The sequence below is a fragment of the Pseudomonas sp. W2Aug9 genome (genome assembly GCF_023127755.1).
GTDB lineage: Bacteria > Pseudomonadota > Gammaproteobacteria > Pseudomonadales > Pseudomonadaceae > Aquipseudomonas > Aquipseudomonas synxantha_A.
In genome coordinates this window covers 769318-882682 of record NZ_SPKL01000010.1, presented here as the reverse complement: position 1 = coordinate 882682, position 113365 = coordinate 769318, and the positions used below count along the sequence as shown (strand labels likewise).

Sequence of the window (113365 nt, the reverse complement as noted above, 5' to 3'; positions counted from 1 at the left end):
AACCCCAGCAACGCTTGGGCATTAGCCTGTGTGGCGGCCTGCCGAGACTGCAAGGATGCCATCTGAGCATATCCCAAAGCCGCGCACATATTATTCAGCGTCATGCTCCAGCCAATTTCCGGCACATCCGAGCTGCTATTTATCTCACCAATAGCTGATCGGAAAGTGCTGAAGTCGATACCAAAGCGCCGTAACTTGCGCGCTCTATTCGCCATATCAATACTTCGGCATGCTAGCGCGCCACCTTCAGTGGTATTGATCTGTCGGTTTGGATAAAACGAATAAATGGCAAAGTCACCGTAAGCGCCAACCGGTAACGAAGCGTGCGTCGCTGACACAGCGTTATCACAATCTTCTATCAAGACAATATTATGTTTCTTGCATATTTCTGCTATTTTACGGGCTGGCCCAGGATAGCCAGCAACATGATACAAAATAACCGCTCTAGTCTTAGCCGTGATCTTCGACTCGAGGTCTGCAACGTCCATGGTAACCGAGCGCGGACTGACATCCACCCAGACAGGAACCGCTCTGCTCTGTGCAATCGCCGAGTTGGTGGAGAGACACGCAAACGCCGTGGTGAGTACCTCGTCTCCATCTTTTACACCAGCCAAATGCAGGGCGAGGTATAAAGCCGTCGTCATATCAATGGTGGAAACTACGTGGGGTAAGCCGGCAATTTTTTCCATCTCGGACTCAAACTTTGCCACCCACTCTCCGCCCGCGATTCTTCCGGAGCGTAAAACTTCCACAGCAGCTTGCTCCATTTCAGGGAGCACGACTGAGTTATACAGAGGAACGTTGTTAGGCATAGTCAAATCTCTAATCAGCCGCGTTTCAAGGCCGTAACAATTTTCTCACGATCCTCATCCGAGACCCACCAACCGCAGGGCACATGAATCAATTTTTTATAAAAAGCATCCAATTGTGGCATCGGCCTCACGAACTCTTTGAATACCGAATGAAAGTGATTGGGACGGTGCAGCTTCGACGCCATTACGCGCTCTTCAGCCAAGATACGCTCAACATCATCCGAGTCATCCGCTAGCAGCGTGTAAAGCCAGTAGGCAGACTGTGCGTTGGCTTCATACTTAGCTGGCTGGAGTCCAGGGATACCCTGTAATGCCTGATCCAGGTATTGGCCGTTAGCTTGATGCCGCTTCAATAGCGGCGTTATATATTCAAGTTGCTTGAGCCCGATAACGGCCGCCACGTTATGCATGTTGTATTTGTAACCCACGCGCGTGATATCGACTTCGGTGCGAGGCACGCCCTTGGCCAATCCAAACCAACGCAAGCGACGTGCCTCTTGAATTTTTGCAGCATCCTTCACCACCAAGGCACCGCCGTCCACGGTGGTCATGTGCTTGATCGCTTGAAAGGAGAAGATCGAATAATCACCAATTGTCCCAATGGACTGATTTCCATAAGACGCTCCCAGTGCATGGGCGCAATCTTCGATCAGAGACAGTCCGTGACGATCGGCTATGGATCGCAGCTCATTCAACCGCGCAGGATATCCGGCGTAATGGACAACACAAATAGCTTTTGTACTCTCTGTAATCAGGGCTTCCACTGCCGAGGGATCAAGGTTACCTGTCAGGCTGTCAACGTCTGCAAAAATTGGCTTGGCACCCATTTGCAGAATTGTCGTATTCGTCGGCTCAGCTGTCATAGAGGTGGTGATGACCTCATCTCCAGGCTCGATGCCGCTAAGCAGCATAGCCAAGTGCAAGGCTGCAGTACCGCTGCTCGTAGCCACTACATTCTGGAGACCAAACAATTGCGCAAATGCCGCTTCGAATTGATAAACAAACTCGCCCTCGCCAATCATTCCGCTATAGAGCACCGCTTCCAAGGCGGGCATCAGTACCTCTTTAGGAGGCATCGCGACCTTAACGATAGGTAACATTGGAAGACTACTAGACATTAATTTAGATCCGATCAATAAGTTTAATAGGGTGCACTGTCGAGGGACGGTTTGTTAACCACTTGATCATTCGAACCGCTCCAGGCACAAGATCAACTTTGAAGCCTCTTTTAGTCAATTCCGCCATTAACGTACTTTGTGCGCAGACATTGATGATCCAAGGCTCTGCCATAACAACCTGGATCAAACTCGCCACCTGCGAGTCCTCCCCTTGCCACTCAGCCAAGGTTACGCGATCTGCCCCGCCTAAAAGAATCAACTCAGCGCCTTCACTTTTAATCCGTTGCCCATATAAAGCAAACGGCGGAAGACCACGTTCTCGATCATGTGTATCCGAGCCAGGCCAGTCGCTCGTTACGTACTCAATGTCGACAGCACACTTGTTAGTGAGATAGATCGACCCTGTTGATTCTTGCTCGTCAAAACGGAAGCCATGCCGCTCGTAGATGCCTGGCTTCTGAGTCCAGAGCACCAACGCGGATAGGCCATTATGCATAGCATGGTCCATAGCAGCGGACATCAGTTCAACACTCAAGCCTGCTCCCCTCCACTCTTCATGTACGCAGACTAACCCGATCAACCCTACCGGCTCGCCATTGGGTAGCTCAATTGCCCTGATAATCAGAGCGGCTATGGCAGACTCAAGATTGGAGGGATCTCTGATTTCAAGGCAAGTCACTTCCTGATCATTTTCTAACCAGGGAAAATGAACCTGCAAGCTCACCCCGCGGCCACGAGAAAAAAAGAAAACCTCCCAGAATAGCGCTCGGGCAGCCTCGGACGTCCCAGCACACGCAATTACATCAGACATTATGAGTGCCCGACCCATGCTCAGTGGCGCTCGGCCACTCCACAAGCGTCGCCAGCCAGATAAACTTCAAAGGCACCAAATTCGACACCATTCTTGCTCCCTCAAAAACTGCTTAGAGAATCCCCCTGACCACCCTCAATGTTTAACCACCAAGAGTGATAGCAAGCGGTATCCAATTTTGAACCAACGCTCAGTGTAGCGGGTGAAAAAATCAGTCAAATTTACTGATCGGGTGCCCTTTGATGGAAGTTTAAACAGGAGCCGACCGAAACCTGCACAAGAGACGGTGCCAGGCCAGCAAGCGTACAGCGCGCCCGAAACAGAGCAAAATGCCATGACCTGCCTGTCGGGTTGGATACGACGCGAACTAGCGAGTTCCGAAAACAAACCAAAAAGTCGTTCTCATCCTCACAATTGCTCAGTGACTTTAATGCCTGGCATCATCCGCCCTCCACCCTACAGGCGCTTACGGCATTATTTTTCTCGGCCCGCAATCGACAATTGCGCGTCTGCGAGTGAGGTGGACGCACGCAGTCGATTCCGCGAGTCACTCCCGGCTGCTTTGAAAAGATAACTGCCCAACGCTACTGCCAATCCTAACAGGAGGCCAAGGACCAGGCCCGCAAGAATGATCAGGGTCTTTTTAGGCCGAATTGGCGCCAAAGGCTCCAATGCTCGCTTATCCACCGTCACCAGCTTGAGCCGGCTAATGTCGATACTGAGTGCGGACAGGCGGGCCTCTTCGGCCCTGAGAGATTCCACACCACCCAGAAAGATGTCTTCGTTATCGCGCCGGCCCAATACTTCTGCCTCGCGGTTAGCCTGCAGCAGTTGAAGCTCTTTTGCGATCTGGGCAATTCGCCCGTCGGTAAAATCATCAGACCTACGCTGCGCCAACGCTGAGCGCTCAGCCTCAAGGGCCTCGACACCCATGAAGTACAAAGGAATCTGCTGATTATTGATTTCAGTACGCATGGTCCCAGTCAAACTGGCTCGATCCGAGTCGCCAAGCGATGAGGGCGTAGTAGGCTTGCGGATCCCGAGTGACTTGGCGATGCCGATCGCCTCCGTAAGCTGCGCGATACGATCCCCACGCAACGCCTTTAGCTGCGCACGCAAAGCCTTGAGCTCATCCTGCAATTGCGCTCGGCGCAAATTATCAGACTCTCGCAATGCCGCAATTTTGGCCTCTTTTCCAATTTGATAACTGGAACGAGCAGCCTCCAACTTGCCCTTGAGCTCACTCAAGCGATTTTTAACGATTACATTCAGATCGCCAGCAATTTGGTCTCGCTCAGTGGCGATGGCGTAATCAACAAACCCGTTGATAATCGCGACACCATCAACCCCCTGCGGGTAGGTCATCTCAATGCCAATAAAGGGACTGAGAGTATCTATCTTTCTTGGATCAGTGAGAATAAGCCGAATGGAATTGCGATTAAATTCTTCGAAACTTTGCTCCAACGTTCTGCCTGGGCGCTCAAACGCTTGAAAGAGCTTTGGATTGGAACGAAAAAAACCCAACCTGGTGTCGTAGGATTCCAGAGAAGCCCCCACCCTGATGAGCGCTGCACTAGGTGGCAGTTGATAAATTTCCGAGCGATTCAGCGCGTCGAGTTCGTTGATCGCAGCAGGTCGCAGCACGCTGCTGACCTCATACTCCGGAACCACTGAATAGGCATAAAAGCCAGCCAGCAACCCAAAAACGATGGACGTAGCTAAAATTAATTTCTTATGCAGCCAGGCAGCACGCAAGATTTGAGCAAGATCAATTTCGCCGGACGATGGTGCCGGCGGGACGCGGAAACTACTACTCACAACAAAAACCTGCCTTCAAAGAGAAACTGCGGGCTCGTTATGCAAAACAGATTGTGTATTTTCTTATTTTAATTGGATTATCGTCAAAACCCTGCGTCTCTGCCGAATTTCGAGCGCACAAAATGCCTGTTATCGAGAACAGATTCCATTTTGCCATCTCTCAGACATTTTACAAGTCTTGACATGTATGTAGGGCGATTCTGAGTTTTCCAAGGAACTATCGCAATCTACGGGGCTGCGCCAATAGGCACCCGCAGCGATTCATAATCCTTGATGGGCATGAGATTTCTGACAAGCGGTCACGATCACCGCTTATCCAATCCCTGCCTAAGACAATCAAGCAATCGACTTATTCTGACGCCTACGCAGAAACACTCCCAACACTGGACCAATCAACATCCCAACAATCAAAGCCACCACCACAAACACCGCCACCGGCATCTGCGCAGTACTCCACCCCAGGAACGACAGCGCCACACCCTGCTGGTTCTCCAGCACAAATGCCAAGACCACCAACGCCGCAAGCACTGCAATCAATACCGCAACAACGCGCTTAACCCCACGCATACCCTTCTCCTTCCCCAAAAACACTCAGACGCCTTCTTCCTCTTCTTCGTTCACCCGATCACGCAATTCCTTGCCCGGTTTGAAGTGGGGTACGAATTTGCCATCGAGGCTGACGGATTGGCCAGTTTTTGGGTTGCGGCCTACGCGCGGTGCGCGGTAGTGCAGTGAGAAACTGCCGAAGCCACGGATTTCGATGCGGTCTCCGGTGGCGAGGCATTGGGACATTTGCTCAAGCATGGTCTTGATAGCCAGCTCCACATCCTTGGATGAGAGCAGCCCTTGATGGGTGACAATTCGTTCGATCAACTCCGACTTCGTCATATTTTTCCCTTCTTTTTCAAGCAGCTAGGAAAAGCGCTTCGAAGGTTTTAGCATGACTTGATGAATTTGAACAGCCCATGTGTAAACTTATCTGCCGACCGCATAAACGCCTTCAGCCACCCTACCGTTACTCATTTACAGATCACCAACATCGTCCGCGTAACTGCGCCAGCCGGGTTCCAGCCGAACAGGTAGTCACCCTCTTCATCCTCTGCATCACTGGAGCGAGTGATGACTTTGTAGCCCTGCATCTTGCACTCACGGGCAGCACGCTCCTCGCACTTCTCCCATTTATTACCCAAGCCGGAACAGTCGATCTCGATGCCACTGACACCTCGCTTGGCGTGCGTCTTGGCGCTGGTGGAGGAGCAGCCGGCAAGCACTGCCAATGCAAGTATTACGATAATCCTGTTCATTCAAACCCTTATTGAGTCAGCAACGCGAAATAGCCGTTTCAAAGACTATAGTCAGTTCTGACATTGGGCTGAACGCCTTCGTTCGATGCAGTTGCTTCATCAAATTTCAGGCGCAAAAAAGGGCGACCGAAGTCGCCCTTTTTCAACAGCTTTACAGAACTTAGTTCTGCTTGGCCATTGCCTGGCGCAGCAGTGCCGCCATGGTGGTGTCAGCAGCAGCTTCCGGAGCAGCTTCTTTCAAGCTCTGGATAGCTTCTTTCTCTTCCACTTCGTCTTTCGACTTGATGGAGAGTTGGATCACGCGGCTCTTGCGATCAACGCTGATGATCTTGGCTTCTACTTCCTGGCCTTCTTTCAGAACGTTGCGCGCGTCTTCAACGCGGTCACGGCTGATTTCGGAGGCTTTCAGAGTCGCTTCGATATCGTCGGCCAGAGTGATGATGGCGCCTTTAGCGTCAACTTCTTTCACAGTGCCTTTAACGATGGCGCCTTTGTCGTTCTCTTGAACGTACTCGGAGAACGGATCGCTTTCCAGTTGCTTGATGCCCAGGGAGATGCGCTCGCGCTCTGGGTCAACCGACAGGATAACGGTGTCCAGCTCGTCGCCCTTCTTGAAACGACGAACAGCTTCTTCGCCAACTTCGTTCCAGGAGATGTCGGACAGGTGAACCAGGCCGTCGATGCCGCCGTCCAGACCAATGAAGATACCGAAATCGGTGATCGACTTGATGGTGCCGGAGATTTTATCGCCCTTGTTGAACTGGCCAGAGAAATCTTCCCATGGGTTAGATTTGCACTGCTTGATGCCCAGGGAGATACGACGACGCTCTTCGTCGATGTCCAGAACCATGACTTCCACTTCGTCGCCGACTTGTACGACTTTCGAAGGGTGGATGTTCTTGTTGGTCCAGTCCATCTCGGAAACGTGTACCAGGCCTTCCACGCCTTCTTCCAGCTCTGCGAAGCAGCCGTAGTCGGTCAGGTTGGTAACACGCGCGGTTACGCGAGTGCTTTCTGGGTAACGAGCCTTGATAGCGACCCATGGATCTTCACCCAGTTGCTTCAGGCCCAGGGAAACACGGTTGCGTTCGCGATCGTATTTCAGAACCTTGACATCGATCTCGTCGCCAACGTTGACGATTTCGGAAGGATGCTTGATACGCTTCCAAGCCATGTCGGTAATGTGCAGCAGGCCATCGACGCCACCCAGATCGACGAATGCGCCGTAATCGGTGAGGTTCTTGACGATACCTTTGACTTGTTGGCCTTCCTGCAGGGATTCCAGCAGAGCTTCACGCTCGGCGGAGTTCTCTGCTTCCAGCACGCTGCGACGGGAAACGACAACGTTGTTGCGCTTCTGGTCGAGCTTGATGACTTTGAATTCGAGTTCTTTGCCTTCCAGGTGCGTGGTGTCGCGCACAGGACGAACGTCGACCAAAGAACCTGGCAGGAACGCACGGATGCCGTTAACGTCGACAGTGAAGCCGCCTTTAACCTTACCGTTGATAACGCCCTTGACCACTTCTTCAGCTGCGAAGGCTGCTTCGAGAACAATCCAGCATTCAGCGCGCTTGGCTTTTTCACGGGACAGCTTGGTTTCACCGAAACCGTCTTCAACCGAGTCCAGAGCAACGTGAACTTCGTCACCGACATTGATAGTCAGGTCACCAGCATCGTTGTAGAACTGTTCCAGCGGGATCAGAGCTTCAGACTTCAGACCAGCGTGAACGGTTACCCAGCGAGCTTGGTAATCGATATCAACGATAACACCGGTGATGATGGAGCCTGCCTGAAGGTTCAGGGTTTTTAGGCTTTCTTCAAAGAGTTCCGCAAAGCTTTCGCTCATTTTAATTCCTGTTGATAAGGGCGAAGAATACGCCCATCTCCACACCCCAGACGGTGTGGGTCAGTTTCAGTTAAAAGAAGCCACCGCAGGACTATGACTGGTCCCCTGCGGCCTTCTTGATCACCCGGCGATATCGCGAATGGCGATTTCACTCATGATGCGTTCCAGCACCTGCTCGATGGACAACTCCGTGGAATCCAGCTGTATGGCGTCAGCCGCCGGCTTGAGCGGGGCTACCGCACGCTGGGTATCACGCTCATCGCGTGCACGGATCTCATCTAGCAGACTCGACAGACTAACACCATCGACTTTGCCCTTCAACTGCAAGTAGCGGCGGCGCGCTCGTTCCTCGGCACTGGCCGTGAGGAATATCTTCAACGGCGCCTCGGGAAACACCACCGTGCCCATGTCACGGCCGTCGGCCACCAGGCCCGGCGGCTCCTGGAACGCACGCTGGCGCTGCAGCAAAGCCTCACGAACCGCCGGCAAAGCAGCCACTTGGGAGGCGCCGGCACCGATGCTCTCGGTACGAATCACATCACTGACTTCGTCGCCTTCCAGAATGATGCGCTGCAGCTGACCGTCGGTCGCCGCGATGAACTGCACGTCCAGATGGGCGGCAATTTTCGTCAGCAACTCTTCGTTGGTCAGATCGACACCATGGTTGCGCGCCGCGAATGCCAACAGGCGGTACAGCGCGCCGGAATCGAGCAGGCACCAGCCCAGGCGCTTGGCCAGGATGCCGGCGATGGTGCCTTTGCCCGAGCCGCTTGGCCCGTCGATGGTAATCACCGGTGCTTTGATATTCACAATTGAGCCTCTTGGGCAACACGAATGCCGACGTGGGCACACAGTGTAAGAAAGTTCGGAAAAGACGTAGCAACATTGGCGCAGTCACGAATACGAATCGGCGCTGCGGCCCGCAGGGAAGCCACGCTGAACGCCATGGCAATGCGGTGATCGCCATGGGCATGCACTTCGCCACCGCCTATCGGGCCACCGTCAATGATAATCCCATCAGGCGTGGGTTGGCACTTCACACCCAGGGCCAGCAGACCGTCGGCCATAACCTGGATACGGTCCGATTCCTTGAGCCGCAGCTCCTCGGCACCGCGTAATACGGTGCGCCCCTCGGCGCAGGCAGCGGCGACAAACAATACGGGAAACTCATCGATCGCCAACGGCACCAACGCCGCTGGAATCTCGATACCCTTCAAGACAGCTGCCCGGACACGCAAGTCCGCAACAGGCTCGCCACCTACCTCACGCGGATTTTCAAGGCTGATATCAGCCCCCATCAGCCGCAGGATATCGATCACGCCGGTGCGGGTAGGATTGACGCCGACATGCTCAAGCAGCAACTCCGAACCCTGGGCAATCGAGGCCGCCACCAGAAAAAACGCCGCAGACGAAATATCCCCAGGCACTTCAATGTGGGCAGCCGTCAACCGATGACCTGACTCCACCGACGCCGTCGCGCCCTCCACCGCCACCGGATAACCAAAGCCACGCAACATGCGCTCGGTATGATCGCGGGTCGGCGCAGGCTCGGTGACTGCGGTTTTACCTTGTGCATACAGACCAGCCAGCAACAGGCAGGATTTAACCTGCGCACTGGCCATCGGCAACGCGTAAGTCAGGCCCTTGAGCGTCTGCCCACCACGAATGGTCAGCGGCGGACGCCCTTCAGGACCGGTCTCGATCACCGCGCCCATTTCCCGCAGCGGCTTGGCCACGCGACTCATCGGGCGCCTGGACAGCGATGCATCACCGGTCAGGACGCTATCGAAGCTTTGCGCCGCAAGCAGACCCGCCAACAGGCGCATTGATGTACCGGAGTTACCGAGGTAGATCGGTCCTGGCGCTGCCTTCAAGCCGTGCAGGCCAACCCCATGAATAGTCACTCGCCCATGGTGCGGGCCCTCGATCACCACGCCCATGTCGCGAAACGCCTGCAAGGTCGCCAGGGCATCTTCGCCTTCAAGGAAACCGTCGACCTCCGTTACGCCGTCAACCAATGAACCCAGCATGATCGATCGATGGGAGATCGACTTGTCACCTGGCACCCGAATGCATCCGCTCAAGCGGCCACCCGGATTGGCGATAAAAGTCAGCTCATCGGCGTTCACTGCAGTTTCCATATAGGCCCGGCGCGCCAGGATCTTGCTGAAATGCTCTCGCGCCATCCGCGCCCGGGTGAACACACCCAGTAACTGATGGCCATCACCCGCATCCACCGCATCGCGCAAGGCGTCGAGGTCACTGCGGAACGTGTCCAGGGTGCGCAACACCGCTTCGCGATTGGCGAGAAAGATGTCATGCCACATCACCGGGTCACTGCCGGCAATCCGCGTGAAATCGCGAAAACCACCGGCGGCGTAACGGAAAATCTCGAGGTTTTCGTTGCGCTTGGCCAACGAATCCACCAAGCCGAATGCAAGCAGATGGGGAAGATGGCTGGTCGCGGCCAACACTTCATCGTGGCGCTCGACCTGCATATGCTCCACATCCGCGCCCAGCTCGCGCCAGAGCCGATCCACCACGGCCAACGCCGCCGGATCAGTCTGCGCCAGCGGCGTCAGGATCACCTTATGCCGACGGAACAACTGCGCATTGGACGCTTCCACCCCGCTCTGCTCGGAACCGGCAATCGGATGGCCCGGCACAAAGCGCGGCGGCATAGCGCCAAACGCCAATTGTGCCGCGCGCACCACATTGCCTTTGGCGCTGCCGACGTCCGTGAGGATCGCCTGCCCCAAGTCCATGCCAGCCAATACGGCGAGCAATTTCTCCATGGCCAGGATCGGCACCGCAAGCTGGATCACGTCCGCGCCCTGGCAAGCGATTGCCAGGTCCGCTTCACAGCGATCCACGACACCCAACTCCACCGCCAGCTTGCGCGATTGCGGGTCAAGGTCCACGCCGACTACTTCGCCACACAGCCCGCTGTCCCGCAGGCCCTTGGCGAACGAACCACCGATCAACCCCAGGCCGACCACCACCAGGCGACCGATCATAGGCACAGCAGGTTGCAATGCAGTGACATCAACCACGGGCCAGAACCTTGGCCAACGCCTCCAGGAAGCGGCTGTTCTCGGCCGGCAAACCAATGGTGATACGCAGGTGGTTCGGCATACCGTAGTTGGCCACCGGACGCACGATCACGCCTTCGCGCAACAAGCCCTGAAATACCGGTGCAGCCTCTTGGCCGAGGTCGACGCAGATGAAGTTGCCCTTGGACGGAATCCAGCCCAGGCCCAACTCGCGAAAGCCGTCCTGCAACTGCAACATGCCGCTTTCGTTAAGGCGGCGCCCTTCTTCCAGGTATTGGGCATCCTTCACCGCCGCACACGCAGCCGCCAGGGCCAGGCTGTTGACGTTGAACGGTTGGCGTACGCGGTTCAGCACATCGGCCACTACCGCTGTGGACAGGCCGTAGCCAACCCGCAACGACGCCAGGCCATAAGCCTTGGAGAAGGTGCGCGACACCAGCAGGTTCGGGTAGGCCGCGAGGAAATCCAGGCCATCGGGCAGGTCGCCGCCTTCGGCGTACTCGATGTAGGCTTCGTCCAGCACAACCAGCACATGCTCCGGCACGTTCTGCAGGAACTCGTTCAGGGCCTGCGCATCGAACCAGGTGCCGGTCGGGTTGTTCGGGTTAGCGATAAACACCACGCGGGTTTGCGCATCGATCGCTGCCAGCATCGCCGGCAGGTCGTGGCCCCAGTTCTTGGCAGGAATGACGCGCGCATCAGCCCCTACGGCCTGGGTCACGATCGGGTAGACCGCGAATGCATGCTCACTGAACACCGCATTCAAACCGGGCGCCAGGTAGGCACGCCCGACCAGTTCAAGAATGTCGTTGGAGCCATTGCCCAGGGTCACCTGATTGAGCTCGACCCGGCATTTTTCTGCCAGCAGGGACTTGAGGGCAAAGCCATTGCCGTCGGGATAACGGGTCAGCTCGGCAAGCTCCTCCCGAATCGCCGCCAATACTTTGGGGCTCGGACCCAGCGGGTTTTCGTTACTCGCCAGCTTGACGATCCTGGACGGGTCCAGATTCAACTCACGGGCCAGTTCGTCCACAGGCTTGCCTGGAACGTAAGGCGAGAGTTGTTGCACGCCCGGCTGAGCCAGGGCGAGGAAGTTGCCACTCATGTCAAAGCCTCACAAAACCGCTTTCGGGTAGGAGCCCAGCACTTTGAGTGCCACGGCTTCCTGACTGATCTTCTCCAGCACGCCCTTGACCAGCGGGTCGCGGTGGTGGCCGATGAAGTCGATAAAGAACACGTAGGTCCATTTACCGCTGCGCGAAGGACGAGTCTCGATGCGCGTCAGGTCAATCCCGTTGTCGTGGAATGGCACCAGCAGCTCATGCAGCGCGCCGGGCTTGTTGCTCATGGAAACGATGATCGAAGTCTTGTCGTCGCCGGTTGGCGGCACTTCCTGGCTGCCGATCATCAAGAAGCGCGTGGAGTTGTCCGGGCGGTCCTCGATTTTCTCGGCCAAGCGTGTCAGCCCGTAGAGGCCCGCAGCCATATCGCCGGCAATCGCCGCCGAGTTCCACTCACCCTTGACCCGCTTGGCCGCTTCGGCGTTGCTGGACACCGCCACGCGCTCGACATTCGGGTAATGGGCGTCCAGCCACTTGCGGCACTGGGCCAGGGACTGAGCGTGAGAGTAGATACGGCTGATGCTGTCGGTCTTGGTGTTCTCGCCCACCAGCAGGTGGTGGTGAATACGCAACTCGACTTCGCCACAGATCACCATGTCGTGCTCGAGGAAGCTGTCCAGCGTGTGGTTGACCGCGCCTTCAGTGGAGTTTTCCACCGGCACCACGCCAAAATTCACCGCGCCGGCCGCCACTTCGCGGAACACTTCGTCGATGGCCGCCATCGGCTTGCTTATCACCGCGTGGCCGAAGTGCTTCATGGCCGCCGCCTGGGTGAAAGTGCCTTCGGGGCCCAGGTAGGCCACTTTCAGCGGCTGCTCAAGGGCAAGGCACGAAGACATGATTTCACGGAACAACCGCGCCATCTCCTCATTGCCCAGCGGCCCCTTGTTGCGCTCCATCACGCGCTTTAGCACCTGGGCTTCGCGCTCAGGCCGGTAGAACACCGGCACTTCGCCTTCCGCCAGGGACGCCATTTTCACCCGAGCCACTTCCTGGGCGCAGCGCGCGCGCTCACTGATCAGCTCCAGGACTTTCTCGTCCAGGCTGTCAATGCGTACGCGCAGGGCTTTGAGTTCTTGCTCAGACATTAGCCGTGTTCCTTTTCGAACTCTGCCATGTAGGCAACCAGCGCGTTGATGGCGTGGATGTCGACAGCGTTATAAATGGAGGCGCGCATACCACCGACCGAGCGGTGGCCCTTGAGGTTCAGCAAGCCACGCTCGTCGGCGCCGGCCAGGAACGGCTTGTCCAGGCGATCATCGGCCAGGCGGAACGGCACGTTCATCCACGAGCGGTCGGTAAGGTTGATCGGGTTGCTGTACAGGCCGCTGGCGTCGATGAAGTCGTACAGGGTGCGCTTCTTCTCTTCGTTGCGCTTGCCCATCGCAGCCACACCACCCTGCTCCTTGAGCCATTCGAAGACCAGGCCGGACAGGTACCAGGCAAACGCCGGCGGGGTGTTGTACATCGAGCCGTTATCGGCCGCGACCTTGTAGTTGAGCATGGTCGGGCACAGCGAACGGGCGCGACCGAGCAGGTCTTCGCGGATGATATTGACCAGGATGCCGCTGGGGCCGATGTTCTTTTGCGCACCGGCGTAGATCATGCCGTATTTGGACACGTCGATCGGGCGCGAGAGGATGTCCGAGGACATGTCGCACACCAGCGGAACGTCACCGACTTCAGGCACCCAATCAAATTCCAGGCCACCGATGGTTTCGTTCGCGACGTAGTGAACGTAGGCCGCGTCCTTCGTCAGCTTCCACTCGTTCTGACCTGGAATGGCGAAGTAGTCGTAGGGCTTGGCGGTACCGGCCACATTGACGTGACCGTAGCGCGAGGCCTCTTCAATGGCTTTCTGACCCCAGATACCGGTGTCGATATAGTCGGCAGTGCCCTCTTCGGGCAACAGGTTCAGTGGGATCTGAGCGAACTGCTGGCTCGCGCCGCCTTGCAGGAACAACACTTTGTAGTCGGAGGGGATGTCCAGCAAGTCGCGCAAGTCCTGCTCGGCCTTGGTGGCGATGGACACGAACTCATCGCTGCGATGGCTCATTTCCATCACGGAGAGGCCTTTTCCATGCCAGTCGAGGAGTTCACCCTGCGCACGCTGCAGGACTGCTTCAGGAAGCGCCGCGGGACCGGCACAGAAGTTATAGGCTCTCTTGCTCACATCCAATCTCACTCTGATCTGGTGGGGCTGCAATCATGTTCGGCAACACCCTTTGTCTGAAGCCAACCCGTGTGGGAGCTGGCTTGCCTGCGATACAGGCACCTCGGTAGTTCCAGTGATACCGCGGTGATGCTATCGCAGGCAAGCCAGCTCCCACATGGACCGCGTCCAGGCAAAGGACGTGTATTTTTCAAAGGGGACAAACAACAAGGGGGCGAATCTTCATCCGCCCCCTGTGTGTCCGCTTATTCCTGCGGTTCTTCTTCGTCTGCGGCAGCATCGAGGGTTGGCTCGTCGACGTTGTCATCGCCGGCTGCGATCACCTCGCCGTCGAACTCCTCGCCTTCCAGCTCTTCACCTTCAACTTCCGAAGGCTCCTGCACACGCTCCAGGCCGACCAGTTTTTCATCCTTGGCCAGCTTGATCAGGGTCACGCCCTGGGTATTACGGCCCAGGCTCGACACTTCAGCCACACGGGTACGCACCAGCGTCCCCTGGTCGGAAATCAGCATGATCTCCTCGCCATCAAGCACCTGTACCGCGCCAACCAGGCGGCCGTTGCGGTCGTTGCTGACCATGGCGATCACGCCCTGGCCGCCACGCTTGTACTCCGGGAACTCGCTGATGGCAGTGCGCTTGCCATAGCCACGCTCGGAAGCGGTGAGGATCTGGCTGCCTTCTTCCGGGATCAGCATCGAAATCAGCTTCTGCCCTTCCGGCAGGCGCATACCACGTACACCGCGGGCGGTACGGCCCATCGCGCGCACGTCGGATTCCTTGAAGCGCGTAACCTTGCCGCCATCGGAGAACAGCATGACTTCGCGCTCACCATCGGTAATGGCGGCGGAAATCAGTACGTCACCTTCATCCAGCTCCAGGGCGATCAGGCCCACGCTGCGTTGACGGCTGAAGGATTCCAGCGGGGTCTTCTTCACGGTGCCCTTGGCGGTAGCCATGAAGATGAAGTGACCTTCGGTGTATTCCTCGACCGGCAGCATGGTGGTGATGTATTCATCACTGTCCAGCGGCAGCAGGTTGACCAATGGGCGACCACGGGCAGCACGGGAAGCTTCCGGGATTTCGTAGGTTTTGAGCCAGTACACCTTGCCCTTGCTGGAGAACAGCAGCAGCGTGGTGTGGCTGTTGGCGACCAGCAGGTGAGCGATGTAGTCCTCATCCTTGACGCCGGTAGCCGATTTACCTTTACCGCCACGACGCTGGGCCTGATACGCAGCCAACGGCTGGGTCTTGGCATAGCCACCGTGGGAGATGGTCACGACGCGCTCTTCTTCCGGGATCATGTCACCCAGGGTCAGGTCCAGGCGCGCATCGAGGATTTCGGTGCGGCGCACGTCGCCGTACTCGGCGCGGATCACTTCCAGTTCTTCGCGGATCACTTCCATCAGGCGCACGGCGCTGCTGAGGATGCGGATCAACTCGCCGATCTGGTTGAGGATCTCCTGGTACTCGGCCAGCAGCTTCTCGTGCTCAAGGCCGGTCAGGCGATGCAGGCGCAGTTCCAGGATGGCCTGGGCCTGCTCCGGCGACAGGAAGTACTTGCCTTCGCGCAGGCCGTATTGTGGGTCCAGGGTCTCTGGACGGCACGAGTCGGCGCCGGCACGTTCAACCATGGCCACCACGGCACTGGACTCCCAAGGTGTGCTGATCAGCGCTTCCTTGGCTTCCGACGGGGTTGGCGAGGCCTTGATCAGGGCGATCACCGGGTCGATGTTCGACAACGCAACGGCCTGGCCTTCCAGGATGTGGCCGCGCTCGCGAGCCTTGCGCAGTTCGAACACGGTACGGCGGGTGACCACTTCGCGACGGTGACGTACGAAGGCTTCCAGCAGGTCCTTGAGGTTCAGGATGCGTGGGCGGCCGTCGATCAGTGCAACCACGTTGATACCAAACACGCTTTGCAGCTGGGTCTGGGCGTAGAGGTTGTTGAGGATCACCTCAGGCACTTCGCCACGACGCAGTTCGATCACCACGCGCATACCGTCTTTGTCGGACTCGTCGCGCAGTTCGGTAATGCCTTCGAGCTTCTTCTCTTTAACCAGCTCGGCGATCTTCTCGATCAGACGTGCCTTGTTCAACTGGTACGGGAGTTCGGTGATGACGATCTGCTGGCGGCCACCGACCTTGTCGATGTCTTCGATCATCGAGCGGGCGCGCATGTAAATGCGCCCGCGACCGGTGCGGTAGGCTTCGATGATGCCGGCGCGACCGTTGATGATCGCGGCGGTCGGGAAGTCCGGGCCGGGGATGTACTGCATCAGCTCATCGACAGTCAGCTCGGGGTTGTCGATAAGGGCCAGGCAACCGTCGATGACTTCACCGAGGTTGTGCGGCGGGATGTTGGTGGCCATGCCCACGGCGATACCGCTGGAGCCGTTGACCAGCAGGTTGGGGATCTTGGTGGGCATGACGGCCGGGATCATTTCGGTGCCGTCGTAGTTCGGCACCCAGTCCACGGTTTCTTTATGCAGGTCGGCCAGCAGCTCGTGCGCCAGCTTGGTCATGCGCACTTCGGTGTATCGCATGGCCGCGGCGTTGTCGCCGTCCACCGAACCGAAGTTACCCTGGCCGTCTACCAGCAGGTAGCGCAGGGAAAACGGCTGGGCCATCCGAACGATGGTGTCGTACACCGCAGTGTCGCCGTGAGGGTGATACTTACCGATCACGTCACCGACAACACGGGCAGATTTCTTGTACGGCTTGTTCCAGTCGTTACCCAGCTCGCTCATCGCGAACAGCACACGCCGGTGCACGGGCTTCAAGCCATCGCGCGCATCAGGCAGTGCCCGACCGACAATTACGCTCATCGCGTAGTCGAGGTAGGACTGTTTCAGCTCGTCTTCGATATTGACCGGGAGGATTTCTTTGGCCAGTTCGCCCATGAGAAGCCTGATTCCTTTTTCGGGTGAAACCTCGTCACATCCATTCGGGACGAACGAAGCTCGCCGCTGCCGGCACGGTGCCTGACAACGACTTACGACAAATCAACGAGTTATGACACGGATCTGCGCGTTATGAGCAACCCCTCGGGGCAGCCCTGGAAACCGCCGGATGTTATCACAATCGCCGCCACGCACCTATCCCCCTGATGCGCATGGAGGCTAGTAATTTGACGGATGACAGGCTTGAAGGGGACGAGAGGGGCTCAGAGGTGGGGTGATGCTGTTTTTTGAGGATGGATCCGAGGGTTTTATTGACTTTCGGGCCCAATCGGGGGCAAGCCCCCTCCCACACTTGAATTGTGAACACAGTCAAAATGTGGGAGGGGGCTTGCCCCCGATTGCTATTTCACAGACACCACTGTCCTCAATGCAGCCGCTTACGGCACATCAACCTGGCCAATTTGGCAGTATCCGGCCGCTCGACCACGCCTTTCTCAGTCACGATCACATCAATCAGGTCGGCCGGGGTCACATCAAATACCGGATTAAACGCATCCACCTCCAGGCGCTGCCCCATGACGTCCAGCAGCTCAGCGGGATCGCGCGCCTCCAGTGCAACATCATCGCCAGTAGCCATCATCAAATCGAGCGTCGAACTCGACGCCACCACCATAAAGCGCACGCCATGGTGCATGGCACAGACGGCCAGCTGATAAGTGCCGATCTTGCTGATCACGTCGCCATTGGCGGCAATACAGTCAGCACCGACCACCACCCAGGTCACGCCTTTGGTCTTGATGATATGCGCCCCGGCGGAGTCGGCATTCACCGTCACCGGGATGCCCTCGCCCGCCAACTCCCACGCCGTCAGGCGCGAGCCTTGCAGCCATGGACGGGTTTCGTTGACATAGACCTGCTCGACCAGCCCCTCCAGGAACGCCGCGCGAATCACGCCGTGGGCCGTGCCGACACCGCCCGTGGCCAATGCACCGGCGTTGCCATGGGTGAGGATCGCCTGGGCGTTGCCCTGGTGCTTGCGAATCCGCTCCATACCCAACTGGGCCATGACCACATTGGCCTCCCGGTCGCTTTCATGGATCACAATGGCCTGGGCTTCCAGCACGGCAACCGGGTCGGCGTGCTGCTTGAGGCGGTCCAGGCAGTCGCGCATATTCTTGAGTGCCCAGAACAGATTCGACCCGGTCGGGCGGCTATCGGCCAGCAGCGCGTAGTCTTCTTCCCACGCTGCCTGCCAGTCGCCACCCTCGGCAATGCGCTCACGGGCAGCCAGCACCAGGCCATAGGCGGCACTGATGCCGATGGCTGCTGAGCCCCGCACCACCATCGAACGAATGGCCTCGGCCACCGCCGCGACGGTATGGCAGGCCACCCAGCTCTCCCGGGACGGCAACACGCGCTGATCGAGCAGGTACAGCGCGCCGTCACGCCAATCGATGGCCTTCACTTTCTCTGCAGCCAACAGTCGGTCGCGCATCCCTTACCCCGCACTCATGAACAAAAGCCGCGGATTATAGCGATCCGCCAGCCAGGACGCTCGGGTATACTTCGCCCTTCTTTTATAGCTGCCTGGGAAGAAGCCTGCGATGACCTCCACTGTCGCCCCGCTCGACGTGTTGCTCTTGCCGACCTGGCTGGTACCGGTCGAACCTGCCGGCGTGGTGCTCAAAGAGCATGGTCTGGGCATCCGCGATGGGCGCATTGCCTTTATCGGCCCACGGGCCGCCGCATTGAAGCTGGCGGCCAATGAGGTGCGCGAACTGCCCGGCATGTTGCTCAGCCCCGGCTTGATCAACGCCCACGGCCATGCGGCAATGAGCCTGTTCCGTGGCTTGGCCGATGACCTGCCGTTGATGACCTGGCTGGAAAAACACATCTGGCCGGCCGAAGCCAAATGGGTCGATGAAGCCTTTGTGCGCGACGGCACCAACCTGGCCATCGCCGAACAGATCAAGGGCGGCATCACCTGCTTCTCCGACATGTACTTCTTCCCCAAGGTCGCCAGCGATTGCGTGCACAATAGCGGTATGCGCGCGCAGATCGCCATGCCGATCCTCGACTTCCCGATTCCCGGCGCCAGCACTGCCGACGAGGCGCTTCGCCAGGGCATCGAGCTGTTCGGCGACCTCAAGCACCACCCGCGCATCAAGATCACCTTCGGCCCTCACGCGCCCTACACCGTGTGCGACGCCAACCTGGAAAAGATCCGGGTGATCGCTGAAGAGCTGGACGCCGCGATCCATATGCATGTGCATGAAACCGCCTTTGAAGTACAACAAGCCGTGGAGCAGACCGGAGAGCGGCCATTGGCGCGCCTGGGTCGCCTCGGCTTGCTCGGGCCGCGCTTCCAGGCCGTTCACATGACCCAAATCAGCGAAGAAGACTTGGCTTTGCTGGTAGAAAGCAACACCAGCGTCATCCATTGCCCGGAATCGAACCTGAAACTGGCCAGCGGCTTTTGCCCGGTTGAGCGCTTGTGGCAGGCTGGGGTCAATGTGGCCATCGGCACCGACGGCGCCGCCAGCAACAATGACCTGGACCTGCTGGGCGAAACCCGTACCGCCGCGATGCTGGCCAAGGCCGTCGCCGGCTCGGCCACCGCCCTGGACGCCCACCGTGCCCTGCGCATGGCAACGCTCAACGGTGCACGGGCCATGGGCCTGGAAAGCGAGATTGGCTCGCTGGAAGTCGGCAAGGCCGCAGATATAGTCGCCTTCGATCTGTCGGGGCTGGCGCAACAACCGATCTACGATCCGGTCTCACAGCTTATATATGCCACCGGACGCGATTGCGTGAAACACCTTTGGGTCGCCGGCAAGCTATTGCTCGACGACCGGCAATTGACCCGCATGGATGAACAACAGTTGACCGCCACGGCCATTGCCTGGGGCCAACGCATCAGCGGGCACAGCGAATAACGAAGGCGCTGAGCCCATGCGCTCTGCACCCACTCACCGATTTTTCAGATTTAGAGGATTCATCATGAGCAACGTCGACCACGCAGAAATCGCCAAATTCGAAGCCCTCGCCCACCGCTGGTGGGACCGCGAGAGCGAGTTCAAACCCCTGCACGACATCAACCCGCTGCGGGTCAACTGGATTGACGAGCGCGTCAACCTGGCCGGCAAGAAGGTGCTGGACGTGGGTTGCGGCGGCGGCATCCTCAGCGAAGCCATGGCTCAACGCGGCGCGACCGTGATGGGTATCGACATGGGCGAAGCGCCATTGGCCGTGGCGCAGTTGCACCAGCTCGAATCCGGCGTGAGCGTGGAATACCGCCAGATCACCGCCGAAGCCCTGGCCGAGGAAATGCCCGAGCAGTTCGACGTGGTGACCTGCCTTGAGATGCTGGAACACGTGCCGGACCCATCCTCGGTCATCCGTGCGTGCTTCCGTATGGTCAAGCCGGGCGGCCAGGTGTTCTTCTCCACCATCAACCGCAACCCCAAGGCTTACCTGTTCGCGATCATTGGCGCCGAATACATCATGAAGCTGCTGCCGCGTGGCACCCATGACTTCAAGAAATTCATCCGCCCCTCCGAGCTGGGTGCGTGGAGCCGTCAGGCCGGGCTGACCGTCAAGGACATCATCGGCCTGACCTACAACCCGCTGACCAAGCACTACAAGCTGGCCAGCGATGTTGACGTCAACTACATGATCCAGACCCTGCGCGAGGAGTAAGCCTGTGAAGTTGCGAGCGGTTCTCTTCGACATGGACGGTACCCTGCTGGATACCGCGCCGGACTTTATCGCCATCTGCCAGGCCATGCGCGCCGACCGCGGCCTGGAACCGATCAACCCGCAGCACATCCGCGATGAAATCTCCGGCGGTGCGCGGGCGATGGTTGCCGTGACCTTTTCGATGGATCCTGAATCGCCAGGCTTTGAAGAGCTGCGCCAGGAATTCCTCGCTCGCTACCTCAAGGGCTGCGCGGTGCACAGCAAACTGTTCGACGGCATGGCCGAGTTGCTGGAAGACATCGAGAAGGCCAAGTTGATCTGGGGTGTGGTCACCAACAAGCCCGTGCGCTTTGCCGAACCGATCATGCAGCAACTGGGCCTGGCCGAGCGCTCGGCCGTGCTGATCTGCCCGGACCACGTGAAGAACAGCAAGCCGGACCCGGAGCCCATGATCCTGGCGTGCAAGCTGCTCGACCTGGACCCGGCCAGTGTGCTGTTCGTGGGCGATGACCTGCGTGATATCGAGTCCGGCCGCGACGCCGGTACGCGCACGGCGGCGGTCACCTATGGCTATATCCACCCGGATGACAACCCGCGTCACTGGGGCGCGGATGTGGTGGTGGATCACCCGCTGGAATTGCGCAAGGTGCTGGATAACGCGCTGTGCAGTTGCTGATGGCTCCCACACTCTAATGACCCATGAAGATTAAAAAATGTGGGAGGGGGCTTGCTCCCGATAGCTGTGGGTCAGTCAGTAAATGCAGTGACTGACACACTGCTATCGGGAGCAAGCCCCCTCCCACATTGGATTTTCAATGCACTCAAAATTGGTATTACCTACTGAATTTTGTCGAGGCTATTTATGTTTGATTATTCTGCCCCTCCAGAACTGCTCAAAGGCCGGGTCATCCTGGTCACCGGCGCCGGCCGCGGGATTGGCGCAGCAGCGGCAAAGACCTATGCCGCCCATGGCGCGACCGTGCTGTTGCTGGGCAAGACCGAAGCCAACCTGGCCCAGGTGTATGACCAGATCGAAGCCGCCGGCCAGCCGCAACCGGTGGTGATCCCGTTCAACCTGGAGACCGCCCTGCCCCATCAATACGATGAGCTGGCGGCGATGATCGAAAAAGAATTCGGCCGCCTCGACGGCCTGTTGCACAACGCCTCGATCATCGGCCCACGCACGCCCATCGAGCAGTTGTCCGGCGAGAATTTCATGCGCGTGATGCATGTGAACGTCAACGCGATGTTCATGCTGACCAGCACCTTGCTGCCGCTGCTCAAGCTGTCCCAGGATGCATCGGTGGTGTTCACCTCCAGCAGCGTCGGGCGCAAGGGGCGGGCGTACTGGGGGGCTTATGGTGTATCGAAGTTTGCCACCGAAGGCTTGATGCAAACCCTGGCCGATGAGCTGGAAGATGTAGCGGCAGTGCGCGCGAACAGCATCAACCCGGGCGGTACACGCACGAGTATGCGGGCCCAGGCGTATCCCGGGGAGAACCCGATGGAAAGGCCGGCGCCGGAAGACATCATGCCGGTGTACCTGTACCTGATGGGGCCGGACAGTGCTGGCATCAATGGGCAGGCGTTTGATGCGCAGTAAGCCCTGACACCCCGCAAAAAAATGTGGGAGCTGGCTTGCCTGCGATAGCATCACTGCGGTGTAACTGAAGCACCAAGGTGTCTGCATCGCAGGCAAGCCAGCTCCCACACTGCTTTGTGGTGTAGTCAAAAACTCAGTTTTTGACTACTTCTTCAAGGGTGAAACGGCCCAGCGGGTTCTGCAGGAAGTTGCTCACATTCTTGCGTGAAATATTGATGTACGGGCTGTAGTACAGGTCAATCCAGTTCACATCCTGTTTGGCCAGTTTCTGCAACTCGACATACATCTGCTCACGCTTGGCCGGGTCTGCCTCGACTCGCGCCGCAGCTACCAGCGCCTTGACCTTGTCGTTCTTGTAGCGGGTCATGTAGTTCTGGTTGGTGTCGTGGCCCAGCACGAAGGTGGTCTTCTGGTCCGGGTCGAGGATATCGTTGGTCCAGTACATCACCGAAATATCGTACTCACCGTCCACCAGCATCTGCCAGCTTTGGGTCGGGTCAACCTTTTGCAGGTTGGCGGTCACACCGACCTTGGCCAACTGGTCCTTGATGATCACCGCAATCTGCTCGTCGGCCTCGTTGCCGGCGTTGACCACGTAGTTGAGCTTCAAGTCCTTGGCACCAGCCTCCTCCAGCAGTTTCCTGGCCTCAGTCGGGTCATAAGGACGTTGCAGGTTGTTGGCGTAGTGGTACAGCGAGCCTTTGGGAATGTAGGAATACGCCACGGTGCCTTGACCGTAAGTAGCGGTTTTCACCAGCGATTGTTTGTCGATGGCCATGTCCAATGCCTGGCGCACCTGCGGCTTGGCGAGCAAGCCGTGCTCGTGGTTGATCAACAAGTGATCTTCACGGGTAGACGGGTCGGCGTGGATCACCACGTTCTTGTCTTTCTTCAGCTCTTCGACCCGCGAGAACGGTACGAAGATCGCCGTGTCGAGTTCGTTGTTCTGCACCATGCGCATACGGGTGTTGTCGTCGGTCACCGACACCCACTCCACGCCGTCGAGGCTGACGTTATTGGCCTGCCAGAAATTCGGGTTCTTCTTCAGGATCACCCGGTCGCCCTTGCGCCACTCTTCCACGGTAAACGCGCCGGACGTCACCGGGTTTTCCGAGTAGGCGTCTTCGCCCATCGTGGTCATGGCTTTTTCCGACAGGATCGACACCGTCGGCGACGCCAATTGCGAGAGGAAGGCCACCGCCGGGGTTTTCAGAGTGACCACCAGGGTCTTCGCATCGCTGGCCTTGGCGGTGTTGATCAGGCTGAACGGATCGCTCCACAACGACGCCTTGTTGTCGCGGATGCGCAACAGGCTGAACGCCGCGTCGGCCGCGGTGATCTTTGATCCGTCGGAGAACTTCGCTTCACGCAGTTTGAAGGTGTAGGTCAAGCCATCCTCGGATATCTCCCAGCTCTCGGCCAGGCCCGGTTCCATCTTGGTGCCCAGGTTATCCACGCGCACCAGGGTGTCGTAGACGTTGGCAAATACCCAGGTGTCGCGGTTTTGTGCGCTTTTGATCGGGTCGAAGGTGGTGCTGTCTTCACGGCAGCCGATGGTGAGGACACCAGCGGCCTGGGCCAGTCCTGCGGTCAGCGACCAGGCGGTCAGCGTAGCGGCGGCGAGCAACTTCAAGTGGCGCGATTGCATATCACAACTCCTTGTTAATGAATGGCAGAGGTCAAGGCAAAGGTTCTTCAAGCACGCAACTGTACCGATGCTCGTGCAGGAAATGGGTCGGCGGCAACACCGCGGAACACACGGCTCGCGCATACCGGCAACGCGGGTGAAACGCACAGCCTGTAGGCAGATTCAGTGGGCTTGGTGGCTCACCCGGCAAGGGGTGCGCGGGCAATGGCCGATGCGGGTCAATCTCGGGAATCGCCTCGATCAACGCCGCCGTATACGGATGACGCGGCGTGGTGAACACCGCCTCCACCGGCCCTTCTTCGACGATCTTGCCCAGGTACATCACCGCCACGCGGTCGCACAGGCGCCGCACGATGGCCAGGTCATGGGCGATAAACAGGATCGCCAGGTTCATGCGTTGTTGCAGTTCCAGCAGCAAGTTGATGATCTGGCCCTGGATCGACACATCCAGCGCGGCCACGCATTCATCGGCAATGATCAGGCGCGGCTCCACCGCCAGTGCCCGGGCGATACCCACGCGCTGGCATTGGCCGCCGCTGAGGGAGCCCGGTTTGCGCCCGGCCAACTCGGGGCGCAGGCCCACCAACTCCAGCAGCTCATTGACGCGTGCCGGGATCTGCTCCACAGCCACCTTGCGCTGCACGCGCAACACCTCGGCGAGGGTTTCGCCAATGCTGTGCCGGGGGTTCAGCGCGGCGTACGGGTCCTGGAAAATCATCGCGGTTTCATGGCGCAGGCGGGCGATGTCGATGGCGCTGCCGTGCGCCATATCGATACCGTCAAACAGCACCTGGCCGGCGCTGATCGGGTTGAGGTGCAAAATCGCCCGGCCCAGGGTGCTCTTGCCGCTGCCGGACTCGCCCACCAAGCCGAGGGTTTCACCGGCGGCAAGGTTCAGCGACACCCCGTTCACCGCCCTCACCCACTGCTTGTTCAGGCCGAGCAGGCCACTGCCGGACGCGGCAAAGCGCACCTCCAGGTCCTTGATCTGCAACAGGCTCATGGGCGACCTCCCAGTGGATAGTGACAGGCCACGCGTGCGCCTTGGGGCAACAGCTCGGTGCATAAGGCCCCGGCCTGCGGGCAACGCGGATTAAAGCGGCAACCGTCAGGCAAGGCATCGAGCAACGGCGGCTGGCCAGGGATGGTGCGCAACAAGGCATGACCGCTGCTGTGGGCCGGCTGGCAGTCGATCAGCCCAGCGGTATAGGGATGTTGCGGCCGCGCCAGCAGTTCGTATTTGCTGCCGTGCTCGCACAGGCGCCCGGCGTACATCACCGCGATGGAATCGCAGGTTTGCGCGACCACGCCCAGGTCATGGGTGATCATGATGATCGACAGGCCACGCTGGTCGCGCAGGTCGAGCAACAGGCGCAGGATTTGCGCCTGCACCGTCACATCCAGGGCCGTGGTCGGCTCGTCGGCAATCAGCACTTTCGGGTTGCAGCCCAGTGCCACGGCGATCATCGCGCGCTGGCGCATACCGCCGGAAAACTCATGGGGATAGTTGTCGACCCGCGCCTGCGGGTCAGGAATCCCGACCTGGCGCAGCACCTCGATAGCCTGCAAGCGGGCGTCCTTTTTCGACGCACCTTGATGCAGGCGGATGCCCTCGGCGATCTGCTCGCCGATGCGCATCAGCGGATCCAGGTGGCTGCTGGGGTTCTGGAAGATCATGCCCAGTTGCCCGCCACGCACGGCGCGCATACCGGCGTCATCCAGTTGCAGCAGGTCCTGGCCGGCCAGGCGTACGGCGCCGCCTTGCACACGCAGGCTGGGCGATGGCAGCAGGCGCATCAAGCCGCGGCAGGCCATGGTCTTGCCCGACCCGCTCTCACCCACCAGGCCGAGAATCTCACCTTCGGCCAGGTCGAAGGACACGCGATCCACCAAGGTGACATCACGCCCGCTGTTGTTGGCGATCACGCTGAGGTCGCGCACGTGCAGCAGGCTCACGAGCGGTCCCCCAACACTTGCGCGACACCGTCGGCCAACAGGCTGAAGCCCATGGCCAGGGTCACAACGGCCAACCCCGGGAAGGTGCAGATCCACCAGGCCGTGGTGATAAAGGCTTGCCCCTCGGCCACCATCGTCCCCCATTCCGCGGTAGGCGGTTGCACGCCCAGGCCCAGGTAACTCACGGCGGCGCCGTTGAGCAGCACCAGCACCGCGTCGGACATGGAAAACACGATGGAGCCAAACAGGGCATTGGGCAGCAAATGCCGGAACAGAATGCGCCCATGGCCAAACCCCAGGCTCTTGGCGGCCAGGGCAAACTCGCTTTCCTTGAGCACCAGGATCTGCGAGCGAATCAACCGCGCATACGACACCCAGCCCACCAGTGCCATGGCGATATAAAAGCTCTGCAAGCCAGGCCCCAGAATGGCCATGATCGCCAGCATCAGCACCAGGAACGGGAACGCCAGCACCACATCGATCACGCGCATACAGAAACTGTCGAAACGCCCACCCACATAACCGGACACCGCGCCGACGAAAGTGCCGATGATGAACGGGAAGATCACCCCGACAATCGCCAGTTGCAGGTCGATGCGCGCGCCCCAGATCACCCGCGATAACACATCCCGGCCGTAATTGTCGGTACCCAGCGGATGGGCAAGGCTGGGCGCCAGCAAACTCATGTCGGTGTTTTGGGCGATGGGGTCAAACGGTGCGATCCACGGCGCAAACAGCGCCAGGGCCAGCCACGTCAACAGGATCAGCAGGCCCCAGGCGGCGGTCAGGCGGCCATTGCGAAAGCCAAAGCGCAGGCGCAAGCGCCAGGGTGCAATCAGTGGGCGGCTGCTCATTGCATCTTCACCCGTGGGTCGAGGGCGACCGTTACTATGTCGGCGACGAAGTTGACCACCACCGTGGCACAGGCCAGCACCATCGCCACGCCCTGCACCACCATGTAGTCACGGGTGAAAATACCGCGCACCAGCAATTGGCCGATGCCCGGAATCGCAAACAGGCTTTCGATGACCACCGTACCGCTGATCAGCCAGCCGATGTTGACCGCCAGCAGGTTGACGGCCGGCACCAGCGAGTTGGGCAGTACATGCCGACGAAACACCGCAGCCTCGGACAAGCCTCGGGCCCGGGCGGCGGTGACATGATCGGCCTGCAGCTCCATCAACATACTCGCCCGCAGGTTGCGCACCAGCACCGCCGACAGCGCCAGGGCGATGGTCAGGCACGGCAACACCATATGGTGGGCCTTGTCCAGCCAGGTCCGCCCATAGCCAGACACCGGGAACAGGCCCCATTGCACGCTCAGCAGCAGGATCAGCATCAAGCCCAGCCAGAATGCCGGCATCCCCAGGCCGACCGTGGTGAAAACGCGGATCAGGTTGTCCGCCCAACCGCCTTTGTGGCGCGCCGCTACTGTCGCCAGCGGCACCGCGATCAGCAACGCCAGGGCCACGCTGCCCAGCACCAGCACCAGCGTCGGCTCGATGCGGGTAACGATCAGTTTCAGCGCGTCGACCTTGTACAGCAGCGATTGGCCGAGGTCGCCCTTGAGCAGGTTTTTCAGGAAGTAGAAGTATTGCAGCCACAAGGGCTGGTCGAGGCCGAACTGGGCACGGATTTTCAGCAGCGCATCCGGCGTACTGCGCGAGCCAAGCAAAGCCCGCGCTGGGTCGCCGGGGATCGAGCGCACCAACACAAAAGTGATCAGGCTGATGCCAAACAGCACCGGCAGCAGTTGCAACGGCCGGGACAGGACAAAACGGTAACGCGCCAGGTTCATCCGTCAGCCTCGGTTGCGAGCGAGAAAGTCCAGCAGCACCGGGAAGTACGCTTGAGGTTCCTCATAAAACGGCATATGGCTGCTATTGGGGAATACGTGCAGTTCGGCGTGTGTGGCGGCCAGCTTCATGCGCATGGCGCAGGCGGGGGTCAGTTCGTCGTGCTGGCCGGTAGTGATCAGGATCGGCATCCTGAATTCAGCCATCTCCTTGAGGCGGTTCCAGTCCTTGAGGTTGCCGATATAGAGGAACTCGTTGGGGCCCTGCATGGTTGCGTAGGGCCCCATGTTCCAGTCGCCCAGGGAGCGTTTGAGCGGCTCCGGCCACTCGTCGAGGCGGCACACATGACGGTAGTTGAGCAAGGTGATGGCGGCCTGGTATTGCGGGTGGTCGAGGGTGCCCATGGCTTCGTGGCGTTGCATCATGGCCACGGTTTCGCTGCCCAGGGCGCCTCGCAGGCGTTCGAGTTCCTGGGACAGATGGGGAATGTCGCCGACGGTATTTTCCAGGATCAGGCTTTTCAGCGCATCGGGATAATGGATGGCGTATTCGATACCGAGCCAACCGCCCCAGGAATGCCCGAGCAAATGCACGCGGCCCAGGCCCAGGGCTTGGCGCACGGTCTCGACTTCTTCGACATAACGGCGGATTTCCCACAGCGCAACATCGGTCGGTCTGGCTGATGCGCCCGTGCCAAGCTGGTCGAATGCAACCACTCGCAGGTTATGCGCTTTGAGCCAGCCATGAGCGTCACGCAGATAGTCACACGGCAGGCCTGGGCCGCCGTTGAGACACAGCAGCACTTCATCGCCTTCGCCAAAGCTGTAGACCACGAGGTTATGGCCGTCGACTTGTACGTTGTACTGCTGGTCGGGGGCAATTTCACGCCACATGCATACATTCCTTGTGTTGTATCGGCCTGGCGGGTAGCGGCCGTTTATCAGGTCAACACTACCGAGGATACCGTGCGTCCATAACCTAGTATTTCCTATAGGTTTGGCCTGGCTGTCCTTCGCCGGGGCGTGGCATTCTACTTGCAGCAAGTCGAGATTCAAATGAATTCGGGAGCAGAACGGATGCTGGCCAAGCTGACCGCCTTCAATAATCGCCTCATGCCGGGCAGGAGCCTGGATGAACAGATGGACAATACGTTTATTCTCGCCCAACAACTGGGCTTCGATGCGCTGGTGTACGACTACACGCCGGTGCCCATCGACCTCAATGGCACGCTGATTACCCCCTCGGTGTTGCAACTGCGCAACACACCGCCCGACTGGCACGCCTTATGGTGCAGCGAAGGGTTTTACCAGATCGACCCGGTGCAGCACCTGGCGTTGAGCACGGTATCGCCGTTTGTCTGGTCCTATGAAGCGAAAACCGAGACCGCCCTGCAAAAAATCATCGACCCGTGCCACGCCCCCGTTTCCTCGTACCTGCACGAACGTGAACTGACCTGCGGCGTCAGCGTGCCCATTCACTTGCCCCGTGGTGGCTTCGCATCGCTGACCGGCCTGCGCACCGGCAAGGCGCGCACGGTATTGAAGGACGCACAGCACACATTGGCCGACTTCAGCCTGATCACCCATGCCCTGCAGGAAGCGGCTTACCCGTTGTTCAGCAAGGAACTGCGCGCCTACCCGCACATCCACCTGACCAAGCGCGAACGCGAATGCCTGAAATGGGCCGCCGATGGGCTGACCGCCGCCGAAATCGCCACCAAACTGAGCCGCTCCCTGGCAGTCGTCACCCTGCACCTGGCCTCGGCCATGCACAAACTGGGGGCTAAGAACCGCGTCCAAGCGGTGGTGCGGGCCACCCATTACCGCTTGCTGGAAGGTTGAGTTTTCGCAAAAACCTAGCTGTTTTGCTAGTTACCTAAACTTTTTGTTCAGATTATCGTAACCCTGATCATTTTTTTCAGGGGTACGAAATGGAATTCATCGAAAAAGTTCGCGAAGGCTTCGCACCCTTTGGCGCCTACCAGACCTGGTATCGCGTCACCGGTGACCTGGGCACGGGCCGCACGCCGCTGGTGATCATCCATGGCGGCCCGGGCTGCACCCACGATTACGTCGATGCCTTCAAGGATGTCGCCGCCAGCGGCCACGCGGTGATCCACTATGACCAACTGGGCAACGGTCGCTCCACGCACCTGCCCCACAAAGATCCTTCGTTCTGGACAATCGGTCTGTTCCTCGACGAGTTGAACAACCTGCTGGACCACCTGCAGATCAGCGAGAACTACGCGATCCTCGGTCAATCCTGGGGCGGTATGCTGGGCAGCGAACACGCGATCTTGCAGCCCAAGGGCCTGCGCGCGTTTATCCCCGCCAACTCACCGACCTGTATGCGCACCTGGGTCAGCGAAGCCAATCGCCTGCGTAAACTGCTGCCCGAAGGCGTGCACGAAACCCTGCTCAAACATGAACAGGCCGGCACTTATCAAGACCCGGAATACCTGGCGGCCTCGCGGATTTTCTATGACCAGCACGTGTGCCGGGTCAACCCATGGCCCGAGGAAGTGGCGCGCACCTTCGCCCAGGTCGACGCAGACCCGACGGTGTACCACGCCATGAGCGGCCCGACTGAATTCCACGTGATCGGCAGCTTGAAGGACTGGAACGTGATTGGCCGCCTGGACGCGATCAAAGTGCCGACCCTGGTGATTTCCGGTAGGCATGACGAAGCCACACCGCTGGTGGTCAAGCCGTTTCTGGATGAGATAGCAGACGTGCGCTGGGCACTGTTTGAAGACTCCAGCCACATGCCCCATGTGGAAGAACGCCAGGCGTGCATGGGGACCGTGGTGAAGTTTTTGGATGAGGTGTGTTCAATGCCGCACAAAGCCCGCAAGGCTGGCTAGATTCCAATGTGGGAGGGGGCTTGCTCCCGATGACGGTGTATCAGTCAATATCTTCAGTGGCTGACACACTGCTATCGGGAGCAAGCCCCCTCCCACATTTTTAGACCTCTGTGGTTTCGGGTTTTGCGGCTTTCTTCGAGGTATCCGCTACCAGGGGAATCTCCTTACCCTCTGCATCAAACAACTTCCCACCCCGGTAGTAATCCCCATCACGCAGCGCGGCCACATCGCGGAAGCACAGGCTGCGCTCAGTCCCCGCCACAAACACTGACTGCTGGTCCGAGTTACCCGCGGTGAAGTGGTTGAACGCCAGGTTCAGCAAGATCGCCATGATTGCCGACGAACTGATGCCCGAGTGGAAGATGGTCGCGAACCAGCTCGGGAACTGATCGTAAAAGCTCGGCGCGGCGATGGGGATCATGCCAAAGCCGATGGACGTGGCAACGATGATCAGGTTCATGTTGTTGCGGTAATCCACCTTGGACAGCGTACGAATGCCACTGGCCGCGACCGTGCCGAACAACACGATCCCCGCGCCACCCAGCACCGAGGTGGGCACCGCCGCGATCACCCGCCCCATAAAGGGCAACAGGCCCAGCACCACCAGGAACACCCCGCCGGTGGCCACCACAAAGCGGCTCTTCACACCGGTCACCGCCACCAGGCCGACATTCTGGGCGAACGCGCTTTGGGTGAACGAACCAAAGATCGGCGCGAACATACTCGACAGCATGTCGGCGCGCAGGCCATTGCCCAGGCGCTTGGAGTCAACCTTGGTGTCGATGATCTCGCCCACTGCGAGGATGTCCGCCGAAGTTTCCACCAGCGTCACCATCACCACGATGCACATGGAAATGATCGCGGCCACATGAAAGGTCGGCATACCAAAGTGGAAAGGTGTAGGAAAGCCAAACATCGGCCCTTGCGTGACGCTGGAGAAGTCAGCCATGCCAAGCAGTACGGCGATTACTGTGCCGATCACCATTGCCAGCAGGATCGACAAACGCGAGATCGTGGCGCTACCGATTTTGCTCAATAGCAGCACCAGCACCAGAGTCAGGGCCGCGAGGCCGACATTCGACATGCTGCCGAAATCCGCCGCACGGCTGTTGCCGCCCATTGCCCAGCGCGCAGCCACTGGCATCAGCGTCAGACCGATAGTAGTGATCACGATGCCGGTCACCAGTGGCGGAAAAAATTTGGTAATGCGTGAAAACACCGGGGTGATCAACAGGCCGATCAACGACGCGGCCATCACCGCACCGAGAATTGCCGGAATACCTCCCGCACCGTCGCTGCCGACAATCGCCACCATGGTCGCCACACCCGCGAACGACACGCCCTGCACCAGTGGCAACTGACAGCCGAAGAACGGCAGGCCAAGGGTTTGCAGCAACGTGGCCAAGCCACCGGCAAATAACGACGCGGCAATCAACAGACCAATATCCGCCGGCGACAACCCGGCGGCCTGGCCGACGATCAACGGCACGGCGACGATGCCGCCGTACATGGTGAGTACATGCTGCAGGCCGTAAGCCATGTTGGCGGCAACGCCCAGATTTTCATCTTCGGGCCGCTGCGGTGACGCCTTCGGGATAGTCATGGTGAGGGGTTCTCTGTTTTTGTTGTGCGCTCACTGTATGCAATATTCAGACTGTATGTCCATAGAGTTGTATACAATCAATCGAACAAGATACCCTCCCGCGGCGTTACAAAAATAATCCGGCCGTCATGAGCCAGAACGCCAAAGGACAAAAATAATGAAAAAGGCACTACAGGGCGCAACCGTTGCATTGACCCTTCTGGGCGGTGGTGAGGCTGTCGCGGTGGAATGGATGAACAACAGCGTAGGATTTCGCTACGGCCAGCACTTCACCAATCCGAACAACCCCGACGATTTCAGCAAGCGCATCTACAGCTTCACCCACGCCAGCGGCTACCGCTACGGCAGCAACTTCCTCAACCTCGATGTGTTTCTGTCCGATAGCCGTGACCCACGCAAGGGTACCGACCATGGCGGCAGCGAGGTGTATGCCGTGTACCGGCACCAGCTGTATGCCTCGCGCGTGTTCGATCTGCCGCCGGGCACCGGGTTGATCAAGGATTACGCCCTGACCCTGGGTTTCGACGCCAACCGCAACAACAACTTCGCCTCAGCCAAAAAGCGCGCGCTGGTGATCGGCCCGACCTTGAAGTTCAACACCGTCGGCGTGCTGGACCTGAGCCTGATGTACTACAAGGAAAAGAACCACACCGGCATTCCCGGCGCGCAAGAGTCGAATCACACCTTCGACGACACCTACATGCTTAACCTGACGTGGATGCGCCCGTTCGAGGTCGGCAACCACGCGGCGAAATTCCAGGGGTTTATCAATTACGTCGGGGAGAAAGGCGAGGACTATCATGGCCGCGATACCGCGCCGGAAGGGCTGATGCGTACTGCGCTGATGGTGGCGCTGCGGCCGGGTAAAAGCGTCAAGCCGAACCTGTACCTGGGGGTGGGCTATGAATACTGGCATAACAAGTTCGGCGTGGATGGTGGCCGTGGCAGCCGCACCTCAACGCCGACGCTGAACATGGAAGTCACGTTCTAACTGAAGAAACGCAAAAAAATGTGGGAGCTGGCTTGCCTGCGATAGCGGTGTATCAGTGCCAGATGGGCTAACTGACAGACCGCTATCGCAGGCAAGCCAGCTCCCACAGTTTGATCGTATTGTCAGCTCAGGCGCTGGCCAGTTCGGAAGTATTGCGCTTCGGCCGCGCCAGCCAATACCCCAACACCGCCAACGGCGCCGTCGCCAACATCACAATCACCGTGATCATCAGCGGTTGCTCGATCATCGACGACACCAACAAGCTGGCCAGGAAGCACAGGCCCAGTTGCAGGGTGTTTTGCAGGGCCGCGGCCTTGCCGGAGTTTTCGGCAAATGGCATCAGCGCATTCGCCACCACGATCGGGTAGCTGGCGCCGTTGCACAGCGCCATCAGGCAGAACGGAATCAGCAAGGTGGTCAGGGTCGGCACGCTCAAGGTGGCCACCAGGTACAACGCCACCATACTCAGGCAATAGGCGCCCAGCAACCACGGCAACAGGGTTTTGCCCGCCAGGTGCTGCAAGGCGCTGCGGCAACTGTAGCCGCCAACGAGAAACGCCAGGGTCGGCAGTACGTAGCTCAGGCCGATGTCATTCGGGCTGTAACCCATGCCGCCGAGGATGAACGGCGAGGCCGTGAGCCATGCGAAGAAGCTGGCCGAACAGGCGGCGAAAATCATCACGTTGCCGGTAAACACCCGCGAGGTGAGCAACTGTCCATACCCCAGACGCGTGGGTCCGCCCTTGTGCTCCACACGCTTGGGCAGGCTACGCAGGAACAAGGTCGGCAACAGCAGCAATAGTGACACCACCAGCAACACGCCGAAGATCGCCTGCCAGCCAAAGTGATTCAACACCATGGCACCCAACAACGGTGCAAGGGCCGGCGACAGCGACATCAACGGCATGATGCTGGCGAAGACGCGATGGGCCTTGTCGGCCGGGTAGCGATCAATCACCAATGCCTGCCAGCTCACGGCCGCGGCACACACACCAATCGCCTGTATAAAGCGCAGCGCCAGCAGTTGCGGGGTGGTCTCGACCCAGAACATGCCCAGGCAACCGAGCACAAACAGACTCAAGCCCGCGAGCAGAATGGGCTTGCGCCCCAGGCGGTCCGAGAGCGGCCCCCACACCAACTGCCCCACCGCAAAGCCGGCGAGAAAAATGCTCAAGCTGGCGCCCACCGCGCCAGCACCAATATTCAACTGCTCGCCCATGGCGCCAAACGCCGGCAAGTACATGTCCATGGCGAGATAGCCGAGCATACTCAGCCCCGCCAGATACCAGGTAAAACCAAAAGAATTTTTCATCGAAGCCTTGTAAAAACTGCCATCAAACTATTTGCTGACTGGCGCCCATTATGAAGCTGACAAAACCTGTGTGAAGCGATAATAATTGGACACTCTCATCAATAATTTTGAAGGCAGCCCACATGTGGTCGGAATATTCTTTGGATGTGGTCGACGCCGTCGCCCGTCACGGCAGCTTCAGCGCCGCCGCCCAGGAACTGCACCGCGTACCGTCGGCCATCAGTTACACCGTACGCCAACTTGAAGAATGGCTGGCCGTGCCCTTGTTTGTGCGCCGGCATCGCGACGTGGAACTGACCCCCGCAGGCCGCCTGTTTATCGACGAAGCCCGCAGCGTGATGAAGAAAATGCTCGGCACCCGACGCTTGTGCCAGCAGGTGGCCAATGGCTGGAGCGGCCAGTTGAAGGTGGCGGTGGACTCCATCGTCAAACCCCAGCGCTGCCGCCAATTGGTGCTGGACTTCTATCGGCAGTTTCCCGAGGTGGAACTGCTGCTCGAATACGAGGTGTACAACGGTGTATGGGATGCGCTGGCCGATGAGCGCACCGACATCGTGATCGGCGCCACCAGCGCAGTGCCGGTGGCCAGTCACTTCAGCTTCCGTGACATGGGCCTGTTGAACTGGCTGTGTGTGGTCAGTGCCCGGCACCCCTTGGCGGCGGTGGAAGGCTTGCTCAGTGATGACCAATTGCGCCCTTTCGCCTCACTGTGCATGACTGACACCTCGCGCAATCTGCCCAAGCGTGACACCTGGACCCTGGATAACCAGCGCCGCCTGGTGGTGCCCAACTGGGCTTCGGCCCTGGATTGCCTACGCGATGGGCTGTGTGTAGGGATGGCGCCGGCCCATCAGGTATTGCCATGGATCGAGCGCGGCGAGTTGGTGGCGCTGCAATTGAGCCGGCCCTTTCCAGCCAGCCCATCATGCGTGGCGTGGGCGCAGAGCAAGCTTTCGCCGGCCATGGCGTGGTTGCTGGAATACCTGGGAGATACCGAAACCATGAACCAGGAATGGCTGAATGGCCCCTCCCTCTGAACCCCACACAGAACCACTGTGGGAGGGGGCTTGCTCCCGATAGCGGTGTATCAGTCAATATCTCCAGTGGCTGACACACTGCTATCGGGAGCAAGCCCCCCCTCCCACACTTTGATTGCGTTTTCAATCCAGCAATCGGGTGATGGTCCGTACGATCATCTCGGCTTCCTTGGCATCCAACGTCAGCGGCGGCAACAGGCGAATGATCTTGCCCCGTGTGACGTTGATCAGCAGCCCGTGCTCCTGGGCGGCACGTTGGGCCAGGTCGCGATAAGGGCTGGCCAGCTCAATCCCGATCATCAAGCCTTTGCCACGAATTGCCCGGACGTGCGGGTGCCCATCCAGCTCCATGCGCAAGCGCGCCAGCAAGTGTTCGCCCTGGTATGCGGCGTTTTGCAACAAGCCTTGCTCATGAATGATATCCAGCACGGTGCAACCGACACGGCACGCCAGCGGGTTGCCACCAAAGGTGCTGCCATGACTGCCTGGGGTGAACAGCTCGGCGACGGCGGCGCGGGCCAGGCAGGCGCCGATGGGCACGCCATTGCCCAGGCCTTTGGCCAGCGTCATCACGTCTGGCACGATGCCTTCGTGCTGGAAGGCAAACCAGGTGCCGGTGCGCCCGATGCCGGTCTGGATTTCGTCGAGCATCATCAGCCAGCCGTGGCGCGTGCAGTGGTCGCGCAAGGCTTTGAGATAACCCACTGGCGCCACCACCACACCACTTTCACCCTGGATCGGCTCAAGCAGCACAGCTGCGATGCGCGTGCCGAACTGCGCAGTGATCACCTCCAAAGCCTGCATATCGCCAAAGCCTACCTTGATGAAATCCCCCGGCAGGCGCTGAAAGCCCAGGCGCACCGACGGCCCGTCGCTGGCGGCCATGGTGCCCAGCGTGCGGCCGTGAAAGGCGTTCTCCATCACCACCACCAACGGTTGTTCAATGCCTTTTTTCCAGCCATGCAAGCGCGCCAGTTTCAGCGCTGTCTCGTTGGCCTCGGCGCCGGAGTTGTTGAAGAACGCGCGATCGAGCCCGGACAGCTGCGCCAGGCGTTGGGCCAGACGTTGTTGCCAGTCGATGCTGTAGAGGTTGGACGTGTGCAGCAGCAAACCGGCTTGTTCGCTGATAGCTGCCACCAGCCTGGGGTGGGAATGGCCGACATTGGTCACCGCCACGCCGGCGACAGCGTCCAGGTATTCGCGGCCCTGCTGGTCCCAGAGGCGCGTGCCCAGGCCACGGGTGAAGCTCAGGGCCAAGGGTTGGTAGGTGCTCATCAGGCAGGCGGCGGTCATGGTTGCGGCTCCAGTGCATCGTTGCGGTGATGGAAGTATCGTTAACCACCTGCGCTGGATAAACTGCGAATATCTGCAATGACTTTAAACCAGGGCTTGATAATGGATCTGTTCCAGGCAATGTCGGTGTACGTGAAAGTGGTCGAAACCGGCAGCATGACTGCCGCCGCGCAAGAATGCGGGATGTCGACCACCATGGTGGGCAACCATCTGCGGGCGCTGGAGCAACGGTTGGGCGTGAGCTTGCTCAAACGCACCACGCGTAAACAGAACCTGACCGAATTTGGCGGGCAATACTATCAGCGCTGCCTGGAAGTGCTGGGGCTGGTGGCGGACTCCGAACTGCTGGCCGAGCAGATCCACAGCGAAGCCCCTAAAGGCAGCCTGCGTATCACCGCGCCTCCCGTGTTCGGCACCGAACGCCTGGTGCCGGCCTTGAGCGAGTTTTCCCAGCGCTACCCGCTTATCGACCTGTACGTGGTGCTGGGCAATGAACGCATGGACCTGGTCGACAGTGGCTTCGACGTAGCGATCCGTCTCGGTGAACTGGGGACCTCCAGCCTGATCGCCCGGCCTATGCAGCCCTATACGCTCACCCTCTGCGCATCGCCTGCCTACCTGGCGCGACGCGGCACGCCGCAGACCCCGCAGGACCTGCAACAACATGACTGCCTGGCATTCGCCTACCCTGCGAACGACAACTGGCGTGACACCGACAAACTGTGGCGCATGAGCGAGGATGGCAGCGAGGTGGAGGTTCCGGTGGCGGGGTCATTGACCATCAACAGCTCGCAAGGCTTGCGCCAGGCGGCCGTCAACGGCATGGGCATCACGATGCTGGCCGACGCCTTGGTGCAACCGGACCTGGAGAGCGGCAAGCTGGTGGCCCTGTTAACCACGTATAAATTGCCCAGCCGCCCGATGCACCTGCTGTATCGCCATGACCGTTACCGCCTGCCCAAGCTGCGGGCATTCGTCGATTTCGTCATGGAAAAGTGGGCACATTAAAGGCCACGCCCAACGCCCGCAAACGCGCAGCGGTACGCTCGGCAGATACATGATGAATGCCCTGCCAACCCAAGGCGATAGCGGCCTCGGTGTTGCCGGCGACATCGTCAATAAACACCACTTCACGCGGTTTTATGTCCGGCAGGTGAGCGCGGATCTGATCAAGGCTGGCGTGGTAGATCGCCGGATCAGGCTTGATCAATTCCAACTCGCCGGACACGACGATGTTTCGAAAGAGTTGCAGGAACGGATAGTGGGCCCGGGCGTAGGGGAAGGTCTCCGCCGACCAGTTAGTAAGCCCGAACAATGGCATATCGGCTTTGTGCAACGCCTTGAGAATCGCCACGCCGTCGGCTAACTCACCGCGCAGCATCTCGTGCCAGCGCTCGTAGTAAGCCTGGATCAAGGGTTCGTGATCGGGATGCAGGTCAATCAGGGTGCGGGTGGCTTCGGCCAGGGTACGACCGGCATCTTGCTCGGTGTTCCAGGCCTGGGTGCAGATGTTATCGAGGAACCACTGCCGCTCTGCCTCATCGGCGATCAGCTTGCGGTACAGGTGCTGCGGGCTCCAGTCGAACAGGACACCGCCGAAATCAAAAACTACTGCACGAATCGTCATCAGATCCTCCGTTGGCGTGGCTTGATAGCAGCTGGAGTCTGGCAGATCTGGAAGAGAGAGGCGCGCGTCGGGGCGTAAGAAGTGTCTGAAAAAACTCGGATCAACTGTGGGAGGGGGCTTGCTCCCGATAGCAGGGTGTCAGCCACTGAAGATAGTGACTGATACACCGCCATCAAGCCCCCTCCCACATTTTGGTCTAGATCAGACCTTAAGCTTGGATCAGGCCGTTGATTTTGACGGTCGGGTTCACATCCGCGTCGTAATCCACGCCGTCAACTTCAAAGCCGAACAAGCGCAGGAACTCGGCCTTGTAGCCGGCAAAGTCGCTGATCTCATTGACGTTGTCGTCGGTAACCTGGTTCCACAACGCAGCCACGGCGTCCTGGACCTTCGGTTCCAGCTCGGCCAGGTCGGCGCGCAGGCGGCCATCGGCGTCGAGCTTAGGTTCTTTACCGTACAGGCTGTCCTTGAACAGGCCGTAGACTTGCTCGATGCAGCCTTCGTGGGTGCCCTGCTCTTTCATCACCTTGAACAGCAACGACAGGTACAGCGGCATGATCGGGATCGCCGAGCTGGCCTGGGTCACCACGGCCTTGAGCACAGACACGCGGGCGTCGCCCTTGAGCGCCGCCAGGTTTTCGCGCAGGGTCAGGACTTTCTTGTCCAGGTCTTTCTTGGCTTCGCCGATGGAGCCGTTCCAGTAGATGTCCTGGGTCAGCTTCTCACCGAGGTAGGTGAAGGCGGTGGTCTTGGCGCCTTCGGCCAACACATCGGCGTCACGCAGGGCATCGATCCACAGCTGCCAGTCTTCGCCGCCCATGACCTTCACGGTGCCGTCGATTTCTTCCTGGGTTGCAGGCTCAAGAGTGGTGTCTACCACTACGCCCTTGTCGGTGTTGATACCGCGCAGGGTCACGGCCTTGCCGATTGGCTTGAGGGTGGAGTTGTGCACCACGCCTTGCGGGTCGGTACGGCGTGGCGCGGCCAGGCTGTAGACCACCAGGTCGATCTTGCCCAGGTCTTTCTTGATGGTCTCGATGGTCAGGCGCTTGATCTCGTCGGAAAACGCGTCGCCGTTGATACTCTTGGCGTACAGGCCTTTTTCCACGGCAAACTTCTCGAATGCCGCGCTGTTGTACCAGCCGGCGGAGCTCAGCTTGCCTTCTTCGCCTTCTTTCTCAAAAAACACGCCCAGGGTGTCGGCGCCGCAGCCAAACGCGGCACTGATGCGCGCGGCCAGGCCGTAACCGGTGGAGGCGCCGAGGACCAGCACCTTCTTGGGGCCGCCTTCGATGACGCCATTCTTGGTTACGTAGTCGATCTGCTCTTTGACGTTCGCTTCACAGCCAACAGGGTGGGCGGTCACACAGATAAAGCCACGAACCCGCGGTTTGATGATCATAAAAATTTCTGCCTCTTCCAAGGTGCCGAAGGCCAATGGTGGCCATTCAACTTCAATCGTACCGGTCTATGACGTCCAAAAAACTGAAGCGTCACGATAGTCGCAAATCTTCTGTTCTCAAAATTCAATCCACAAAACGTCGAAGCCTGCACGGCAACGGTTACAAATTGTGCAGCGGCTTCACAATTTCACCCTATTTAAAAACGCCTGCCGGCGCCAGAAACCCCTATGATGACGATATTGTTTCAATATGTTTCGGCCCTGGAGCCTCGTTTCATGAGCAAAAATGCTGTCGGCAAAAAGCTGGTGTCCCTGGCGTGGGTTCTCGGCGTTCTGCTGTTGATCTATTGTTTCCCGCGCAGTTGCCTGGTGTTTCTGCTGTTGGTGGTGTGCTGCGGCGTTTATGACTTCCTGCGTAACGGCCTCTACGACCGCGACACCATCAAGAAATACTTCATCGGCAACGGTCGCAATACCTGGGTGCTGGCACCGTTCAACACCCTGCTCGATCTGCTGAGCAGCCGCAACCGCCATGTCTATACGATGCAAGACCTGCCACCGGCCTGGCGCGAAGACCTGCAACAGGTGATCGACGACGCCATGGCCCGCAAGGATGAAATCATCGGTTACCTGGACGAACGCATGGCCGAGAAGAAACGCGGCATGTTGTTTTTCCAGTGGTACGGCCGCCCCATCGAGACCACGCTGGATATCCCGCAACTGCGCAAGAAATTGCCATTCGTGAAGACCATCGGTGTCTCGGTATTCAACGAGAACCGTTCCACGTCCTTTCACTTCGGCCCCCTGCGCATGATGTTCCGCGTGCTCTACAACATGGCCCCGGCGCCCCACCACGAAGGCGTGTATATCCAGGTAGGCAAGCACAAGCACTACTGGCACGACGACCCGCTGTTCATCTTCGATGACACCCTGATGCATGCGTCCTTCAACAAAAACGACGCCAAGCGCTACTGCCTGTTCATCGACATCGTGCGCCCGACCTTGCTGCCGTCAGTGCTCAACGCCGTGATCGCAGGCTTTGCCGGGCTGGTCTTTACCCTGCGTCGAGTTTTCTACAAAAACTGGAAGCTGATTCAGTAAGTTCTGCGGCATGATGGTGCTGGACGGTATTTGCGCTGGGCCTCGCGCCTGAGGTAAATAACCGTCTCGTGCGACCTTAATTGGCGCTCACCATTCTCAAGCCATCGCCCCGAAACGGGCGCGGTGGCTGTGCTTTCAAGGAATCAGAATGCTCCAACGTCAAGTCATCAATGCCTCCGTCAGCCCCAAGGGCAGCCTCGAAACCCTGTCCCAACGTGAAGTGCAGCAACTGAGTGAAGCCGGCACCGGCAGCATCTACACCCTGTTCCGCCAATGCGCCTTGGCCATCCTCAACACCGGCGCGCATATCGACAACGCCAAGACCATCCTCGACGCCTACAAAGACTTTGAAGTGCGTATTCACCAGCAGGACCGCGGCGTGCGCCTGGAACTGCTCAACGCCCCGGCCGATGCCTTTGTCGATGGCGAGATGATCGCCAGCACCCGCGAGATGCTGTTCAGCGCCTTGCGTGACATCGTCTACACCGAGAACGAGCTGGACAGCCAGCGCATCGACCTGAGCAACTCCCAAGGCATCACCGACTACGTGTTCCATCTGCTGCGCAACGCCCGCACGCTGCGCCCGGGTGTGGAGCCCAAGATCGTGGTGTGTTGGGGCGGCCACTCGATCAACACCGAAGAATACAAATACACCAAGAAAGTCGGGCACGAACTGGGCCTGCGCAGCCTCGATGTGTGCACCGGCTGCGGCCCCGGCGTAATGAAAGGCCCGATGAAGGGCGCGACCATTTCCCACGCCAAGCAACGCATCACCGGCGGGCGTTACCTGGGCCTGACCGAGCCTGGGATCATCGCCGCCGAAGCACCGAACCCCATCGTCAATGAGCTGGTGATTTTGCCGGACATCGAAAAACGCCTGGAAGCCTTCGTGCGCGTCGGCCACGGCATCATCATCTTCCCCGGCGGTGCCGGCACGGCAGAAGAGTTTTTGTACCTGCTGGGCATCCTGATGCACCCCGACAACCGCGACGTGCCGTTCCCGGTGGTGTTGACCGGGCCCAAACACGCCGCGCCTTACCTGGAACAGCTGCACGCGTTCGTCGGCGCCACCCTCGGCGAAGCGGCGCAGCAGCATTACCAGATCATCATCGACGACCCCGCCGAAGTGGCGCGCCAGATGACGGCCGGCCTCAAGGCAGTGAAGCAGTTCCGCCGCGAGCGTAACGACGCGTTTCACTTCAACTGGCTGCTGAAGATCGACGAAGGCTTCCAGCGCCCGTTCGATCCTACCCACGAAAACATGGCCAGCCTGCAACTGAGCCACGCGCTGCCGCCCCATGAACTGGCAGCCAACCTGCGCCGGGCGTTCTCGGGGATTGTGGCGGGTAACGTCAAGGACAAGGGCATCCGCCTGATCGAAGAGAACGGCCCGTATGAGATCCACGGCGACCCGGCGATCATGAAACCGCTGGATGAATTATTGAAGGCGTTCGTGGCCCAGCACCGCATGAAACTGCCGGGCGGCGCGGCGTATGTGCCGTGCTATCGCGTGGTGCAGTGAGGTAGCGGCGGTAGGTCATAGTTTGTATCTGTTTGGGGCGTAGCCAACGGTGTGAGGATCGAGCATTCGGACTAGGGTTTTACTACCGACTGACTCACACCTGCGAGCGACCTATGGACCAACGGATATTGTCCTCTGTCATTCCTTACCCTAAGGTAAGGAATATCACGATGGAGATCTTCACTATGGCTACCGCCACGCTCACTTCAAAAGGGCAAATCACCATCCCTGTCCAGGTCAGGACAGCCCTGGGCCTGGAAACAGGCGACCGGGTGGAATTCGTCGAATTGGAAGACGGCAAGTTTTCCATGATCGCCGCCAGCAAAACCGTCAAGGACCTCAAGGGGTTGATCCGCAAACCCGCTCACACCGTGTCTATCGAAGACATGAACCGAGCCATCGCGGCCCAGGGAGCAACCGCTGGATGATCGGCCTGGATACCAACGTGCTGGTGCGTTATGTGACCCAGGACGACCCGGTTCAATCAGCTAAAGCATCCCAACTGATCGAATCGCTCACCGCCGCCTCACCCGGTTTTGTCAGCCTGGTGACGCTTACGGAGCTGGTGTGGGTGTTGCAGTCCTGCTACCAGTCGACCAAAAGCGACGTGGTGACGGTGCTGGAAACCTTGCTGTACACACGGGAACTGACCGTCGAGCACGCCGATATCATCTGGCAGGCCCTGCGCAGGTTCACCGCAAGCAAAGCGGACTTTGCCGACTGCCTGATCGAACGCTGTGGCCACGCGGCCGGTTGCGAGTACACCGCAACGTTTGATCTGAACGCGGCCAAGGCAGCGGGGATGAAACGGATCGGCTAGGCCGGCTTTTTTGTAGGAGCGAGCAAGCTCGCTCCAATGGGAGAAAGCGTTGGGTCAGCGAACCCAGCCGCCGATCTGCCAGTGGTAGCCATCATTACGCTGCACCCAGTGCGGGTGTACATAACGATAGCCCTGACGCACTGGTTCCCAATGGCCATGCACTGCCACATAACGCCCGCCTTCCCAACGCCAATAACCGCGTGACCAGATATAACCTTCGCGCACCGCAGGCTCCACTTCGATCACCTGCACCGGCGGCGGTTGCGGCGCCACCACATCAACGTACTCGTGTTGTACCGGCCTGCGCTCATGCACAACACGCTCCTGCACACACCCGGAAGCGGCGACCACCATGGCGGCCAATGCTGCATAACGTAGCAACATACAAAACCCTCGGGCGCGAACGCCCAACACCTGCACTGGTAAAAATCCCCCCTTGTTTCAGCCACGCTCCTGCTTGGCCCTGGGTACTTTTTAACAGGCGGTGTCTGTCGGGTTGCTGAACCTGCCAGCCTCAGTAAGTACAGGCGACAGTCGGTCGCTTCAGGCGCACCAGCACCAACCCCGCCACGACCACGGCAATACCCGCGTAGGTCGATGCGTGGATCACATCGCCAAACATCAACGCCGCCCACACCAACGTCACCGGCGGCTCCAGGTACACCAGCGCCGCCACATGGGTGGCCGTCATCACCCGTAGCAGCATCCACAGGCTCAAATAGGCGAGGAAGGTGGAGAACACCGTCAGCCACACAATCGAAATCAGTACGTTGGTGTCATGGGGAATACTCAGGGTGTCGGTGTAGATCACGGCCGCGGTAAAACCTATCAAGGTCAACAGCGACTGGATAAACAGCGGCAATACCAACCCGCTGTCCTGGGTCTGCACCGAACGACGCTCGTACAAGGTCGCCAGTGTCAGCCCAAGTGCCGACACCAGAGGCAAGAGATACATGACCAACCCGACACCCTGCCCGCCACCACCATACTGCCCGGCAATCACAATCGACACACCGACAAAGCCGATCATCAACCCCAACCACTGCCAGCCGCCACTGCGCTCGGACGCCATGCCTGTCGACAATGCCGCTGTCATCAACGGCTGTAACGCCGCAATGATCGCCGCGATCCCGGGCGGTAGACCGTTCTGGATCGCCACGTAGAGGCAACTCAAATATAGGAACTGCGACAGGAACCCGACAACTGCGTGATGACGAATCTGCTGCCAGGAAACCCTCAGCAACCGTCTGTTCAAAAACACTGCCAGGCATAACGAAACCAACAAAAAACGCCAGAACAAAAGGTTGAAGGCTCCAGCACTCTGCGCGCCTAACTTGGCACCTATAAAGCCGGAACTCCAGGATAGGACAAAGACGACCTGAAGCAGTAACAACCGCGTGTAGCCGATACGAGCCGTCATCGTGCCCCCTGCAACTGCAACGGCACGAGTTCGCCAAACGTGATGGGGTCAATCCCCAAACGCCGATATTGCTCGCTGGCGGATCGCACCAGGTCACGCTTGAGCTGGAACCACGGCTTGATGGTACGCAGCACGCCATCGTCGGATGCCAAGTGCCAGAACTTATTGACATCCGCCTGACTGTAAGGACAGTGAAACGACAACACCAACGACATGCGCCGGCCTTGAGTGAGTGGGCGCACGCCATGAAACACTCGACTGCCGTAGATATACACCGCATCGCCACTGGCTTTCACACCACAGCTTCGCACGTTGTCATTGAGGCTTGCGACATCAAAGCGCTCCACAGGGCCCTCAAAATAAACGAACTCTCCACCTTCATACTCGCTGGGCTCAGACAGCACTATGTTCAGCACAAAGCTGGTTCCATCGGTATGCCACATACCGATCTGTGCCCTATCGTGCTGAGCCTGGGGCGGGTAGAAGTAATTGACCTGGGAACGGGCGCGCAAGAAAGGGTGCGGAACCAGCGGCACACCTGCAATTTTTGACACCGCCAGCAGGAACGCCCGACTGTCCATCATCTCCCGGATAAGTGTCGATGACCGCGTTGCCGCACGGGTACGGTTAGAGATAATCCAGTCGCTGGTGCTGGACCCCGCCTCCAACTGATAACACGCTCGCCTCAACTCGGCGATGCCCTGCTCATTGAACAGCCCCGAGACCTGAGCCACTGCCGTCAACTGCTCGGGCTGGGCAATTACTAGTGGCGACCTCATGTACCCCAGGTTCGCTAAGCTGCGATGACCTGTGAGGCATGGGCCATCACTGCACAAATAACTGTCACTCCAGTGTTGCAACGTGTCGAGCAGGGCCCCGGGATGCTTACATCGGGATGCGGGAACCAGTGATGCTTGCAGGGCTGACTTCAGGCGTGCAGCCCCTTGTGCGAATACGGGTAGCTCACTTTGCTGTTTCATCGTGACTTCCTCTCTCAATTGGCTATACCGTGATCCATTCGGTACTCCGATAACTGGTAGAGAACGCTGCCGTCACCGCTGCAATACTCACCAATGACGCGACATCCACCGTAATCCTGACGCACGCGGCTAAATTGCTCGCGGGTGTACTTCAAGCACACATTGGTCAACAAATAACCTTCATCTTTACCGCTGAGAACAGGAAGCAAGGTTGCCGCCACGCGATACCGATCATCATCGACTTCAATGTCTGAAACGATGACTTCATGATTGCTGCCGACCTTGTCAAAACCGAGCTTCAAACCCACCAGCTCAGAAAAGCGAGTCATGCAGTGATGCCGATAAAAGCGATGAATATGCGCATCATCATCCGGGATGGACAGCTGCATTTCTGACAAGACATAGGTCCGTGTCCCACCTATTTTGCGAATGATTTGGCCGATCGTTTCAGGCAGTTCATTTCCCTCCTGAAACCCCAGCATCGTGACTAATGTCACGTCCTGCCCACATTCAATATCGTCCCGGCACAACGCGCGGAAATCAGTGGCCAAATAACGAAAGTTCTCAGGCGCTGCCAGCAGTGGTTCCACCGCTCGACGCATTACGTCATGTGAGGCCCGGTTGATATCAACCGCCGTGTAATGTACAGCTCCCACCCCGTTCTCAAGCAGATGATGAAGCAGCACGGACGTCTTGATCGGCTCTGGTCCCAATTCGACGTAATGCAAACGGTCTTGACCTACCAGACCGACCAAATCATCCGCCACGGCGCGTAAAATCTCACTTAATGCTCCATTGCCGCAGGGTGCCGCACAGAGGTCAACTCGGTTCACACCCTCCAAATTCAACGAGGTCATCAAACCAAGGATTTCTTCACTGACCTGTCGATCTCGATCCTTGAGATCGGTAGATGTCGATGCGTACTTTTCGGCATTTTCAATCGTCCAGATCTGGACGTCATAACCGTGGTTGTTTTTCAGCGATGACGCTACCAACTCATTGATATCCATATATGGGCTCCTTTTTCTTATTGTCAGGCGCGAAAGCACATACGAACCTGTTTGACCCAAAGCCTAATCAGCATGCATGATTTTGTATATTTGAATAACCTGCACCACTAATCCTCAAAAGAAGAATCATGAGCAAGCAACTCAATATCGATCTGCTGCGAACCTTCCATGCGGTCGCCCGCTTCCGTCGCTTCAATGAAGCAGCGAGCCATGTGCATCGGAGCGCTTCGACCGTTACGACGCAGATTCAAAAGCTGGAAGACTTAGTCGGCCAACGCCTGTTCAGCCGGAGTAACCAAGGTGTTGAGCTGACGATGTATGGCAAGAAACTACTCAGCGAAACCACCGACTTTCTCAAGAGCCACGACCGCTTACTGGCCTCCTTAACCCCCCAGCGCATGCAAGGAAGGATTCGCCTGGGGCTTCCCGATTCTTATGCGCCGGCTTTCATGCGCGATTTCCTGCCGCAGCTTATCGCTGACAATCCCTTGCTTGAGTTGGAAATAGAAGCCAGATCCAGTGGCGAACTGTTCACCATGTTCAGCCGGGAACAGATTGATTTGGCATTGGTCGTCAGTGCTCAGCCCTTGGAGCAGGGAGAACAGTTGGGTTCGATACAGCCTGTATGGGTTGTTTCCGACCAATTCAAAACACCGGAACAGGCGCCGCTACCTATCGCCGTGCAATTAACCGGATGCCCCTATCGAGCCTCGGCGATACGGGCGTTGAAAGAGCATGGCGCCTACTATCGAGTCCTGCTGGAAAGTGCCAGTTCTACTGCGGTAGAAACCGCCGTGATCTGCGGATTGGCCGTTGGCCTGATTGAAGAAAGCCGAATAACCGCTGGGCTGACCCAAAATATCCCCGGCGTTCAACTGCCTGAATTGCCGCGCCACCACATCTACTTGTTGTCCGATAGCGCAAACCATCTGGCGCTTCATCTGCATGAGCAACTCAAGAAGGGATTCACCCTCTGAATGCCCACAAAAAAGCCCGCTGACCGTCACCGGTTCAGCGGGCTTTTTCGTGGGTGTTGCTTACAGCGCCAGGTCAGACGCCGGCTTGCTTGGCTCAGCTGCAGGCTTGGCAGCCTCGGTAGCCTGTGGAGCCGCCAGTTGCGGGATAGCTGGCGGTGGTGTCAGTTGCAGCACACCGGCGGTGTAGGCCCATTCCTTGGCAACAGCTTCAGGGCTGTCGTTCAGCTTGGTGCCGTAGCTTGGCACGATCTGGTGCAGTTTTTCCTGCCAGGCCGGGCTTGCTACCTTGTCCTTGAAGACTTTTTGCAGCACGGTCAGCATGATCGGAGCCGCGGTGGACGCGCCTGGCGATGCACCCAACAGGCCGGCAATGGAGTTGTCGGCAGAGCTGACCACTTCGGTACCGAGTTTCAGCACGCCGCCCTGCTCTTCGTCACGCTTGATGATCTGCACGCGCTGGCCGGCTTGCCACAGGCGCCAGTCGGACTGCTTGGCGTTCGGGAAGTACTCTTGCAGCGCCTTGAAGCGGTCGTCGTCCGACAGCATCAGTTGGCCGGCGAGATACTCGACCAGTGGGTATTCACGAATACCGACTTTGGTCATGGGCCAGATGTTGTGGGTGGTGGTGCTGGTCAGCAGGTCCAGGTACGAGCCTTCTTTCAGGAACTTGGTCGAGAAGGTTGCGAATGGGCCAAACAGGATCACGCGCTTGCCATCCAGCACGCGGGTATCCAGGTGCGGAACCGACATCGGTGGCGAACCGACCGAGGCTTTACCGTAGGCCTTGGCCAGGTGCTGCTCGGCGATTGTCGGGTTCTCGGTCACCAGGAACGAACCACCGACCGGGAAGCCAGCGTATTCCTTGGCTTCCGGAATGCCCGACTTCTGCAGCAGGTGCAAGGCACCGCCGCCGGCGCCGATGAACACGAACTTGGCGTCGGTTTCAGTTTTGGTGCCGTCTTTGAGGTTTTTGTAGCTCACACGCCACGAACCGTCGTCGTTGCGGGTGATGTCCTGCACTTCGCTCGACAGCTTCAAGTCAAACTTCGGCGTGGTTTGCAGGTGAGCGACGAACTGGCGGGTGATCTCGCCGAAGTTCACGTCGGTACCGATCGGGCTCCAGGTGGCCGCGATTTTCTGGCTCGGGTCACGCCCTTCCATCATCAGCGGAACCCACTTGGCGATCTGCGCCGGGTCTTCGGAGTACTGCATGCCGGCGAACAACGGGCTGGCCTTCAGGGCTTCGTAGCGCTTTTTCAGGAACTTGATGTTGTCATCGCCCCACACAAAGCTCATGTGCGGTGTGGAGTTGATGAACGAACGCGGGTTCTTCAACACGCCCTGCTGAACCTGCCAGGACCAGAACTGACGGGAAATCTGGAACGCTTCGTTGATCTCGACCGCTTTCGGGATCTCAACGTTGCCGTTCTTGTCTTCCGGGGTGTAGTTCAGCTCAGCCAGGGCCGAGTGACCGGTACCGGCGTTGTTCCAGCCGTTGGAGCTTTCTTCGGCCACGCCATCGAGGCGCTCGACCATCTCCATCGACCAGTCCGGTTCCAGCTCATTGAGCCAGACACCCAGGGTCGCACTCATGATGCCGCCGCCGATCAGCAGCACATCGACTTTCTTTGCCTCTTCCGCGTGAACGGACGTGATCCCCATCGACAAAGCCAGCCCCAGCAGGGCAGTGTTTACTTTTTTAAACATCAGTAGCACCTATGATAAAACGCCATCCGCCCTACCGCCCCCGATCATGAGTAACCCTCGTTCACGCTACGTCAGGCAACGTACCGCGGGGTCTGCACATTCACATGAAGGCTGCAGGGTGGGCACACAAGGCCGATGGATCGACCTCACTGTTATGTCCCTTCTGCGCTGACTTCTTATCGTTATTGGCTTCAGCTACCTGGGCGACAGCCAACCGCTGGGACGTATACGGGTGTACGCACCAGGGAAAGACTAGACCAAGACGGCGCGCAGAATATCACGCTAAACAGCGTTTATGCGCCGTTTGGCCAATTGACAGGCCTAAATCGCGGGTTTTAATGCGCCGGTGTCAAGCCTGACAGCCGCGACCTGCGGTCACAGGCCCGGAACTCTCACGCAAATGGCGGTTCTAGACACCTTCGCCGTTGCCTGCGTAGCATCGGCAGCTGTCCTTCGTGCACACCTTCCACACAGAGTTACCCATGACTACCCAGCAAACACCCGGGCATGTACTGCCCGCGCGCAGCGCCGCGAAAATGGAAGCGGCCATGGCCGTAGGCGCCTTCGCGATCGGCACCGGCGAATTCGCCATCATGGGCCTGATGCCCGACATCGCCCAGAACCTGGGCCTGAGCGAACCGCAAGTCGGCCACGCCATCAGCGCCTACGCCCTGGGCGTGATGGTCGGCGCCCCACTGCTGGCCATCCTCGGCGCCAAGCTGCTGCGCAAACACATGCTGCTGTTGCTGATGGGCCTGTACGCCCTGGGCAACTTCGCCACCGCCTTCACCCCCACCTTCGGCTCGCTGGTGGCCTTCCGCTTTATCAGCGGCCTGCCCCACGGCGCCTACTTCGGCATCGCCGCCGTGGTCGCCTCCAGCATGGTGCCCACCGACAAACGCGCCGGCGCCGTAGCCCGCGTGATGATGGGCCTGACCCTGGCCATGCTGCTCGGCAACCCCATCGCCACCTTCCTCGGCCAACACCTGGGCTGGCGCTCGGCGTTCGCCCTGGTCAGCGTGATCGCCCTGCTCACCATCGCCCTGGTCTGGCAATTCGTGCCCCACCGCCACGACGAACAACGCAGCGACCCGCGCAAGGAACTGCGCGCCTTCACCAAACCCCAGGTCTGGATGGCCCTGTCCATCGGTGCAATTGGCTTTGCCGGGATGTTCTGCGTATTCAGCTACCTGGCGCCAACCATGCTCGAAGTGACCAAGGTCTCGCCGCAATGGATCCCCTTCGGCCTCGCCGCGTTCGGCGTCGGCGGTATCATCGGCAACATTGCCGGCGGCAAGCTGTTTGATCGCATGCAGTTTCGAGCCGTAGGCTTGATATTGGTGTGGTCGATGGCCGTGCTGCTGTTCTTCCCCTTCGCCGCCTCGTCGCTGTGGGGCGTGCTGCTGAGCATGGGATTGGTGGGCACCATGGTCGCATTGGCGGCACCGTTGCAGATTCGCCTGATGGACATTGCCCACGAAGCGCCAAGCCTGGCGGCAGCGTCCAACCATGCCGCGTTCAACCTGGCTAATGCGCTCGGCCCGTGGTTTGGCGGCATGGCCATTACTGCCGGTCTAGGCTGGACCAGCACCGGCTACATCGGCGCCGCAACAGCCCTGGTCGGCCTGGGCCTCTACCTGATCGCTCGGCGTATGAAAGGCGGCCACTAACGGCTTGCCTAATACCGATCATCTGGGCGAAAACAATACTCCAAACAACGAAGACCCAATGTGTGGAGCTGGCTTGCCTGGGAAAGCAGTGGTTCAGTCATAGATTCCAGTGACTGACACGCCGCCTTCGCGAGCAAGCCCGCTCCCACAGGGATCTGGGCCGGGCGCTGATTTTGTGGGCGATACATGGCCAATGTGGGAGCTGGCTTGCCTGCGATAGCGGTATATCAGTAACAGACGAATTAACTGCCCCATCGCCTTCGCGAGCAAGCCCGCTCCCACGGGGATCTGGGCCGGGCGCCGATTTTGTGGGCAATACATGGCCAATGTGGGAGCTGGCTTGCCTGCGATAGCGGTGTATCAGTGACAGATGAGTTAACCGACCCACCGCCATCGCAGCATAAATATCTACACAACTTCGGCACGACGCTGCACCTGTGGCGAGGGAGCTTGTTCCCGTGAAGACCAGCCAGCCGACGCTTATATCACTGACTCCCCACGCTCCAACTGTGGGAGCGGGCTTGCTCGCGAAAGCGGCCTTACAGTCGACAAGGATGCAGGATCAGACCGCATACCTATCCGTATTCAGGCAACGGCTACTAAGCGTTCCGCTCCAACGGCTGCTCACTTTGCAAAAGCGGCAAAGCAAGAAAAACGCTCTCGCCCCACCACCCCATCAATCATCATGCAACAACCCCGAACCATACTCCCCATAACTACTCCCCAACCCACTGCCACCAAAATTCATCTTGGCGGCTTTGCTGGGGCCGTGGTCCCCAAACGCCTGGCATCCGCCTGAAAAGCACGGGTCACTGCTCACGCTCGATGAAGATGAACAAGCACTCAACATCAACGTGCCGGTGATCATCACAACTTTGACGAGGTTCGAGATCATGGTTTCAGTTCCCTATGGACTGGAGGCGCTGGGGTCCTCTCTTGCAGGCAATCGTAGACCTCAACTGCGCAGGGAATTATGAAACTTTGCTGGGTGACAGCATGAGTTCAGGTTGCCGCCTTGGGTAAGGCGGCAGGGTTGGTTGTCAGGCTTTAACTGAGGCGGTCACAGGCGCAACTTGCTCCTGGGCTCGGTCAACCAGCAGCGAGCTCAACTCGATTAACTGCTGAATGCCTAGGGCGATGGCGCGCTGGGAATCGTCGAGGTCGAACGCCAAAGTGGCGGCCATTTCGTTGGCGGCTGCTAGGTTTTCGGCGGCGTTGGCCAGGAGGGTTTCGGGGTCGATGGTTGGGTTGACGAGGAATAGGTTGTTGCTTGGGTGTTCTGCGGGCGCAGCGTCGTCGGATGGGGGCAAGTGATGATGGATTGCTCGGTGGGCTGCGGCTAGAAGCTTGGGATCGGCGGACGATACGGTTTGATCAAGAGAGAAACTGCGTGTGTTGTTGTGCATGGGCGAAGCTCCAAATGTTCACGGGAGTTAAAAACGCCTTAGCAATACGGACTTCCACCTCCGGCCACTGGGTTTGAAGTGACGTGAGGAGGTTAGCTATGGGTGGCCTGAGGGGCAAGCCGAGAAAGGTGTGGGAAATCTCCTAGAAAAGTGGGCCTGCGCTAAAAAATTTCTGGGCTTTATTTATAGATATCAAATTGATATCATTAGATCTATGTACCCTCAATGGATTTGATGTATGTCGATCGACATGGAACCCAAAATAAAAATAAGCCCTCTGCTAACCCCTATGGATATTGAAGCAGATAAAAACATAGAGAAATGGCTTGTACATATAAACAGACTCCTAAACAGATCAAAACACAAAATAGGAACAGCGATAAGCAACAAGATTTTGCAAATAAGCAAATACAATCTTATACCAACCATTTTAAGCTCAGTTATATTTAGCTATCTAGCACTAAACGACGACTTAAAAGCATCTGTACGTCGACTAACACCAGCACCAGCAAGAGCAGCAATCATCGAAAACTTTAGCGTAGCTAGCATCACGCTCGTTCTAGCTGTGTCTGCGATAGTTATGGCAACGTGGATTCTTTGCTCAAACAGCATGAGTGACATAATCTTAAAGCGACAAAATAAAAGATTAACACAAGAAATAGAAAACCTTCGACGCCAGCACGACAGCAAAATAATTGATTGCACCGATTTGTTTAGCAAGTTTATCTACTCAACCTATAGAAAACTAAAATATGGCGTAACAGAGCGAATCAGCTTATACGTATTAGAACTTGACCACTTCCGGTGCGTTGGTAGACACTCCGATAACGAGAAGCACACGGAGTTCCCCAAAAAAATGTATGCTAAGGAGTCAGGTTTAATTGGACATGCTTGGACACTAGGGAAAGCCACTGTAACTGGCCTTCCAGATCCACTCATCAATATAGAAAACTGGGTAGCGGCAAACGCAAAAGCCGGAAAAATCTCAGATACTACCCTGCGCGCTATAGGCATGAAAAGCCGTTCATTACATTGCGTTCGAGTTAAGAACAGCAAAAGCGCCTCAGTAGCGATCATAGTTTTTGAGTCTACCAATACCGACCTACCGAATATAGCAACCATTGATGCAGATTTTGGAAAAAATGAATCAAGGACAATCGCCAATCTTTTAGACGCACTTAGACCGCACATGGTTAGTCTCGAGATCGCCAAGAAGGCAGGGTTCTAATATGAAAAACACTCTAATTGAAATAATTAATTACATAATAGCAAAACACCAACCATCCAAAAAAATATCACTCTCAAGACTAATAAAAACAATCTATCTCGCCGACTGGAAGGAATCAATAACAAATAAAAAACAAATTACCAACATAGAGTGGTTCTTTAACCTTAACGGCCCTTACAACTCGTTAATACTGAAAGAGTCAGAAAAAGAAAAGAGCATAAAGATAACCACCACACTAACTGAACGCGGAAAAAAACTAACAACCTTAGAAACAACTGAAGAAAAGAAAAATCATCTAGACGCCGAAACCATAAAAATACTCGACTTTGTAATAGAAGCCACAAAAAACAAAAAACACAATGACCTAGTAAAACTAGTAGCTTCAACGTACCCCGTAATTTCAAGTGAAAAATTTCATACACTCAACCTTATAAAGAAAGCCGAGGAGTACAAAGAGTACTTGGACAATACAGAAGCCCCTTAACAAACAACAACATTGACGTTAGAGATATAGCAAACGGGGACGGCAAACGGGGACAGGTTTATTTATCCGCCGCTGAAAAAAGCCAATCACCAGTCAACAAAAAGCCGTCTCAATCGGCGGCTTATTCTTAAGAATGATTTTTAACGACTAATCCGTCAGTTCATCTGGTATATGCGTATTGAGCCAATCGGCCAAAGCGGCGTTCATCCACGTTTCCCAGCCCGTCCAGAAGCCTTGAATCGCTCCAGCATGTCAGCATCAAAACGAAAATGACGTGCTCTTTAGTGGCTACTGACTTTGGCCGGGGGGGATCGACTGCAGATCCTTGGCGTATCCCACACACGGCAACGCCCTCGTTCGAAGTGGTAATGCGCGCAAAACTTGCCTCTCCGACACCCAAGATCCGTTCCTGATAAACTGCGCCCCATCCGCCTCGCTGACTCAGATCCCCCATGCCCCTACAAACCGCCCCACTCTCCCGCCGCTTCTCCGTCGCCCCCATGATGGATTGGAGCCACTAACTCTACAGGCCTTTAAATACGTGCTATGTAGCGAACCATAAATATGTACGTACCACTTCTGTACCACTCCCCTGCAAAGGACGGCAGTCCTTCGCACGTATCGGCTCCGCGAATATCCGCTGCTATGCTTCAAGCTTTAGGAACCAGGGCGATATTGATGGCGAGCGAATACTCACTAGCGGATGTGCTGGAAAGGATGTATGAGAACCAACTGGCGTTAGAGGCGGCAGTAATGGAACTGGTGTTATGGACAGAAGAGCGTGGCGAATTGACGACTGGTGGAAACGTCCGTGGCGCCCTTCAAACGCTTGGTGAGAATGCAGGCCACATCAAACAAGGCTTAGCCAAGCTGAAGAAGCAGGATCGCCCGTAAAAATTTTTCGCCAATGCGGAAGGATACTCCAACGTACCGGGCGTTCGAATCTCTCCTTCACCGCCACATTCTAAAAACGCAAGCCACTGATTTTCCCAGAGAAAATCGGGGGTTTGTGGTTTTTTGCGTCTGAAAAAGGACCATATGGGACTGACATGGGACTGTCGCGCTATTTTAGTGCGGGGATTAGGTACGCTTGGATGAGTGATTGAGCAGCGCTATCCATGCGACGAGCTGTGCGTTTCCGTAAAAAGCTCCAGTGACAAATTCCATGTCCTATGATTCGGAATCTAACATCGCCATGGTTGATGCTCTGTCATTGCTCTTGCACAACCAGCATGCGCTGGGGGAGGCTATAAGAAGAGGTAACGGAGTGTCTTTCATAGAATTGCGCGGGGGCATTTAGAGAAAACGCGGTCGTTGCTATAGAAACGCTGACAGAATGCGAAAGCGATTAATGAGGAAATTTTTCGAATTCGAAATTTTAGATTGATGCGACTGGCGCCTTCCGGCGTACAGCGAGGCTATCTCAGCTAAGATACTCCCACCCGAGTGTCATAACTGCTAAAGTCTCGGCACTGGTTTCATCGCCAGCAGCTGCCAAATACCCGCATCAATAGAGATAAAATATGGACATTAGTCAAATCAAGCATATTCATGAATACCTTGAGCAATACTTTCGAGATACTACTGACCCAGTATCACCCCCAGGAATAAAAAACGAAGGTCTCCTCGAGTCAGCGGTACAGCGTCCCTTTATGTCGATAGGGGGAGAAGACGCTTACGTTGGGGTTTTCAATAAAGCGGCTGCTTTGTTTCACTCCGTCATCAATAATCATTGTTTCCATAACGGCAACAAGCGGGCTGCTTTGCTTTCTGCGCTGGCCTACCTTGGTGAAGAGGGATGGTGGGTCACCGTCCCAACCGATCAAGAAATGTTCGAGTTTACACGGCAAGCCGCAGCTCACGAAATCTGCGTAAGCCGAGACGACGAACTTGAATATATTGCTGAGTGGTTCAAAACGAACTCTCGCAGAAGAACGTTGCAAGAACAACAGTTAAAGCTAGGTCAGCTGCGTGAAATCCTCTTAGGATTTGGTTACGAGGTGTCTGAATGCTCAGGCCGGACCCTAGACCTGCACAAGGATGGAGAGTTTGTCCTGAGTATTCTTCAGAAGGGCTCGAAAGGGAAAGAGGATTACGATAAACAATACGTTAAAGCACTTAGAAAAAAACTGAAGCTGACACCAGCCTATGGAGTTGATAGTTTCAGTTTCTACGGTGAACGGGGCTTTGAAGTAAAACTCGGTGAATATATGCGACTACGCCACAAGGTAATGCGAGAGCTCGCAAAAATTTAAACGTGCTCAGATTGCGCTTGAGTTACGCATAACGCGTCCTATGTTCAATGGCCCCCCACATCAAGGCCCGCTCCGGCGGGCTTTTTTGCGCTTGGCGGAAACCAGATCCCGGGAGCCTGGTCTACCATCGCCCTTGATAACGGCTGAGCATGATCGCTAAGGACTAGAGACGTGTCGCAACCCATCACCGCACGGCAGATGAATGCACTCAGGGCACTGCAACGCAAGGACCCGGACCTGGGCGAGCTCGCCACCGCCATCGCGCTGGCCTTCAATGCGACGAAGGTCGAGAACCCGCAGATGGCGCGATTGATCCTGGAAAAGACCTGCCGTCGCATGACCGCCCGGCAACCCGGCAGTAATGAAGCAATGATTCAGCACCTGGCGACCTTCGGGAAATTGAATTGCCTGACAGCGGCGTAGGTCAGTGGCTTTATCGTTCGAGTCAGAAGGCACGCTCGATGTTGCGCCATGGTACTGATCGCCAATGCCTGTCGCCCCGATTCCAACGTCTCATCTAAACGTGAATATCTGACGCTGTGTGCGCGAGAGTGTGTGCGCGTAAGCGCAAAGGTTGTGAGTACTGCGCAATGCCGCACAAAGCCTCAAAAGCAGCCCGCCCTGACACCTCTCGCGTTTTCATGTTGACCCACGGGAAAGAGGTTAGGAGGGTTAGTTTTTTTCAGAGCGCCTTGAAAGCCTTGTTTGTTATGGCTTTTCGAATGGTGTGCAAGGTTAGCTTTTGGGTTAGGTCTGGTTATTTCCTAACCTTTAATAGCGTTAAATATTCAATATATTAATTCCTTTAAAAACAATAGGTTACGGATTACTAACCTTTAACCTAACCCAACCTAACCCATCAAAGTTAGGTCTCAAGCCCAACAAACACGGGCCTTCCGAGTCACAACACCCCCCTCAAAAAAAAACTAACCTTTTTCCCGAGGCACCTACTGAATTCAGTTGTGTGTGCGTGCTTATGAGCGTTGCCGAAAACATCCACCTTCGCAGGATTTCGCAGGTTTTCTGCACCCTCTAAAACGCCGAGCAAGCCCCCAGCTTACGCCGTCGAGAGTGGTACGCAGGTGCGCAGAAAAAACGACCCATTTAGCCCGCAGGCGAGGTGGGGGGACGACGGCGCGCGCCAGGTGCAGTCCATCCTACCGACCGCCTGTAGCACGTCACTACCCCGGCACGGTGTGGCACGCCAGTTCCCCGAGTCGTAGGCGTGCCAGTAGGGCCGGCGACACGTCCTGATGCCGCCGAGCTACGACACGCCGGCCAATACTTCGGGATACGATCACGACCCCCGTATTTATTGACTGAAACGCGGCTTGCCATTGCTGTGACACCACGAAAATGCTATGTTGAGATGGGTTTTTTCACGCCATAGAAGTGCAAACTTTCATCGTCTCCCTGCTCATTTTTCCGCTCTCCCACCTCCTCTCCGCATACAGCTCGTCGGCTCAAATCGCGCCATATCAAAACCTCGATTACTGTACGCACATACAGCATTTGAGATTCACGCTATGAACGTTGACATGGACACCGATGATTGGCTCGGCTGCCCCACTCCACTTGAAATGTACCAACACCAATGCTCAATCCTTGTAGATGAGCTGGTAGAGACAGAGCGCATGTTGCGTCGAGCGCGGGCAAATATCGCTGGTCTGGTGCAGATGAATGACCTGCTGATGGCAGTCAAGGCGGATGCAGAAGAAAGGCTGTCTGAAGCGCTGGAAAAGATCAGAATGCTGGATCAGCAGTACTCGTTTGCCTCGGTGCAAAGCGTGAAGATAGTCACCCAGCAGCGCGACTATCTGCTCAGGGAGAATCAGCGCCTGCTGGCAGAGCTAAATGTATTGCGTGAGCGTCACCCAAGCTCGTCCGCATAGGCCGCCACTGCCTCCTCAGTCAGCTCCCGCCACTCTCCATCATCGATCAGGCCCTGCTGCTTCAAGTCATCCGCCAGGGCCAGCCGCGCTTCGTAGCGTTCTTCTGGTGTGGCCGACAAGAATGCAGGATCGCTGCGCAGTGCAAACCACGCCTCCATTGCGTTCACCTGTTCAATGTTAATAGCCATGACGAATACCTCGGGCCAGTGTCTACAGTGTAGAGATTGGCCGGGGACCGGCTGTTCATCGGCGCCGACGAGCGGAGATTCTTATGTGCGGGAGACTTTCACAGTACCGGGGAATTCACGACTTCGTAGCAGCGCTGAGCATGCCCAATGCCCTGGCGAACTCCGCGGGTAATGAGCCGATAGAGCGCTACAACGTGGCACCGACAACCGCCGTTGCGCTGCTGCATCTGCAGGGCGATCTACTACACGCCGACCCGGTGCGCTGGGGATGGCGGCCGCACTGGGCGAAAGACCGGGCAGCGCCGATCAATGCCCGCGCGGAGAAGGTAGCCCACGGCCCCTTCTTCCGGGCGATATGGCCGCACCGGGCGATCACGCCAATCGATAACTGGTTTGAGTGGGTTGATGAAGGTGGACCCAAGAAGCAGCCCTACCTCATCCGCCGGCGGGATGGTGCCCCGATATTCTGCGCGGCCATCGGCCAGCTACCTGACGCAGATGAAGGCCCGGGCGAGCATGACGGCTTCGTGATTATCACCGCCGATAGTGCCGGCGGCATGGTTGATATTCATGACCGAAGGCCCGTGGTGTTAACCCCGGACCTGGCCTGCGAATGGTTGGACCCGGCAACGCCCAAGGAACGCGCCGAGCAGATGGTGTTGCACCAGGGCGAACCCGCCGAAGCCTTTGAGTGGTTCAAGGTCGACGTCGCGGTGGGCAACGTCAGAAACAAAGGCCCAAGTTTGATCCAGCCGGTTAGTTAGAAAAGTCCGCCAAAGGCGTTGGGCTCCCAGTTCATGATCACCAGCTCGCCGCTAACTTCGGCCTTTGCCTGGCGTTGGTTGGCCGTGCTGTATCGAATATCCACCGTTTCGAAGTGGAATCCCTCAAACACCCGCCTGATATCGGGGTGATCATTGATGCTCACCATTACCTTGCCCTTGCAACGCCGCATGAACTCGGCCATCCGCTCGTAGTTTTCGAAGGGGAAGTCCACGCCATAGCCGGCGGTCTGCCAATACGGTGGGTCCATGTAATGGAAGGTATGTGGCCGGTCGTAGCGCTCGGCGCACTCAAGCCACCCGAGATTCTCGACGTAGGTACCGGACAAGCGCTGCCAAGCTGCAGACAGGTTCTCCTCGATCCTCAGCAAGTTAATGGCCGGCCCCGTGGTGGCGGTGCCGAAGGTTTGTCCACTGACCTTGCCGGCGAAAGCATGGTGCTGCAGGTAAAAAAACCGAGCAGCGCGCTGGATATCGGTAAGGGTTTCCGGCCGGGTCATCTTCTGCCACTCAAACACCTGCCTGGAGCTGAGCGCCCACTTGAACTGGCGCACGAACTCTTCCAGGTGGTTCTGCACGACGCGGTACAGCGTCACCAGATCGCCGTTGATATCGTTGAGAACTTCAACCGGCGCAGCCTGGGGACGCATGAAGTAAAGCGCGGCGCCGCCAGCGAAGACCTCGACATAGCATTCATGGGGTGGAAACAGTGGAATTAGACGATCTGCCAGGCGGCGCTTGCCGCCCATCCACGGGATAATTGGTGTGCTCATAAGTGATCCTTGTTTTGAAAATTGGATTCGCTTAGGCTTCGCACCCCCTGCGCAGTGGGGCGAGGCCTTGGTTGGAGCACTCGGCGTGTTCGAGTGATTCAGCGTCGAGCGGGTGTTAGCGCACCAGCTCGTCGCCTCGTTTACTGCGCGGGGGTACTACTTCCCCCCCGTTGGAAGCTCAAATTCTTTGAAGCTGACAACCTCTTCACCCAGCCACTCGTTTACCTGGGCCAGCCTGGCCTGCAACGGCTCCAGCTCGTTGACCGCCCAAACCTCAGCAGCCTCCCGCAACGATCCGAAGCCGCCTGCGTTCTGTGGCACGATGCCCATCAACTGCGGCGGAATGCGCAACGCCGCGAGCAGATCGTCGCGGCTGATGTTCTTGATTGAGCTGAATTCGTCCTTCGCGGCCACCTCGCTCACGGGGATGAGCTGGATGCCATCCTTCTTGCCAGCAGGTGCGTACACGAACAGGTTTCGAAAGTTGCCAGGCCCTTTCGAGTTCTTCAGCGCGGTGCGCAGCGAGTCGATGTCTTCTTCTTTCTGCGCTGCGTCGGTCATGTACAGGATGAAACCGGCGTGACTGCCGTTGTTGTAGTACTTGCGGCGAAATAGCGTGGCGCTCTCGTTGAGCAGCGCGCTCTGCAGCGCTGCCAGCCACTCCGGCAACCCATAGATCTCTTGATTGATATCGGCCTCACGTAGGTGGCAAATCGAACCTGGTGCAAACTCGTGCTCATCCTTCCAGCCGCGCACCTGGTAATAGGTTTCCATGTCGATGCCTCGGCGCATGTACTTCGCCAGCGGCGGCAGCAAGCCCATGGTGTTGCGCAGCATGTTGTTGCGTTTTTCCAGGTAGCAATTGCCGCACCAGAGCCAGTCCAAAGCGAACTGCTCAAAGGCCTGACGGCTCAGCAGCCGGTGAGGAACGAACGTGCGGGCGAGCATGTTGCGCTTGAAGTTGAGGCCTGACTGCAGGTACACGCTGGCGCGCGTCGTCTTGGCTAAGCCATCCATGGACATGGGTGTTTCGAACCAACGGCCATTGGCCCAGCACTCCAGATAGTCGAGGATCTCCCTGCTATCGAGCACAGGCGCCGGATCACCGAAGGTGAATGCCTCGACCGGGCCGGATTCCGGCGGGAGTACCTCCCCTTCAGCAGCTGGCAGAACGGTGGTCAGTTGGGTTTCGCGCTTACGTCTGCTCATCAGTAGGACTCCATAAATCCGGTATTCGCCGTGGTCTGCCCTTCAAGAGGCTCGTTATGCAGGGCGTGGAAGGTCGCCCACGCCAAGTCGGCATGGCCTGTCTCGTCGGTGCGACCGGCCGTATAAGTGAACTGGCGCCCGGAGGCGGTAACTGTTTTGCGGATAGCCATCAACGACTGCGCCATGTCCGTCCATCCCGCATCGAACTCCAGGCGACCGTTCTTGATGACGTCGTACGCCTTCAACACCAGGCGCGTTTTGACCTCGGGCGAGTAGCTGAACGTGGTGATGTTGGGGAAGAACTGCTTGACCAGCTGCGCCACGCCCGACCCCATGCCCGTGATGTCGATACCGATGTAGGTCACCCAGTAACGTCTGGTGACCTGGCGAATCGCTTCCGCCTGAGCGGCGAAGTCCATGCCCCGGAATTGGTGTCTCTCCAGCACCCGGAACTTGCCGCCAGGGACTGTCGGTGGAGCAATGACCACCAATGCTGCGCTGTCGCCGTTCTCGGCGGGGTCATAGCCAACCCAGACTTGGCGATCCCCAAAAGGACGCGCGGCAAACGGTTTGTAGTCCTCGGCCCACAGATCCCAGCTGTCCACCATGCAAGGCTGCAGCATCGCAAGCGGAAAAATGCTGGCCCCGTCGTCGATGAACTGGCACATCAGCAAGTTCTGGAAGGCCTCGGCATCGTATTCCTGGCGCAGCTCGTCCAGGTCAAACAGGTCGCACCCACGGTCCTCGGCGTCGAGGATGGTGACAATCTGCCGCCAGACCCGGTCTTCACACAGCCGGCCCTGCTGCAGAGCATCATGAGAGACGTCGATTTTGACCCGTTGCGCCGCCGGCTTGCCTTTGTTGAACCGCTCACCGGTCCAAAACGTATAGGCCTCGTGGGCCATGCTGGAAGGCGTCGAAAAGTAGGTTCGGCGGTATTGCTTCTGCATCGCCATGCCGCTGGCGACCTTGTTCAATTCCTTGAATTTGAAGGTCCAGAAAAATTCGTCGAAGTAGAAATTGCCGTGGTAGCCCTGGGCCGTCCGAGCATTGGTACCGAGGAAGTGCAGCTCGGCGCCATTACCCAGAATGATCGGGTCACCCGTCAGCTCAACACCGACTACCTCACGGGCAAAAGCCTGAATGTATGCCTTGAAAATGTGTGCCTGGTTTTTCGAGGCCGACAGGAAAATCTGGTTACGGCCTGTCGTCAGCGCATCGATCAGCGCTTCACGGGCGAAATAATAGGTCGCGCCGATCTGCCGTGATTTGAGGATTGCACGGGTTCGCTGGTTTCCGGCCTTGTACCAGTCCAACTGATAACCGAAACAACCATCGATAAACGCTTCGGTCAGTTTTTCGATGTGTTCTTCGTCGAACTCGTTGCGTTTCGGTGCCTTCTTCGGCCCCTCGTTGCGTTTTGCCAGTTTCGGATTCAACTCGGTTTCGGTACCGCCGTCGTTGAAGCGCTGGATACGGGCTTGCCGCTCCAGCTGGCGGTGCAGCAGGTCAATCTCCTTGTAGTCGGACCCTGACTTGGGATCTTTCAGGATCAACTGAACCAAGCGGGCTTCGGTCGCTGCCTGGATGCGTTCCAGCGGCGTCGCTCGGTCCCATTCGTCCCGCGCCTTCCAGCTGTGCAGGGTCTTTTCCTTCTCCCCGATCAGCTCGGCGATCTCGCACACGCGATAGCCCTGCCAGTAAAGGTGCTTGGCATGGCGGCGGTGATCGGTGGGTAGGTCGACGATGGCATTCATGGCGCAGATGCTGCCGCCCGCGCGCGAACAGTTCCCCCCCCGCCCCTTGTAGATCAACGATCTACAACAGCGCCTCGTTGCCCGTCGCGCCCGCGCTCAACAACATGCGCTCATCGCCAAGGCAGACTGCCACCGCACTGAGGGATTCACGCATGGCCGGCAAAACCGACAACCCAGCCAAGAAACAACGTTCCAAGTTCTTCCGCGTCGCCGTTGAAGGCGCAACCACCGATGGTCGCCAGATCGAACGCCAATGGCTGGTCGACGCTGCCGAAACCTACAGCCAGAACACCTACGGTGCGCGGGTTTGGATTGAGCATATGCGCAGCTTGCTGCCGGACAGCCCTTTCCGCGCTTATGGCGATGTGGTCGCTCTGAAGACGGAAGAAGTCGAGATTGCCGGGGCCAAAAAATTGGCCTTGTTCGCGCAAATCGAACCGACCTCCGACCTGATCGCCATGAACAAAGCACGGCAGAAGCTGTACACCAGCATCGAGATTCGGCCGAAATTCGCCGACACCGGCCGCGCCTATTTGGACGGCATCGCCGTTACCGATACCCCGGCCAGCCTGGGCACTGAGATGCTGACGTTCAGCGCCCAGCACCCGGACATGAACCCGCTGACCAGTCGCAAACGCGATCCCGGCAACCTCTTCTCTGAGGTCGTCGAGATTGAACTTGAATTCGAAGAAGTTGAGGACGAAAGCGGCAAAGTCGCAGGCCTGTTTAGCCGCGTTCTCGACCTACTCGGCAAGAGCAAGGACAAGGAAGGCAAGGACGCCGCTCTATTCACTGAACTCGGCGAGGCTGTTGAAGCCATGGCCGAGCATGTCGCCGGTCAGGGCGAAGCCTTTACCGCCGAAAAAACCGCCCGGGAAAAGCTGCAGACCGCTCACGAAAAGCTGTCTGCCGACTTCACGGCGTTGGTTCAACAGCTCGAAAAAACCCCGGACACCACCGGCCAGAAACCGCAGTACTCCGTTCGCCCGCCGGCTACGGGCGGTGACGGCGCACTCGTCACCGACTGCTGATCCAGATCACGGACAACACCCAGCCAAGGAACATCGGAGAACACCATGCGTAACGATACTCGCGTTCTTTTCAACGCTTACCTGCAACAACTCGCCCAATTGCACGGCGTGAGCGACGTCACCACCAAATTCACAGCCGCTCCCTCCGTTGCCCAGACGTTGGAAACCCGTATGCAGGAGTCGAGCGCGTTCCTCAGCTCGATCAACGTCTACGGTGTGTCCGAGCAGTCGGGCGAAAAAATCGGTATCGGTATCGACGGCACTATTGCCGGCACCACCGATACCACCCAGCAAGACCGTGAGCCACGCGACCCTACTGGCCTCGACAACCGTGGGTACACCTGCACCCAAACCAACTTCGATACCGGCCTGCGTTACCAGAAGCTGGATCAATGGGCCAAGTTCAAAGACTTCCAGGCGCGTATCCGTGACGCCATCATCCGGGCTCAGGCCCTCAACCGGATCATGATTGGTTGGAACGGGACCAGCCGTGCTGCGACCTCTAAACCGGACATCAACAAGCTGCTGCAGGACGTCAACGTCGGATGGCTGCAAAAGATGCGCTTGGAAAATCCGCAGCGCGTTATGAAAGAAGTCGTCGACGGCAGCGGCAAGATTCAGATCGGCGCGGGCAAAGACTTCGAAAACATCGACGCCCTGGTCGTCAGCATGGTCAACGAGTTCATCGAGCCCTGGTACCAGGAAGACACTGACCTGGTGGTGATCTGCGGACGCCAGCTGCTGGCCGACAAGTACTTCCCGATCATCAACAAGACCCAAGCGCCAACCGAAATGCTCGCGGCCGATATCGTCACCAGCCAGAAGCGCATCGGCAACCTGCCAGCGGTGCGAGTGCCTCACTTCCCGCCGAACGGCCTGCTGGTCACCCGCCTCGACAACCTGTCGATCTACTGGCAGGAAGGCACCCGCCGCCGCACGGTGGTGGATAACGCCAAACGCGACCGTATCGAAAACTACGAGTCGGTCAATGAAAGCTATGTGATTGAAGACCTGGGCTGCGCTGCCATGGCCGAAAACATCACCCTGAGCTAAGGCGCACAACCATGACCAATCCTTGCCGTCGTCACTTCCAGCGCGTCACAGCAGCTGTTGCAGCGGCCGCTGTGGCCGGCCCAGCCATGACCATGGAAGGTTCCACTGTTTACGAACTGCACCTGGCGAAGCTTCAGCAGGACTACTTGCGCCTGAAACAGGTCCAGTCCACCGAAGGCAAAGCAGAGCTGAAAAAGCAACTGCTCCCCGAATACGTCCCATACGTGGAAGGCGTTCTGGCAGGCGGAAAAGGCGCGCAGGACCAGGTGCTGACCACTTTGATGGTTTGGCGGATGGATGCCGGCGACTTTGCCGGCGCCCTGGACATTGCCGAGTACGTCATCCAGCACGCATTGCTCATGCCTGACCGCTTCGAACGCACTACCGGCACCATCGTTGCCGAGGAGATTGCCGAAGTCGCCCTGAAGGCGCAAAAGGCCGGTGGCACGTTCGACGTGGATCTGCTGCTGCGCACTGAGCAAATCGCGGGTGAAGAAGACATGCCCGACCAGGCCAAAGCCAAGCTGCATCTGGCCCTGGGCAAGGCTTACGCCGAGATGGTTTCCGACGACGACACGTCGGAAAGCAAGGTGGCCGCCCTGTGTCACCTGGAATCTTCGAAAAAATATCTGTCCCGTGCCATTGAGCTAAACACCAACTGCGGTGGCAAGAAGGATTTGGAGCGCGTCGAGCGTCTCCTGAAAAAATACGCTGCTCCTGCAGCTAACTGAGCGTCCCCACGCACCCCGCCGGCTCGGGGCGGAACGGCCAGGCCGCTCCTCCTGAACGTGAAGCCCCGACCACCGGCGATCTATTTTCGAGTGCAGTCTCATGAGCGCATTTGTTGCCAGCGGCGCCGTCGCCAGCGGCCACATAAACACCGACCCGTTCTGGCCGTCGATTGACCTGGACAACCTGCGCGCCACTCTGCGCATCGACTCCAGTGTCACCCCGGCCCGCCTGGAAACCGCCGTGATCGCTGCCGCCATCAATCTCAACCGCGAGTTAAGCGACTGGCGCGCCATTCAACAGGCGGCTGGTTACACAACGCTGGACTCCGTGCCAGGTGACCGCATCAAGGACTTATCGGTAAAGGCCCACCTCTACCGTCGCGCCATCGAAGCCGGTACCGGTGCCGAGGTGTGCGAGCGTTACCGCGACTACAGCGCGACCAACACCGGGAACAATAAAGCCGAGGAAACCGCCCCTACCATCGACGACTACCGCCGCGATCTGCGCTGGGCAGTCCGTGATTTTCTCGGAAAAAGCCGCACCACCGTGGAGCTGATCTGATGCCCGTCACCATCCGCGCCAATCAAAACGAAACCGTCGACGCGCTGTGTTGGCGGTATTACGGCCGAACCGCGGGCGTCACCGAAGCGGTGCTACAGGCGAACCCCGGATTGGCTGATCACGGCCCCATCTTGCCGCACGGCCTCCCCGTCAACATGCCCGAAGCCCAGACCAGCGCGCCCCAGCGGCAGATGGTGAACCTATGGGACTGACTCCCTGCAACCAAGGAAACCCACACCATGGCTGATCCGACTTCCAGCGCCGTGACCGGCCTGCTTATGGGCCTGGGCCTGGCAACCGTGACGCCGATTATCGACGGCGAAGCGCTGTTTGGCGCAATCCTCGGCGCGTGGCTGGTGACCAGTACCAAGCATGACCTCAAGGTCTGGCAGCGTCTCGGCTCGCTGTTTCTATCGGCCGGCGTGGGCTATCTGTTCGCGCCGATGGCCTTGCAGGCCATCCCGTTCATCACCAGTGGCGGCGGTGCGTTCCTCTGCGCCCTGGTGGTCATCCCGATCAGCATCAAGCTGATGGTGTGGGTGGAAAAAGCGGACATCTGGGACATCTGGCGTCGCATCCGAGGGGGCAGCTGACATGCCAAACATCGAACTGGCCGTGCAACTGATCACGGCAATCGCCTACTTGCTGAGCGCCTTCCGGTTGGCCTGCTACACCCGAGGCGCATCCCGGTATCGGCGCAGCATCTCACTACTCGCCAGCCTTTTCGGCTCGGCACTGTGCATCTGCGGCCTGGAAATACTGCTGTACCGCCAGCCCACCAGCCTCTGGCAAGCCGTCTCCATCGTATTGCTTTGCACCCTGATTTTCCGTTCACGCGGCAACGTCGCCGCCCTGTTGAGGCCCAGTGCATGACCACCACCCTTCGCCACGGCGACCGCTCGCAGGCGGTGCTTATCCTGCAAAAGAACCTCAACAGGCACGGCGCCAAACTGGTGCCCGACGGCCACTATGGCGACGCTACAGAGACGGCCGTCCGTGCATACCAGGTGAAAGTTGGTCTGGTACCTACGCGACTTCGTGATCGTGCCGGAATACCGCGCCGGTTATATGGGGGTGCATGACTGGCAGGACACTGCCGGCACGGTCGCCGGCCGGTCGAGCCCAACCAACGGCAAGTTTTCGGTTGCCGACCCTCGGCCCACCAGCAAATTCGAATACACCCAATACGGCGTGTTGCCGTATGAACGCCACTGCGGCGTGGTCACCGGACAACGCAGCCCAGGACAAGGGACGTTCAGCGTTGCAGACCCGCGCATGAGCGGCGAGCGGCACAACAACGTGTTCCGCGTAGTTCGCAACGACCAAGCCGCCGGCACTGTCACCGCAGGGCACGGCCCTAGCTCCGGCGGTCAGGCCGTGGCCGACCCTCGGCAGCCATCAAAAGGCTTCGGCAAGTACCTGGTTACCGACTACAGCAAGCCAGCCGGTACCGTGATCGCTGGCAGCACCACTGGGCAAGGCGCTTTCGCCGTGGCAGATCCTGCGTACAAAAGCTGGCATCCGAACGCCAGTACGCAAAAGCTGCGGATCACGCCTTGGAGCGAAAGTACCAAGACAGTCACCGGCTCGCAACAGGTTGCAAGCGGGGCGTTATCGATCGCAGATCCACGCCCGGGCATGTCGCGCATTAAGGGCGACGCCTACCTGACCGGCGGGCATTACGGCGTAGTCGACTACAACACCCCGGCCGGCGCCGTTTCCGCCAGTGCCTGCCACGACAATGGCCGATGGTCGGTTGCGGACCAGCGCATGCCGGCACCCAATGACCGGCTGACCTGCATGATCACCAGCCTCGACGGCACCTGGCATCGTCCGTTCACCACCCTGGAGCTGGCAGCGCTGCAATCCCTGTTTGATCCCGAGGACTACTGGTCGACCGATCCACAGACAGCACATGAAATCGAGCGTATGCAGCGAGTTCGCAAGATTGAACAGGCGGGTGTCTTCCGGCTTGACGGTATTAACGACGGCAACCACCGGGAGCGCATTGGCAATGCGGTACCGCGCGCGGCGGCAAGGGCGATGGCGGATGTGTTCGGCATGACGCTACTGCTGTCCGAGGCCGGAGAGACGTTCATGCTGAGCAACGTGTCGATTTGGGTACAGCCGGTGGCGATTGCATTGAGCGTGGCTCAATTGGAGCAACAGTCATGACCAAAACGATCCTCGACCCATGCTGTGGAAGCCGAATGTTTTGGTTTGACAAGAAACACCCGGCGGTCATCTTCGGTGACATCAGGACCGAGCAAAAAGCCCTGTGCGATGGGCGGACACTGACCGTTTGCCCGGACGTCACACTTGATTTTCGTGATCTTCCCTATGCAGACGGATCCTTCAAGCTGGTTTCCTTTGATCCGCCGCACCTGGTGCGTGCTGGGGCTGAGAGCTGGATGAAGGCTAAATACGGGATACTCAATCCGAATACATGGCAGCAAGACCTGCGGAAGGGCTTCGCAGAGTGTTTTCGTGTGTTGGCCACCGACGGTGTACTGGTTTTCAAGTGGAACGAAACGCAGATTCGCACCAGCCAAATTCTGTCGCTTACCGATCAGCAGCCGCTGTTCGGTCACCCAAGCGGAAAAAAAGGCGGCACACACTGGATAGTTTTCATGAAGGCCGAGGCAACACTGCTTCCAGCCGGTTCCGATGTGAGGGAGTCATCATGAACACAGCTTTTATCCTGATGGCCCAATACGACGGCCAGGCGATTATCTCTCTTGAGGTGGTGTGCCGTGATTATTTCACGCACCTGACGCCGGACATGTTCCAGCGCAAGGTGATGAGCGGTCAGATCAAGTTGCCCATCACCCGCCTGGAGCCCAGCCAGAAGTCGGCCAGGGGCGTCCATCTCACCGATCTGGCCGCGTACCTGGACCTGCAACGCGCAGCAGCAGTTAAAGAGCACAGCCAGATCAACGGGTTAAAACACGTCGTTTGAGCCACTTCTGCGATGCGGCGCCCAGTTGGACGGGCGCCCTCAGAATCTTTTCGTGCCACTCCCAGCCCACATAGCGGTCGCCCCGACCGCGAAGGTGGGTGTAACGCCTCATTGAATTCCAATCCCTGTGGCCGGAAACACTCGCCACACGCGGAATATCCCAGTCCATTTCGAACAGGCGGCTGACACCTTCATGCCGGAGGTCGTGGAAGTGCAGATCCGCGATGGTCAAAAACTTGCAGGCTTTCGCCCAGGACGTGGAGATCGACTCTGGGCTGTAGGGGAAGATATCTTCGCCGGCCTTCGGCATCGTCTGGAGGATGTGCCACGCCTCGTCCGGCAGGTAACACCAAACATCGTTGCCGATCTTCTGCCCTGGGTTTTTCATGTCGCGCACCAGCACCCGCTGGCCGGCGTCGTCTACATCTGCCCAGCGAATTCGGGTTATTTCATCGAGCCGACGCGTGGAGAACAGGGCGAAGCCCACGACCTTCAGCATATTTATGACGGTCGGGCGCCTCACCTGCATGGCCTGGTAGTGCGTCAGCACCCGTCCCAGCTCATCCAATGTCGGTCGGCGGTCACGCTCACGGCTTTTCAAGTTGTAGCCCAGCTTGCGTAACACACGCCGTGCCCCCCCCATGGCGAGCGGATCGACCTGGTAGCCCCATGCGTCTTTGGCAATTGCCAGCACTGCGCCCAGGTGCGCCAGGTCATTGCCAGCGGTTTGTGGCTGAACGCCACCGCCCTCCCCGCTCATTCGCCAAAGTGCATAATCGACCAGGCACTGGGTGTTGATATCCGTATCGGTCAACTTGCCCAGGTAAGTTTCGCCAATTGCATTGAGTGTGGCGCGCTTGGTCTTGCCCAGCGGCTTGGCTTTCTCAACTTCGACCAGGTAGCGATCGGTCATATCTTTCAGCGTGGCGCCCTTGCGGTTTGCGCGCTCGATCGCACCAGGCTCATCCAGCTCCGACCCGCGCTTGCGTGCCCAAGCCTGAGCAGCCTGTTTTCGGGCGAAGGTCTGGCTCTCTTGGTAGACTTGCACTCCGTCGCGCTTGATGCGGATCTGTGCCGTGTAGCTCACAGTCCCATCCGCCAGTTTTCTTGCCCTGATAGTCGCCATATTGAAAGTGGTACGCGTCAGTTTTGAAGTGGTACATCGTACCACCGAGACTTTAAAAACGCCTGAAAACGCCTGAAAACACGCCCAGAACACGTTGAGTAAAATGCTAGATAAACAGACCTTTAGCCCAGTAAACGCAAGGCCAACGCTGTCTCGGCGCTTTAGTGTTGCCCCCATGATGGACTGGACCGACCGCCACTGCCGGTTCTTCCTGCGCCTGCTCTCCAAACACGCCCTGCTCTACACCGAGATGGTTACCACCGGCGCTATCCTCCACGGCGATCACGACCGTTTCCTGCGCCACAACGAAGCCGAGCACCCGCTGGCGCTGCAATTGGGCGGCAGTGTCCCAGCCGATCTGGCCGCCTGCGCCCGCATGGCCGAGGCCGCCGGTTACGATGAAGTGAACCTGAACGTCGGTTGCCCCAGCGACCGGGTGCAGAACAACATGATCGGCGCGATCCTCATGGCGCACCCTGCCCTGGTGGCGGACTGTGTAAAGGCGATGCGCGATGCGGTGTCGATCCCCGTGACGGTGAAGCATCGTATCGGCATCAATGGCCGGGACAGTTATGCCGAGCTGTGTGATTTCGTCGGGACGGTGAAAGACGCGGGTTGCACCAGTTTTACCGTGCATGCGCGGATTGCGATTCTGGAGGGGTTGTCGCCCAAGGAGAACCGTGACATTCCACCCTTGCGTTATGACGTGGCGGCGCAGTTGAAGCGGGATTTTCCGGAGTTGGAGATTAATCTCAACGGTGGGATCAAGACGTTGGAGCAGTGCCAGGAGCATTTGCAGACGTTTGATGGGGTGATGTTGGGGCGGGAGGCTTATCACAATCCGTATTTGCTGGCCGAGGTGGATCAACAGCTGTTTGGCAGCACTGCGCCTGTCATCACCCGCGCCGAGGCGCTGGCACAGTTGCGCCCGTATATAGCCGAGCACTTGGCAACAGGTGGCTCGATGCATCACATCACGCGCCATGTTCTGGGGCTGGGAACCGGTTTCCCGGGGGCGCGTAAGTTTCGGCAATTGTTGTCGGTGGATATTCATAAGGCGGTGGATCCGTTGGCGTTGCTGGATCAGGCGGGGGAGTTGTTGGAGGGGCGGTGACGGGTTGGGTGTCAGTGGGGGTATTTGGGGCTGACAGGCTGCTTTCGCGAGCAAGCCCGCTCCCACAGTTTTGAGCGATGCGTGTCAGGTGAATATCAGTGGCTGCACTGGCGTCATCGCAGGCAAGCCAGCTCCCACAGTTTGACTGATGGGGGTCAGGTGAATGTCAGTGGCTGGGCTGGCGTCATGCAGGCAAGCCGGCTCTCACAGTTTGATTGGGGTGGTTATCGGGCAGTTGGGTTGAACCTGCCAACGATTTTGCCCTCCTATTAAGCACCACGGCCGGTAATTCAAACGGCCGTTTCCAGGTTATTGCCCTCGCAAACGACCTAACGCATTTGCGCCCTTGAGCGCTTGCCAGCGCTCGGGTAATGTCATCAGACCCACAGGACAGAGCACGCCCATGACTTCCAAGCTGGAACAACTCAAGCAATTCACCACTGTCGTAGCCGATACCGGCGATTTTTCCACCCTCGCCAAGCTCAAGCCGCAAGACGCGACCACCAACCCTTCCCTGCTGCTCAAGGCTGCGTCGATCCCGGGCTATGCCAAGCTGCTGGATGAGTGTGTGCAAGACTGCAACGGCGACGTGGGCCTGGCCAGTGACCGCTTTGCGGTGGCGGTGGGTCAAGAAATTCTCAAAGTAGTGCCGGGCCGTATTTCCACTGAGGTGGATGCGCGCCTGTCGTTCGACGAGGCCGCGATTCTCAAGCGTGCGCACCGTCTGATCGACCTGTACGACAAAGCCGGCGTTGGTCGTGACCGCGTGCTGATCAAGATCGCTTCTACCTGGGAAGGCATCCGTGCCGCCGAGAAGCTGGAAAAAGAAGGCATCCAGACCAACCTGACGCTGCTGTTCTCCTTCGCGCAGGCCGTGGCTTGTGCCGAAGCGGGTGTGTTTCTGATTTCGCCGTTCGTGGGCCGTATCTACGATTGGTACAAGAAGGCCAATGGCAACGATTACACCGGTTCCGATGATCCGGGCGTGCAGTCGGTGACGCGCATCTACAACTACTACAAGGCCAACGGCTACAAGACGGTGGTGATGGGTGCGAGCTTCCGTAACCTCAGCCAGATCGAAGAGCTGGCCGGGTGTGACCGCCTGACCATCAGCCCGGACCTGTTGGAGAAGCTGGCAGCCGATGAAGGCAAGCTGGAGCGCAAGTTGGCGCCAGGCCATGCCGGTGAGGCCCGTGTGCATATGACTGAAGCGCAGTTCCGTTGGGAGTCCAACGAGGATGCGATGGCGACTGAGAAGCTGGCAGAGGGTATTCGCCAGTTTGCTCGGGATCAGGAGAAGCTGGAGGCGTTGTTGTCGGCCAAGCTGTAAGGGCAGATAGCAGCAGAAAGGGCGGCACCTGTGAGGGTGCCGCCCTTTTTTGTGTACCAGTTTCAAGTCGATCGCAGGTCAATTGTGGGAGGGGGCTTGCTCCCGATAGCGGAGTGCCAGTCACTGGATTTGTTGACTGATCCACCGCTATCGGGAGCAAGCCCCCTCCCACATGGGCATGTGTTTCGACAGGGAAGCCGTCAGTGGCGCTCTAGGGCGTTGACCAGGTCGTGGAAGGCTTCGCGGTTGGACTCGTTGAGGCCCATGAGGATCTTGTGCGCTTCCAGCACCTTGACCCGCACGATTTCTTCGGACTGGTCTTGCGACGGCAGGTCGGTGAGGCATTCCGGGCAGGGAATTGGGCGGTCAACGATGTTGAACACCTGGTCAAAGCCCATCGACTGCAATAGACGGGTGATGTCTTCGTGGGTGGTGACCACAGTCGGCAACAGGCCGACCTTCTGCCGCGACAGAATGGACAGCTTGGCCAACAGCCCCAGGGTGGTGCTGTCGATGCTGCGGGTTTCGGTCAGGTCGATCACGATCGCCGAGAAGTTCAGCGCTGTGAAGATCCGCTCAATCGTCGCATCCAGGGCCGAACACAAGGTCAGGCGCACTTCACCGACAAACTTCAGGACGAAGGTCCCGTCTTGCTCGGCGAATTGGATTCTTCCGGTACTCATCAAAGATTCCTGCTCAACACCAATAGGGCGATATCATCCGGCATCTCCCCTAGCGTGGCCAATCCAAAAACCTGCCGCAGGCCATCCAGGCTGCCGCCCGCCGACTTGACCTTTTGGGGCAAGGCGGCTTCTTTCTCTTTGAGTGTAGGCTCTGGAAGAAGGTCCAGGATGCCATCGGACATCAGCGTCAGGCTGAAGGTCGGCGGCAGTTCCAGGATGTGGTCTTCGTAGGTGGCTTCATTGAACAAGCCCACCGGCAGGCCACGCCCTTCCAGGTAGCGCACACTGTCAGGAGTGTACAAAACAGGCATCGGCAGGTGACCGCCAATGCTGTAGGTCAAAAGACCGGTTTCTTCGTCGATCACGCCGCCGACCATCGTCACGTGCTTGCCCAGCTTGCAGCTGATCAGGCCCCGGTTGATGTGGCCCAGCACCTCGGAGGGGGTGAACTCCGGCAAGGTGCCATTGCGCTTGGACTCGAACAACAGCCGTGTGGTCATGAACTTCAACAACACGGTCACAAAGGCAGAAGACGCGCCGTGGCCGGAAACGTCGGCCAGGTAGAACGCCACCCGGCGCTCATCGACGCGGAAGTAGTCGACAAAATCACCCGACAGGTACAACGACGGGATGATCTGGTGGGCAAACTTGAACTCGTCGATGCTCCAGGGGCTCACCGGCAGCATGTTCATCTGCACTTGGCGACCGGCGTTCTGGTCTTCCTGGAGCAGATTCAGGCTGGCTTCGAGTTCGCGGTTGGCGGTCTCGAGCTTTTCGCGGTAGCGCTGGTTTTCCAGGAGCAGGCGGGCACGGTCCAGGGCGCGGCGCACCGAGTGCTCCAGCACGGCCAGGTCTTCCAGGGGCTTGATCAGGTAATCGGCAGCGCCCAGGCGCAGGGCTTCGACAGCGTCGTTCATGACACCGGCACCGGACACGACAATCACCGGCGTTTGCGGGGCAAGCTCGGTCACCTGGCGAATCAGCTCCAGGCCGCCCATCTGGGGCATGCGCAGGTCGCAGATCACAAGGTCGGGCTTGTCGCGCTCGAATACCTGGAGACCCTGTTGGCCATTACTGGCCTGCAGGACGCTGAAGCCACTGTCTTCCAAGTAGGCCGCGAGGCTCGCGCGCACTACTTCGTCGTCATCGATTATCAGCAGCGTGGCACTGGTTTTTTGCATGTGGGCAAACGGCGCCAGAATTAGGTTGGCGTAGGCGGCTCGGCAATGGCCGGGCTCACGTACTGGATTCGCTTTCTAGCCTCTCTGTCCTACAAAGCATTGGGATTTCGCCCATGCACAACGGTAAAGCAGAGGTGCCCTTCTAAGGCGCAGACGGTACTCCCATCCGTGAGGGGTTTCAAGCTCATGGCGATGGTCGCCGGGCGTCTTTACCCTGCAAATCACCGGGAGTTATAAGAACCGCTTGGACCACAACACAAAGTAAGGTTGGATCACGCATAAAAAAAGGCGACCATAAACAGGTCGCCTTATTTCATTTCAAGATGTCACGGCTTAAAAGTCGTCGACAACCTTGCCATCCTTGACCTTGAACTCACGGTTCTGCAGGTAGGCGTTACGGATAAAGGTGTACTTGTCGCCGCTGATCAGCTTCTCGCTGTCGAGCAAGCTGGCGCGCACGTCGACGACGTTCAGGCCGAAGGTGCTGTTACGCCAGCCGATGTCATTCATGTAGCGGTAGGGTTGGGTGTAGCTGTCGACGTATTTGGACGGCGCATCACGCAAGGTGCTTGGGCCCAGCAATGGGATCATCACGTAGGGGCCGCTGCCGACGCCCCAGTAGCCGAGGGTCTGGCCGAAGTCTTCGTCGCTGCGCTGCAGCCCCATTTTGGTGCCGACATCGATAAAGCCCAGCACGCCAAAGGTGGTGTTGACCAACAGGCGAGCGGTGTCGACGCCTGCATTGTGCGGCTTGAGTTGCAGCACGTTGTTGGCCAGGTTGCCGACATCGCCGATGTTACGGAAGAAGTTGTGAACGCCGTCCTGCACAAACTGCGGGGTGACGAACTGATAGCCCTGGGCGATCGGCTTGAGGGCGTAGGTATCAACGGTGTCGTTGAAGGTGAAGATCGGGCGGTTGACGCTTTCCCATGGATCATCTTCCGACGCGGCTTGAGCGGCAAACGGTGCCAATAGGATGGTGGCACACACCGATAGCTGAGCGAAGTAGTGGCTCCAGCGCATAGCTTTTGCTCCTTGAATGGTCTGTCATGGGCGCTATGCCCTGAATAAGGCCGTCAGTATATGACGGAAGTGTGTGTTTAGGCAGCTACCAGGATCCTGTCTCACGAAAAATGCACAAAATTCCTACAAACACTGTCAGTGTCATGGCCTTGTCATGCCACCCCGATAGTGTTGCTGCTATTTCAGGGACGTTCAGATGCCACACGCCGAGATTGCCATCGCCACAGCCCCCTCGTTGACCGCCGTGCTATTTGGCCTGAGTGGCTGCCTGGTGGATTTCGGTTCCCTGGCGCGTACCGACTCGCCCTGCCCCGGCTGCGTGGCTACACCCGGCGCCTTGAAAAGCCTGCGTAGCCTGAAAGAACAAGGCGTGCCCTGCGCCTGGCTGGATGAACTGCCCCCCTGCGTGACCACGCCCCTTTCCGCCAGCCTGCCGAGCTGGATCAAGGCCGCCTCGACCTCCTCCATCCGCTGGCCCGCGCCCCACGCCTGCTGGCAAGCCTTGATGGAGTTGAACATTGAGCGCCTGGAAGGCTGCGTGCTGGTCAGCGGCGAGCCGCGCCTGCTGCAATCGGGCTTGAATGCCGGGTTGTGGACTATCGGCCTGGCCTCCTGTGGCTCGCTCTGCGGCCTGTCACCCGAGCAATGGCAGGCACTGACCGCGCAGCAACGCGAATACAAACGCGGCAAGGCGACGGTAGCGCTCTATGGCCTGGGCGTGCACTCGGTGATCGACCACCTGGGCGAGTTGGGCAGTTGCCTGGCGGACATCAGCCTGCGCCGGCTCAAAGGCGAGAAGCCCTGATCAAGATCATGCACGGTTGGCCGCAGTGGATTAATCTAGAGGCCAGCCCGTAGACCTTTCACGGCGTGCCGTGGTCTATGCCAGTGACTATCGATAAAAGGAAAGAACGTCATGCCTGATCGCAAAAAGCTGGAAGAACAGGTCGAGATTCTGCGTGGGCAGTTGGAACAGGACCCGCCGCTGTCGGAAGAAAAACGTGAAGCGCTGGAAGCCCTGATTGCCAAGTTTGAATTACAACTCGAACTTGAACCGGCGACTCAGACGCCCAGTATTTCCGACGATGTGAATCAAGCGGCCATAGAGTTCGACGCTGAACACCCGGTCATTTCCGGGACATTGCGCAATATCATGATCACCCTGGGCAATATCGGGATCTAACCCGACCCTAAGCCAAATAAAGAACCAAAATGTGGGAGGAGGCTTGCTCCCGATAGCAGAAGTTCAGACATAGATGCTGTGACTGACACTCCGCTATCGGGAGCAAGCCCCCTCCCACATTTGCTTGTTTATGCAGGCTTACTGGCGCGCCAGGCGCACGTTCAGGAACTGGGTATTTTCAGTGCTGCGGTACGGATTGATATCCAACCCACCCCGACGCACATAGCGCGCATACACCGTCAACTTCTCCGGCTTGAGCAAGCGCTGCAGGTCGAGAAAGATGCGTTCCACGCACTGCTCATGAAAGTCCGAGTGCTGGCGAAAGCTGACGATATATTCCAGCAGGCTGGCGTGATCCAGCGCCGCGCCACGGTACTCCACCACCACACTGCCCCAATCGGGCTGGCTGGTCACCGGGCAGTTGGATTTGAGCAGATGGCTGTGCACGCTCTCCTCAACAACACGCGAGTCATCACAGCGCAGCAGCTCCGGGCGCGGGTGCTCATAGCTGCTGACATTGATATCCAGGCCGTCAATGCACGCACCCGGCAACGCCATCACACCTTCGGCCTCGATGTCGGCCAGGCTGCGGATGCGCACAGTCACCGGCTTGCCGGCTGCAAAGCTGAGGTCGGTGCGCAAGGTGGCTTCAAGGCTTTGCGTATCGGCAAACGCAGTCTGGTTCAGCGAGTTGAGGTACAACTTGAACGACTTGGACTCGATGATGTTCGGCGAGTCCGCCGGAATGCTGAACTCACCGATGGCCACCACCGGCTTGCCCGATGGCAGCAACCAGGACAATTCAAAGCAGTTCCAGAAATCCACGCCCTTGTACGGCAGGGTGTCGGCGCTCAGGCCCAGTTCGGCCCACTTGGCGGCACGCGGAATCGGGAACAGCAACGAAGGCGTATAGGTAGAGATGTATTCACTGGACTTGCCCAGCGGCGAATGTTCGGCTGCGGGATGCATGGCGGAAACCTGGCTAAATAAACCGCGCCAGTCTACCAGCCTTTGCCCCCGCCCTTAACAAACGCCTCACTCAACGGTCAGTTTGCCGACCATGCCCGCCTGATAATGGCCTGGAAGGTTGCAAGCGAACTCCAGGCCAGTGGCCTTGTTGAAGGTCCAGGTCAGTTCGGCCGTCTTGCCCGGCTCCACCAAGACACTGTTGGGATCGTCATGCTTCATGCCGCCCATATCACCGTGGCCCATGGCGCTGTGATCCATCTTGCCCATGCCGGTGGCGGTGAGCATGCCGCTGGCTTGCATCTGCAGCATCTCTTTCTGGTGGGCGGCATGCATTGCTGCGTCGCCCAAGTTGAATTCGTGAAGCAACCGGCCTTTGTTGACCAGCACGAAACGCACGGTTTCACCGGCCTTTACGTCCAGGGCCTTAGGCTCGAAGGCAATGTCCTGCAGGGTGACTTCCACGGTACGCGTGGCCTTGGCTGCCGGAGCCGGCTGGCCGAACGCGTAACCATGAGCCGCATCCGCCAGCGCATTGAAGCTCAGCGCCAATAAGCAGCCCGCCGTTAACAGGGATGTACGCAACGCCATTTCTCACGCTCCAAAAATAGGTGACCAGCTTGGGCCGCACTTTAAGATAGCCTCGCTGCCAGCCAGCTGACTGCTAGATTACAACTTTGTCAGCTTGCGCCCATACCCTTGCGCCCACGGTATAAAGGCCCGCGCTTACCCCTTGCCAAGAGCCCAACATGAAACTGCTGATCGTCGAAGACCAACCCAAAACCGGCCACTATCTGCGTCAAGGCTTGGCCGAGGCGGGCTTTACCACCGAACTGGTGGCCGACGGCACGACCGGCCAGCACCTGGCGCTGAGCGGGGATTATGACTTGTTGATCCTCGATGTGATGCTTCCGGGCCGCGACGGCTGGCAGATCCTGCAGGCGGTGCGCAGTGCCGGCCTGGACATGCCGGTGCTGTTCCTCACCGCTCGCGATGCGGTGGAGGACCGCGTACATGGCCTGGAACTGGGCGCCGACGACTACCTGGTCAAGCCCTTCGCCTTTTCCGAACTGCTGGCCCGGGTGCGCACTTTGTTACGCCGTGGCAGCAGCACACCGCAGGAAACCACCCTGCAACTGGCCGACCTGCGCCTGGACCTGATCCGTCGCCGCGTCGAGCGCGACGGCCAGCGCATCGACCTCACCGCCAAGGAGTTTGCCCTGCTGGAAATGCTGCTGCGTCGCCAGGGCGAGGTGCTGCCCAAGACGCTGATCGCGTCCCAGGTGTGGGACATGAATTTCGACAGCGACACCAACATTATCGAAGTGGCGATCCGCCGCCTGCGCCTGAAAGTCGACGATAACTTCCCCAACAAACTGATCCACACCGTGCGCGGCATGGGTTACGTGCTGGAGGAGCGCTTCACGTGATCAAGCGCCTGTCCCTGACCAGCCGCCTGGCGCTGCTGTTTGCCGCCTGCACCGCGGTGGTCTCGTTGATCGCCGGCGTACTGTTCAATCGCGCCAGCGAAGCGCACTTCGTCGAGCTGGACCAGCAACTGCTCGACAGCAAGCTGGTGGCCCTGCGCAGTGCCTTGCAGGGTGTCGACTCACGTGAAGCCTTCGCCCTGCGCGGCCCGCAATTGCGCGCCGAGCTGGATCACCAGCCCGACTTCACCGTGCGCATCACGGCGGCCGGCCAGCGCTGGGTGGACGGTGCGCCGAACCTCAATGTGCCCGCCGCCCCGGGCCTGCACAGCCTGCAAAACGCAGGCACCGACTACCGTGTGTACAACGCGCCGTTGACGCCCGGCCAACCCGGTTCGCCACAGCTGAGCCTGATACTCGACATCACCCACCACCAGCACTTCCTGGAGCATATGCAACGCTTGATCTGGCTGACCGTCGGCCTCTCCGCGCTGGCTACCGCCCTGCTCGGCGCCTGGGCTGCGCGCAGTGGGTTGCGACCGTTGCGGCGCATGGGCGAGGTGGCCGCCAGCGTATCCGCCCACTCGCTGACCCAACGCCTGCCCCAGGCGCAAATGCCGATGGAGCTGGCGGAACTGGCCCAGGCCTTCAATGCCATGCTGGGGCGCCTGGACGACGCGTTCCAGCGCCTGTCGGCGTTCTCCGCCGATATCGCCCACGAACTGCGTACCCCGCTTTCGAACCTACTGACCCAGACCCAGGTCATTCTCACCCAGCCACGCCCACTGGAGGATTACCGCGAGGCACTGCACAGCAACCTGGAGGAGTTGCAGTGGATGGCGCAACTGGTCAACGACATGCTGTACCTGGCCAAGGCCGACCACGGCTTGCTGACGCCCAACCGTGAAGCCCTGAATCTGGGCGATGAGGTCGACGCACTGTTGGAGTTTTTTACCCTGCTGGCAGAGGATGCGCAGGTCACGCTGGTACGCGAAGGCAGCGCCCATACGCTGGGCGATCGCGGCATGTTGCGCCGGGCCTTGTCGAACTTGCTGGATAACGCGCTGCGGTTTACCCCACCAGGCGGTGAAGTGCGGGTGCGCATAGAGAGTGGCGTGACACTGACAGTTGAGAACACCGGGGAAGGTATTCCTGCGCAGCTGTTGCCGCGGCTGTTTGACCGGTTCTACCGAGCCGACCCGTCAAGGCGGCCAGGCAGCAGTGAACATGCGGGGCTGGGGTTGGCGATTACCCAGTCGATTGTGCGGGCGCATGGGGGGAGGATTTATTGTGAGTCGCAGGCGGGCTGGACAAGGTTTGTGATTGAGTTGCCCAAGGGAGATTGATGCAAGCTGGGCCGGCCCTATCGGGGGCAAGCCCCCTCCCACATTTTGACCTCATTGTTCCTTTATAAACGCGGTCCAGTGTGGGAGGGGGCTTGCCCCCGATAGCGGTCTAAGACCTTACGAATATCTCAAGGCATGGGCCGGCTCAATCTTCGCCGCCCGATACGCCGGGTAAATCGTCGCCAAAAAGCTCAACACAAACCCCGCCGAGCAAATCAGCAACACATCCCCACCTTGCAGCTCCGAAGGCAGGTTGCTGACAAAATACACATCCGAACTAAAGATATGCTGCCCGCTCACCCGCTCCAGCCAACCTACCAGTTCGCTCACGTTCAGCGCTGCAATTACCCCCAGCACGCCGCCGATCAAGGTGCCGACCACGCCGATCACCGTGCCCTGCACCATGAAGATCGCCATGATCTGCCGAGGCGTGGCGCCGATGGTGCGCAGGATCGCGATGTCCGCGCCCTTGTCGTTCACCACCATGATCAACGTGGCGATGATGTTGAACGCAGCGACTGCGACGATCATCAGCAACAACAGACCGATCATGGTCTTTTCCATCTTCATCGCGCTGAACAGGCTGCCCTGGGTGTGGGTCCAGTCATCCGGCTTGTAAGCCGCGCCGAGGCTGGCAGCGATATCCGCCGAGACTTTGGGCGCTGCGTACAGGTCCTTCACCGCTAGGCGCACGCTTTGCACCTGGTTGGGCTGCCAATGCTGGATTTCTGCCGCGTCGGCCATGTGGATCAGGGCCATGGAGCCATCCAGCTCGGCGCCGACCTTGAAGATGCCCACCACGTTCAACCGCTGCATACGCGGGGTGATTCCACCCGGGGCGCTGCTGAGTTCCGGGACGATCAGGGTCAGCTTGTCGCCCACGTTCAGGCGAAAGCGCCGCGCGGTGATATCACCGACCACCACGCCGAACTCACCGGGTTTGAGGTCGTCCAGTTTGCCGCGCACGATGTGCTGGGTCACGATCGACACCTTGCCTTCCTGGGCCGGGTCGACGCCGCTGATCTCGATCGGCTGCATGGCGCCCTTGTAGGAGAACATGCCGTCCATCTGTGTGAACGGTACCGCAGCTGTAACTTGCGGATTCTTCATCGCGGCAGCCGCCACCGGTTGCCAGTCATCAATCGGCTTTACGCCGACGATGGTGGCGTGGGGCACCATGCCGAGGATGCGCGAGCTCATTTCGCGCTGGAAGCCGTTCATCACAGACAGCACCACGATCATGGCCAATACGCCCAGGGCGAGGCCGATCATCGAGGTCATCGAGATAAACGAGACAAAACGGTTACGGCGCTTGGCGCGGGTATAGCGCGTGCCGATGAAAATGGATAACGGTCTGAACATTCGCGTACACCGCCTGAAAAAATGAAAAAGCCCGACGCCAGGCGCCAGGCTTGAAACAGGTCAGATGGCGACCAGGTGACCTTCCTGCAGGTGCAACACGCGGTCCATCTGCCGGGCCATGCTCATGTCATGGGTCACCACCAGGAACGCGGTGCGCATCTGGGTGCTCAGCTCCAGCATCAAGTCCTTGATGCCCTGGGCGGTGTGGGAGTCGAGGTTGCCGGTCGGCTCGTCGAGCATCACCAGGCCAGGGTTGTTCACCAGGGCGCGGGCAATCGCCACACGCTGGCGCTCACCGCCGGACAGTTCGGCCGGCTTGTGCTCCAGGCGATGGCCGAGGCCGACGCGTTCCAGCAAGGCGGTGGCACGTTGGCGCGCCTCCGGGATCGCGGTCTTGCCGATCAACAGCGGCATGCACACGTTTTCCAGGGCGGTGAATTCCGGCAGCAGGTGGTGGAACTGGTACACAAAGCCCAGCGAGCGGTTACGCAGTTGGCCTCGAGCCTTTTCATTCAACGCCGACAGTTCTTCGCCGGCCAGCCATACGCTGCCCTGGGACGGCGTATCGAGGCCGCCCAACAGGTTCAGCAAGGTGCTTTTGCCGGAGCCGGAACTGCCGACGATCGCCACGCGCTCGCCCGGATGCAGCTCCAGTTGCAGGTTCGACAGCACGACCACCGATTCCGGGCCTTCCTCGTAGGATTTGCCCAGGTTGCGGCAGCTCAGGATTGCTTTTTCACTCATGCCCGATTCACTCATAACGTAATGCCTGTGCTGGCTGGGTACGTGCCGCGCGCCAGGCTGGATACAGGGTGGCAAGGAAGCTCAGGACCAACGCGGCGCCGCCCACCATCAGCACGTCCTGGGTTTGCACCTGGGACGGCAAGTAGTCGATGAAGTAGACGTCAGCGTTGAGAAACTTGTGGCCGATCACTTTTTCAAGCAAGGCGATGGCGGCGCTGACGTTCAGCGCGGCCAGAATGCCCACCGCGGTACCGATCAGGGTGCCGACCACGCCAATCACGGTGCCCTGCACCATGAAGATCGCCATGATCTGCCCCGGCGTGGCGCCCAGGGTACGCAGGATGGCGATATCGCCCTTCTTGTCGTTGACTACCATCACCAGCGTGGAAATGATGTTGAACGCAGCCACGGCGACGATCAGCAGCAACAGCAGGCCGATCATGGCTTTCTCCATGCGGATGGCCTGGTAGAGGTTGCCGTGGGTACGGGTCCAGTCGCGGGCGTAATACTCGGATTCACCCAAGTGCTGGGCGATTTCCCAGGCGCCGCGCGGGGCGTCGAACAGGTCGTTGAACTTCAGCCGCAGGCCCTGCACCTGGTCCGGCTGCCAGCGATGCAGGCGGGCCAGGTCGGTAAGGTTGGTCAGGCCGATGTAACCGTCGATCTCGCCGGCGCCGACGTGGAAGGTACCCACCACGGTAAAGCGCTTCATGCGCGGGAACATGCCGGCCGGGGTCACGGTGACTTCCGGAGCGACGAAGGTCAGCTTGTCGCCAACGCCCACACCGAGCTTGGCCGCGGCCTTGTCACCGATAACGATGCCGAAACTGCCAGGGGCCAGGTCGTCGAGCTTACCTTGCTGCATGAACTTGTCGATGATCGAGACGTTGCGCTCCTGGGCCGGGTCGATGGCATTGAGCAGGATCTTCTGCACCTTGCCGTCGTTGGTTAGCAACCCCTGCATCTGGGTAAACGGCGCGACCGCCACCACCTTGGGGTTCTGCTTGACCTTGGCGGCCAGGCTTTGCCAGTCGTTGATGGGCGCATCGCCCTCAATGGTCGCGTGGGGCACCATGCCCAGCACGCGGGTACGCATCTCATGATCGAAGCCGTTCATCACCGACAGCACCACGATCATCACGACCACGCCCAGGGCGAGACCGATCATCGAGGTCAAGGAAATGAACGACACAAAATGATTGCGACGCTTTGCACGGGTATAACGCGTGCCGATAAATACGAAGAGAGGTCTGAACATGTCGGGGCTTGTTCGGAGGAAAAGAAGACGTCCCGGTGGCGGGGTCTGGTAAGCAGCTTTACACTCAGACCATTACCGTTACCTGGGGTTCGCCATGTCGACATTAGATGAAGAAGAGCGCCGCGAATACTACCGTATCGACGACATGATCGCACTTCAAATCAGCACATTGTCTGGCCCCGACGCGGCGAGCAAGGAAGTGTTGCTGGATGATTCGCCGCTGTTCAATCTGCTCAGCGAACTGCACCTGAGCGAATTCGAAGCCCAGCACCTGCTGCGTCAGATCAGCGAGAAAGATCGCAGCCTGGCGGCCTTCCTCAAAGTGCAAAACAAGCGTTTGGATCTGCTCAGCCAAGTCATGGCCCGCGGCCTGCTGGCTGAAGTGGGCGCGCCGCAACCGGTGATTCTTTCCGAAGGCGGCATCGACTTCCGGCACCCTACCCCGCTGGCCCCCGATACCCATCTGGCAGTCAAGCTGGTGCTGATGCCCCAAGCGCTCGGCCTGTTACTGCGCGCACGGGTAACCCATTGCGATCCCCAGGGCGAGGGCTTTGATGTGGGCACGGAATTCGAATCCATGACCGATGCCCAACGCCAACTGCTGGCGCGCTACATCCTGCAAAAGCAGGCGCAGGAACGCCGTCTGGCGCGAGAGCAAAGCGACGACCTCTGAATACCTATTCATTCCGCCAGCGATCCTGGCGCAAAGGAGCAACTGTGACCCTGATCTACGGCCATCGCGGTGCCAAAGGCGAAGCACCGGAAAATACCCTGACCAGTTTTCAGGAATGCCTCAAGCACGGCGTACGTCGTTGCGAACTGGACCTGCACCTGTCCATGGACGGCGAGCTGATGGTCATCCATGACCCGACCCTCAAGCGCACCGCCGACCGGCGCGGCAAGGTCGTCGAGTACTCGGCGGCTGATCTGGTGAAGATGGACGCGCGCAAAGGCGGCCCGGGTTGGGTCAGCCCGTGCCCGATCCCACGCCTGGAGGAGCTGTTCGAAAAGTGCGACTTCGATCACTGGCAACTGGAAGTCAAAAGCGCTTCACGCACTCGCGCTGCGACCACCGTGCTGGCGATCCGTGAGATGGCCGTACGCTTTGGCCTGATGGACAAGGTCACCGTGACGTCAAGCTCACGGGAGGTGTTGAAAGCCGCAGTAGAACTCACCCCGGACCTGTCACGCGGGCTGGTGGCCGAGTACGCCTGGCTCGACCCGTTGAAGGTCGCGCAGAACTACGGCTGTGAGTACCTGGCATTGAACTGGACGTTATGCACCCCTGAGCGGCTGGAGAAAGCCCAGCGCCAGGGTTTGCATGTATCCGTGTGGACGGTCAACGAACCTGCGCTGATGCGCAGGCTCGCCGACTTCGGCGTAGATAGCCTGATTACAGACTTTCCCGGTTTGGCCACTGCCACTCTCGGGAATTACTGAAATCGGTCTCCCCGGCCGGCTCAGGCCACCGGCCGGAGCCGCTCAAAAAAGCCGGTTGAGGCCGTCGTAGGCAGCTACCCGATAGGCTTCGGCCATGGTCGGGTAGTTGAAGGTGGTGTTGACGAAATACTTGAGGGTATTTTGCTCACCCGGCTGGTTCATGATCGCCTGGCCAATGTGCACGATCTCCGACGCCTGGTAGCCAAAGCAATGCACGCCGAGTACTTCCAGGGTCTCGCGGTGGAACAGGATTTTCAGCATGCCTTGCGGCTCACCGGCAATCTGCGCACGCGCCATGCTCTTGAAGAACGCCTTGCCCACTTCGTAAGGCACCTTGGCCTTGGTCAGTTCGTGCTCGTTCTTGCCGATGGAGCTGATCTCGGGAATCGTGTAGATCCCGGTCGGCACATCATTCACGTAGCGCCAGCTGCCATTGTCGACGATGCTGCCGGCGGCCGAACGGCCCTGGTCATGGGCGGCACTGGCCAGGCTTGGCCAGCCGATCACGTCACCGGCACCGTAGATATTGGTTACGCAGGTGCGGTAGTTCTCGTCCACCTCGATCTGGCCACGGCTGTTGACCTTGACCCCAATATTTTCCATACCCAGCTTGTCGGTGTTGCCGGTACGGCCATTGCACCACAGCAAGGCGTCGGCCTTGATCTTCTTGCCGGACTTGAGGTGCAGGATCACACCGTTGTCCAGGCCTTCGACCCGCTCGTACTCTTCGTTGTGGCGCACGGTGATGTTGTTGTTGCTGAAGTGGTAGCTCAACGCCTGGGAAATTTCCGAGTCGAGGAAGCTCAGTAACTGGTCACGGTTGTCCACCAGCTCCACCAGTACACCCAGGCCGCTGAAGATCGAGGCGTATTCGCAGCCGATCACGCCGGCGCCATAGATGATCAGTTTGCGCGGGGTGTGGCCCAGGCTGAGGATGGTGTCGCTATCGTAGATACGCGGGTGGTGGAAATCGATGTCCGCCGGGCGATACGGGCGCGAACCGGTGGCGATGATGATGTGCTTGGCCACCAGCTTCTCGACCACGCCATTGGCGCAGACCACTTCGACGGTTTGCTCGTCGGCGAAGCTGCCGGTGCCGAAGAACAAGTCGACGCGGTTACGGGCGTAGTAGCCGGTACGCGAAGCGACTTGCTTGGAGATGACTTTTTCGGCGCTTTTCAACACGTCCGGGAACGAGAACCAGCGCGGCTCGCCAATGGCCCGGAACATCGGGTTGGTGTTGAACTGCATGATCTGGCGCACGGAGTGACGCAACGCCTTGGACGGGATGGTACCCAGGTGGGTGCAGTTACCGCCGACCTGACGACGGCTATCGACCATCGCCACCTTGCGCCCTGCTTTGGCAGCGTTCATCGCCGCACCTTCTCCAGCCGGGCCGGAACCCAGTACCACCACGTCGTAGTTGTAGACAGCCATGCGTACTCCTCAGAACAGGCCAGGCGTACGGTTGGACGCCGGGCTAAATCATGCCGCGGCCAGCGGTCATGAAGGACAATTTGGCTCAAGTGTGTGAACCGGGGCACAGTCTATAGAAGGCCGAGCGCCGCGAACATTAACCCTTGGTCGCGTCGTAGGCCAGTGTTGCCATACTACAGGACGCAAATCAGCGCCGAATTGAGGGTGAGCCTTATGCGACAACTATTTTTTTGTTTAATGCTGATAGTGTCGCTCACGACGCACGCCAACGATGCGAAGCGGCTCAAGCAGGCAAGCTTCCCCGCACAGGTCGAGGGGCTGGCCCTGAAAAACCAGGCGGTGTTCAACTATCTTTGGGCGGATGTGTATGCGGCGGCGCTGTATGCACCGACTGACCTCGCTGCAAAGCAAGCCTGGGAGCAACAGAAGGCTGTGCGCCTGGCGTTGTATTACTTTCGCGACATTGACCGCGATGATGTAATCAAGGCGGCCACGGTAACCCTGGAACGCCAGCAAGCCAATGCTCGATTAAAGCCGCAGTTGGATCAGTTGCACGCCAGCTTTCGCAACGTCCGCAGGGGTGATCGTTATGCCCTGGATTTTCGTCCGGGCCGTGGGTTGAAGCTGGAGATCAATGAGCAGGTGGTGTTCAGCAGTCGTGATGAGGAACTGGCGCGGGCCTACCTGGGCATCTGGCTGGCGCCCAAAGGGCTGTCTGATGAGTTGCGCGACAAGTTGCTGAATTGATGTGTCGGCTGTAGCACCGCCATCGGGGGCAAGCCCCCTCCCACAGTTGACCGAGGCCACCCTGAAGGAATACGACCCAATGTGGGAGGGGGCTTGCCCCCGATGAGGCCCTCCAGGCGACACAAAATCCACAGCCATAAAAAAGCCCCGAACCAGTCGGGGCTTTCTCATTCAGCCCAAAGGCTTAGCGCGGGAACGCAGGCGGGTTGACCCCAGCCATGTCTTCCATCACGCGAACCACCTGGCAGCTGTAGCCAAACTCGTTGTCGTACCACACGTACAGCACAACACGGTTGTCCTGGGTGATGGTCGCTTCAGCGTCCACCACACCGGCGTGGCGCGAGCCAACGAAGTCGGTGGAGACCACTTCCTGCGAGTTGACGAAGTCGATCTGCTTGTGCAGGTCGGAGTGCAGCGCCATGTAGCGCAGGTACTCGTTCATCTCTTCGCGGGTGGCGGCTTTCTCAAGGTTGAGGTTGAGAATGGCCATCGACACGTTCGGCGTCGGTACACGGATCGCGTTACCGGTCAGCTTGCCGGCCAGCTCAGGCAGGGCCTTGGCAGCAGCGGTGGCAGCACCGGTCTCGGTGATCACCATGTTCAACGCGGCGCTACGACCACGGCGATCGCCCTTGTGGAAGTTGTCGATCAGGTTCTGGTCGTTGGTGTACGAGTGAACGGTTTCAACGTGGCCGTTAACGATACCGAACTTGTCATTCACAGCCTTGAGCACCGGCACGATGGCGTTGGTGGTGCAGGAAGCGGCGGACACGATCTTGTCGTCAGCGGTGATTTCAGCGTGGTTGATGCCGTGCACGATGTTCTTGAGCTTGCCTTTGCCAGGCGCGGTCAACACGACACGGTCGATACCCGGGCAAGCCAGGTGCTGGCCCAGGCCCTCGGCATCACGCCATACGCCGGTGTTGTCCACCAGCAGGGCGTCCTGGATGCCGTACTGGGTGTAATCCACCTCGGTCGGGTTCTTCGCGTAGATCACCTGGATCAGGTTACCGTTGGCGGTAATGGTGTTGTTTTCTTCGTCAATGGTGATGGTGCCGTTGAACGAGCCGTGTACCGAATCGCGACGCAGCAGGCTGGCGCGCTTGGTCAGGTCGTTCTCGGCGCCTTTGCGCACCACGATGGCACGCAGGCGCAGGCCGTCGCCGCCACCGGTTTTCTCGATCAGGATGCGCGCCAGCAGGCGGCCGATACGGCCGAAGCCGTACAGCACCACGTCGGTGCCTTTGCGGGCGGCAGCGTTTTGCTGGCCAACCACATCGGCCATTTCTTCACGCACGAACTGCTCGGCACTGCGGCCGGCGCCTTCCTTGCGGAATTTGTAGGCCAACTTGCCCAGGTCTACCGAGGCCGCGCCGAGCTTGAGCTCGCTCATGGCTTTAAGCAGTGGGAATGTTTCGTGGACGGAGAGTTCGCTGTCGTCGGCGGAGCGATGGCGCGCAAAGCGGTGAGCTTTGAGAATCGCGATGACAGACTGGTTGATCAGGCTGCGGCCATAGATCGAGCTCACCACATTGTTATTGCGGTACAGCTGGCCGATAAGCGGAATCATCGCTTCTGCGAGTGCTTCACGGTCGATCCATTCACCAAGACACTGGTCGGGCTTCTGAGTCACGGGAACCTTCCACATGTAGGGGCAGAAAAAAGGGGCTACATTATGTCGCCCGACTGGCCGTTGAGCAATGCGCGAGGGGCAACAAAAAGCCCTTGCAAAAAAATACCTCCGCGCTACAGCCCAGTAAATACGCGGGTTCCAGAAGGCCACTAGTCCAGCGCCATCGCCGACTTGTCCGTAACCCTCCTAAACATTCACGCATTTTGGCACTACATATTGAGTCAAAACCGGTCATTGTTTGTCTTAGCCACTACATTTCCTACAAACCGTAATAGGCACAGTCAGCAACTGACAGGCGGCACCTGGGGCCGTTACAATTACCGACTTTGTCGCAACGCTTGGAGCTCAACCTTCCGTGCCCGTTCTGCGTCTACCGCTTCTCCCTGCCGCGGCAGGTAAACAGCACTGGGGCAACCTGCCCGGTGCCGCCCTGAGCCTGGCCATTGCCGAGGCTGCCAGCGCAGCCAAGCGCTTTACCCTGCTGCTTACCGCCGACAGCCAAAGTGCCGAACGGCTGGAGCAGGAGCTGAGCTTCTTCGCCCCGGATTTGCCGGTGCTGCATTTTCCCGACTGGGAAACCCTGCCTTACGACCTGTTCTCGCCGCACCAGGACATCATCTCCCAGCGCATCGCCAGCCTGTACCGCTTGCCGGAACTGGCCCACGGCGTGCTGGTGGTGCCGATCACCACGGCGCTGCACCGCCTGGCGCCGACCAAGTTCCTGCTCGGCAGCAGCCTGGTGCTGGATATCGGCCAGAAGCTCGACGTAGAACAGATGCGCACGCGCCTGGAAGCCAGCGGCTACCGCTGCGTCGACACGGTGTACGAGCACGGTGAGTTCGCAGTGCGCGGCGCCCTGATCGACCTGTTCCCGATGGGCAGCAAGTTGCCGTATCGCATCGACCTGTTCGATGACGAAATCGAGACCTTGCGCACCTTTGATCCGGAAAACCAGCGCTCCATCGACAAGGTCGACTCGATCAAGCTGCTGCCGGCGCGGGAGTTCCCGCTGCAAAAAGACGCGGTCACCCGTTTCAAGGCGCGCTTTCGTGAGCGCTTTGACGTGGATTTCCGTCGCTGCCCAATCTTCCAGGACTTAAGCAGCGGGATTACCCCAGCGGGTATCGAGTACTACCTGCCATTGTTCTTCGACGAAACCTCCACCCTCTTCGACTACCTGCCCCAGGACACCCAGGTGTTCTCGCTGCCAGGCATCGAGCAGGCGGCGGAAAACTTCTGGAACGACGTGCGCAACCGCTATGAAGAGCGCCGCGTCGATCCGTCCCGGCCTTTATTGCCGCCCGCCGAATTGTTCCTTCCCGTAGAAGACTGCTTCGCCCGCTTGAAAAACTGGCCGCGCGTGGTCGCCAGCCAACAAGATGTAGACGCCGGCAGTGGTCGGGAACGCTTCCCCGCGGGAACCCTGCCCGACCTGGCGATCCAGGCCAAAGCCACGCAACCGTTGGAAGCGCTGTCCAACTTCCTCGGTGACTTCCCTGGCCGCGTGCTGTTTACCGCCGAGTCCGCCGGGCGCCGCGAAGTGCTGCTGGAGCTGTTGGAACGCTTGAAACTGCGGCCCAAGACCGTCGACAGCTGGCCGGATTTTGTAAATAGCAAAGAGCGCCTGGCGATCACCATCGCCCCCTTGGACGAAGGCTTGTTGCTGGACGACCCGGCCCTCGCCCTGATCGCCGAGAGCCCGCTGTTCGGCCAGCGCGTGATGCAGCGCCGTCGCCGGGAAAAACGCGCAGACGCCAACAATGATGCAGTGATCAAGAACCTCACCGAACTGCGCGAAGGCGCCCCGGTGGTGCACATCGACCACGGTGTCGGCCGCTACCTGGGCTTGCAGACACTGGAGATCGACAACCAGGCCGCCGAATTCCTCACCATGGAATACGCCGAGGGCGCCAAGCTCTACGTGCCGGTGGCCAGCCTGCACCTGATCGCCCGTTACACCGGTAGCGACGACGCTTTGGCACCGTTGCATCGCCTGGGCTCCGAGACCTGGCAGAAAGCCAAGCGCAAGGCCGCCGAACAGGTTCGCGACGTCGCCGCCGAACTGCTCGACATCTATGCGCGCCGTGCCGCCCGCGAAGGCTACGCGTTCGCCGACCCGAAAGCCGACTACGCCACCTTCAGCGCCGGCTTCGCTTTCGAAGAAACCCCAGACCAGCAAACCACCATCGAGGCGGTGCGCGCCGACATGCTCGCGCCCAAGCCGATGGACCGCCTGGTGTGTGGCGACGTGGGCTTCGGCAAAACCGAAGTGGCCATGCGCGCGGCCTTTATTGCGGTACACGGCGGTCGCCAGGTGGCGATCCTGGTGCCGACCACCCTGCTCGCCCAGCAGCACTACAACAGCTTCCGCGACCGCTTTGCCGACTGGCCAGTGACCGTGGAGGTGATGAGCCGCTTCAAGTCCGCCAAGGAAGTGAATGCCGCCGTTGCCGACCTGGCCGAGGGCAAGATCGATATCGTCATCGGCACCCACAAACTGCTGTCGGACGATGTGAAGATCAAGAACCTGGGCCTGGTGATCATCGACGAAGAGCACCGCTTTGGTGTGCGCCAGAAAGAACAGCTCAAGGCCCTGCGCAGCGAAGTCGACATCCTTACCCTCACCGCTACGCCGATTCCGCGCACGCTGAACATGGCCGTTTCAGGTATGCGCGACCTGTCGATCATCGCTACACCACCCGCACGCCGCCTGTCAGTGCGCACCTTCGTGATGGAGCAGAACAAGAGCACGGTCAAGGAAGCACTGCTGCGTGAACTGCTGCGCGGCGGCCAGGTGTATTACCTGCATAACGATGTGAAGACCATCGAGAAATGCGCCGCCGACCTCGCCGAACTGGTGCCGGAAGCCCGTATCGCCATTGGCCACGGGCAGATGCGCGAGCGCGAACTCGAACAGGTAATGAGCGACTTCTACCACAAGCGCTTCAACGTGCTGATCGCCTCGACCATCATCGAGACCGGCATCGACGTGCCCAGCGCCAACACCATCATCATCGAGCGCGCCGACAAGTTCGGCCTGGCGCAGCTGCACCAACTGCGCGGCCGCGTCGGGCGCAGTCACCACCAGGCCTACGCCTATCTGCTCACGCCGCCACGCCAACAGATCACTTCCGATGCGGAAAAACGCCTGGAAGCGATCGCCAACACCCAGGACCTCGGCGCCGGTTTTGTGCTGGCCACCAACGACCTGGAAATCCGTGGCGCCGGCGAACTGCTGGGCGATGGCCAGAGCGGGCAGATCCAGGCGGTCGGCTTCACCCTGTATATGGAGATGCTCGAACGCGCAGTGAAAGCCATCCGCAAGGGCGAGCAACCGAATCTCGATCAACCCCTGGGCGGCGGCCCGGAGATCAACCTGCGCTTGCCGGCATTGATTCCCGAAGACTACCTGCCGGATGTGCATGCGCGGCTGATCCTCTACAAGCGCATCGCCTCGGCCACCGACGAAGAGGGCCTCAAGGACCTGCAAGTAGAGATGATCGACCGCTTCGGCCTGCTGCCCGAACCGACCAAGAACCTGGTGCGCCTGACCCTGCTCAAGTTGCAGGCCGAGCAGTTGGGGATCAAGAAGGTCGACGCCGGGCCGCAAGGTGGGCGTATCGAATTCGAAGCGCAGACGCCGGTCGACCCGTTGGTGCTGATCAAGCTGATCCAGGGCCAGCCCAACCGCTACAAGTTCGAAGGGGCTACGCTGTTCAAGTTCATGGTGCCGATGGAACGTGCCGAAGAACGCTTCAATACCCTGGAGGCGCTGTTTGAGCGCCTCATCCCGAAATCCGCTTGAAGGACGCCGCCATGCGCTTGTTCCGCATTCTGAGCCTGTTGTTGGTGGTACTCGCGCCTTCGGCATTTGCCGACAGCCCGTACCAGGTGGAAATGATCCTGGTGCGCCAGAATGCCGAGCCGGTGATCAACAGCCGCGCCGCGCCGGAAAACTGGGATGAAGGTGCACCGCGCCTGGGCGAGCGGCTGAGCCCGCCGCGCCTGGGCAACATCGTCGAAAAATTGCGCGCCGATTCCAACTACACCGTGCTCGCGCACAAGGCCTGGGAACAGAACCTGGGCGAGCAGCCGGTGAGGATCGCGATCACCGACGGCCAGGAGCAATTCGGCCAGTTCCCTATCGAAGGCGTGCTGAGCCTGCAACTGGGTCGTTTCACCGACATCGATGCCGACTTCTGGATCAACCAGTTCGACGGCAACGGCAGCGTGATCGCCAGTGAACACCTGGCGCAGAAAGACGTACGCACCAAGAACAACCAGCTTAATTACCTGGACGGCGGCCACCTGGCGTTGCTGATCAAGATCACCTCGCTGACCGCCAAGCCGCCCAGCGCACCGCCGCCCGACATGCAGGACTGATCCAGCGCCATGCCCCTCACTTCGCCTCTGACCAAACCCCTGGCCCCTTCGTGGGCCAATCGCTTCAAAGAGCAGAGCCTGGAGCGCGGGCGGCGTTACGCACTGGAAAATCGCGTGCGTATCGTCGAGTGCGGTGACAGCACCATTACCGCCAGTTGCGAAGGCTCCGGCGGTAACGTCTATCGGCAAACCATCTCGTTGCGTGAGTCGGCCAAGGGCCTGCTGATCCTGGTGGATAGCCGCTGTACCTGCCCGGTGCACACCAACTGCAAACACATCGCGGCGGTGCTGCTCAAGGTCCAGGAAACCCTGGCCTACCCGGCGGCGACCCAGGATGCGCAACTGCTGGAAAAACTCCAGGCCGTGCTGGATAACCGCGTGGTCCTGCCGCAGGTGGTCATGGAGGATGTGCGGCCCGTGCCACGCCTGTGGCTGGCGAGCGTCGAGTTCAGCGCGTTCGAACCGCGCAACGGCAAGATGCAGCGCTATATCCAGCACCGTGCGGCACTGTCGTTCAACTACCTGGGCAATTACGTCAGCGGGCAAAAGAACGCCGATATCATCGTGCGCCAGGACACCCAGAGCCTGCGCATCAAGCGCCATCCCGAGCAGGAACAAGCCTGTCGCGAACAGCTGCGTCTGCTGGGTTTCAAGATCGCTACGCGCCAAAGCAAGGCCTTGCCTGAAAGCGCCGGCGAGCTGTTCGAGATGGTCAATGACAGCGCCTGGCTGAACTTCACGCTCAACTCATCGCCCACGCTGCGGGCCGAGGGCTGGGAGCTGCAAATCGATGAAGACTTCGGTTTCGACCTGAGCCCGGTGGACGACTGGTACGCCAGCGTCGATGAAGCGCCGGAGCGTGACTGGTTCGACCTGGAGTTGGGCATCATCGTCAATGGCGAGCGGTTGAGCCTGCTGCCGATCCTGTTGAACCTGATGCGCTCCCACACCGAGATCCTCAACCCGGAAAAACTCGCAAGGCGCCGCGATGATGAACTGATCCTGGTGAATATCCCCGGGCTGCCCAACGGCCACGGCCCGCTGCAAGTGGCGCTGCCCTACGGGCGCTTGAAGCCGGTGCTGGCGACTCTCGGCGAGTTCTACCTGCAAGAAACCGGTACCACGACGTTGCGCCTGGCCAAGGCCGACGCGATTCGGCTCAATCCACTGGAAGACCTGCCGTTGCAATGGGAGGGTGGCGAGAAGATTCGCAACTTCGCCCAACGTCTGCGGGACATCAAGGACTTCACCTGCGTGGCGCCCGAGGGCCTGAACGCAACCTTGCGCCCCTATCAACTGGAAGGCTTGAGCTGGATGCAGTCACTGCGCCAGCTGGAAGTGGGCGGGATTCTCGCGGACGACATGGGCCTGGGCAAAACCCTGCAAACCCTGGCGCATATTCTCACCGAGAAAATCGCCGGGCGCCTTGATCGGCCCTGCATGGTCGTGATGCCCACCAGCCTGATTCCGAACTGGCTCGACGAAGCTGCGCACTTCACCCCGCAACTGCGGGTGCAGGCGCTGTACGGCGCAGGGCGCAAGAAACACTTCGCCAACCTGCACGACTACGACCTGCTGCTGACCACCTATGCCCTGCTGCCCAAGGACATCGACACGCTCGCCGCCCTGCCCTTGCATGTATTGATCCTGGATGAAGCGCAGTACATCAAGAACCCGTCCAGCAAGGCCGCCCAGGCCGCACGCGAGCTGAATGCCCGCCAGCGCCTGTGCCTGAGCGGCACGCCATTGGAAAACCACTTGGGCGAGCTGTGGTCGCTGTTCCACTTCCTGTTGCCGGGTTGGCTGGGCGATGTGAAGAGCTTCAACCGTGATTACCGCGTGCCGATTGAAAAGCGTGCCAGCGAGGTGCGATTGCAGCACCTCAACGGTCGGATCAAACCCTTCCTGCTACGCCGCACCAAGGAACAAGTGGCAACCGAACTGCCACCCAAGACCGAAATTATCCACTGGGTCGACCTCAACGAGGCCCAGCGCGACGTGTACGAAACCATGCGCCTGGCCATGGATAAAAAGGTCCGCGACGAGATCACCCGCAAGGGCGTGGCCCGCAGCCAGATCATCATCCTTGAAGCGCTGCTCAAACTGCGCCAGGTGTGCTGCGACCTGCGCCTGGTCAACGACGCCACTCTGCCCGCCCGTGGCAGCAGCTCGGGCAAGCTCGACAGCCTGATGGACATGCTCGACGAGCTGTTTGCCGAAGGTCGCAGGATTCTGCTGTTCTCGCAGTTCACTTCGATGCTGAGCCTGATCGAAATCGAACTGAAAAAACGCGGGATTGCCTACGCACTGCTGACCGGCCAGACCCGTGACCGACGTACACCGGTGAAGGATTTCCAGAGCGGCAAGTTGCAGATCTTTTTGATCAGCTTGAAGGCCGGTGGCGTGGGTTTGAACCTGACCGAAGCCGACACGGTGATTCACTACGACCCGTGGTGGAACCCGGCCACGGAAAACCAGGCCACCGACCGCGCGTATCGCATCGGGCAGGAAAAACCGGTGTTCGTGTACAAGATGATTGCCCGAGGCACGGTGGAGGAGAAAATCCAGCACCTGCAGAAGGAGAAATCCGACTTGGCGGCGGGCGTGCTGGATGGGCGGACCACGGGGGATTGGCAGTTGGGTAATGAGGATATCGAGGCGCTCTTCGCACCACTGCCTAATAAGCAAGAGAAGCGCTGACTGTTAGATCGCTATCGCAGGCAAGCCAGCTCCCACACTTGAATGTATTCACAAATCAAAATGTGGGAGCTGGCTTGCCTGCGATGGCCGCGCTTCGGTTTTCAGCCGATCAACTGCGCATCGCGCAACGCAGTAAGCGCTGTCAGCCAACGCGGGTCCTGCTTATAGTCCGCTGAGGCAACCGCCTGCCCACGCATACGCGCTATCCGCGCCGATGGCGTGACCTTCATCCGCTGTGCTGCACTCAGCGCCAACTCGGCCGCCGCACGGTCATTGCACACCAAGCCCATGTCACAACCAGCGGTCAACGCCGCTTCGATACGGCTGGCCGCATCACCGACCACGTGGGCGCCCGCCATGGACAGGTCATCGCTGAAGATCACCCCGTCGAACTGCAACTCACCGCGCAGGATGTCCTGCAACCAGCGACGCGAAAAACCAGCAGGCTGGGCATCAACCTGCGGGTAAATGACGTGCGCCGGCATCACGGCGGCCAATTGCTTACTCAGACGTGCGAAAGGCACCAGGTCGTTGGCGCGAATCTGTTCCAGGCTGCGCTCGTCATTGGGAATGGCGACATGGGAATCGGCCTCGGCCCAACCGTGGCCAGGGAAGTGCTTGCCGGTGGCAGCCATACCGGCGCTGTTCATGCCGCGAATAAAGGCACCGGCCAGTACGGCGGCGCGCTCGGGGTCGCCTTCGAAGGAGCGAGTGCCGACCACGGCGCTGCGTTGGTAATCCAGGTCCAGCACTGGGGCGAAACTCAGGTCGAGACCCACGGCCAGTACTTCGGTGGCCATGATCCAGCCGCACTGTTCTGCCAGGTATTCAGCGTTGGGGTTATCGGCCAGCGCGCGCATGGCTGGCAGGCGCACAAAGCCCTGGCGCAGGCGCTGTACGCGCCCGCCTTCCTGGTCGACCGCCAGCAGCAGGTCCGGGCGCACCGCACGGATCGCCGCACTCAGCTCGCGAACCTGGCGTGGATGCTCGATATTGCGCGCAAAAATAATCAGACCGCCCACTTCCGGTTGGCGCAACAGGTGACGATCCTCGGCCGTCAGCCAGGTACCGGCAACGTCGACCATCAAAGAACCTTGCAGGGCAGCAGTCATAAACCTTCCTTAAATAACGCACACAACCCGTCGGGCTGACCAGGCACGGTCAGCACGACGGGTTGCGGATAAATAGCTGAAATCGGCATGGCGGCTAGCTTAGCGGATGCTAGCGGCCACGCACACCCAGGGGCGATCAAACCTTGGCAGCGACCGGTGCAGTTTTGCTGCGTGGGCGCAATTGGGCGGCAGCCATGGTCGAGTCGGTGACGCCGGTCTCGGCGCGCATACCCGCAGCGAGGAACGGCACCATCAGGCGCATCACCTGTTCGATCGAGGTGTTCACGCCGAAATCGGTCTCGGCTATCGCTCGCAACGCCTTGATCCCGGACATGCTGAACGCCGCAGCGCCGAGCATGAAATGCACGCGCCAGAACAGTTCGATAGGCGGAATACGTGGGGCCGCCTCGTTGACCAGCAACATATAGCGGCGGAATACTTTGCCGTACATGTCTTCCAGGTAACGACGCAGGTGGCCTTGGCTCTGGCTGAACGCCAGGCCCAGCAGGCGCATGAAGATCGACAGGTCATTACCACTGCGAGGTTGCACGACCAACGCCTGCTCTACAAGAATTTCCAGCAGCTCTTCCAGGCTTGGCTTGTGATCAGCCTTGGCCTGGCGGCGCTCCAACTCACGGTCGAGGCTGGCACAGAATGGCCCCAGGAAGCGGGAAAACACCGCTTGGATCAGGGCTTTTTTCGAGCCGAAATGATAGTTCACGGCAGCGAGGTTGACCCCAGCCTTGCTGGTGATCAGCCGCAATGAGGTTTCAGCAAATCCTTTTTCCGCGAACAATTGCTCGGCAGCATCGAGAATGCGTTCAACGGTTTCCGACTGGGCCATGGCTACTCCGCCTGACAAACACTTGTTTGAAACATACGTTTCAGAGTGTGTCTTGTCAAGCCTGCGGGTTCGCTTTCCGGCCGGGCAGTCACCCCTTTCATCGCTATTTAATCACATCCCTTTCGCCGTGTAGGCAACACCCTATCTACGTTGTAGGAAGGGTGACGCATGACCGTCCAGCGGAGTCGCGCAAAAGGATGATTGCCAAGCGCAGTTCACTGTATATAATCCCAGTCACTGTATAAAAAGACAGAGCGATCAACATGCTAAAACTGACGCCACGCCAAGCCGAGATTCTGGCCTTCATCAAGCGCTGCCTCGATGACAACGGTTACCCGCCTACCCGTGCGGAGATTGCCCTGGAACTGGGGTTCAAGTCCCCGAATGCCGCGGAAGAACACCTCAAGGCGCTCGCTCGCAAAGGCGCGATCGAGATGACTCCAGGGGCTTCACGCGGTATCCGCATCCCTGGCTTTGAAGCCAAGGCCGACGAATCGACACTACCGATCATCGGCCGCGTCGCTGCCGGTGCGCCGATCCTGGCGCAGCAGCACGTCGAGGAATCCTGCAACATCAACCCGACCTTCTTCCATCCTCGCGCCGACTATCTGTTGCGTGTGCACGGCATGAGCATGAAAGACGTAGGCATCTTCGATGGCGACCTGCTCGCAGTGCATACCACCCGTGAAGCCCGCAATGGCCAGATCGTCGTCGCCCGTATCGGTGATGAGGTCACGGTCAAACGCTTCAAGCGTGAAGGCAGCAAGGTCTGGCTACTGGCCGAGAACCCTGAGTTCGCCCCGATTGAAGTCAACCTGAAAGATCAGGACCTGGTGATCGAAGGCTTGAGTGTCGGCGTCATTCGCCGCTAAAGGAGGCATCATGCAGCTCGTGCACACCCCACAACACACACAACTGTCGCTGTTCGAGGCCTTTATGGCCCAACCCCTTGCGCCCATCCTCAAGGAAACGGTCGAAGCCCCCTGGGGCGGTGAACCTGAGGCGTTCAGTGAATTGTCGTTGCGCGGTGCAGCCGAAAGCTGCCTGAACCTGCTGGCGCCAATTCTGCGCGAATTGAGCGAAGACCAGGACGCACGCTGGCTGACGCTGATCGCCCCGCCCGCCAGCCTGACCCAGGCCTGGCTGCGGGACGCCGGCCTCAACCGCGAGCGCATCCTGCTGTTGCAGCCACGGGGAGCGCAGAGCGCCCAGCAGTTGACCTGTGAGGCCTTGCGTCTAGGCCGCAGTCATACGGTGGTGAGCTGGTTGAATCCGTTGAATGCGAGCGCCAAGCAGCAACTCATCAGTGCCGCACGTACGGGCGACGCTCAGAGTTTGAATATTCGTTTGGGATAAAACTACAGCTTGGCTTGCAGTGATCGGGCTTGGAAGCCCCCTCACCACAAGACTCAGTGAAGTACGCGCGGGCCGTCGTCCTTCTCCGGTTCGCCTTCAGCCAGGCGACCTGCCATCTGCACGCCCACGCTCAACATGGCTTTAGCCACTTCCACGTGCTGGCCCTGCAGGAACACTTTGGCATCTTCGGAAAAATCCAGAATAACCAGAGAACCTTCGTCCTCAGCCCGGCGCAGTTCGATTCGGCCATCAGGCAGTTCAACAATTTCCAGAAAGGACGTTGGCATAAAAGTCTGTTCTCCACGAAAGGCCGAGATTATATCAGTCATCCACCCAGCCTCGCAGAGGAACCGGGCAGGTTTCTTTACGGCTTGATGAATGGTGCCCGGCGAGCGCCGACCTTCAGCACTCGTTCAACCCCTCACGAAAACGCAGCGCCATCTTTTTCAGCTCCTGGCGCCAGCCTTCCAACTCTTCGCGCCCCAAGGGCTTGGGCTCATCCTGTTCCAACGCCACGGCAACGATCAGCGGCTGGGTGACATCGCCCTTGGGCACATGGGGAATACGTGGTGGATGGAACATATCGGCATGGGCCTTGAGCAGCCGTGCCACCCAACTGTCAGGGCTCTGGGCCATTTCCACCAGCTCGGCCAACTCAGGGATCACCATCGAATCGAGCACTTCACGATTCATGATCATTTCTGCACGGGGGGCACCTGCCTGGGGCAAGCGGTAGAACCCTGCAATTTCATGGCATAGCCCCAGCAACGCGCCATAGAGATGAAACAAGGCCGCTTCGCGCCCCGCCTGCACCAGCGCGATGGCATTCACCTCCTTCCCTTCCTCTGCACGGCCAAGGGCGTCCAGGGATAAACCCGCGAAGTAAATTTTCTGATTGGTACGGGTATAGAGTTCGTTGGCCATGACGGCAATCTCCACAACGAATAGGCGTGATGCTGGCTGAACAGTGTCACGGATCAGCCGAACGTACTGCAAGTGCAAATGTGGGAGGGGGCTTGCTCCCGATGGCGGTGGGTCAGTTACAGATGTATCAACTGACACTCCCTCATCGGGGGCAAGCCCCCTCCCACATTTGGATCTTCAGCGCATCCGACGGATCAAGCGCCCTGGCGCTTGTCCTCGACCTTCCACTTGCCGCCGTCGTAGAACGCTTTCCAGCCGGTAGGCTTGCCGTCCACTTCGGTCTGCACGTACTGCTCCTTGGTCTTGCGGCTGTAGCGGATTACGGCTGGGCGACCATCCGGGTCCTTCTTCGGCGCTTCACACAGGAAGTGGTACTTCGGATCGATCTCGTCCTTGTGCGGCACGATCTCCAGCACCAGCGGCGCACGGGTCTCGCGGTTTTTCGGGAACTGGCTGGCAGCCAGGAACAGCCCCGAAGCACCGTCACGCAGGATGTAGGTGTCGTTGACCTTTTCGCACTTGAGCTCCGGCATCTTCACCGGATCCATCTTCGGCGGCGCCGCATCACCGCTTTTGAGCAGTTTGCGCGTGTTCTTGCAGGTAGGATTGGTGCAGCCGAAGAACTTGCCGAAACGGCCGGTCTTGAGCTGCATCTCGCTGCCGCACTTATCGCATTCCAGGCTCGGACCTTCATAGCCTTTGATGCGGTAGGTGCCCTCTTCGATCTCGTAGCCATTGCAATCGGGGTTGTTACCGCAGATGTGCAACTTGTGCTTCTCGTCCAGCAGGTAGGCGTCCATCGCCGTGCTGCAGATCGGGCAGCGGTGCTTGCCACGCAGCACCAGCGACTCGGACTCACCCTCGTCATCAGCCGCGATTTCATCACCCGGCACCAGATTGACGGTCGCCTTGCAGCGCTCTTTGGGCGGCAGGCTGTAGCCTGAGCAACCGAGGAACACGCCCGTGGAGGCGGTACGAATCTGCATTGGTCGACCGCAGGTGGTGCACGGAATATCCGTCATCACCGGCTGGTTGGCGCGCATACCGCTCTCAGGGTTCTCGGCTACTTCGAGTTTTTTCTTGAAGTCGCCGTAGAACTCATCCAGCACGTTTTTCCAGTCGCGTTCGCCCTGGGCCACGTCATCGAGATTCTCTTCCATGCCGGCGGTGAAGCCGTAGTCCATCAGGTTGGAGAAGCTCTCGGACAGGCGCTCGGTGACGATGTCACCCATCTTTTCCGAATAGAAACGACGGTTGTGCAGCGCAACGTAGCCACGGTCCTGGATGGTGGAGATGATCGCCGCGTAGGTCGACGGACGACCGATACCGCGCTTTTCCATCTCTTTCACCAGGCTGGCTTCGGAATAACGCGCCGGCGGCTTGGTGAAGTGCTGGGACGGGTCGAGCTTGATCAGCTTCAACGTGTCGCCCTGGGCCATGTCCGGCAGCACGTCGTCATCGCCAGGCTTGGCGATTTGCGGCATGACACGGGTGTAGCCGTCGAACTTGAGGATACGGCCCTTGGCGCGCAGCTCGAAGTCGCCAGCGCCCACACTGACAGTGGTAGACAGGTATTGCGCCGGCAGCATCTGGCAGGCCAGGAACTGGCGCCAGATCAGCTCGTAGAGGCGCTCAGCGTCACGCTCCATGCCGCTCAGCTTGGCGGGCGTGGTGTTGGCGTCGGAAGGACGAATCGCTTCGTGAGCCTCTTGTGCGCCTTCCTTGCTGCTGTAGACGTTCGGCTTCTCCGGCAGATAGGTCTTGCCGAACTCGCTTTCAATATACGTGCGCGCCATCGCCACTGCGTCTTGCGACAGGTTGGTGGAGTCGGTACGCATGTAGGTGATGTAACCGGCTTCATACAGACGCTGGGCCATCATCATGGTCTTCTTCACCCCGAAGCCCAGGCGGTTGCTCGCGGCCTGTTGCAGGGTAGAAGTGATAAACGGCGCCGACGGCTTGCTGCTGGTCGGTTTGTCTTCGCGCTTGACGATGCTGTAGCTGGAGGCCTTGAGCTTCTCCAGCGCGGCCATGGCCTGGGCTTCGTTCAGCGGCTTGAAGGCCTCGCCTTTCTCGCGGGCCACTTCAAAGCGCACGTTGGCGCCCTTGGCGGTGCCCAGGTCAGCGTGGACTTCCCAATACTCTTCGGGGTTGAACGCACGAATCTCACGCTCACGCTCCACCACCAGCTTCACCGCAACCGATTGCACACGGCCGGCGGACAAACCACGGGCAATTTTCGCCCACAGCAGTGGCGAGACCATGTAGCCCACGACGCGGTCGAGGAAGCGACGGGCCTGCTGGGCGTTGACGCGGTCAATATCCAGCTCGCCCGGCTTGGAGAAGGCTTCCTGGATGGCTTTCTTGGTGATTTCGTTGAACACCACACGCTTGTAGCGGCTGTCATCACCGCCGATGGCTTCGCGCAGGTGCCAGGCAATGGCTTCCCCTTCGCGGTCCAAGTCCGTCGCGAGATAGATGGTGTCAGCATCCTTGGCGAGCCGGCGCAGCTCTTCGATGACCTTTTCCTTGCCCGGAAGGATTTCGTACTTGGCCTTCCAGCCATGGTCCGGGTCCACACCCATGCGCGAGACCAGCTGCTTGCGCGCTTTCTCTTTAGGGCTGAGCACCGGACCTTCGCCCGCAGCCGCCTTGCCGCGCTTGGCGGCAGGCTCCTTGCTGGCGCTAGCCGAACCGCTGGTGGGCAGGTCTCGGATATGGCCGATACTCGACTTCACCACGTACTCGTTGCCCAAGTACTTGTTGATGGTCTTGGCCTTAGCCGGGGATTCCACAATGACCAGCGATTTGCCCATGGATCGGAAAATTCCTGAATTCGAGAAGTGAAAGGCAGTTGGCGCCTGTCGCGGCAACGCTATATATAGTGGCAACAAGGTGAGGTCAAGCGCAGCATTCTGCGCGACCTGCCGTTATTGCCCTTTAAAAAGACTGGGTTCGGCCTGGACCAAAGCAAAGCGCGGGACCTGCTCGCCGTCAACTTCAACGGTCTCCAGGAACATGCTCAAGGGACGCACCCAAAAGCCGTATTCGCCATACAGTGCTTGGTAAAACACCACTTCTTCTTCGGTTTCGGAGTGCCGTGCCACGCTGAAAACGCGGTACTGCGGCCCCTTATAATGTTGGTAGAGCCCTGGTTCGACTTTCATGCTCTGGCCCTCGTACAAAATTTGTTGAAAAAAAATATTAAAAAGTTCCAAAAAACAAAAACCGGGGCACTGGGCCCCGGCTTCCGTCAACCGAACGTTTAGACGCGTTCGAAGACGGTGGAGATGCCTTGGCCGAGACCAATGCACATGGTTGCAACCCCAAGGTTGCCGCCATTTTGCTTCATCACGTTAAGCAAAGTGCCGGAGATACGTGCACCGGAGCAACCGAATGGGTGGCCCAGGGCAATCGCACCGCCGTGCAGGTTAACCTTCTCGTTCATCTTGTCGAGTACTTTCAAATCTTTCAGCACTGGCAGGGCCTGTGCGGCGAAAGCTTCGTTGAGCTCGAAGAAGTCGATATCGGAGATGGAAAGACCTGCGCGCTTCAAGGCTTTTTGTGTGGCCGGTACTGGACCATAGCCCATGATCGCCGGGTCCACACCTGCTACCGCCATCGAACGGATCACGGCCAGCGGCTGGATACCCAGGTCCTGGGCACGCTGCGCCGACATCACGATCATGCACGAAGCACCGTCGGTGATCTGCGACGACGTACCGGCTGTCACGGTGCCGCCCTTTGGATTGAACGCAGGCTTCAACGCCGCGAGGCTTTCCAGGGTGGTGTCCGGACGAATGGTTTCGTCGTAGTCGAACAGTTTCAGGAAACCGTTCTCGTCGTAGCCGTTCATCGGGATGATCTCATCCTTGAACTTGCCTTCCACGGTCGCCTTGTGGGCGAGCTGGTGGGAACGCAGGCCGAACGCGTCTTGGGCTTCGCGAGTGATGCCGTGCATCTTGCCGAGCATTTCCGCGGTCAGACCCATCATGCCCGAGGCTTTTGCCGCGTACAGCGACATGTGCGGGTTGGGATCGACGCCGTGCATCATGCTAACGTGGCCCATGTGCTCCACGCCGCCGACCACGAATACATCACCGTTGCCGGTCATGATCGCTTGCGCAGCGGTGTGCAGCGCGCTCATCGACGAGCCACACAGGCGGCTGACGGTCTGGCCCGCTGCGGTGTGCGGGATCTGAGTCATCAACGACGCCATGCGCGCGATGTTCCAGCCCTGCTCCAGGGTCTGGTTGACGCAGCCCCAGATCACGTCTTCGACTTCGTTCGGGTCAACCTTGACGTTACGTTCCAGCAGCTTGCTGATCAGGTGCGCCGACATGTCTTCAGCGCGGGTGTTGCGGTGCATGCCGCCCTTGGAGCGGCCCATCGGAGTACGACCGAAGTCGACAATCACGACGTCTCTTGGATTCAAGCTCATAAATATTCTCGCTCTAGTCGATTGGGCGCTTAACCGAAGAAGCTCTGGCCATTCTTGGCCATTTCACGCAGCTTCGCGGTCGGGTGGTACAGCGGGCCCAAATCAGCGTATTTGTCAGCCAGGGCAACGAACTCGGCCACACCGATCGAATCGATGTAGCGCAGTGCACCACCACGGAATGGAGGGAAACCAATACCGTACACCAGGCCCATATCGGCTTCGGCGGCGGTTTCGACGATGCCGTCTTCCAGGCAACGCACGGTTTCCAGGCACAGGGCGATCATCATCCAGTTGATGATGTCCTCGTCCGACACCTCACGCTGTTCGTAGATGACCGGAGCGAGCACTTCGTGCACCGACGGGTCGGCGACTTTCTTCTGCTTGCCCTTCTTGTCGGCCTCGTAGGCGTAGAAGCCCTTGCCGTTCTTCTGGCCCAGGCGCTTGGCCTCGTACAGCGCGTCGATCGCCGAGCGGCGGTCGTCTTTCATGCGGTCCGGGAAGCCCTCAGCCATAACGTCGCGGCCGTGGTGGCCGGTGTCGATGCCGACCACGTCCATCAGGTACGCCGGGCCCATGGGCCAGCCGAATTTCTCCATGACCTTGTCGATGCGCACGAAGTCCACACCGGCACTGACCAACTTGGCGAAACCGCCGAAGTAGGGGAACAGCACGCGGTTGACCAAAAAGCCCGGGCAGTCGTTGACCACGATCGGGTTCTTGCCCATTTTCTTGGCGTAGGCAACGGTGGTGGCAACGGCCAGCTCGCTGGACTTCTCGCCACGGATCACTTCCACCAGCGGCATCATGTGCACCGGGTTGAAGAAGTGCATGCCGACGAAGTTTTCCGGACGCTTGAGGGCCTTGGCCAGCAGCGAAATGGAAATTGTCGAGGTGTTGGAGGCCAGGATGGTGTCATCTTTGACCTGGGCTTCCACTTCAGCCAATACCGCCTGCTTGACCTTCGGGTTCTCGACAACCGCTTCGACCACCAGGTCGACGTGGCCGAAATCGCCGTAGGACAGCGTAGGACGAATGCCATTGAGCACTTCGGCCATTTTTGCAGCGGTCATACGACCTTTATCAACGCGGCCCACCAGCAGCTTGGCGGCTTCGGCCAGGCCCTGCTCGATACCGTGCTCGTTGATATCTTTCATCAGGATCGGCGTGCCTTTGGACGCCGACTGATAGGCGATACCGCCGCCCATGATACCGGCGCCGAGTACGGCAGCCTGTTTCACGTCCTTGGCAATTTCGTCGTAGGCCTTGGCCTTTTTCTTCAGTTCCTGATCGTTCAGGAACAGGCCGATCAGGCTCTGGGCCGCCGAGGTTTTCGCCAGTTTGACGAAGCCTGCCGCTTCCACTTCCAGGGCTTTGTCACGACCGAAGTTCGCGGCCTTCTGGATGGTCTTGATCGCTTCAACCGGGGCCGGGTAGTTCGGACCGGCCTGGCCTGCCACGAAACCTTTGGCGGTTTCGAACGACATCATCTGTTCGATAGCGTTGAGCTTGAGTTTTTCCAGCTTCGGCTGACGCTTGGCCTTGTAGTCAAATTCGCCGCTGATGGCGCCCTTGATCAGGTTCAGCGCGGCTTCGGCCAGTTTGTCCGGAGCCACCACTGCGTCGACGGCACCGACCTTCAGTGCGTCCTCGGCCTTGTTTTCCTTACCGGCGGCGATCCATTCGATCGCATTGTCGGCACCGATCAGGCGCGGCAGGCGCACGGTACCGCCGAAGCCCGGGTAGATGCCCAGTTTGACTTCCGGCAGGCCGATCTTGGCGGTCGCGGACATGACACGGAAATCCGCTGCCAGGCACATTTCCAGGCCGCCACCCAACGCAATGCCATTGATCGCGGCAACGGTCGGCACGTTGAGGTCTTCGAAATCGCTGAAGATCTTGTTGGCTTCGAGGTTGCCAGCCACCAGCTCGGCATCGGGCAGCTTGAAGTTGTCGACGAATTCGGTGATGTCAGCGCCGACGATGAACACGTCCTTGCCGCTGGAGACGATCACGCCCTTGACCGAAGCATCTGCTTTGATGGTGTCTACGGCCTGACGCAGTTCGTTCAGGGTTAGACGGTTGAACTTGTTGACGGACTCACCCTTGAGGTCGAATTTCAATTCGACGATGCCACTTTCAAGAGCCTTAACCGTGATGGCTTTACCTTCGTAAATCATCAACTGATCTCCACGATATGGAAGCTGAACAGTACACACCGGACGCTGGCCTCTGGTTTGACGTTGACAGTCGCATCAATGCTCAAACCCATCCGCCAGGCACACCCGCCAGTGCGATAGTCGGGGTTATGTATGAGCTGCCTGTAGGACAAACGCTCAATTCATACGCCCGTTTGATTTGGGTACGCCACCTTCATCCAATTCCGAGCAATTGTCAATCGCTCCAAAGGCTAGGAAAAACGCGACTTTCCAGTCATTTCAGAACCCGGACCACAGGCAGGCAACCCGTCAATATTCAAATATTCACAAGATCAATAATAGAAAAGATGTGGGAAGCGGCTGTACAGAAAGGGACATACGGCTAGGCTAGCGGGAACTTGCAGATTTACCGGCCTGCCTGGCCACCTCCAGCCCGATGATGAAGTCGGGCTTTTTATTGCCCGGCCTCTGTAGGAGTGTCAGGCCAAGGCCCTGAGCAACGCATCAATATCCTTCAACACACTCATGTCGCCCTTCTCGCCCCAGTACAAGGCGATCATCTGCTTGTCGGCCTCGACCTTGTAGACGTTCGCCGGCAGCGTCGCAAAATACGGCAACAACTTTTCATCCACACACTCTTCGCGCCATTGATTGACCCACACACCCGGCTCCAACTGCCAGTAACTCCAGATGGCCGGCGTGCTCCCACGCCGCGGTCGACAGTACTGCGCACAAGGGCTCGGCGGCTCTTGCTTGAGCCAGTGCGGCCATTCCTGGGGCGCCAACTGCATGGCCAGGCCGATGCGGCGTGCCTCCATGCGCAGGGCCATGCGCCCGCTCTGCCCACGCGACGGGCGCAGCCAGGCCAGGGGGCTTAAAACCACCGCAAGGATTGACACCACTATCCACACCGTCATATGTGTACTCCCGAATTTCTAGATGAGCGGATTTGACCTGACGCAACCCCATCCGCTTGAAAGCAGCCATACTGAACTTATTGCAGTCCCTTGGAGGAACGCCTCATGCCCTACAAACATATTCTGGTCGCTGTCGATCTGACCGAAGAGTGCGATCCGGTGATCAAGCGCGCGCAGGAATCCGCATTGGCCAATGGCGCCATACTGTCGCTGGTGCATATCGTCGAGCCCATGGCCATGGCCTTTGGCGGTGACGTACCGATGGACCTTTCCCAGTTGCAGCAACAACAATTCGACCAGGCCAAGGAGCGCCTGGACCGTTTGATTCTCAAATACCCGCACCTGAAAAAGGAAGACTGCCACCTGACATACGGCCAACCGCGTCAGGAAATCCACCACTTGGCCAAGGAAAAGGCCTGTGACCTGATCGTGGTCGGCAGCCACGGCCGTCATGGCCTGGCACTGTTGCTGGGCTCCACCGCCAATGATGTATTGCACGGCGCGCCTTGCGATGTACTGGCCGTCAAACTGGCAAAGAGTTCGTAAGACCGATGAAGGTCTAATGTGGGAGCTGGCTTGCCTGCGATAGCAGCCTGTCAGTTGATGCATCAGGTGGCTGTTACACCGCTATCGCAGGCAAGCCAGCTCCCACAGTTGAATCGCATTTCATATTAAAAAGCCCGGCGCTCATAGAAGAGTGCCGGGCTTTTTTATTGCGGTGCGATTACTCAGGCATCCAGCTCGGCCCAACGCTCAACCAACGCTTCCAGCTCCTGGTTCAACGTCTCCAGGGAAGCGATGACCTTGGCGGTTTCAGCCGCGGGTCGCAGATAGAAACCGGCGTCAGCCATTTCAGCTTCGACCGCAGCAATCTGCTGTTCCTTGGCGTCGATCTCACCCGGCAAGGCTTCCAGCTCACGCTGCAGCTTGTAGCTGAGCTTCTTCTTGGCCGCGGGTGCAGCTTCCTGGGCCGGTGCAGCCTCTTGCACAGGAGTCACCACCGCCGAGGTCAGGTCGGCTTTGCCGGACTTGCTCTCGGTCACGCCCAGCAGACGTGGCGAACCACCCTGACGCAACCAGTCCTGGTAACCACCGACGTATTCGCGCACCTTGCCTTCGCCTTCGAAGACCAGAGTGCTGGTGACCACGTTGTCGAGGAATTCCCGGTCGTGGCTGACCATCAGCACAGTGCCGTTGAACGTCAGCAGCACTTCTTCGAGCAACTCGAGGGTTTCCACATCGAGGTCGTTGGTCGGTTCGTCGAGCACCAGCAGGTTGGCCGGTTTGCTGAACAGCTTGGCCAGCAGCAAACGCGCGCGCTCACCACCAGACAGGGCCTTGACCGGCGTACGCGCACGTTGCGGGCTGAACAGGAAGTCGCCCAGGTAGCTGAGTACGTGGCGGCTCTGGCCGTCGATGTCGATAAAGTCGCGACCTTCGGCGACGTTGTCGATCACGGTCTTTTCCAGGTCCAACTGGTGGCGCAACTGGTCAAAGTAGGCCACGTCGATGCGTGTGCCCTCTTCCACCTTGCCGCTGGTCGGCTGCAGACCGCTGAGCATCAGCTTGAGCAAGGTGGTCTTGCCGGTGCCGTTGGCGCCCAGCAGGCCGATACGGTCGCCGCGTTGCAGGACCATGGAGAAGTCCTTGATCAGGAACGGGCCGTCCGGGTGATGGAAGCTGACATTCTCCAGCACCATTACCTGCTTGCCCGACTTGTCGGCGGTGTCCAGCTGGATATTGGCCTTGCCGGTACGCTCGCGGCGCTCACTGCGCTCCACGCGCAAGGCTTTCAAGGCACGTACGCGGCCTTCGTTACGGGTGCGACGGGCCTTGATGCCCTGGCGGATCCAGACTTCTTCCTGGGCCAGCTTTTTGTCAAACAGCGCGTTGGCGGTTTCTTCGGCAGCCAAGGCGGCTTCCTTGTGCACCAGGAAGCTGGCGTAGTCGCCGTTCCAGTCGATCAGGCCGCCACGGTCCAGTTCGAGGATGCGCGTGGCCAGGCTCTGCAGGAAAGCACGGTCGTGCGTGATAAACAGCACGGCGCCCTGGAAGTCCTTGATGGCTTCTTCAAGCCAGGCGATGGCGCCGATGTCCAGGTGGTTGGTCGGTTCGTCGAGCAACAGCAGGTCCGGCTCGGACACCAGGGCCTGGGCCAGCAGCACACGGCGACGCCAGCCGCCGGACAATTCGGCGAGGGTCTTGTCGGCCGGCAGTTGCAGGCGGCTCAGGGTGCTGTCCACCAGTTGCTGCAAGCGCCAGCCGTCACGGGCTTCGAGGTCTTGCTGGACGTGCATCAGCTTGTCCAGGTCTTCCTCGGTGACGCAGTTCTGCGCCAGGTGATGGTATTGCGCGAGCAACTCGCCGACGCCGTCCAGGCCTTCGGCAACCACGTCGAACACTGTCCGTCCGTCGGCCACCGGCAATTCCTGCGGCAATTCGCCGATCTTGAGGCCCGGGGCACGCCAGACAGAGCCGTCATCAGGCTTCTGGTCGCCTTTTACCAGCTTCATCATGCTGGACTTGCCGGTGCCGTTGCGGCCGATGATGCACACCCGCTCACCACGGGCGATCTGCCAGGACACCTTGTCCAACAACGGCATGGCGCCGAAAGCAAGGGACACATCGCTGAATTTGAGCAGGGTCATACGCTTCTCCAAAAACTGGGCGCGCATTCTACCTGACTTGAGGGTGGGATGCGGTCGGCATTTTCTCTATTGACACGTTCTGTAGGACATTTCCGGCGAACTTGAACGAACCAGACGGCAAAGCTTTCGCGGGCCGCTGGCAAAAGGCTAAGCTAGGGGCAATCAGTGTCGGCAGTGCCGGTGCTAGTCGTGATTTCTCTGCACGGACGTCTCATGCGCAGTCGCCTTTTCAACTTTTTATCTTGTCTGCTTCTTTCCGCCACTGCCGTTCAAACCGCCCAGGCGGTGGACCTCACCACCCAACGTCAGTATTACGATCAAGCCAAACGCGCCCTGGCCAAGGGCGACAGCGGCCCGTACATGCAATACAGCCAGGCCCTGGCCGACTACCCGCTCACGCCGTACCTGGCGTATGACGAGCTGACTGCACGCCTGAAAACCGCGAGCAACGAGGAAATCGAACAGTTCCTCGCCAAACACGGCGACCTGCCCCAGGCCAACTGGATGAAACTGCGTTGGCTGCGCTGGCTGGCCGAGCGTGGCGATTGGCAGACCTTTGAAAAGTACTACGACACCAAGCTCAATTTCGTCGAGCTGGACTGCCTGCATGGCCAGTACCAGCTCAGCCACAATCTGAAGGCTGAAGGCTACAAGACCGCCGAAAAGTTGTGGATGACCGGCAAATCCCAGCCCGCCGCCTGTGACGCCACCTTCGGCCAATGGGCCGCTGCCGGCCAACTGACCGAACAGAAGATTTGGGACCGCACCAAGCTCGCCGCCGAAGCCCGCAATTACGCGCTGGCCAACAGCCTGGTGAAGACCCTGCCAACCCTCGGCGTCCAAGGCCGCCTGATGGTGGATGTGGCGCAAAAGCCTGACATGCTCAGCGATCCGTCACGCTTCCTGCCGGCCACCGAGGCGATGTCTGACGCCGTCGGCCTGGGCCTGCGCCGCCTGGCCCGCCAGGATCCGGACAAGGCCATGGCCCTGCTCGACGGCTACGCCAGCAGCATGCACTTCTCCCGTGACGAAAAGGTGTCGATTGCCCGCGAGATTGGCCTGACCCTGGCCAAGCGCTTCGACCCACGTGCGCTGGACGTGATGACCAAGTACGACCCGGAACTGCGCGACAACACCGTGTCCGAATGGCGCCTGCGCCTGCTGTTGCGCCTGGCACGCTGGGAAGATGCCTACCAGTTGACCCGCAAACTCCCGCAAGACCTGGCCACCACCAACCGCTGGCGCTACTGGCAGGCCCGCAGCCTGGAACTGGCCGAGCCGAAAAACCCGCAGGCCCTGGTGCTGTACAAAAACGTGGCCAAGGAACGGGACTTCTACGGTTTCCTTGCTGCTGACCGTTCCAAATCCCCTTACCAACTGAACAACAAGCCGCTGGTGATGAGCCAGGCATTGGTCAACAAGGTCCGCAATACCCCCGGGGTGCGCCGCGCCCTGGAGTTCTACGCCCGTGGCCAGATCGTGGACGGTCGCCGCGAGTGGTACCACGTCAGCCGGCACTTCAACCGTGACGAAATGGTCGCCCAGGCCAAGTTGGCCTACGACATGAAGTGGTACTTCCCGGCGATCCGTACCATCAGCCAGGCGCAGTACTGGGACGACCTGGACATCCGCTTCCCGATGGCGCACCGCGATACCCTGGTGCGCGAAGCCAAGGTGCGCGGCCTGCATTCAAGCTGGATATTTGCCATCACCCGTCAGGAAAGCGCGTTTATGGACGACGCCCGCTCCGGCGTGGGCGCCAGCGGCTTGATGCAACTGATGCCCGGCACCGCCAAGGAAACCGCACGCAAATTCAGCATCCCCCTGGCCTCCCCGGCCCAGGTGCTGGACCCGGATAAAAATATCCAGCTCGGCGCCGCCTACCTGAGCCAGGTGCACAGCCAGTTCAACGGCAACCGTGTGCTCGCTTCCGCCGCCTACAACGCCGGCCCCGGCCGCGTGCGCCAATGGCTGCGCGGTGCAGACCACCTGAGCTTCGATGTGTGGGTTGAAAGCATCCCGTTCGACGAAACCCGCCAGTATGTGCAGAACGTGCTGTCTTATTCGGTGATCTACGGGCAGAAGCTCAATTCACCGCAGCCGCTGGTGGATTGGCATGAGCGGTACTTCGACGACCAGTGAGGCACTGAACCTGCTTCCAATGTGGGAGGGGGCTTGCTCCCGATAGCGGTGGGTCAGCAACAAAACTGCTGATTGACACTCTGCTATCGGGAGCAAGCCCCCTCTCACATTGGCATTTCTGCAATGCTTATGGCGCTAGTGATCTGCGCTGAACTGCAGCGCCGCCAACCGCGCATACAGTGGATTGCTCGCAATCAACTCCTGGTGCGTGCCCACCGCCACCAGTTTGCCCTGATCCATCACCGCTATTCGATCGGCATTCTTGACGGTCGCCAGACGGTGAGCGATCACCAGCGTGGTTCTTCCTTGCATCAATTGCGGCAGCGCTTGCTGGATCAGGTGCTCACTCTGCGCGTCGAGGGCGCTGGTGGCTTCGTCCAGCAGCAGGATCGGCGCGTCGACCAACAAGGCGCGGGCGATGGCCAGGCGTTGGCGCTGG

106 protein-coding genes and 3 pseudogenes (2 of these 109 running past the window's edge) are annotated in these 113365 nt (G+C 59.0%); 50 read left to right on the top strand and 59 right to left on the bottom strand.

Annotated features, from left to right (window positions below):
* The 15 genes from E3O56_RS10975 to mtnA form a co-directional block, all read right to left on the bottom strand.
* Window positions 1-812 carry the 5' portion of a DegT/DnrJ/EryC1/StrS family aminotransferase gene (locus tag E3O56_RS10975; RefSeq protein ID WP_248128209.1) on the bottom strand. 337 nt of this gene lie to the left of the window's left edge, so 812 of the gene's 1149 nt are visible here — the first part of the coding sequence; its start codon is at window positions 810-812; the stop codon falls past the left edge of the window.
* Window positions 813-826: 14 nt separating this feature from the next.
* Window positions 827-1867, bottom strand: coding sequence for a DegT/DnrJ/EryC1/StrS family aminotransferase (locus tag E3O56_RS10970; RefSeq protein WP_206362127.1), 1041 nt, complete (start codon window positions 1865-1867; stop codon window positions 827-829).
* A gap of 67 nt (window positions 1868-1934) precedes the next feature.
* Window positions 1935-2741 carry a GNAT family N-acetyltransferase gene (locus tag E3O56_RS10965; protein WP_187432753.1) on the bottom strand — a complete coding sequence of 269 codons (807 nt, stop codon included), beginning with the start codon at window positions 2739-2741 and terminating at the stop codon, window positions 1935-1937.
* A 474-nt stretch (window positions 2742-3215) separates the two neighbouring features.
* Window positions 3216-4559, bottom strand: a complete 1344-nt coding sequence (locus tag E3O56_RS10960; protein ID WP_148852327.1) for a Wzz/FepE/Etk N-terminal domain-containing protein — start codon at window positions 4557-4559, stop codon at window positions 3216-3218.
* Window positions 4560-4895: 336 nt separating this feature from the next.
* A complete protein-coding gene (locus E3O56_RS10955) occupies window positions 4896-5126 on the bottom strand; it encodes a LapA family protein (RefSeq protein WP_078820664.1) in 231 nt (76 codons plus the stop codon).
* Window positions 5127-5150: 24 nt separating this feature from the next.
* Window positions 5151-5447, bottom strand: coding sequence for an integration host factor subunit beta (gene ihfB / locus E3O56_RS10950; RefSeq protein ID WP_003189779.1), 297 nt, complete (start codon window positions 5445-5447; stop codon window positions 5151-5153).
* Window positions 5448-5578: 131 nt separating this feature from the next.
* Complete coding sequence (locus E3O56_RS10945; protein WP_248128208.1) at window positions 5579-5863, bottom strand: hypothetical protein; 285 nt, start codon at window positions 5861-5863, stop codon at window positions 5579-5581.
* Between the two features lie 160 nt (window positions 5864-6023).
* Entirely contained in the window at window positions 6024-7709 is a 1686-nt protein-coding gene (gene rpsA / locus E3O56_RS10940) for a 30S ribosomal protein S1 (RefSeq protein ID WP_005786304.1), read from the bottom strand.
* Window positions 7710-7829: 120 nt separating this feature from the next.
* Entirely contained in the window at window positions 7830-8519 is a 690-nt protein-coding gene (gene cmk, locus E3O56_RS10935) for a (d)CMP kinase (RefSeq protein ID WP_005786302.1), read from the bottom strand.
* On the bottom strand, window positions 8516-10726 hold the full coding sequence (locus tag E3O56_RS10930; protein WP_248128227.1) for a bifunctional prephenate dehydrogenase/3-phosphoshikimate 1-carboxyvinyltransferase: 2211 nt from the start codon (window positions 10724-10726) through the stop codon (window positions 8516-8518). Before E3O56_RS10930 ends, cmk begins: the two co-directional genes overlap by 4 nt.
* A gap of 28 nt (window positions 10727-10754) precedes the next feature.
* Window positions 10755-11867 (bottom strand): histidinol-phosphate transaminase, encoded by a 1113-nt coding sequence (gene hisC / locus E3O56_RS10925; RefSeq protein ID WP_032877176.1) that lies wholly within the window; start codon window positions 11865-11867, stop codon window positions 10755-10757.
* A gap of 9 nt (window positions 11868-11876) precedes the next feature.
* Window positions 11877-12971: a prephenate dehydratase gene (gene pheA, locus E3O56_RS10920; protein ID WP_003172650.1), complete on the bottom strand. Its 1095-nt coding sequence runs from the start codon at window positions 12969-12971 to the stop codon at window positions 11877-11879.
* Complete coding sequence (serC, locus tag E3O56_RS10915; protein ID WP_228309555.1) at window positions 12971-14056, bottom strand: 3-phosphoserine/phosphohydroxythreonine transaminase; 1086 nt, start codon at window positions 14054-14056, stop codon at window positions 12971-12973. Before serC ends, pheA begins: the two co-directional genes overlap by 1 nt.
* A 245-nt stretch (window positions 14057-14301) precedes the next feature.
* Window positions 14302-16956, bottom strand: coding sequence for a DNA gyrase subunit A (gene gyrA / locus E3O56_RS10910; RefSeq protein ID WP_005786294.1), 2655 nt, complete (start codon window positions 16954-16956; stop codon window positions 14302-14304).
* Window positions 16957-17380: 424 nt separating this feature from the next.
* Window positions 17381-18451 carry an S-methyl-5-thioribose-1-phosphate isomerase gene (mtnA, locus tag E3O56_RS10905; protein ID WP_248128207.1) on the bottom strand — a complete coding sequence of 357 codons (1071 nt, stop codon included), beginning with the start codon at window positions 18449-18451 and terminating at the stop codon, window positions 17381-17383.
* A 109-nt stretch (window positions 18452-18560) separates the two neighbouring features.
* Here mtnA and E3O56_RS10900 point away from each other — a divergent pair, with 109 nt between their 5' ends.
* The 4 genes from E3O56_RS10900 to E3O56_RS10885 all read left to right on the top strand — a co-directional run bounded on the left by E3O56_RS10900 (window position 18561) and on the right by E3O56_RS10885 (window position 22258).
* On the top strand, window positions 18561-19892 hold the full coding sequence (locus E3O56_RS10900) for a TRZ/ATZ family hydrolase (RefSeq protein WP_248128206.1): 1332 nt from the start codon (window positions 18561-18563) through the stop codon (window positions 19890-19892).
* Between the two features lie 64 nt (window positions 19893-19956).
* Complete coding sequence (ubiG, locus tag E3O56_RS10895) at window positions 19957-20655, top strand: bifunctional 2-polyprenyl-6-hydroxyphenol methylase/3-demethylubiquinol 3-O-methyltransferase UbiG (RefSeq protein WP_003172645.1); 699 nt, start codon at window positions 19957-19959, stop codon at window positions 20653-20655.
* A gap of 4 nt (window positions 20656-20659) precedes the next feature.
* Window positions 20660-21331: an N-acetylmuramic acid 6-phosphate phosphatase MupP gene (mupP, locus tag E3O56_RS10890; RefSeq protein WP_248128205.1), complete on the top strand. Its 672-nt coding sequence runs from the start codon at window positions 20660-20662 to the stop codon at window positions 21329-21331.
* Window positions 21332-21517: 186 nt separating this feature from the next.
* Window positions 21518-22258 carry a YciK family oxidoreductase gene (locus E3O56_RS10885; protein WP_032877181.1) on the top strand — a complete coding sequence of 247 codons (741 nt, stop codon included), beginning with the start codon at window positions 21518-21520 and terminating at the stop codon, window positions 22256-22258.
* A 133-nt stretch (window positions 22259-22391) separates the two neighbouring features.
* On the opposite strand, the gene E3O56_RS10880 is transcribed toward E3O56_RS10885, so the two are convergent.
* From E3O56_RS10880 to E3O56_RS10855, 6 genes are read right to left on the bottom strand one after another with little or no spacing between them, the layout of a single operon-like run.
* Entirely contained in the window at window positions 22392-23906 is a 1515-nt protein-coding gene (locus tag E3O56_RS10880) for an ABC transporter substrate-binding protein (RefSeq protein ID WP_248128204.1), read from the bottom strand.
* A gap of 31 nt (window positions 23907-23937) precedes the next feature.
* Window positions 23938-24909, bottom strand: a complete 972-nt coding sequence (locus E3O56_RS10875) for an ABC transporter ATP-binding protein (protein ID WP_032877183.1) — start codon at window positions 24907-24909, stop codon at window positions 23938-23940.
* Window positions 24906-25862, bottom strand: coding sequence for an ABC transporter ATP-binding protein (locus tag E3O56_RS10870; protein ID WP_103733564.1), 957 nt, complete (start codon window positions 25860-25862; stop codon window positions 24906-24908). Before E3O56_RS10870 ends, E3O56_RS10875 begins: the two co-directional genes overlap by 4 nt.
* Window positions 25859-26716 (bottom strand): ABC transporter permease, encoded by an 858-nt coding sequence (locus E3O56_RS10865; RefSeq protein ID WP_103733563.1) that lies wholly within the window; start codon window positions 26714-26716, stop codon window positions 25859-25861. Before E3O56_RS10865 ends, E3O56_RS10870 begins: the two co-directional genes overlap by 4 nt.
* Window positions 26713-27660, bottom strand: a complete 948-nt coding sequence (locus E3O56_RS10860) for an ABC transporter permease (protein WP_032877185.1) — start codon at window positions 27658-27660, stop codon at window positions 26713-26715. The genes E3O56_RS10865 and E3O56_RS10860 overlap by 4 nt, the downstream gene beginning before the upstream one ends.
* Before the next feature lie 3 nt (window positions 27661-27663).
* Window positions 27664-28551, bottom strand: coding sequence for a proline iminopeptidase-family hydrolase (locus E3O56_RS10855; protein WP_032877186.1), 888 nt, complete (start codon window positions 28549-28551; stop codon window positions 27664-27666).
* Between the two features lie 183 nt (window positions 28552-28734).
* Here E3O56_RS10855 and E3O56_RS10850 point away from each other — a divergent pair, with 183 nt between their 5' ends.
* Both E3O56_RS10850 and E3O56_RS10845 read left to right on the top strand, forming a co-directional pair.
* Window positions 28735-29499: a LuxR family transcriptional regulator gene (locus E3O56_RS10850; RefSeq protein ID WP_005786276.1), complete on the top strand. Its 765-nt coding sequence runs from the start codon at window positions 28735-28737 to the stop codon at window positions 29497-29499.
* An 89-nt stretch (window positions 29500-29588) separates the two neighbouring features.
* Window positions 29589-30521 carry a proline iminopeptidase-family hydrolase gene (locus tag E3O56_RS10845; protein ID WP_103733561.1) on the top strand — a complete coding sequence of 311 codons (933 nt, stop codon included), beginning with the start codon at window positions 29589-29591 and terminating at the stop codon, window positions 30519-30521.
* Between the two features lie 100 nt (window positions 30522-30621).
* Here E3O56_RS10845 and E3O56_RS10840 read toward each other — a convergent pair whose 3' ends face one another.
* Complete coding sequence (locus E3O56_RS10840) at window positions 30622-32124, bottom strand: nucleobase:cation symporter-2 family protein (RefSeq protein ID WP_032877188.1); 1503 nt, start codon at window positions 32122-32124, stop codon at window positions 30622-30624.
* A gap of 157 nt (window positions 32125-32281) precedes the next feature.
* On the opposite strand from E3O56_RS10840, the gene E3O56_RS10835 reads away from it, so the two are divergent.
* Entirely contained in the window at window positions 32282-33115 is an 834-nt protein-coding gene (locus E3O56_RS10835; protein ID WP_032877189.1) for a nucleoside-binding outer membrane protein, read from the top strand.
* A 127-nt stretch (window positions 33116-33242) separates the two neighbouring features.
* Here E3O56_RS10835 and punC read toward each other — a convergent pair whose 3' ends face one another.
* Complete coding sequence (gene punC / locus E3O56_RS10830) at window positions 33243-34427, bottom strand: purine nucleoside transporter PunC (RefSeq protein ID WP_005786270.1); 1185 nt, start codon at window positions 34425-34427, stop codon at window positions 33243-33245.
* 122 nt (window positions 34428-34549) lie between these two features.
* Between punC and punR the strand changes: the two genes are divergently transcribed.
* Window positions 34550-35464, top strand: a complete 915-nt coding sequence (gene punR / locus E3O56_RS10825; RefSeq protein WP_032877190.1) for a DNA-binding transcriptional activator PunR — start codon at window positions 34550-34552, stop codon at window positions 35462-35464.
* A 123-nt stretch (window positions 35465-35587) separates the two neighbouring features.
* Here the strand turns inward: punR and E3O56_RS10820 are convergent, their stop codons facing one another.
* Window positions 35588-36757 (bottom strand): aspartate aminotransferase family protein, encoded by a 1170-nt coding sequence (locus E3O56_RS10820; RefSeq protein WP_248128203.1) that lies wholly within the window; start codon window positions 36755-36757, stop codon window positions 35588-35590.
* Window positions 36758-36859: 102 nt separating this feature from the next.
* Between E3O56_RS10820 and E3O56_RS10815 the strand changes: the two genes are divergently transcribed.
* Window positions 36860-37765: a LysR family transcriptional regulator gene (locus E3O56_RS10815; RefSeq protein WP_032877192.1), complete on the top strand. Its 906-nt coding sequence runs from the start codon at window positions 36860-36862 to the stop codon at window positions 37763-37765.
* Here E3O56_RS10815 and E3O56_RS10810 read toward each other — a convergent pair.
* Both E3O56_RS10810 and fabV read right to left on the bottom strand, forming a co-directional pair.
* Window positions 37743-38384, bottom strand: coding sequence for an HAD family phosphatase (locus E3O56_RS10810; RefSeq protein WP_248090857.1), 642 nt, complete (start codon window positions 38382-38384; stop codon window positions 37743-37745). The two genes, E3O56_RS10815 and E3O56_RS10810, sit on opposite strands and share 23 nt — an antisense overlap.
* A gap of 208 nt (window positions 38385-38592) precedes the next feature.
* The gene (gene fabV, locus E3O56_RS10805; RefSeq protein WP_122733268.1) at window positions 38593-39786 is read right to left on the bottom strand and encodes an enoyl-ACP reductase FabV; all 1194 of its coding nucleotides are present in this window, start codon (window positions 39784-39786) and stop codon (window positions 38593-38595) included.
* Window positions 39787-40062: 276 nt separating this feature from the next.
* Here fabV and E3O56_RS10800 point away from each other — a divergent pair, with 276 nt between their 5' ends.
* The 4 genes from E3O56_RS10800 to E3O56_RS10785 all read left to right on the top strand — a co-directional run bounded on the left by E3O56_RS10800 (window position 40063) and on the right by E3O56_RS10785 (window position 43229).
* A complete protein-coding gene (locus E3O56_RS10800) occupies window positions 40063-40887 on the top strand; it encodes an aspartyl/asparaginyl beta-hydroxylase domain-containing protein (protein WP_103733558.1) in 825 nt (274 codons plus the stop codon).
* Window positions 40888-41035: 148 nt separating this feature from the next.
* Window positions 41036-42409 (top strand): nucleotide 5'-monophosphate nucleosidase PpnN, encoded by a 1374-nt coding sequence (gene ppnN / locus E3O56_RS10795; protein ID WP_032877195.1) that lies wholly within the window; start codon window positions 41036-41038, stop codon window positions 42407-42409.
* A 170-nt stretch (window positions 42410-42579) separates the two neighbouring features.
* Entirely contained in the window at window positions 42580-42837 is a 258-nt protein-coding gene (locus E3O56_RS10790; protein WP_078820648.1) for an AbrB/MazE/SpoVT family DNA-binding domain-containing protein, read from the top strand.
* Window positions 42834-43229, top strand: coding sequence for a type II toxin-antitoxin system VapC family toxin (locus tag E3O56_RS10785; RefSeq protein ID WP_103733557.1), 396 nt, complete (start codon window positions 42834-42836; stop codon window positions 43227-43229). Before E3O56_RS10790 ends, E3O56_RS10785 begins: the two co-directional genes overlap by 4 nt.
* A gap of 54 nt (window positions 43230-43283) precedes the next feature.
* Here the strand turns inward: E3O56_RS10785 and E3O56_RS10780 are convergent, their stop codons facing one another.
* From E3O56_RS10780 to E3O56_RS10765, 4 genes are all read right to left on the bottom strand, one after another.
* A complete protein-coding gene (locus E3O56_RS10780; RefSeq protein ID WP_005786252.1) occupies window positions 43284-43613 on the bottom strand; it encodes a YXWGXW repeat-containing protein in 330 nt (109 codons plus the stop codon).
* A 130-nt stretch (window positions 43614-43743) separates the two neighbouring features.
* On the bottom strand, window positions 43744-44649 hold the full coding sequence (locus E3O56_RS10775) for a DMT family transporter (protein ID WP_103733556.1): 906 nt from the start codon (window positions 44647-44649) through the stop codon (window positions 43744-43746).
* On the bottom strand, window positions 44646-45428 hold the full coding sequence (locus E3O56_RS10770; RefSeq protein ID WP_248128202.1) for a 2OG-Fe(II) oxygenase: 783 nt from the start codon (window positions 45426-45428) through the stop codon (window positions 44646-44648). The genes E3O56_RS10775 and E3O56_RS10770 overlap by 4 nt, the downstream gene beginning before the upstream one ends.
* A 215-nt stretch (window positions 45429-45643) precedes the next feature.
* Window positions 45644-46639, bottom strand: a complete 996-nt coding sequence (locus tag E3O56_RS10765; protein ID WP_103733554.1) for a hypothetical protein — start codon at window positions 46637-46639, stop codon at window positions 45644-45646.
* Window positions 46640-46767: 128 nt separating this feature from the next.
* Here E3O56_RS10765 and E3O56_RS10760 point away from each other — a divergent pair, with 128 nt between their 5' ends.
* Window positions 46768-47616 (top strand): LysR family transcriptional regulator, encoded by an 849-nt coding sequence (locus tag E3O56_RS10760; protein WP_103733553.1) that lies wholly within the window; start codon window positions 46768-46770, stop codon window positions 47614-47616.
* 60 nt (window positions 47617-47676) lie between these two features.
* Here the strand turns inward: E3O56_RS10760 and mqo are convergent, their stop codons facing one another.
* Entirely contained in the window at window positions 47677-49323 is a 1647-nt protein-coding gene (gene mqo / locus E3O56_RS10755) for a malate dehydrogenase (quinone) (RefSeq protein WP_072434393.1), read from the bottom strand.
* Between the two features lie 482 nt (window positions 49324-49805).
* Here mqo and E3O56_RS10750 point away from each other — a divergent pair, with 482 nt between their 5' ends.
* Window positions 49806-50993 (top strand): MFS transporter, encoded by a 1188-nt coding sequence (locus E3O56_RS10750; protein WP_043047472.1) that lies wholly within the window; start codon window positions 49806-49808, stop codon window positions 50991-50993.
* Window positions 50994-51669: 676 nt separating this feature from the next.
* On the opposite strand, the gene E3O56_RS10745 is transcribed toward E3O56_RS10750, so the two are convergent.
* Together E3O56_RS10745 and E3O56_RS10740 are read right to left on the bottom strand one after the other, a co-directional pair.
* Window positions 51670-51888 (bottom strand): hypothetical protein, encoded by a 219-nt coding sequence (locus tag E3O56_RS10745; protein ID WP_248128201.1) that lies wholly within the window; start codon window positions 51886-51888, stop codon window positions 51670-51672.
* A 145-nt stretch (window positions 51889-52033) separates the two neighbouring features.
* Window positions 52034-52399, bottom strand: coding sequence for a DUF6124 family protein (locus tag E3O56_RS10740; protein ID WP_248128200.1), 366 nt, complete (start codon window positions 52397-52399; stop codon window positions 52034-52036).
* A gap of 238 nt (window positions 52400-52637) precedes the next feature.
* Between E3O56_RS10740 and E3O56_RS10735 the strand changes: the two genes are divergently transcribed.
* From E3O56_RS10735 to E3O56_RS10705, 7 genes and pseudogenes are all read left to right on the top strand, one after another.
* Window positions 52638-53627, top strand: coding sequence for a hypothetical protein (locus E3O56_RS10735; protein WP_103733549.1), 990 nt, complete (start codon window positions 52638-52640; stop codon window positions 53625-53627).
* Window position 53628: 1 nt separating this feature from the next.
* The gene (locus E3O56_RS10730) at window positions 53629-54111 is read left to right on the top strand and encodes a type II toxin-antitoxin system antitoxin SocA domain-containing protein (RefSeq protein WP_103733548.1); all 483 of its coding nucleotides are present in this window, start codon (window positions 53629-53631) and stop codon (window positions 54109-54111) included.
* A gap of 678 nt (window positions 54112-54789) precedes the next feature.
* Window positions 54790-55005, top strand: coding sequence for a hypothetical protein (locus E3O56_RS10725; protein WP_020301695.1), 216 nt, complete (start codon window positions 54790-54792; stop codon window positions 55003-55005).
* Between the two features lie 271 nt (window positions 55006-55276).
* Window positions 55277-55542: pseudogene (locus E3O56_RS10720) on the top strand (hypothetical protein).
* A 92-nt stretch (window positions 55543-55634) separates the two neighbouring features.
* Window positions 55635-56366, top strand: a complete 732-nt coding sequence (locus E3O56_RS10715; RefSeq protein WP_248128199.1) for a type II toxin-antitoxin system death-on-curing family toxin — start codon at window positions 55635-55637, stop codon at window positions 56364-56366.
* A 171-nt stretch (window positions 56367-56537) separates the two neighbouring features.
* A complete protein-coding gene (locus E3O56_RS10710; protein ID WP_248128198.1) occupies window positions 56538-56789 on the top strand; it encodes a hypothetical protein in 252 nt (83 codons plus the stop codon).
* A 1103-nt stretch (window positions 56790-57892) separates the two neighbouring features.
* On the top strand, window positions 57893-58258 hold the full coding sequence (locus E3O56_RS10705) for a hypothetical protein (protein WP_248128197.1): 366 nt from the start codon (window positions 57893-57895) through the stop codon (window positions 58256-58258).
* Here the strand turns inward: E3O56_RS10705 and E3O56_RS10700 are convergent.
* Window positions 58237-58446, bottom strand: a complete 210-nt coding sequence (locus E3O56_RS10700) for a hypothetical protein (RefSeq protein WP_248128196.1) — start codon at window positions 58444-58446, stop codon at window positions 58237-58239. The two genes, E3O56_RS10705 and E3O56_RS10700, sit on opposite strands and share 22 nt — an antisense overlap.
* An 83-nt stretch (window positions 58447-58529) precedes the next feature.
* Between E3O56_RS10700 and E3O56_RS10695 the strand changes: the two genes are divergently transcribed.
* The gene (locus tag E3O56_RS10695; RefSeq protein ID WP_248128195.1) at window positions 58530-59210 is read left to right on the top strand and encodes an SOS response-associated peptidase family protein; all 681 of its coding nucleotides are present in this window, start codon (window positions 58530-58532) and stop codon (window positions 59208-59210) included.
* Here E3O56_RS10695 and E3O56_RS10690 read toward each other — a convergent pair.
* The 3 genes from E3O56_RS10690 to E3O56_RS10680 all read right to left on the bottom strand — a co-directional run bounded on the left by E3O56_RS10690 (window position 59207) and on the right by E3O56_RS10680 (window position 62967).
* Complete coding sequence (locus E3O56_RS10690; RefSeq protein ID WP_054919850.1) at window positions 59207-60001, bottom strand: DNA adenine methylase; 795 nt, start codon at window positions 59999-60001, stop codon at window positions 59207-59209. The two genes, E3O56_RS10695 and E3O56_RS10690, sit on opposite strands and share 4 nt — an antisense overlap.
* A 156-nt stretch (window positions 60002-60157) precedes the next feature.
* Window positions 60158-61210 (bottom strand): phage portal protein, encoded by a 1053-nt coding sequence (locus tag E3O56_RS10685; protein WP_127882312.1) that lies wholly within the window; start codon window positions 61208-61210, stop codon window positions 60158-60160.
* Window positions 61210-62967 (bottom strand): terminase ATPase subunit family protein, encoded by a 1758-nt coding sequence (locus E3O56_RS10680; protein WP_248128194.1) that lies wholly within the window; start codon window positions 62965-62967, stop codon window positions 61210-61212. Before E3O56_RS10680 ends, E3O56_RS10685 begins: the two co-directional genes overlap by 1 nt.
* Window positions 62968-63119: 152 nt before the next feature.
* On the opposite strand from E3O56_RS10680, the gene E3O56_RS10675 reads away from it, so the two are divergent.
* From E3O56_RS10675 to E3O56_RS10625, 11 genes and pseudogenes are all read left to right on the top strand, one after another.
* A complete protein-coding gene (locus E3O56_RS10675; protein ID WP_080520522.1) occupies window positions 63120-63998 on the top strand; it encodes a GPO family capsid scaffolding protein in 879 nt (292 codons plus the stop codon).
* 45 nt (window positions 63999-64043) lie between these two features.
* Complete coding sequence (locus E3O56_RS10670; protein WP_248128193.1) at window positions 64044-65051, top strand: phage major capsid protein, P2 family; 1008 nt, start codon at window positions 64044-64046, stop codon at window positions 65049-65051.
* Between the two features lie 11 nt (window positions 65052-65062).
* Complete coding sequence (gene gpM, locus E3O56_RS10665; RefSeq protein ID WP_248128192.1) at window positions 65063-65782, top strand: phage terminase small subunit; 720 nt, start codon at window positions 65063-65065, stop codon at window positions 65780-65782.
* A gap of 100 nt (window positions 65783-65882) precedes the next feature.
* Window positions 65883-66344 (top strand): head completion/stabilization protein, encoded by a 462-nt coding sequence (locus tag E3O56_RS10660; protein WP_248128191.1) that lies wholly within the window; start codon window positions 65883-65885, stop codon window positions 66342-66344.
* Entirely contained in the window at window positions 66344-66556 is a 213-nt protein-coding gene (locus tag E3O56_RS10655) for a tail protein X (RefSeq protein ID WP_044483089.1), read from the top strand. Before E3O56_RS10660 ends, E3O56_RS10655 begins: the two co-directional genes overlap by 1 nt.
* 27 nt (window positions 66557-66583) lie before the next feature.
* Entirely contained in the window at window positions 66584-66937 is a 354-nt protein-coding gene (locus tag E3O56_RS10650) for a putative holin (RefSeq protein ID WP_014717568.1), read from the top strand.
* A gap of 1 nt (window position 66938) precedes the next feature.
* Window positions 66939-67217: a phage holin family protein gene (locus E3O56_RS10645; RefSeq protein WP_014717567.1), complete on the top strand. Its 279-nt coding sequence runs from the start codon at window positions 66939-66941 to the stop codon at window positions 67215-67217.
* A pseudogene (locus E3O56_RS10640) lies at window positions 67214-67369 on the top strand (peptidoglycan-binding protein); the annotation flags it as partial. The gene E3O56_RS10645 and the pseudogene E3O56_RS10640, both read left to right, overlap by 4 nt.
* Window positions 67368-68519 (top strand): annotated as a pseudogene (locus E3O56_RS10635) (DNA cytosine methyltransferase); the annotation flags it as partial. The pseudogenes E3O56_RS10640 and E3O56_RS10635, both read left to right, overlap by 2 nt.
* Entirely contained in the window at window positions 68516-69031 is a 516-nt protein-coding gene (locus E3O56_RS10630) for a class I SAM-dependent methyltransferase (protein ID WP_248128190.1), read from the top strand. The pseudogene E3O56_RS10635 and the gene E3O56_RS10630, both read left to right, overlap by 4 nt.
* Complete coding sequence (locus E3O56_RS10625; RefSeq protein ID WP_060549115.1) at window positions 69028-69303, top strand: pyocin activator PrtN family protein; 276 nt, start codon at window positions 69028-69030, stop codon at window positions 69301-69303. The genes E3O56_RS10630 and E3O56_RS10625 overlap by 4 nt, the downstream gene beginning before the upstream one ends.
* Here the strand turns inward: E3O56_RS10625 and E3O56_RS10620 are convergent.
* Window positions 69278-70429, bottom strand: a complete 1152-nt coding sequence (locus E3O56_RS10620; RefSeq protein ID WP_248128226.1) for a site-specific integrase — start codon at window positions 70427-70429, stop codon at window positions 69278-69280. The genes E3O56_RS10625 and E3O56_RS10620 overlap by 26 nt on opposite strands.
* Window positions 70430-70532: 103 nt before the next feature.
* On the opposite strand from E3O56_RS10620, the gene dusA reads away from it, so the two are divergent.
* Together dusA and tal are read left to right on the top strand one after the other, a co-directional pair.
* Window positions 70533-71543: a tRNA dihydrouridine(20/20a) synthase DusA gene (gene dusA, locus E3O56_RS10615; protein WP_248128189.1), complete on the top strand. Its 1011-nt coding sequence runs from the start codon at window positions 70533-70535 to the stop codon at window positions 71541-71543.
* A 403-nt stretch (window positions 71544-71946) separates the two neighbouring features.
* Window positions 71947-72873: a transaldolase gene (gene tal, locus E3O56_RS10610; RefSeq protein WP_019818234.1), complete on the top strand. Its 927-nt coding sequence runs from the start codon at window positions 71947-71949 to the stop codon at window positions 72871-72873.
* A gap of 200 nt (window positions 72874-73073) precedes the next feature.
* On the opposite strand, the gene rssC is transcribed toward tal, so the two are convergent.
* The 3 genes from rssC to E3O56_RS10595 all read right to left on the bottom strand — a co-directional run bounded on the left by rssC (window position 73074) and on the right by E3O56_RS10595 (window position 75760).
* Entirely contained in the window at window positions 73074-73556 is a 483-nt protein-coding gene (gene rssC / locus E3O56_RS10605) for an anti-sigma factor antagonist RssC (RefSeq protein WP_010212025.1), read from the bottom strand.
* Window positions 73556-74737, bottom strand: coding sequence for a two-component system response regulator RssB (gene rssB / locus E3O56_RS10600; protein WP_005786210.1), 1182 nt, complete (start codon window positions 74735-74737; stop codon window positions 73556-73558). Before rssB ends, rssC begins: the two co-directional genes overlap by 1 nt.
* A gap of 333 nt (window positions 74738-75070) precedes the next feature.
* A complete protein-coding gene (locus E3O56_RS10595; protein ID WP_005786208.1) occupies window positions 75071-75760 on the bottom strand; it encodes a VacJ family lipoprotein in 690 nt (229 codons plus the stop codon).
* Between the two features lie 196 nt (window positions 75761-75956).
* Between E3O56_RS10595 and E3O56_RS10590 the strand changes: the two genes are divergently transcribed.
* Window positions 75957-76565, top strand: a complete 609-nt coding sequence (locus tag E3O56_RS10590; RefSeq protein ID WP_248128188.1) for an HAD family phosphatase — start codon at window positions 75957-75959, stop codon at window positions 76563-76565.
* Between the two features lie 111 nt (window positions 76566-76676).
* Window positions 76677-76943 carry a DUF4404 family protein gene (locus tag E3O56_RS10585; RefSeq protein WP_103733543.1) on the top strand — a complete coding sequence of 89 codons (267 nt, stop codon included), beginning with the start codon at window positions 76677-76679 and terminating at the stop codon, window positions 76941-76943.
* A gap of 138 nt (window positions 76944-77081) precedes the next feature.
* On the opposite strand, the gene queF is transcribed toward E3O56_RS10585, so the two are convergent.
* Together queF and E3O56_RS10575 are read right to left on the bottom strand one after the other, a co-directional pair.
* Window positions 77082-77912 (bottom strand): NADPH-dependent 7-cyano-7-deazaguanine reductase QueF, encoded by an 831-nt coding sequence (gene queF / locus E3O56_RS10580; RefSeq protein ID WP_194440312.1) that lies wholly within the window; start codon window positions 77910-77912, stop codon window positions 77082-77084.
* Between the two features lie 66 nt (window positions 77913-77978).
* Window positions 77979-78500, bottom strand: coding sequence for a cupredoxin family protein (locus E3O56_RS10575; RefSeq protein WP_248128187.1), 522 nt, complete (start codon window positions 78498-78500; stop codon window positions 77979-77981).
* A gap of 158 nt (window positions 78501-78658) precedes the next feature.
* Between E3O56_RS10575 and E3O56_RS10570 the strand changes: the two genes are divergently transcribed.
* Both E3O56_RS10570 and E3O56_RS10565 read left to right on the top strand, forming a co-directional pair.
* Window positions 78659-79339, top strand: a complete 681-nt coding sequence (locus tag E3O56_RS10570) for a heavy metal response regulator transcription factor (RefSeq protein WP_005786195.1) — start codon at window positions 78659-78661, stop codon at window positions 79337-79339.
* The gene (locus tag E3O56_RS10565) at window positions 79336-80682 is read left to right on the top strand and encodes a heavy metal sensor histidine kinase (protein WP_248128186.1); all 1347 of its coding nucleotides are present in this window, start codon (window positions 79336-79338) and stop codon (window positions 80680-80682) included. The genes E3O56_RS10570 and E3O56_RS10565 overlap by 4 nt, the downstream gene beginning before the upstream one ends.
* 117 nt (window positions 80683-80799) lie before the next feature.
* Here the strand turns inward: E3O56_RS10565 and E3O56_RS10560 are convergent, their stop codons facing one another.
* Genes E3O56_RS10560 through E3O56_RS10550 form a run of 3 tightly spaced genes read right to left on the bottom strand, consistent with a single transcriptional unit; the run spans window position 80800 to window position 84046 of the window.
* Entirely contained in the window at window positions 80800-82044 is a 1245-nt protein-coding gene (locus E3O56_RS10560) for a lipoprotein-releasing ABC transporter permease subunit (RefSeq protein WP_005786190.1), read from the bottom strand.
* Between the two features lie 60 nt (window positions 82045-82104).
* The gene (lolD, locus tag E3O56_RS10555) at window positions 82105-82788 is read right to left on the bottom strand and encodes a lipoprotein-releasing ABC transporter ATP-binding protein LolD (protein ID WP_019818240.1); all 684 of its coding nucleotides are present in this window, start codon (window positions 82786-82788) and stop codon (window positions 82105-82107) included.
* 7 nt (window positions 82789-82795) lie between these two features.
* Window positions 82796-84046: a lipoprotein-releasing ABC transporter permease subunit gene (locus E3O56_RS10550; protein ID WP_032877209.1), complete on the bottom strand. Its 1251-nt coding sequence runs from the start codon at window positions 84044-84046 to the stop codon at window positions 82796-82798.
* A gap of 94 nt (window positions 84047-84140) precedes the next feature.
* On the opposite strand from E3O56_RS10550, the gene E3O56_RS10545 reads away from it, so the two are divergent.
* The gene (locus tag E3O56_RS10545; RefSeq protein WP_078820629.1) at window positions 84141-84719 is read left to right on the top strand and encodes a PilZ domain-containing protein; all 579 of its coding nucleotides are present in this window, start codon (window positions 84141-84143) and stop codon (window positions 84717-84719) included.
* A 44-nt stretch (window positions 84720-84763) separates the two neighbouring features.
* Window positions 84764-85486, top strand: a complete 723-nt coding sequence (locus E3O56_RS10540; RefSeq protein WP_003172585.1) for a glycerophosphodiester phosphodiesterase family protein — start codon at window positions 84764-84766, stop codon at window positions 85484-85486.
* Between the two features lie 42 nt (window positions 85487-85528).
* On the opposite strand, the gene sthA is transcribed toward E3O56_RS10540, so the two are convergent.
* Window positions 85529-86923, bottom strand: a complete 1395-nt coding sequence (gene sthA, locus E3O56_RS10535; RefSeq protein WP_005786183.1) for a Si-specific NAD(P)(+) transhydrogenase — start codon at window positions 86921-86923, stop codon at window positions 85529-85531.
* A gap of 213 nt (window positions 86924-87136) precedes the next feature.
* Between sthA and E3O56_RS10530 the strand changes: the two genes are divergently transcribed.
* The gene (locus E3O56_RS10530; protein ID WP_248128185.1) at window positions 87137-87670 is read left to right on the top strand and encodes a chalcone isomerase family protein; all 534 of its coding nucleotides are present in this window, start codon (window positions 87137-87139) and stop codon (window positions 87668-87670) included.
* A gap of 184 nt (window positions 87671-87854) precedes the next feature.
* On the opposite strand, the gene E3O56_RS10525 is transcribed toward E3O56_RS10530, so the two are convergent.
* Window positions 87855-89318, bottom strand: coding sequence for a glyceraldehyde-3-phosphate dehydrogenase (locus tag E3O56_RS10525; RefSeq protein ID WP_032803369.1), 1464 nt, complete (start codon window positions 89316-89318; stop codon window positions 87855-87857).
* Between the two features lie 340 nt (window positions 89319-89658).
* Between E3O56_RS10525 and mfd the strand changes: the two genes are divergently transcribed.
* Genes mfd through E3O56_RS10510 form a run of 3 tightly spaced genes read left to right on the top strand, consistent with a single transcriptional unit; the run spans window position 89659 to window position 96386 of the window.
* Window positions 89659-93108, top strand: a complete 3450-nt coding sequence (mfd, locus tag E3O56_RS10520) for a transcription-repair coupling factor (RefSeq protein ID WP_148852349.1) — start codon at window positions 89659-89661, stop codon at window positions 93106-93108.
* Window positions 93109-93119: 11 nt separating this feature from the next.
* Window positions 93120-93686 carry a CsiV family protein gene (locus E3O56_RS10515; RefSeq protein ID WP_248128184.1) on the top strand — a complete coding sequence of 189 codons (567 nt, stop codon included), beginning with the start codon at window positions 93120-93122 and terminating at the stop codon, window positions 93684-93686.
* A 9-nt stretch (window positions 93687-93695) separates the two neighbouring features.
* Entirely contained in the window at window positions 93696-96386 is a 2691-nt protein-coding gene (locus E3O56_RS10510) for a DEAD/DEAH box helicase (RefSeq protein WP_248128183.1), read from the top strand.
* Window positions 96387-96487: 101 nt separating this feature from the next.
* Here the strand turns inward: E3O56_RS10510 and nagZ are convergent, their stop codons facing one another.
* A complete protein-coding gene (nagZ, locus tag E3O56_RS10505) occupies window positions 96488-97498 on the bottom strand; it encodes a beta-N-acetylhexosaminidase (protein WP_248128182.1) in 1011 nt (336 codons plus the stop codon).
* 136 nt (window positions 97499-97634) lie between these two features.
* Window positions 97635-98342 (bottom strand): TetR/AcrR family transcriptional regulator, encoded by a 708-nt coding sequence (locus E3O56_RS10500; RefSeq protein WP_005786171.1) that lies wholly within the window; start codon window positions 98340-98342, stop codon window positions 97635-97637.
* A 263-nt stretch (window positions 98343-98605) separates the two neighbouring features.
* Here E3O56_RS10500 and lexA point away from each other — a divergent pair, with 263 nt between their 5' ends.
* A complete protein-coding gene (gene lexA / locus E3O56_RS10495) occupies window positions 98606-99214 on the top strand; it encodes a transcriptional repressor LexA (RefSeq protein ID WP_003172575.1) in 609 nt (202 codons plus the stop codon).
* Between the two features lie 10 nt (window positions 99215-99224).
* Complete coding sequence (gene sulA, locus E3O56_RS10490; RefSeq protein WP_005786162.1) at window positions 99225-99698, top strand: SOS-induced cell division inhibitor SulA; 474 nt, start codon at window positions 99225-99227, stop codon at window positions 99696-99698.
* Window positions 99699-99751: 53 nt separating this feature from the next.
* On the opposite strand, the gene E3O56_RS10485 is transcribed toward sulA, so the two are convergent.
* From E3O56_RS10485 to E3O56_RS10455, 7 genes are all read right to left on the bottom strand, one after another.
* Window positions 99752-99985: a hypothetical protein gene (locus E3O56_RS10485; RefSeq protein WP_005786160.1), complete on the bottom strand. Its 234-nt coding sequence runs from the start codon at window positions 99983-99985 to the stop codon at window positions 99752-99754.
* 115 nt (window positions 99986-100100) lie between these two features.
* Window positions 100101-100622, bottom strand: coding sequence for a DUF6586 family protein (locus tag E3O56_RS10480; protein ID WP_248128181.1), 522 nt, complete (start codon window positions 100620-100622; stop codon window positions 100101-100103).
* 194 nt (window positions 100623-100816) lie between these two features.
* Window positions 100817-103438, bottom strand: a complete 2622-nt coding sequence (gene topA / locus E3O56_RS10475) for a type I DNA topoisomerase (RefSeq protein ID WP_032877218.1) — start codon at window positions 103436-103438, stop codon at window positions 100817-100819.
* Window positions 103439-103552: 114 nt separating this feature from the next.
* Entirely contained in the window at window positions 103553-103789 is a 237-nt protein-coding gene (locus E3O56_RS10470; protein WP_032803813.1) for a DUF1653 domain-containing protein, read from the bottom strand.
* 98 nt (window positions 103790-103887) lie between these two features.
* Window positions 103888-105063, bottom strand: a complete 1176-nt coding sequence (fadA, locus tag E3O56_RS10465; RefSeq protein ID WP_005786153.1) for an acetyl-CoA C-acyltransferase FadA — start codon at window positions 105061-105063, stop codon at window positions 103888-103890.
* Between the two features lie 29 nt (window positions 105064-105092).
* Window positions 105093-107240: a fatty acid oxidation complex subunit alpha FadB gene (gene fadB, locus E3O56_RS10460; RefSeq protein WP_005786151.1), complete on the bottom strand. Its 2148-nt coding sequence runs from the start codon at window positions 107238-107240 to the stop codon at window positions 105093-105095.
* Between the two features lie 458 nt (window positions 107241-107698).
* Entirely contained in the window at window positions 107699-108136 is a 438-nt protein-coding gene (locus E3O56_RS10455; protein ID WP_032877219.1) for a hypothetical protein, read from the bottom strand.
* A 105-nt stretch (window positions 108137-108241) separates the two neighbouring features.
* Here E3O56_RS10455 and E3O56_RS10450 point away from each other — a divergent pair, with 105 nt between their 5' ends.
* Window positions 108242-108682 (top strand): universal stress protein, encoded by a 441-nt coding sequence (locus tag E3O56_RS10450; protein WP_005786147.1) that lies wholly within the window; start codon window positions 108242-108244, stop codon window positions 108680-108682.
* Between the two features lie 182 nt (window positions 108683-108864).
* Here E3O56_RS10450 and E3O56_RS10445 read toward each other — a convergent pair whose 3' ends face one another.
* On the bottom strand, window positions 108865-110784 hold the full coding sequence (locus tag E3O56_RS10445) for an ATP-binding cassette domain-containing protein (RefSeq protein WP_032877220.1): 1920 nt from the start codon (window positions 110782-110784) through the stop codon (window positions 108865-108867).
* A gap of 213 nt (window positions 110785-110997) precedes the next feature.
* Between E3O56_RS10445 and E3O56_RS10440 the strand changes: the two genes are divergently transcribed.
* Window positions 110998-112926: a transglycosylase SLT domain-containing protein gene (locus E3O56_RS10440; protein ID WP_005786144.1), complete on the top strand. Its 1929-nt coding sequence runs from the start codon at window positions 110998-111000 to the stop codon at window positions 112924-112926.
* 135 nt (window positions 112927-113061) lie between these two features.
* Here E3O56_RS10440 and E3O56_RS10435 read toward each other — a convergent pair whose 3' ends face one another.
* On the bottom strand, window positions 113062-113365 hold the 3' end of the coding sequence (locus tag E3O56_RS10435) for an ABC transporter transmembrane domain-containing protein (protein WP_248128225.1). Its footprint extends 1463 nt past the window's final position; only the last 304 of its 1767 coding nucleotides appear in the window; the start codon falls outside the window, past its right edge — the gene reads right to left on this strand; its stop codon occupies window positions 113062-113064.

What these genes read in the sequence shown, in the direction of transcription:
- E3O56_RS10970 (WP_206362127.1), bottom strand. Translation starts at nt 1,867, where the DNA reads ATGCCCGCCTTGGAAGCGGTGCTCTATAGCGGAATGATTGGCGAGGGC.
- E3O56_RS10965 (WP_187432753.1), bottom strand. Translation starts at nt 2,741, where the DNA reads ATGTCTGATGTAATTGCGTGTGCTGGGACGTCCGAGGCTGCCCGAGCG.
- E3O56_RS10955 (WP_078820664.1), bottom strand. Translation starts at nt 5,126, where the DNA reads ATGCGTGGGGTTAAGCGCGTTGTTGCGGTATTGATTGCAGTGCTTGCG.
- ihfB (WP_003189779.1), bottom strand. Translation starts at nt 5,447, where the DNA reads ATGACGAAGTCGGAGTTGATCGAACGAATTGTCACCCATCAAGGGCTG.
- E3O56_RS10945 (WP_248128208.1), bottom strand. Translation starts at nt 5,863, where the DNA reads ATGAACAGGATTATCGTAATACTTGCATTGGCAGTGCTTGCCGGCTGC.
- rpsA (WP_005786304.1), bottom strand. Translation starts at nt 7,709, where the DNA reads ATGAGCGAAAGCTTTGCGGAACTCTTTGAAGAAAGCCTAAAAACCCTG.
- E3O56_RS10930 (WP_248128227.1), bottom strand. Translation starts at nt 10,726, where the DNA reads ATGATCGGTCGCCTGGTGGTGGTCGGCCTGGGGTTGATCGGTGGTTCG.
- hisC (WP_032877176.1), bottom strand. Translation starts at nt 11,867, where the DNA reads ATGAGTGGCAACTTCCTCGCCCTGGCTCAGCCGGGCGTGCAACAACTC.
- pheA (WP_003172650.1), bottom strand. Translation starts at nt 12,971, where the DNA reads ATGTCTGAGCAAGAACTCAAAGCCCTGCGCGTACGCATTGACAGCCTG.
- gyrA (WP_005786294.1), bottom strand. Translation starts at nt 16,956, where the DNA reads ATGGGCGAACTGGCCAAAGAAATCCTCCCGGTCAATATCGAAGACGAG.
- mtnA (WP_248128207.1), bottom strand. Translation starts at nt 18,451, where the DNA reads ATGCGCGACCGACTGTTGGCTGCAGAGAAAGTGAAGGCCATCGATTGG.
- E3O56_RS10900 (WP_248128206.1), top strand. Translation starts at nt 18,561, where the DNA reads ATGACCTCCACTGTCGCCCCGCTCGACGTGTTGCTCTTGCCGACCTGG.
- ubiG (WP_003172645.1), top strand. Translation starts at nt 19,957, where the DNA reads ATGAGCAACGTCGACCACGCAGAAATCGCCAAATTCGAAGCCCTCGCC.
- E3O56_RS10885 (WP_032877181.1), top strand. Translation starts at nt 21,518, where the DNA reads ATGTTTGATTATTCTGCCCCTCCAGAACTGCTCAAAGGCCGGGTCATC.
- E3O56_RS10880 (WP_248128204.1), bottom strand. Translation starts at nt 23,906, where the DNA reads ATGCAATCGCGCCACTTGAAGTTGCTCGCCGCCGCTACGCTGACCGCC.
- E3O56_RS10875 (WP_032877183.1), bottom strand. Translation starts at nt 24,909, where the DNA reads ATGAGCCTGTTGCAGATCAAGGACCTGGAGGTGCGCTTTGCCGCGTCC.
- E3O56_RS10865 (WP_103733563.1), bottom strand. Translation starts at nt 26,716, where the DNA reads ATGAGCAGCCGCCCACTGATTGCACCCTGGCGCTTGCGCCTGCGCTTT.
- E3O56_RS10860 (WP_032877185.1), bottom strand. Translation starts at nt 27,660, where the DNA reads ATGAACCTGGCGCGTTACCGTTTTGTCCTGTCCCGGCCGTTGCAACTG.
- E3O56_RS10855 (WP_032877186.1), bottom strand. Translation starts at nt 28,551, where the DNA reads ATGTGGCGTGAAATTGCCCCCGACCAGCAGTACAACGTACAAGTCGAC.
- E3O56_RS10850 (WP_005786276.1), top strand. Translation starts at nt 28,735, where the DNA reads ATGCTGGCCAAGCTGACCGCCTTCAATAATCGCCTCATGCCGGGCAGG.
- E3O56_RS10845 (WP_103733561.1), top strand. Translation starts at nt 29,589, where the DNA reads ATGGAATTCATCGAAAAAGTTCGCGAAGGCTTCGCACCCTTTGGCGCC.
- E3O56_RS10840 (WP_032877188.1), bottom strand. Translation starts at nt 32,124, where the DNA reads ATGACTATCCCGAAGGCGTCACCGCAGCGGCCCGAAGATGAAAATCTG.
- E3O56_RS10835 (WP_032877189.1), top strand. Translation starts at nt 32,282, where the DNA reads ATGAAAAAGGCACTACAGGGCGCAACCGTTGCATTGACCCTTCTGGGC.
- punC (WP_005786270.1), bottom strand. Translation starts at nt 34,427, where the DNA reads ATGAAAAATTCTTTTGGTTTTACCTGGTATCTGGCGGGGCTGAGTATG.
- punR (WP_032877190.1), top strand. Translation starts at nt 34,550, where the DNA reads ATGTGGTCGGAATATTCTTTGGATGTGGTCGACGCCGTCGCCCGTCAC.
- E3O56_RS10820 (WP_248128203.1), bottom strand. Translation starts at nt 36,757, where the DNA reads ATGACCGCCGCCTGCCTGATGAGCACCTACCAACCCTTGGCCCTGAGC.
- E3O56_RS10815 (WP_032877192.1), top strand. Translation starts at nt 36,860, where the DNA reads ATGGATCTGTTCCAGGCAATGTCGGTGTACGTGAAAGTGGTCGAAACC.
- E3O56_RS10810 (WP_248090857.1), bottom strand. Translation starts at nt 38,384, where the DNA reads ATGACGATTCGTGCAGTAGTTTTTGATTTCGGCGGTGTCCTGTTCGAC.
- fabV (WP_122733268.1), bottom strand. Translation starts at nt 39,786, where the DNA reads ATGATCATCAAACCGCGGGTTCGTGGCTTTATCTGTGTGACCGCCCAC.
- E3O56_RS10800 (WP_103733558.1), top strand. Translation starts at nt 40,063, where the DNA reads ATGAGCAAAAATGCTGTCGGCAAAAAGCTGGTGTCCCTGGCGTGGGTT.
- ppnN (WP_032877195.1), top strand. Translation starts at nt 41,036, where the DNA reads ATGCTCCAACGTCAAGTCATCAATGCCTCCGTCAGCCCCAAGGGCAGC.
- E3O56_RS10790 (WP_078820648.1), top strand. Translation starts at nt 42,580, where the DNA reads ATGGAGATCTTCACTATGGCTACCGCCACGCTCACTTCAAAAGGGCAA.
- E3O56_RS10785 (WP_103733557.1), top strand. Translation starts at nt 42,834, where the DNA reads ATGATCGGCCTGGATACCAACGTGCTGGTGCGTTATGTGACCCAGGAC.
- E3O56_RS10780 (WP_005786252.1), bottom strand. Translation starts at nt 43,613, where the DNA reads ATGTTGCTACGTTATGCAGCATTGGCCGCCATGGTGGTCGCCGCTTCC.
- E3O56_RS10775 (WP_103733556.1), bottom strand. Translation starts at nt 44,649, where the DNA reads ATGACGGCTCGTATCGGCTACACGCGGTTGTTACTGCTTCAGGTCGTC.
- E3O56_RS10770 (WP_248128202.1), bottom strand. Translation starts at nt 45,428, where the DNA reads ATGAGGTCGCCACTAGTAATTGCCCAGCCCGAGCAGTTGACGGCAGTG.
- E3O56_RS10765 (WP_103733554.1), bottom strand. Translation starts at nt 46,639, where the DNA reads ATGGATATCAATGAGTTGGTAGCGTCATCGCTGAAAAACAACCACGGT.
- E3O56_RS10760 (WP_103733553.1), top strand. Translation starts at nt 46,768, where the DNA reads ATGAGCAAGCAACTCAATATCGATCTGCTGCGAACCTTCCATGCGGTC.
- mqo (WP_072434393.1), bottom strand. Translation starts at nt 49,323, where the DNA reads ATGTTTAAAAAAGTAAACACTGCCCTGCTGGGGCTGGCTTTGTCGATG.
- E3O56_RS10750 (WP_043047472.1), top strand. Translation starts at nt 49,806, where the DNA reads ATGACTACCCAGCAAACACCCGGGCATGTACTGCCCGCGCGCAGCGCC.
- E3O56_RS10745 (WP_248128201.1), bottom strand. Translation starts at nt 51,888, where the DNA reads ATGATCTCGAACCTCGTCAAAGTTGTGATGATCACCGGCACGTTGATG.
- E3O56_RS10740 (WP_248128200.1), bottom strand. Translation starts at nt 52,399, where the DNA reads ATGCACAACAACACACGCAGTTTCTCTCTTGATCAAACCGTATCGTCC.
- E3O56_RS10735 (WP_103733549.1), top strand. Translation starts at nt 52,638, where the DNA reads ATGTCGATCGACATGGAACCCAAAATAAAAATAAGCCCTCTGCTAACC.
- E3O56_RS10730 (WP_103733548.1), top strand. Translation starts at nt 53,629, where the DNA reads ATGAAAAACACTCTAATTGAAATAATTAATTACATAATAGCAAAACAC.
- E3O56_RS10725 (WP_020301695.1), top strand. Translation starts at nt 54,790, where the DNA reads ATGGCGAGCGAATACTCACTAGCGGATGTGCTGGAAAGGATGTATGAG.
- E3O56_RS10715 (WP_248128199.1), top strand. Translation starts at nt 55,635, where the DNA reads ATGGACATTAGTCAAATCAAGCATATTCATGAATACCTTGAGCAATAC.
- E3O56_RS10705 (WP_248128197.1), top strand. Translation starts at nt 57,893, where the DNA reads ATGAACGTTGACATGGACACCGATGATTGGCTCGGCTGCCCCACTCCA.
- E3O56_RS10700 (WP_248128196.1), bottom strand. Translation starts at nt 58,446, where the DNA reads ATGGCTATTAACATTGAACAGGTGAACGCAATGGAGGCGTGGTTTGCA.
- E3O56_RS10695 (WP_248128195.1), top strand. Translation starts at nt 58,530, where the DNA reads ATGTGCGGGAGACTTTCACAGTACCGGGGAATTCACGACTTCGTAGCA.
- E3O56_RS10690 (WP_054919850.1), bottom strand. Translation starts at nt 60,001, where the DNA reads ATGAGCACACCAATTATCCCGTGGATGGGCGGCAAGCGCCGCCTGGCA.
- E3O56_RS10685 (WP_127882312.1), bottom strand. Translation starts at nt 61,210, where the DNA reads ATGAGCAGACGTAAGCGCGAAACCCAACTGACCACCGTTCTGCCAGCT.
- E3O56_RS10680 (WP_248128194.1), bottom strand. Translation starts at nt 62,967, where the DNA reads ATGAATGCCATCGTCGACCTACCCACCGATCACCGCCGCCATGCCAAG.
- E3O56_RS10675 (WP_080520522.1), top strand. Translation starts at nt 63,120, where the DNA reads ATGGCCGGCAAAACCGACAACCCAGCCAAGAAACAACGTTCCAAGTTC.
- E3O56_RS10670 (WP_248128193.1), top strand. Translation starts at nt 64,044, where the DNA reads ATGCGTAACGATACTCGCGTTCTTTTCAACGCTTACCTGCAACAACTC.
- gpM (WP_248128192.1), top strand. Translation starts at nt 65,063, where the DNA reads ATGACCAATCCTTGCCGTCGTCACTTCCAGCGCGTCACAGCAGCTGTT.
- E3O56_RS10660 (WP_248128191.1), top strand. Translation starts at nt 65,883, where the DNA reads ATGAGCGCATTTGTTGCCAGCGGCGCCGTCGCCAGCGGCCACATAAAC.
- E3O56_RS10655 (WP_044483089.1), top strand. Translation starts at nt 66,344, where the DNA reads ATGCCCGTCACCATCCGCGCCAATCAAAACGAAACCGTCGACGCGCTG.
- E3O56_RS10650 (WP_014717568.1), top strand. Translation starts at nt 66,584, where the DNA reads ATGGCTGATCCGACTTCCAGCGCCGTGACCGGCCTGCTTATGGGCCTG.
- E3O56_RS10645 (WP_014717567.1), top strand. Translation starts at nt 66,939, where the DNA reads ATGCCAAACATCGAACTGGCCGTGCAACTGATCACGGCAATCGCCTAC.
- E3O56_RS10630 (WP_248128190.1), top strand. Translation starts at nt 68,516, where the DNA reads ATGACCAAAACGATCCTCGACCCATGCTGTGGAAGCCGAATGTTTTGG.
- E3O56_RS10625 (WP_060549115.1), top strand. Translation starts at nt 69,028, where the DNA reads ATGAACACAGCTTTTATCCTGATGGCCCAATACGACGGCCAGGCGATT.
- E3O56_RS10620 (WP_248128226.1), bottom strand. Translation starts at nt 70,429, where the DNA reads ATGGCGACTATCAGGGCAAGAAAACTGGCGGATGGGACTGTGAGCTAC.
- dusA (WP_248128189.1), top strand. Translation starts at nt 70,533, where the DNA reads ATGCTAGATAAACAGACCTTTAGCCCAGTAAACGCAAGGCCAACGCTG.
- tal (WP_019818234.1), top strand. Translation starts at nt 71,947, where the DNA reads ATGACTTCCAAGCTGGAACAACTCAAGCAATTCACCACTGTCGTAGCC.
- rssC (WP_010212025.1), bottom strand. Translation starts at nt 73,556, where the DNA reads ATGAGTACCGGAAGAATCCAATTCGCCGAGCAAGACGGGACCTTCGTC.
- rssB (WP_005786210.1), bottom strand. Translation starts at nt 74,737, where the DNA reads ATGCAAAAAACCAGTGCCACGCTGCTGATAATCGATGACGACGAAGTA.
- E3O56_RS10595 (WP_005786208.1), bottom strand. Translation starts at nt 75,760, where the DNA reads ATGCGCTGGAGCCACTACTTCGCTCAGCTATCGGTGTGTGCCACCATC.
- E3O56_RS10590 (WP_248128188.1), top strand. Translation starts at nt 75,957, where the DNA reads ATGCCACACGCCGAGATTGCCATCGCCACAGCCCCCTCGTTGACCGCC.
- E3O56_RS10585 (WP_103733543.1), top strand. Translation starts at nt 76,677, where the DNA reads ATGCCTGATCGCAAAAAGCTGGAAGAACAGGTCGAGATTCTGCGTGGG.
- queF (WP_194440312.1), bottom strand. Translation starts at nt 77,912, where the DNA reads ATGCATCCCGCAGCCGAACATTCGCCGCTGGGCAAGTCCAGTGAATAC.
- E3O56_RS10575 (WP_248128187.1), bottom strand. Translation starts at nt 78,500, where the DNA reads ATGGCGTTGCGTACATCCCTGTTAACGGCGGGCTGCTTATTGGCGCTG.
- E3O56_RS10570 (WP_005786195.1), top strand. Translation starts at nt 78,659, where the DNA reads ATGAAACTGCTGATCGTCGAAGACCAACCCAAAACCGGCCACTATCTG.
- E3O56_RS10560 (WP_005786190.1), bottom strand. Translation starts at nt 82,044, where the DNA reads ATGTTCAGACCGTTATCCATTTTCATCGGCACGCGCTATACCCGCGCC.
- lolD (WP_019818240.1), bottom strand. Translation starts at nt 82,788, where the DNA reads ATGAGTGAAAAAGCAATCCTGAGCTGCCGCAACCTGGGCAAATCCTAC.
- E3O56_RS10550 (WP_032877209.1), bottom strand. Translation starts at nt 84,046, where the DNA reads ATGTTCAGACCTCTCTTCGTATTTATCGGCACGCGTTATACCCGTGCA.
- E3O56_RS10545 (WP_078820629.1), top strand. Translation starts at nt 84,141, where the DNA reads ATGTCGACATTAGATGAAGAAGAGCGCCGCGAATACTACCGTATCGAC.
- sthA (WP_005786183.1), bottom strand. Translation starts at nt 86,923, where the DNA reads ATGGCTGTCTACAACTACGACGTGGTGGTACTGGGTTCCGGCCCGGCT.
- E3O56_RS10530 (WP_248128185.1), top strand. Translation starts at nt 87,137, where the DNA reads ATGCGACAACTATTTTTTTGTTTAATGCTGATAGTGTCGCTCACGACG.
- E3O56_RS10525 (WP_032803369.1), bottom strand. Translation starts at nt 89,318, where the DNA reads ATGTGGAAGGTTCCCGTGACTCAGAAGCCCGACCAGTGTCTTGGTGAA.
- E3O56_RS10515 (WP_248128184.1), top strand. Translation starts at nt 93,120, where the DNA reads ATGCGCTTGTTCCGCATTCTGAGCCTGTTGTTGGTGGTACTCGCGCCT.
- E3O56_RS10510 (WP_248128183.1), top strand. Translation starts at nt 93,696, where the DNA reads ATGCCCCTCACTTCGCCTCTGACCAAACCCCTGGCCCCTTCGTGGGCC.
- nagZ (WP_248128182.1), bottom strand. Translation starts at nt 97,498, where the DNA reads ATGACTGCTGCCCTGCAAGGTTCTTTGATGGTCGACGTTGCCGGTACC.
- E3O56_RS10500 (WP_005786171.1), bottom strand. Translation starts at nt 98,342, where the DNA reads ATGGCCCAGTCGGAAACCGTTGAACGCATTCTCGATGCTGCCGAGCAA.
- lexA (WP_003172575.1), top strand. Translation starts at nt 98,606, where the DNA reads ATGCTAAAACTGACGCCACGCCAAGCCGAGATTCTGGCCTTCATCAAG.
- sulA (WP_005786162.1), top strand. Translation starts at nt 99,225, where the DNA reads ATGCAGCTCGTGCACACCCCACAACACACACAACTGTCGCTGTTCGAG.
- E3O56_RS10485 (WP_005786160.1), bottom strand. Translation starts at nt 99,985, where the DNA reads ATGCCAACGTCCTTTCTGGAAATTGTTGAACTGCCTGATGGCCGAATC.
- E3O56_RS10480 (WP_248128181.1), bottom strand. Translation starts at nt 100,622, where the DNA reads ATGGCCAACGAACTCTATACCCGTACCAATCAGAAAATTTACTTCGCG.
- topA (WP_032877218.1), bottom strand. Translation starts at nt 103,438, where the DNA reads ATGGGCAAATCGCTGGTCATTGTGGAATCCCCGGCTAAGGCCAAGACC.
- E3O56_RS10470 (WP_032803813.1), bottom strand. Translation starts at nt 103,789, where the DNA reads ATGAAAGTCGAACCAGGGCTCTACCAACATTATAAGGGGCCGCAGTAC.
- fadA (WP_005786153.1), bottom strand. Translation starts at nt 105,063, where the DNA reads ATGAGCTTGAATCCAAGAGACGTCGTGATTGTCGACTTCGGTCGTACT.
- fadB (WP_005786151.1), bottom strand. Translation starts at nt 107,240, where the DNA reads ATGATTTACGAAGGTAAAGCCATCACGGTTAAGGCTCTTGAAAGTGGC.
- E3O56_RS10455 (WP_032877219.1), bottom strand. Translation starts at nt 108,136, where the DNA reads ATGACGGTGTGGATAGTGGTGTCAATCCTTGCGGTGGTTTTAAGCCCC.
- E3O56_RS10450 (WP_005786147.1), top strand. Translation starts at nt 108,242, where the DNA reads ATGCCCTACAAACATATTCTGGTCGCTGTCGATCTGACCGAAGAGTGC.
- E3O56_RS10445 (WP_032877220.1), bottom strand. Translation starts at nt 110,784, where the DNA reads ATGACCCTGCTCAAATTCAGCGATGTGTCCCTTGCTTTCGGCGCCATG.
- E3O56_RS10440 (WP_005786144.1), top strand. Translation starts at nt 110,998, where the DNA reads ATGCGCAGTCGCCTTTTCAACTTTTTATCTTGTCTGCTTCTTTCCGCC.